The following is an 89,073-nucleotide window of genomic DNA, read 5'->3' as shown; positions in this document are numbered from 1 at the left end:
CCATCCGTGATAAACTCTGAGTGTTGGCATTTAGGTCATAATTAGTGAGGTTAATACTATGCCAACTCATTATTTTTGTGCTAAATGGCAACACTCAGAGTTTTTAACGGAGGGGTGTTTTTGGTGTGGGGGTATTGAATTTTTTTTCTCAGTTTTACAGCCCCGCCACATCGCGTCTGGGGGAGTGCTCGCTACTCGAACCAGCTATCGACAGTCGCTCGGTTTGCGGAATCCTCGAGCCACACTTCAGCACCTTCCGCCGGTTCTTCTGCCTGGCTGACGTCGTACATCAGTGACGCGTACTCTTCCTGGGTCAGCTTAGAGTTTGCGAACCACTCCACGATTTCAGGGTGTTCCGCGTCGAACTCTTCGGAGACCACGAAGTATGAACCGTCTGCTTCGACCCAGCCGTCTTCGGTATCTTCGAGTGCCTTGATCGGCATGTCCGCGAACGCCCAGTGCGGGTTCCACAGGGTCACGAGTACGGGCTCTTCGTCCGCGATCGCGCTTTCGAGGCTGGACAACATCGCTGGGGTACTGCTCGAAATCACTTCGAAGTCATCGGTTGCGCCATAGGCTTCCAGTGTGTCCGGGACCATGCCCATAAGCCCGGATCCGGCTTCGATACCGATAATCTCGCCGTTAAATAGTTCGGGGTCTGCGAGGGCTTCGGCAACCGTGTCGTGTTCGACATATTCGGGGACGGCGAAGAGATTTTCGTTTTGATCGAAGTACGGGCCGTTCTGATCGACGATCACGACTTGATCCTCAAACTCACTGAGGTAGGCCTCGTGCGTGGCGGGAAGCCACGCGTTGACGTAGCCGTCGATATCGCCCTGAGCGACGCCGGTGAAGCCCGCCGCGAGATCCACCATGGTGGTTTCGAGCGTGATGTCCTGTTCGGCGAGGAGTACCGTCCACAAGGCGGTGATCGCGGTCGTGTCGTCGAAGCCCGCGACTTCGAAGAAATTGATGGTTTGGGATTCTGCTCCGCCTTCAACATCGGAGCAGCCAGCGAGGCCCGCGAGAAGACCGACCGATGCCGTGCCTGCGAGAATTTTCTTCCACATCGTTGTGTTTTCCTTTCAGAAGAAATGCGTTTTCGTTCGTTTCCAGTCATGGCTCCTGCATGGATTACAGGAGTTGCTCTGGTTCGATAGGCATTCACCTCTGTTCGGTTATCTTCGGACAGCTGCGTACAGGCTCACCACACTATCGAATCGAACACGCCACGCCGACATCGTTCCGCCGACCGTGAACTGTTCTTTCTTGGACGAATCGGTCAACCCGATCAGAATGCGCGGTAGTCGACCTTTTCGAGACGTGGACCGCGGCGAGGACGATTCGGTCCAGCCGAAAGAATGAGCCGCACCGCGCGATAACGCTGTCCCCGCCAGGGCTCGAGAGCCGCAAGCATCTCGGTGTCAGTGAAATCACGCCCCTCGAGCGCGTAGCCGATGTGCTTGCGTAGGTGATAGTCGCCGACCGACACTGCATCGGCATCGCCGAGTGCACGCTGAGCCACCTCCGCACTCGTCCAGGCGCCGACGCCTGCAAGTGTTTCAAGCCGCGCTCTCGCTTCCGGTGCGGGCAAGGCGGCAAGTCGGTCGATTGCGGATGCGCGCGCGGCCAGCTGCACCACGGTGCGGCTCCGTGCGGGGTCGACGCCGGCGCGATGCCAGGTCCAACTGGGAATGCGTCGCCAGGTTTCGGCAGTCGGGGATACGCGCATCCGTGCAGCGAGGTCTCGCGGCAATGGTCCCGGTGCCGGCTCTCCGTAGCGGAGCACGAGTCGCCGATAGGAGGCCGTCGCCTGTTCCACGATGACTTTCTGTTCGAGTACGGCCGGGACGAGTTCGGTGAAGACCGTGCCAGAACGCGGGATGCGCATGCCGTCACGGCGGCGATGCGCGGCGGCAACCTCAGGCAAGATCGGTGTGAACGCGGCGGAATTGTCGTTGGCACCGCAGAACTCTGGCGCCCGGGCAATGGCGGTTTCCGCACCGTCGCCCCAGGCTCGTGCTCGCAGCATGTTGTCCGGCAGCGTGGTGAGCCGAAGCGTCGCCGACCGGCCGTCGAAGCGTCGCGTGAGCAACGCATCCGTCCCCCGACTGAGCCACTGGAAGGTTGGGTCCCACGGACCGTGCTGCAGTGATGACAGCGTTTCGCCCAAGTCGGTGCGATGCGGGGGAACCCAAACGCGCTCAATAAAATCGGTCATACGCACATCATCCTGCCACCCTCCGACATCATCGGGGCGAATCTTCGGCTGAATTCGCTAGCCTTGCAGAGCAGGCCTAAGCGACATCTGTTGCATAGAGGTGACTGTAATTGAGAATGGAGAGTTGTAATGGCAAACACAATGAAGGCATGGGTGCTCGACGACGCGCATAAGCCGCTTCGCCTCGATGAAGTCCCGGTTCCGACCGCCGCGCCGGGCAAAGTGGTAATTAAAGTGAAGGCATCCGGGCTTTGCCACAGTGATGTTGGCTACATGGAGGGTGTGATCCCCTTCGAAGTCGAGCCGCCCATCATCCTCGGTCACGAGGTCGCCGGGGTTATCTCAGAAATCGGCGAGGGCGTCACCGGATTTGAACTTGGCGACGCGGTGGTTGGTGCGATAACCGGGAGTGACGCGCCCGGCGTGACTCATGATGGTGCGTACGCCGAGTACACCGTGCTGACCGCGGCGCAGCTCGTGAAATTGCCTGCTGGCATCGACCTTGCCCAGGCTGCGGCAGCAACGGATGCCGGCGCAACCTCCCATGCGGGCGTCGTCGTGTACGGCCAGGTTGGCCAGGGCGACAAGGTATTGATCATCGGGCTCGGTGGGCTGGGCATGACTGGGGCGCGCATTGCGGTGCTTCGCGGCGCCGAGGTATACGGCGTCGAGCCCCGCGAAGACATGTGGGAAGCCGCCAAGGCCCTCGGAGTCAAGGAAGTGTACAAGGACGCGAGCGAACTCGAAGGCCAAGACTTCGACGTGGCGGTTGACTTCGCCGGGTTCGGCACGACCACGCAAGCGGCGATGAAGGCCGTGAAATATAACGGCCGCGTATCGCAGATCGGCCTCGGTCGCACGCAATTCGAGTTCAACTCCTACGACCTGATTTCACGCGCGATCACCTTGCAAGGGGCAACGCCACGAGGAAACGTCGAGGACCTTCAGGAAGTCATCGACTGGATTGCGGCGGGTGACCTTAAAATCCAGGCGACCAACACGACCTTCGACAAGATTCCCGAGGGGCTGCAGCAGCTCGCCGAAGGCAAGGTGCAGGGACGCCTCGTCGCGGTCTTCGAAGACTAGTGTTCTAACAGTGCTGGCAGTGTTGGTGCCGCGATAGTTCGTTATCGCGGCACCAACTGCCGTGTAATCCGTCGCGAAGCGCGGCGATTACGCCGTGTATTCCTTCGCAGCCTCAACTACTTCCGTGGCAAACGTGCCCTGAGTGATCGCGGTCGCGCCACCGTCGACAGGGATCGTCACTCCAGAAACATATTCGGAGAGATCGCTGCCCAGGAACGTTGCGACTTTGGCGATGTCCTCAGCCTGCCCAACGCGTCCGCTCGGTTGGGTCGACCCCAACCGATCAGCGAGGAACGTCGCGAATGACTCGGCTTCTTCAACAGGCACACCGAATGACTTCGCCATGATCGGCGTCATAATAATTCCCGGCGCGATAGCGTTCGAGCGGATATTGGACTTGCCGAGCTCAGCCACGGCTTGCCGGACGATGCCGACCACAGCGTGTTTCGCGGTCGTGTAGCCAACCGCGGACCAGCCACCTTGGAGTCCAGCGGCCGACGCTGTCGAAATAATCGATCCACCGGTGCCCTGTGCCTGGAACTGCCGAGCAGCGTACTTGTGACCGAGCAATACGCTGCGCGTCAACAACGCGATGGTCTTGTCGAATCCTTCCGAACCAATATCGAGGATGGGGGAGGGGTCCCCTTGCGCGCCGGCGTTGTTGAACATGATGTCGAGCTGACCGAAGTGCTCGACGGTCTTCTGCACGAGCTGCTCGATGCTGGTTTCGTCGGTCACGTCCGCGTGGATATAGAGCGCGGAGTCGCCGAGCCGGCTCGCGGCTTCGTTGCCCTGTTCATCCTGAATATCGGCGATCGTAACGCGTGCGCCTTCTTGGATGAATCGTTCAACGGTGGCCAGGCCAATACCGCTCGATCCACCGGTGACAATGGCAACTTTGCCTTCGAGAAGTCCAGTCATGGTTGGTCATTCCTTTCTCGGCACGCATCCTCGCGTGCATGAATCGTCTAACCAGCTTAGGAAGAGCGACAGCTGTTGCCAATGGGCATTGGTGCGTCAGTGCGAATGCCTAACCCACTTCGTCGCCATCGATCCGCTCTTGCAGGATTTCCTTGAGTCGAGCGAAGTTCGCCATGATGTGGCTGGTCACGAGTTCTGAGGCTTCGGTGCGGCGGCCGCGTCGAATGGCTTCGACGATTTCGGTGTGACGTGCGAGGATCGGCTCGTCGGGGTTCGCATACTCTTCGTCGGTGTAGGACAACACCGTGAAGTAGAAGATCATCTCTTTGCTGATTTGCTCGTAGAACGAACTGAGCCGCTCGCTGCCGAGCAGGCCGACAATCGCCTGGTGGAGTGCAATATCGGCGGTCACGATCGGCTCGACCTCTTTGGAATCGACCGCAGACTTAAGCTCTTCAAAAGCGGTGTCAATGGCGGCGACGGCTTCCGGTGAAGGAATCTCTTGTACGGCCATCGACTCCAGCATGAGTCGGGTGCGGTAGAGGTCATCTAAATCGGCGAGGGTAGGTGAACTCACCACAGCCCCACGGTGAACTTCATATTGCACGAGTCGGCTCTGTTCCAGCAGACGAATGCCCTCTCGGAGTGAATTGCGCGAAATGCCGAGTCGTGCGGCAAGACTGCTTTCGCGAAGCGGCTCGCCCGCCTTCAAGTCGCCGTCGACAATTAGCCGCATCAGGGTGTCGGAGACCACCTCCGCGGTGCTCCGACGCTGGAGCGAGATATCTGTTGGCGTGCTCATGACCCGACATCCTATCAGCCAGGTCGGAAAGTCGGATCGTAGGACAATACTTGCCAAAATCATGACTTAGTCTTAGTTTTGTAGGACAGTAGGGCTGAAGTGGCGACTTTCAGTGGACTTAAGCCCTGCGTGTGTCCCCGTCAATGTCGATTACCCGACGCACCCACCTAGGAATCGGAGTCAATTTATGAGTCTGCAAACCATCCCGTCCGATCGCCTGCGCGAGGCAGATGAAGCCCTCGCGAGCATCCCTGGATTTTCGAATCATGAACCGGGCGCGAATGAGTTCGCGATTCTTGACCCGTCGACCGAAGAACGAATTGCGACGCTGCCGAGCTACTCGCCCGAATATGCGGTCGAGCAACTCGGGGTCGCCGATGAGGCCGGTCACGCATGGGCGAAAACGACCCCGCGTCACCGCTCCAATGTGCTCCACAACGCCTATGGGATCCTGATCGCAAACCGCGAGCGACTCGCGTACGTGATTAGCCGCGAAATGGGAAAGACCCTCGCGGAAGCACAGGGTGAAGTGCAGTATGCCGCCGACTATGTTCGCTGGTACGCCGAGGAACTGCTGCGCCCAGCGGGTGGATTCCGGGAAAATCCTGCCGGCAACTCCACGATTCTCACGCGCCGCGCACCGATCGGTCTCTCGGTGCTCATCGCACCGTGGAACTTCCCGATGGCGATGATCACCCGCAAGATTGCGCCCGCCATCGCCGCCGGCTGCGGTGCGGTCATTAAACCGGCCAAACTCACGCCGCTGACCACGCTGGTCACGGTCGATCTGCTCGCCGAGGCGGGCATCCCGCGCGAACTCATGCGAGTCGTGACGACCACCGACTCGAGCGCGTTCAGCGAAGCGGTGCTCGCGGATGCGCGGGTGCGCAAGCTCTCATTCACCGGTTCCACGGGCGTTGGCAGCGCGCTGATGGAACTCGCGGCGAAGAACGTCGTGAAGAGCTCGATGGAGCTTGGCGGCAACGCCCCACTCATCGTCTTCGACGACGCCGATCTAGAGCGAGCCGTCGAAGGGGCATACCTCGCGAAGCTGCGCAATGGCGGCCAGTCCTGCATTGCTGCGAACCGCATTTTTGTGCAGGACGGTATTGCGGATGCGTTCGCCGAGGGCCTTGCCGAAAAGATGGCGCAGGTGCGTGTCGGCAATTCGATCGACGAAAACGTTGACCTCGGCCCGCTCATCGATCGCCGCGCAGTGGACAGCATGGCACAGCTTGTTTCCGACGCCACCGACAAGGGCGCAGAACTTCGTGCGGGTGGCAGTGCTCCCGAAGGTGCCGGGTACTTCTTCGAGGCCACCGTGCTCGACAAGGTACCGACCAGCGCCGACATCGCAAACACAGAGATCTTTGGGCCGATTGCCGCGATCAGCCGGTTCTCAAGCCAAGAAGAAGTTCTCGCGGCCGCCAACGGCACCCCGTTCGGCCTGGCTGGGTACGTGTTCACCGAAAACCTCGACCGCGCACTCAACGTTGCCGATGCGCTCGAAACCGGCCTCGTCGGCATCAATAACGGTGTGCCTTCGAGCGCAGCCGCACCGTTCGGCGGCATGAAGCAGTCCGGTCAGGGCCGTGAAGGCTCGGGCGAAGGGCTCGAGGAATATCAAGAGATCCGCTTCTACAACATCGCTCGTCGCGAGACCTACTAAACCGCATCCTGTCTGCCGACCCGGGTCGACCGGGAACGCTGCCTCACACATCCACGCACTGACAATCCCCGGCGCAATGATCGCGCCGCACACTTACAAGGAGAAATCATGACCACCACGTCAACCAGCCGCCGCATCCGCACGGAAATCCCAGGGCCTCGCTCGAAGAGCCTCGCCGAGGCAAAGAACCAGTACGTCACAAAGTCGGTCAACCCGGCGACGCCGATGTACATTGAGTCTGCATCCGGCTCGATCCTCACCGATGTCGATGGCAATGAGTTCCTCGACTTCGCATCCGGAATCGGCGTCACCTCGCTGGGGCACGTCAACGAACAGGCCATTGCCGCAGCGATTGAGCAGACGAAGCGCGTCACGCACACGCTCTTCTCGGTGTCGCCGTACGAGTCCTACGTCGAGGTCTCGCGCCGCCTGACCGAACTGACCCCGGGCGATTTCGCGAAGAAGTCGGCACTCAGCTCGACCGGTGCGGAAGCCATTGAGAACGCGGTGAAAATTGCCCGCTCGTACACACGCCGCAACGGCATTGCGGTGGTTGACCACGGCTACCACGGTCGCACGAACCTCACACTCGGCCTCAACTACAAGGCGCAGCCGTACTCAGCTGGCGTTGGTCCGCGTCCCGGTGAAATCTACCGTGCAATCAACTCCTACCCTTTCCTTGATCAGCTTGACGGCGTCGAGGCTGCGCGCCGGGCAATCGCGTACCTCGAAAAGGTCTCGGGTGCCGAGAACCTCGCTTGCCTCGTGATCGAGCCGATTCAGGGTGAGGGCGGCGTGATCATCCCCGCCGAGGGCTACCTCACGACGCTGCAGGATTGGGCGCGTGACAACGGCATCGTGACGATCGCCGACGAGATCCAGACCGGCCTCGGCCGTACCGGCACGATGTTTGCGAGCGAGCACTTCGGCTTCGTGCCCGACCTCGTGGTCACCGCAAAGGCGATCGGCGCAGGCTTCCCGCTCTCGGCCGTCACCGGTCGCGTCGAGATTATGGATGCGATCCCCGCCGGTGGCCTCAGCGGCACCTTCTCGGGTAACCCGGTCGCGTGCGCCGCTGCGCTTGAGATCTTCGACCAACTTCAGGCGCCCGGAACGCTGGAGCGTGCCGTCAAGGTGGGGCAGCGTATCCAGGGCGGACTTCGCGAACTGCAGCAGCGCCACTCGGTGATCGGCGACGTGCGCGGTCTCGGCGGGCTGCACGGTGTCGAACTCGTGGATGCAGACGGCAAGCCGAATGCGGCCGCGTTCAGGCAGGTGAGCAGGGCGGCGTACGAGCGCGGACTGCTCGTGCTACCTGGTGGTAGCGACGGTCACGTATTGCGTCTGCTGCCGGCGATCAACATCTCGGATGACTTGATCGACGAGGCTATGGAGATTCTCGAGGAGGCGTTTAAGACGCTGGGTTAGGTCGCATCCTCTCAAAAGACACGACACCGGGGTGTGAAGGTAAGGGCCTTCACGCCCCGCTTCGTGGTTTAACGACCTAGTAAATGTGCCGATGAGTGGTCAATTTGCTGTCATGGGAGGCTCCGCTTGCAGAGCGTGCTGAGAGGCGTCTCAGCCAATTTATCTTGACATCAAGATAAATTCGGCGTTCACTGGAAGTGCTTAGGTAAGGCTTACCTAAGAAGCTTTCAGAGGAGGGCAATTGTGAATACAGAAGTCACCCAGCTCGCCGAATTCGTGGCCAAGGCCTCATTCGACGACCTCAGCGCAGAAGCGCTTGAGCACCTCAAGATCCGCGTTCTCGACACGCTCGGCGTCGCCATCGGCGCGCTGGATGCTGAACCGATCGCCGCGATTCGAGGTCTCGTTGAAGACCTCGGGGGAGCACCCACGGCCACACTCATCGGCGGCGGCAAGACCGCACCGGATCGTGCCGCGTTCTACAACAGCGCACTGAGTCGATACCTCGACTTCATGGACTCGTACCTCGCCAAGGGGGAGACGAACCACCCATCCGACAACTTCGGTGCGGTCCTCGCAGCCGCCGAATCGGTCGGTGCCAGCGGCAAGGAATTGCTCACCGCCTTCGGTGTCGCCTACCAGGTGCACGCTCGACTCTCGGATGTCGCGCCGGTACGTGCCAAGGGCTTCGACCACACCACCCAGGGCGCCTACGCGGCAGCCGCATCCGCGGCAAAGGCACTGCGCCTTGATGTCGAACAGATTGCCAATGCAATCGCGATCGCCGGTACCGCCAACAATGCACTGCGCGTAACCCGGACGGGAAACCTGAGTCACTGGAAGGGCCTCGCCTACCCGCAGGTTTCAAAGGAAGGTACGTTCGCCGCGCTGCTCGCTTCACGCGGTATCACCGGGCCCGAAGAGGTCTTTGAAGGCAATAAGGGATTCAAAGAATCGATTGCCGGACCCTTCGAAATCGACTGGTCCGCCGAGGACCTGGAACGCGTTCGCCGTTCGATCATCAAGAAGCACAATGCCGAGATCCACTCGCAATCGGCGCTCGATGCCGCTCAGGACATCCGTGCACTCCCCGGTTTCGACGCAAAGGCCATCACGAGCATCCGACTGCGCACCTTCGACGTCGCATTCTCGATCATCGGTGGCGGCGAAGAGGGCGACAAGCAGAGCATCCGCACCAAGGAAGAAGCCGACCACTCGCTGCCGTGGATGGTCGCGGTCGTGCTCCTCGACGGGGAGCTCAATCCGGCACAATACGCTCCCGAGCGGATCATCGCCGAAGACGTGCAGTCGCTCATGAAGAAGATCACGATCACGCCGGACGACGGTTTCTCAGATCGATTCCCCGAAGAGATGCCCGCCTTCCTTGAAGTTGAACTTGCAGACGGCACGGTACTCAGCGCCGAACGAAACTCCTACGAGGGCTTCCACGACGACCCCCTCAGCTGGGAGGGTGCGCGCAAGAAATTCGACGCGTTGACCACGCACTTTACGACCGAAGAGCTCCGCAACGAAATCGCAAATGTAGTGCGGGATCTCGAGCAACACGACGTCGCCGCACTTACCGCGGTACTCGCACGCGTGAGCCTGGTGCGCAACCAGCCGGAAGCAGCCCTCGCCTAAGCGCCCCGCTGCAACCGCGCAGCTGCATCCACGCAGCTGCGCGACCAATTCATCACATATCAATCCTCAACCGTAAGGAATCAATTTTGAGTAACGCAATTCCCTTTGACACCGCATTCAACTTCGTCCCGCGCGCCTACCGCCCCGAGAAGCCGCGGAAGTTCGGCATCACCGAAATCCGGGCACCGTACTACGCGACCTTCGGCACCCGCCACCTGCAGGATGTCTTCGATGTCGCCGGCAATTGGGTCGACGGCATCAAGTGGGCCGGCGGATCATTCGCCCTCGTGCCGCCCGAGCACGTACGCGCGATGAGCGACATCGCTCACGCGAACGACTCCTACGTCTCCTCCGGTGGCTGGATCGAAACCGTGCTGCGTTACGGCCCTGATGCGGTGGATCACTACCTCAAGGAAGCAAAAGAGTCAGGCTTCGACGTGATCGAAATCTCGACTGGTTTCATCATGCTGCCGACTTCGGGGCTGCAGCGCCTCGTTGAGAAGGTTGTCAACGCGGGCCTCAAGGCCAAGCCGGAGCTCGGTATCCAGATCGGTTCGGGCGGTGACTCCGGCGAAGCCGAGCTCGCTGCCGAAACGAAAAAGGACGTGGGCGACCTCATCGACCGCGCGAAGGCTGCACTTGAGGCCGGTGCTGACATCATCATGATCGAGTCCGAAGGCATCACCGAAAACGTGACCGAATGGAACACCGGAGCCGCCGCATCCATCATCAATGGTGTCGGGCTCGAGAACGTCATGTTCGAGGCTGCTGACGGACCGGTCTTCGAGTGGTACATCAAGAACTACGGCAACGAGGTCAACCTCTTCGTCGACCACTCGCAGATTCTGCAGCTCGAGGGCCTTCGCCAGAACATCTGGGGCAACAAGTCGACGTGGGGCCGCGTCATCAACCCCGCCTAACGCATCATGAAAGAAAGCACCGTGATCAACACCGAAGTTCCAACCATTTCGTGGAACGGTGGACTGCAGCAAGAAGCGCTCGACATCCTGCGCGGTGAAGGTGGCGTGGTCGTGAGCCCGACGAAGGTGGGTTACATCATCATCACTTGCGACAGCCGCGGCCTCGAACGCAAATTTGAGTTGAAAAACCGGCCCCTCACCAAACCCGGCGTGGTGCTCTGCGGCTCCTTCGAAGAACTCGAAGCGCTCGCGGAAATGAACGACGAGATCCGCTCGTTCTACCAGACACATTGGGACCAGGATGTGCTGATGGGCTGCATCCTGCCGTGGAAAACGAGTGGTCTGCGGCACATTCCCGAAGGTGCGGAACAGTATGTTCGGGATGCGCGGGGGACGAGTTGCTTCGTCGTGCGATTCGGGGTGCCAGCGGAACGCCTTGCCAAGGAACTGTGGGAATCCGAGCAGCGGGTGCTCTTCGCGAGCTCGGCCAACCCATCCGGCAAGGGCAACCGCGGCGTGGTGACCGGAGTCGGTGAACGCATCGCAACCGGCGTGGATTTGGTTGTGGAAGGCGACGATTACGTGCGCTGGGTGCAACCCGATACGGCCGGTCGCTACGAACAGGGCGTGATGGTCTCGTTTGTAGATGCGGAAGGGAAGCTCCTGCCGGAACAGCGCGGCGAGGTTCGTCGCGGTGACGTCGAAGGCACGACCGAGGCCGTCCCGACACTGATTCGTGCCGGACTTTCGCTTCCGCAAATCCTGCTCAACCTCGCGGAACAGTTTCCGCGGTGGGACTACCGCCACGGGCAGTACTACTGACCGTGAGGCTGGTCGCACGGACTGAGTCGTCCGCGTCGCGGACTGCACGGAACCGCTGAGGGATACCGATAATTCGCTGGCGCAAACTCCTGTTTTCGAGGGACTTGCGCCAGCGAAACTCGTTTCCGCACTGTATTCAGCGCGGTGGGCACCGCAGTCGTGGATAATGATTCTCATTAAGGATTGAGTGCAGCGTCCACACGACGCATTCAGGAGGATCAATTGCACACGCCATCGGATCCATACGCCGCAACCGCGGAAGCGTATGACCTGTTCAGTGAATCGGCACGGCCGAGCCAGACTGCCGCGATTGAAGCGTGGTTGCCTCGACTACGCAATGACTGGGGCCCGGTGCTTGATATCGGAGCGGGGTCCGGGTTCGTAGCAGAGCTCATACTTGAGCGGGATACCGCGGCGACCGTGTTTGCAATCGAGCCGAGCACGGCGATGCGTTCGCTGCTGCTCGGTCGCATCGCGGCACATCCGAATTGGTTCGATCGAATCACGGTGCGTCCGGAGGATTTCTTTGCGGCGACCTTGCCGCAGCGTGTTGGTGGGGCTTTGATGCTCGGCGTTATTGGCCATTTCGATCCGGGTGAGCGTGCTGCGATCTTTGCGGAACTGTCCGATCGGCTCCCATCGGGAGGTGCGGCACTATTTGATCTCCAGTCGCCAGTGCGGCCAGCGCCGGTCGAGCCGTACGTGTATACGGCACCAACCGTGGGTGGGCTCACCTATCAGGTGATTGCAGAAGCGTGGCTAGCGGGGGAGGAGCGACTTCGTTGGCGAATGACCTATCTCGTGCTGGAAGGGGAGCGAGTGATCAGCGAATCATCCGCGGAATTCAATTATTGGCATCCGTCACCTGAGGTACTCGCAACCGAGGCCGAGCAAGTGGGGATGCGACTTGAGCAACTTGAGGACACCTCGTTCTGGCTGCTGATTCGCGACTGAATCGCGCGGAATGTGCCTGAACACGCGAAAATGCCGGTGGCATGCACGCTATGCGCATTCCACCGGCATTCCTTTCCTGCGTTACCTGCCTTCGGCAGTCACCCGTCGCGATTGCGAGTGCTGACGGGAAATCTCTCAGTGAGTGACTTAGTGCTCATCGTAGTGGTCGCCGTGCGGGGCGTGACGGTGGCCGTCGTGGACGTAGTCGACGTGGTCATCGTGTTTGACGGCTTCGTGGCCGCAGTTCTCGCCGTGCTCGTGGTCGGCCGTGGTGTGTTCCGCGACGCCTTCGTGCTCGTCGTAGTGGTCGCCGTGTAGGGCGTGACGGTGGCCGTCGTGGACGTAGTCGACGTGGTCGCCGTGCTGGACGGCTTCGTGGCCGCAGTTCTCGCCGTGCTTGTGGTCGGCGGGGCTGTGTTCGGCGCGGTGGTCGGTCATGATGGCTCCTTTGTTCGGTGCGGGTTAATCGGGTTGCGCATCACTGGTGGATGCTTCTTGGGCGTGCGCGATCGCGTCGCCAATGATGTGGCTGACGTGGTGATCGCTCAGTGTGTAGGTCACGGCTTTGCCCTCGCGAGAGGCAAGTGCCAGGCCTGCTTGCCGCAGAGATTTGAGGTGTTGTGAGACGAGGGGCTGCGACATCCCCGTGGCCTCGACGAGACTCCCCACGGTGTGGGGAGCGGCACTGATGAGTCTGAGCAATTGAAGCCGAGACTCATTGCCCAGGACTTTGAACAACTGTGCGGCTTCAGCGAGGCCCGGCTCCGTGTTCATGACTTGAGTCAATCACACATATAAACAAATTGCAATATGTTAATTCTGGGCGGGCTATACGCGCCTCGAGTAGTCCTCTTTATATGTGCTGAGGTGCGTCCAAGTCTGCAGTCGGTCAATGTGCGGCAGCGCGAGAATCCCGTCGAGACGAGTGTGGATGGATTGCAAGTCTTTGCCGATGCACGTGCCGATCACGTCAAATCTCCCGATACATTCGGCGGCAAACTCGATTCCGGAGTGCCCAATCAAGTGTTCCATGAGCGGTTCGAGATTATCCGAAGAGTTGATGCCGAACCCCACCGATACTTGCCTCCCGGATGTGCCGCGGCTCTCCACGACTCCGAATCGAATCACGTGTGCATCCACTAAGCGCTGGATGCGCGCGCGGACCGTGGTTGGGGTCAGCGCCACGTGCTTGGAGATCGCGGTATAGGACGCGCGACCATCCTGCTGCAGTACTGCCATGATCTCGCGATCGGCATCATCCACGCGGACATGCGTGATCGCGTTGTGTGAGTGGTAGCCCTTGCGGACGGTGGAATAGATCACGGTGTCGATGCGCGCAACGCTCGGGTTTAAGCGCACGCGTGAGAGTAAAGCGTGTAGTTCAGAATGTGAGTTCAGGCGAACCTCGGCGACGACCGAGTGGCTGCCGGAAACCGCGGTGACGAGCACCGCTTCTTCGAGCTGGGAAATGAATTCTGCGATCGGGCCCGCTGGGCCGCGCGGCTCGATCGAGACGTGGGCGATGACGTGCTGGCCAAGAAACAGTGGATTCACTGCGGCGACAACTCGGATCGTATTGCTGCCGAGGAGTGCGTCAACGTGATGCGAGATCACGCCACGAGGCGCGTCAACCTGCTCGGCGATTGCGGTGATACTCATGCGCGGATCCTCGCGGAGCGCGGACATGACCCGGTCCGCAACACCGTTTTCCCGTGGATGCGGGGAATTCTCAGCACTTTTTTCCATATCGAGAATCGTAATCCCCAGTGAACAAATCACAAATTCTGCAGCGCTAGTTACATGGAAATTCGTGTATTAGCGATTTGTATCTAGCGAAACTCTAGAAACTAGCTTTCTAATCCGAAGTCTTGCCATTGCTTCGCATTCACAAAGGGCATACGCTCTGGGCAATTGCTCGATTGGGATGCGCGACCGTCACTGCCGAAGTCGCCAGGCCTGATCACAGTCATCCAGTCACGACCAGAGGTGTTCAATGACTACCCACCAGCCTCCAGCTCAAGAATTCAGCCACAAGCGCGCGCTTAAAGCTGGATTCGCCTCGTTCGTCGGTACGGCGATCGAGTTCTACGACTTCTACGTCTACGCGACCGCAGCGGCGATCGTGTTCCCCGCACTGTTCTTCCCCGAAGGCGACCCCTTCCTCGCGGTGCTGTCGTCGTTCGGTATCTACGCCGTCGGATTCTTCGCCCGACCATTCGGTGGCATTATCTTCGGGCACATCGGTGACCGACTCGGACGCCGACTCTCGCTCATGATCACGCTGATCCTGATGGGCGTCGGCACGGCACTTGTCGGAGTCCTACCCACATACGCCGTGATCGGCGTCTGGGCACCGATCCTGCTCGTGATCCTGCGTATCGCACAGGGCCTCGCAATCGGTGGCGAGTGGGGCGGCGCGGTGCTGATGGCGGTTGAAAACGCGCCCGAGAAATTCAAGGGCTTCTACGGCTCATTCCCACAGCTCGGTAACCCAATGGGTGCGCTGCTCGCCTCGGGCATCTTTGCACTGCTCACGATCAACGGCAATGACTTCCTCATGGAAGGCGGCTGGCGAATTCCATTCCTGATCTCGATTATCTTGATCGGCGTTGGGTTCTGGGTGCGGTACACGGTCGAAGAGACTCCGGTCTTCGAAGAAGAAGCAAAGCGTCGCAAAGAATCCGGCGAAAAGGCCGAACTGCCACTCAAGATCGCGGTCAAGAACAACTGGCGCACCATGCTCCTCGCGATGGGCCTCATCCCGATTTCAACCGGTGGGTACTATCTCGTCACGACATTCGCGACCTCGTATGCGACCGATCCCGCGGTGAGCAATATCAATATGCCGGAGAACACCTTCCTCAACGTGCTCTCGATCGCGGCCCTATGCGAGTTGATCTCGACACTGTTCATTGGCGCATTGGCCGACCGCATCGGCCGAAAACGAACCTTTGCTATCGCGTTGGTAGGCACGACATTACTCTCGATTCCGATGTTCCTCTCGCTCGAGGGCGACCAGTTGTGGCTCATCATCCTGCTCTTTGCCGCGACGCGTGTGGTCATGAACGGCACGTGGGCGCCGATGGCTTCCATCCTCTCGCAGATGTTCGCACCGGATTCACGCCAGACGAGCCTGTCGTTCGCGTACAGTCTCGGCAACGCGATCTGGGCTGGCCTCTCACCGCTCATTGCGACCTCACTCTATGGACTTACCGGCTCGATCTGGTCGGTTATTGCCTACCTCGCCGGTATGGCCGTGCTTAGCCTCGTGTGCCTGAAGTACGCGCCGCAGCGGAAGGACTACATCTTCGATCCGAAGACCGTGGCCGTTCCGACGCCGGACGACAAGTAGCTGGGCGCAGATAGCATGCGTAAGCTCCACACTTTTGACTCCGCACGCTCCACGTATCGCCCAACGATCCTCCGAGCGCGGCGCATCCACACCATGGATGAACGCAACCCCGAAGCTGAGGCGGTGCTCATTGCCGACGGTCACATCTTGGCTACCGGCAACGCGGAACAGCTCTCGAGCGCCGCATCCGACTTCGGCCTGACAAAGCCAGCGATCACCGACCTCGAGGGCGCGACGATCGTTCCCGGCTTCGTCGATCCACACACGCATCCGCTCATGCACGGACAAATGATGATGTGGGTGGATTGCGGCCCGGACCAGGCGCGGAGCATCCCGGAGATCATCGCGTTGCTGCAACAGCGTGCCGCGGCGACGCCGGGGGACACCCCGATTCGCGGCTACGGATACGAACAGTCCAACCTCGTTGAAGGCCGCCACCCGACTCGGCACGAGCTCGACCAGGTGTCCACCGATCGTGAGGTGTACCTCATGAACGGATCGGGGCACGGCGGCGTCGTAAATTCCCACACGTTTGCGAAATACGGCGTCACGCGTGACACCCCGAACCCGCCCGGCGGCACCTTCTTCCGCGATGAGCACGGCGAGCTTACAGGCGAGCTATCCGATGCGGCATGCAATATCCTCACCGGCGTTGAGGGCGTCAAGATTGGCAACCACGGCCCAAACCTCCACCTCGGCGACAGTACCGCTGACCACATCCGCCAACTCGAGCTCGCTCAGGCCTCGTTTATCGCGGGCGGCGTGACGACCGTGGGTGACTGCCAAGTCACCCGTCGCGAGTTCGACATGTACTTGCGCCTCGCCGAAACCGGGAAGCTCGGCATCCGCTACTCGATGTACTTGCTGTCGCACCTACTCGAGGAGGGTCTCGAGATTGGGATGCGCGGCGCCTTCGGCAACGCATTCCTCAGCTTCGCGGGATTCAAGTTCTATGCCGACGGCACGCTCGGTGGGTGGACGGCATACTTCCCCGATGGCTACAACGGCGACCCGTGCCGCACCGGCATGCTCTATCACGAGCCCGCCGAGTACCACGAGCTCATTCGCCGCGCCCACGCCGCGGGCCTGCAAACGGCAACGCACGCGCAGTCACCCACGGCGATCGGCATGGTGTTGGATGCTGTGGCCGCCGCCCAGCGTGAGACCCCTTCGGCGGACAATCGCCACCGGATCGAGCACTGCGGACTGCCCACCGGTGAACAGATCACCAGGATGCGGGAGCTCGGCGTGATGCCGGTCAACCAGACCCAGCACTATCACCAGTGGGGCGAAGGTGTCGTGACGGCGCTCGGCAGCGTCGGCGAGCGGTTCAATCCGCTCGGTGAATTTGCCGCCGCGGGGGTGCCGGTCACGCTCTCTTCGGATGCGCCGGTCGCCGACCCCCGGCCGATGCAAGCTATCGAGACGGCCGTCACGCGACGTACGCGGCAGGGGAGCGTGTTCGGCGACCCAAGCCTTCGCATTTCGGTCCGCGATGCGCTGCATGCCCACACGTTGGGCGGCGCCCGGGCACTCGGCCGAGAAGACGAACTGGGATCAATTGCCGCCGGGAAGCGCGCGGATTTCGCGGTACTCGACTCGGACCCATTTGAGGTGCCTGAGGAAGAATTAGGTCGCGTGCAGGTGCGCGAGACCTGGATTGATGGCGCGCGAGTGAGCGCCTAAATCGGAAGCGAACGGAGAAGGAACCAGCATGACTGAATCAATCGATCTGCCCGAGGGCGTCGTGACCGACAACACGGGACTCGCGGTACTCACGACACTCAAGAACTACGGCATCGACACGATCTTCGGGATTCCGGGGACGCACAATCTCGAGTTTTATCGACACCTCGAACCGCTCGGCATCCGCGCGGTGACGACCCGCCACGAACAGGGCGCCGGATATGGCGCTGACGGCTGGTCGCACCAGACTGGGAAGCCCGGCGTGGTCATTACGACTTCCGGCCCCGGACTCCTCAACGCATTGTCCTCGGCAGCGACCGCTTTTTGCGAGTCTCGGCCGATGATCGTCCTCGCTCCGGGCGTGCCGCTCGGCGCGGAGTTTGCCGACATCGGTGCGCTGCACGAAACCAAGGACACCGTCGGTGCCGCCGCCGCGGTCGTCGAGTGGGCACGACGTGTATCGACCGCCGAGGAAGCCGTGCAAGCAGTGCACGACGCATTCGAATTGTTCGCGACGGGGCGTCCCCGCCCGGTCTATATCGAAGTGCCGCTCGATGTGCTCGAGGGCGCGGCCGACGTTGCTGACACTGCATTCGCCGCCCGCGAACTGCCCGCCCCCGCACGCGCCGAGAGCGCGGCGATTCAGGATGCGGCGAAGCAGCTCGCGGACGCCAAGTCACCCGTGATTCTGGCCGGCGGCGGTTCGATTCCAGCGGGCGATGGCCTTCGGGAACTTGCCGAACTGCTCGATGCGCCCGTGATTACAACGATGAACGGCAAGGGGGCGATTCCCGAATCGCATCCGCTCGCGCTCGGCTCGGCACTGCGCTTCAAAGCGGCCCACGAGGTGGTCAACGACGCTGATGTCGTCCTCGCGATCGGCAGCAAAATTGCCGAAGTCGAAATGTGGTGGGGGCAGCTCGAACCACGCGGCACGCTCATTCGTGTCGACCTACTCGAGAGCCAGATCGACAAGAACCTGACCGCGGATCTCGGGGTCGTGGGCTCCTCAGCCACCGTGGTGCCCGATCTCGTCAACGTTCTCAAGGACGCAGAATTCAGCAACCGCGCGCAGATCGGTGCGGAACGAGTGCGCAGCGCCCTCGCCGCGTTTGAACGCGAGGGCACCGAGTTCGCACCTGACCTCACCGCGGTCGCGAAGGCTGTGGCGGCAGGTGTTCCAGAAGACGTCATCATCTCTGGGGACTCCTCACAGATCTGCTATTTCGGGACCTCGACGAACATCCCGGTCGAGTCAGCGAAGTCATTCCTCTATATGGCGACCTACGCGACACTCGGCTACGGCTTGCCCGCCGCGATCGGGGCGAAGATTGCGAGCCCCGATCGACCAGTGGTGTCGGTGCTCGGTGACGGTGCGCTGATGTTCTCGGTGCAGGAGTTCGCGACCGCTGTCGAACAGGGTGTTGACATCGTGGTTGTCGTGGTTGACAACGGCGGCTACGCCGAAATCGAGCAAAATGAAGCCGACCGCGGCATCCCGCCGGTTGGCGTCCGCCTCACCCAGCCTGACTGGCCCGCACTCACGACGGCCTTTGGTGGCACGGGGCGCGCACTCGAGCGCCCCGAAGACCTCCCGTCGCTCGTCCAACAGGCGATCAGCGAAGGCGGCGTGCAGCTCATCCACGTTCCGCTGTCACTCTTCCAGAACTAACCGCCACACACGAGACCGCGAAGGGAGCACCTGCACATGTCAATGACCGACGCCGCGAAAGCAACCGCCAAGGCGTGGATCGACGCGCACGAGCGTGAATTATCGGAGTGGCACGAGCACATCTGGGATCTCGCCGAGCCCGCGTGGCGCGAGTACGAATCTTGCCGCTGGTATGTCGAGCTGCTTCGCGAGTACGGGTTCACCGTTGAGGAAGGCTCGGCAGGGATGCCCACCGCCTTCGCGGCACAGTGGATCAACGGCCCGGCACTCGGCGAAGACGGCGCCGGCCCGGTGGTCGCAAGCTACGCGGAATACGACGCCGTCCCCGGAAACTCCCAAGCCGCGACCACATCCGAAACCCCGCGCGAGGGGCTCACGAGTCACGCGCCGGGACATACCGATCCACACTCCGCGCTCGGCATTGCAACCCTCGCGGGGCTCCTCGCAACCCAGCATGCAATGCGTGAGCACAGCATCCCCGGAACCCTGAAGTACACCGGCGAGCCCGCCGAGAAAATGCACGGGTCCAAGGTCGTGCACGGGCTGCGGGGCTACTACGACGACATCGATGCGATGGTGAGCTTCCACCCCTTCTATATGCTGCCGCTGTGCAACACCGCGCGCTGGGATACCCAGTGCGGCGCCTATTACTCGAAGGTGTACACCTTCGTGTGCGATGAGCCCGAGACCTGGCAGACGAGCAATAACCCGAACTCGCCGATTCCGGCCTCGCACTCGGCCGCGCGCGCACCGGGCGCGAACGTGGCGCTGATGCAGATGTACACCGCGTCGCGTGTGATGCAGGATGCGATGCTTCCGAGCTTTGGCGGTTGGAGCCTGTCGGATGCGATTCTCGCGTCGGGGCAGGCAACGGCCGACAACCTGCCCGCTCGCGTCGCGCAGATTCAATACTCGTGGCGCACCCCGGATATTGAGATGGCGGAGCACGTGCTCAAGGTGCTCGACCGCAACGCCGAGCACGCCGCCGCCGTGTCGCACTGCCGGCTCGAAGTGACCTGGGTTGCGCGCTCGCGGCCGGGACTCACCAACCACGTGCTCGCGCAGACGCTCTACGACAACCTCGAAGTAATTGGCGCGCCGCAGTATGGTGCCGTGGCGATCGAAGCCGCTCAGCGCATCCAACGCGAGCTCGGCATCGAACCGATGCCGAAGCCGTATCTCGACGAGTGCGAATCGCTGATCACCCCGCAGGATGCTGAGGTCGCCTTGCGCGAGCACCTCGCGCCGTGGCAACGGAACTGGACGAGCGATGACTACGTGGAAATGACGCACTATGCGCCGACCGTTCGCTTCTACATTTCTCGTCCGGCGCTCAAGCCGGCCCCCGATCGCGGGGCGTATCCGGCCTGGGTCATGAATGCGCTCGGCGGTATTCCCGCGGCGATCGACCCGACGATCGAGGTTGCGGGAAAGACCGTCGCGACCACATTCGTCGACCTGTTGACCAAGCCCGAGGTGCTTGCCGAAGCACAGCGCGAATTCGCCGAACGTAAGCAAGAGTTTGGCGTTGAACCGCTCTTGCCCGCCGATTTCGAGCCGCCCGTGGACTTGGCGTGGCCCGAATACGTCACCAACCCGAATCGAGCCGAACAGCGGCAGTGGCTGCCGTGACTTGAATTGCCCGATCTGGCCGCGCATCCGCCTCGAGGTCACCTGACCAGAAGGCACCCGACCAGACATCGCATCCGAAGCGGCCGCACCAGACGCCGCATCCGCATCCGACCCGCACCCGAATGAGAAAGACGAAAAATTATGCGTGAAGAATACGTAGAGTACGAAACCGGCAACGTTGGCCCCGCCGACGCGAGCAAGGCGCCCCGATACGCGGGCCTCGCGACCTTCGCTCGGCTCCCGCAGCAGGAACAGGTCGGCCGCGCCGATATCGCGGTGATCGGCGCCCCATTCGACTCGGGCGTGAGCTACCGTCCCGGCACGCGCTTCGGGCCAGCACACATTCGGCAGTCCTCGCGGCTCCTTCGTCCCTATAATCCCGCCGCCGATGTGTCGCCCTTTGCCGAAGCGCAGGTCGTGGACGCGGGCGACATCTCGATCAACCCCTTCGACATCTCCGACGCCGTGAAGAACGTTGAGGATGCGGCGGATGAGCTCCGTAAGGACGGCACCCGACTCGTGATGATCGGTGGCGACCACACCGTCGCGCTGCCGAACCTGCGGAGCCTCGCGAAGGATCACGGCGAGATCACCGTGATCCACTTCGACGCGCACCTCGACACGTGGGACACCTACTTCGATGCCCCGATCACGCACGGCACACCGTTCCGCCGCGCGTCGGAGGAAGGCCTTATCAATAAGGAGCACAGCCTCCACGTCGGTATTCGCGGACCGCTGTACGACCGCAGCGACCTGCGCGACGATGAGCGCCTCGGCTTTGCGATCATCTCGACCGTGGAGATTGAGAACGAGGGTGTGGAGCGCGCGATCGAGCGGATGCTGCAGCGCGTTGGCGACGGGCCGATCTACCTGTCGATCGACATCGACGTGCTCGACCCCGCGCACGCGCCCGGAACGGGTACCCCAGAGGCTGGCGGCATGACGAGCCGCGAACTGCTGCGGATGATTCGCGCACTGTCGACGAAGAACCTCGTCGGCGCCGAGGTTGTTGAGGTCTCGCCCGCGTACGACCATGCCGAGATTACCGGAATTGCCGCCGCACACGTGGCCTATGAGTGCATTTCGGCGATGGCGATTGGGCTGCGGGACAAGTAAGGGACCGAAGCTCAGCACCGCTGACTCGACAGGAGCGCAGATGACAGAACAGCAACAGCCGCTCGTGCTCTTCGCCGAGTACACCGACCTCGACCCGGAGCCCGCGCGTGCGCTGCTCGGTGAGGTCGGCATCCGTACTGACTTGATGCGCTTCGACGCTGGCGGGCAGGTCGTCGCTGAGCAGCGCAATGCGGTCGGCATCATCGCCGGCTACTCGACGATCGACGCAGGCTTGATCGCGCAATTCCCGGAGCTGGGGATCATCGCGGCCTCGAGTAATGGCACGAACATGATCGACGTGGATGCGGCGGTCTCGCGAGGTGTGTGGGTCACCAATGTCGCTCACGCCGCAACTGAAGAAGTGGCCGTGCATACTCTCGCGATGGCCCTCTCGCTTGTGCGCGAGCTGCCGCAAATGGCCCGGACCACCGCATCCGGCGGGTGGACCGATGACCTGCCGGTGACGCCGCGTCGGGTGAGTTCCCTTACGCTCGGCATCGTCGGCTACGGCAAGATCGGCGCGCTGGTCGCTCGCTACGCGCGGCCAATGTTTGGTCGCGTGATCGCGTACGACCCGTTCAGATCGGAGGCGGACGAAAACGCTGAGCTGGTGAGCCTGGATGAGGTGCTCGAGACTGCGGACGTTGTTTCGCTGCACATGCCGCTGACTCCGGACACGGAAGGCATGATCGGTGCGGCGGAGATCGCTCGGATGCGTGACGGTGCGATCCTACTGAACGTGTCTCGCGGTGAGCTTGTGGATGCGGCCGCCTGTTTTGCGGCACTGGAGACCGGCAAACTCGCGGGCGTCGGACTCGATGTGCTGGATGGCGAACCGCCCGCGGTCGATGATCCCTTCCGTACGCATCCTCGAGCAGTCGTGACCCCGCACGCCGCTTTCCTCTCGGATGAAGCGCTGCGTAGCTACGAAATCGACCCAGTCAGCTATATCGCGGACTGGTATCGAGACGGCGCGCCAAGCGCGGGCGTGGTGGGTGCCCCGCAGGGCTGACGATCTACGTTCATGTCGTAGAAACCAATCCACAAGGTCGTTATGCATGCCACTCCGCAGCTCCCGGCAAATTTCCGATGGAAGTCGCTTGCTTGCAGTTGAGTGACAGTCAGGGTCGGCGGTAGCCTGTAGGAGAACAGCGTGGACAAGATCCCTCGTTAATAGCCGAAGACCCCGCCTCGCGCGGGGTCTTCGTTCCTCGAACGACGTCAGCGCAGAGAGTAGTCGCCATTGGCGAACTCGTTAGGGCCTGCACTCGGATTGATTCCTCACACCCTTGCGGGAACCTGTCTTGGGGTGTTGTGAGGGCCTTAACTCCAATAGGTCGGACGCGTGAATGTTCTACCCCCGGCGTTAAAAGATGCGGGTAGTTGCATACGCATTCGGTCCCGGCCTAAATGGATGGAACTCGGCATCAATGTCTTTAGTTCTGTCGAGTAGCGCTTGGGAGGGAACGCAGCAAAGACGAATAGCGACGACGCGAGTTTCTGTGCGGCACGAACCGCAGGGGCGAGGTCGCTATCGGCCGAAACAACCACCGCTGTGTCCATGTTGTGCAATGCAGCATCCGTCAGGAGGGACACTGCAATATTGACGTCCGTTTCCTTTTCCTCGTAATGAGTGTAGGTATGCCCACACTTGCGGCACACCATGGGCTTACTCTGATATCGCCCCATCTGAACGTCAATGAGGTTTGAGTATTTGCGTTCGAGTGCATCGATGTAATGCGACTGACGGCTTTGAGCTTGGGCATCGTTCAGGACGGGAGCGGTGAAGTACCTCACCTGTACTAGCTGTTGCTTAGGGCGAAACGACTTTGCCATTTGAACTAGGTCAAGCCAAAGCGTTGACCGTCCGAATTTCTCGCGCATGCCATGATAGAGATTGAAGCCGTCGACGTAGACGATCATGCGGTCTTGCGGTGGCTTCGGGACTGGTTGCATCAATTTCCTTAGCGAACTTGACGGGTGCCGATTGTCGAGTGATAGCATCTTATCTGTACCCCGCCCGGTTGCCCATCACAACCGTGGCTCGACGGCTCCCGCAAGGGGGCCGTCATTGTTTTCCAAGCACCACCCGCGGTTAAGTGCCAGAGTCTTCGTTCATTCAAGGACAAATTGCTGTGCATCGCGATCACTCGCAGCAGAGCCAGAGCGTGCCCACCTATCCTTGCGCTGATCGCAACCGCGCGTTGGCACTGAGGAGAACGAATCATGACCGTGAACCCACCGATCCCAACTGGAACGCTGGTCTCAACCGATTCCGGCCATAATCTGGTCATCGACCGAGTTCTCTCACTGTCTCGTGAAAAGGCATGGTCGCGTGTCACGGTCTCGGAACATACCGCGCAGTGGATCGGAAAGTGGGAAGGCAATGGTGCCGTCGGCGAGACCATCCGGCTGCAACTCGGGTTCGAGGAGACCGCGCCGTGGTCCGAGGTCAAGATCACCGAGTGCGAGGCACCCACGCGAATTCGCGTCGTAACTCAGGACGACTTCGGAGCATGGGATCTTTCGATCGAGCTTCGTGATGCGGGGGAGCGCACCGAATTGCAATTTGTAATGCACAACGTCGATCCGGCCCAAGTGGGGAACATCGGCCCGGGCTGGGAGTACTATCTCGACCAACTCGAGGCATCGATTGCGGATGCGCCGCTCCCCAATTTCGACGACTACTTCCCGAGCCAGCGCGGGTTCTACGAGGCACAGGCGCGCTGACCCAATTCCGTCGGCACGATTGACCTGGAGCAATAAGGGTTTGTAGCGTATGGCGGTCAGATCGCAAGCATCCGGTCTGCAGCTTCGCGGGCGAAAATGTGACTTCCTCTTCCCAAAGTAAGGAATGTCAATGGCACGCACATACAACGTCACAGGTTCGGGTTCGGGCATCGGTCTGAAGACCGCGGAAATTCTTCGTGAGCGGGGCAATACGGTGGTCGGTGTCGACCTGAAGAATGCCGAGGTTGAGGGTGATCTCGGCACGCCAGAAGGTCGACAAGCTGCCGCGAAAGCAGCCCTTGAGGCCGCAGGCAACCGAGTCGACGCGGTAGTCGCTTCCGCTGGAATCTCGCATCCAATTCCCGCCACGGCCTCGGTGAACTTCTTCGGGATGACGGAGTTCCTCGAAGCGATCCGCCCGGTGCTTGCACAGTCGGAGGCGCCTCGGGCAGCGATCGTGTCTTCGATGTCCTCTCTCCAACCGAATTCACCAGAGCTGACTTCGGCACTGCTGGAAAACGATGAACCAAAGGCACTCGAGATCGCGGCCCAGCTCGCCGAAGATCCGCGTCGCGGGAGCCAAATCTACGCATCCACAAAGCGCGCGATTTCGCGCTGGGTGCGCGCCCAATCGGTGACCGAGCAGTGGGCCGGCGCAGGCATCCCGCTGAATGCGGTCGGTCCCGGGATCGTGACGACGCCAATGACTGCCGACCTCCTTGCTGACGAACAGACGCGGAAGATGGTTGATGCGTCGGTGCCGATGCCTTTGAACTCGCATCAGCCGCCGGAATCCATTGCCCACCTACTGATCTGGCTGACGTCGGTTGAAAATACGCACTGTGCCGGGCAGACGATCTACAGTGACGGCGGCGCTGACGTTGTGCTGCGTGGTGAGGACGCCTGGAGCTGGGCTGATGAGCGCGTCGGGGAGTACTTCTCGAACCTCGGCTGAAAGTTTTCGACAGGACGGTAACTCACTTGGACATGTCCCGTGGACTTGGGCAGACGCACATGTCCGAGTGAGTGCGTCGACCCCGGGTCGTCGACGAAGAATGTCTAATGGGACCTTTCGATCGAGCTTCGTGACGCGGGGGAGCGCACCGAATTGCAATTCGTAATGCACAACGTCAATCCCGCGCAGGTCGGGAACATCGGCCCCGGATGGGAGTACTACCTCGACTAACTCGAGGCATAAATCGTCGATGCGACGCTTCCCTATTTCGATGACTACTTCCCGAGCCAGCGCGAGTACTACCAGGCGCAGGCGCGCTGAACAGTGAATTCTTCACGAGCGTCCGGGTGCTCGTTCCAATCAAGGGTCACTTGTGACGCTGAGCGAGCATTGCACGCCCCATTGCAAGGGTTTCTTTGCCGCTGACAGGCTTTACTGCTCCGCTCGTGAGCTCTTCAAGTCGTTGCTCGATGACTTCTGCCCAAGCGGCGTCAATCTCAGCCTGTTCATCCTCATCGACATGCTGGAGCGCGAGCGCGGCGATCTCGCGCTCGTCGGAATCTAACGACTTGCCTGCCTCTATGTAGTCCGGCAGATTTGGTTTCATGCGGCCAGTTTACAACTGGGAGCCGACATAAGCACGAGGGGAACCCTCATGGGCTTGGGTGCTCGCTCCAGTCTAGGGCCACTGCCGGCATTGAGTCGCGGCCAGCCTCGATCGTGATTGCCCGGATGAGTGCTCTGCTCATTGGCCAGCTCTCACGTCCCGGTCGGGTAACGGCATAGCTGCGCCGAGTCCCAGCGAGGCCATCGATATCGACGTAGCGAACGCCGGGAGCCCTGGTGATGTCTGACGGCACGAGTGCCGCACCGTAACCGAGCGCAATGAACTTGTTGAGCAGATGAAGACTGTCGATGTGGTGCGGTATGCGCGCTTGGACGCCCACTGTCGTCGTGATGTGATTGATGATCGCGTCATCATCGTGTGAACGTGAGTTACCAATCCACGACGTTAGTGGGTCGGCGATGATGTCGAGTCCCGACCGTTTCTCGTCGGCAGGAACGGCGAGCATCACGGGAATTTCGGCGTACGGATCGAGAAATGACTGATCCGGAACGAGACTGTAGTCGTAGACAATGCCGAGATCAATACTGTCTCGTGCCAGGCCTGCCTTCACCTCATCCGACTCTAGCTCTTCCAATTGGACCTCCAGCCCCGGATGGTCGTGTTGGAGTCGCATGGCCGCGCGCGCAACGTGAGAGACAAGAGCGGTCGCAAAGCCGCCGACCCGGAGTACGCCTTGCAATGAGCGTTCGGCATTGAGTTGGCCCCGGCCCGTTTCGAGTTCCCGCAGTATCTGTCGGGCATGGGGGAGGAACGCTTGCCCGGCGGGAGTGATGTGCAAACGTCGCCCAATCGGTTCCACGAGGGTCGCACCGAGGTCGTCTTGCAGCCGTGCGAGGTGCTGCGAGACGGCAGAAGTGCTGTAACCGGTGGCCTCAGACACTGCCCGGAGCGTGCCGAGCGATTCGAGATCGACAAAGACGCGCAGCCAACGGGTATCCATCGACTCAGGTTAGCAAGATCGTCCGCATTACCGGGATTGAGCATCCATTATTCCGCGCTAGACGCGGATGGTTGTGTTGTGGAGAAATAGGGAGGAGGAAACAACGAAAGGGCGTCATGAAATTCCGCAGCTCGACTGGCATTCCAGCATGGATACCGGCGGTGACCGCGATGCTGCTCATTCAGGTCTCCAATGCGCTGTCGGTGACGGTGATCGACGAAGTTGGCGCGGCCGGTACGGCGTGGCTGCGCATGCTGTTCGGCGGGGCGCTGCTGTTGCTGATAGTCAGGCCGCGTTTCAGCACAATTCGTCGTGCAGATGTGCCGTTGTTGTTGGTGCTCGGGCTCGCGACCGGTCTGATGTCGATATTCTTTCTTGCCGCGGTAGAGCGAATTCCATTGGGCACGGCAGTGGCGATTGAGTTCCTCGGTCCGCTCGCAGTTGCCGCGTTTACCGGTCGGGGACGAAGCAAGCTGGTGTGGCCGATCGTCGCGTTTATTGGTGTGGTGCTGCTCACCGAGCCCTGGCAAGGCCGTATCGACTTCCTTGGTGTGGTGTTCGCGCTGCTCGCGGCCGTGTGCTGGGGGCTGTATAACGTGTACACGCAACGGGTGGGCGACCGCTTCACCGGCATCAGCGCACTCGCGCTCACAATCCCGATTGCCATGCTCTTCACTGCACCGGCGGGACTGCCCCAAGTTATTCAGGGCAATGCCGCAATTTGGGTGCTTGCACTCGCTGCGGGGATTGCGTTGCTCTCACCGGTGGTGTCCTTCGCTCTCGAAATGATTGCACTGCGACGGATGACGCATACCGCGTTCGGAACATTGCTCGCAATCGAGCCGGCATTCGCTGCTCTCGCTGGTCTGCTGTTGTTGAGCCAGGCGCCATCCGCGATGCAATTGATGGGGCTCACGCTGGTCGTATTCGCTGGTGCTGCGGCGCAACGAGGTGGCACACGGCCACCTCCCGTGGAGAGCGCGGATTCTGTTCAACAACCGATTCACGAGCACGACCGAACCGAAAAGTAGCCACTGCGTAGGGGAGCGCTCCAGCATAAGCGGAGTCGGCCGTCGCGATCGGAATGCGATTCGGCGGGGCGACACTTCACAATTTGAGGCAAACTGAATGAATCAGCAAGTCAAGGAGCCCAATGTCGACTGTTCAGTTTGCCCAGACAAATACCGAGCACACCGACCTTGATCGGCTCCTGAACTCACTTCGCGGACTCGCCGACTCGAAACGGATGCAGGGAAACTACTTCGAGGAACTCGTTCGGCACTTCCTCCTGCAAGACGCGACCTGGGGCACCCAGCACGATGAAGTCTGGCTCTGGAAGGACTGGCCAGAGCGCACCGGTACCGACACGGGCATCGATCTCGTTGCACGCCGTAAGGACGGCGGCCTCACGGCAATCCAGTGCAAGTTTCTCGCGGAGACACGCAAAGTCCAGAAGAGCGACCTCGACTCCTTTCTCGAGGCGGTCGGCCGCGAACCCTTCACCGACGGCATCTGGATCGACACCACGGCGGTTGCTTGGTCGGGCAACGCCACGGAGGCACTGAAGAACCGCAATAAGAAGATCCGCACCGTCGGGCTCGACCAGCTGCGACACTCGAATATCGACTGGTCGACCTATGCCGTCGAAGACCCGCGAACCGCTCCGCGCACCTTCGACCGCAAGCAGCTGCGTCCGCACCAGTTCAAGGCCGTGCAGGCCACGATGGATGCGTTCAAAGACGAGTCGGTCACCCGCGGCAAGATGATCATGGCGTGCGGCACCGGCAAGACCTTCACCTCGCTCAAGCTCGCGGAGGCGGTCACGCGCGAGCACGGCCAGGGCTATTCCACGGTGCTGTTTCTCGTGCCCTCGCTCGCGCTGCTGCAGCAGACTCTCGAAGAGTGGACCCGCGAACATGATCCGGAAATCCCATTGACTGCCTTCGTCGTGGGTTCGGACGAAACCGTCGGCCGGCGCAAGACCGGCGACATCACGAGCGTCGCGATCGAGGAGCTCGCGGTGCCGGCAACCACCGATGGCGCGGCCCTCGCGAGAGCGTATGACAATCTCGCCGACAACATCGAAGGAATGGTCGTCGTCTTCTCAACCTACCAGTCATTGCAGGCGGTGCACGAGGCGCAAGCGACGAGCCTCCCGCCTTTCGATCTCGTGCTTTGTGACGAGGCGCACCGCACCACAGGCGTCACGCTGTCCGACGAGGATGAGTCGACCTTCGTGCGCATCCACGACGCCGACTACATCGAAGCCGAGCGCCGTGTGTATATGACCGCAACCCCGCGCATCTACAACGACAACGTGAAGAACACCGCGAAAGAGAAGGAAGCGGTGCTCGTCTCGATGGACGACGAGGATGTGTACGGCAAGGTTCTCTACCGGCTTTCCTTTGGCGAGGCGGTGGAACAGAACCTGCTCACCGACTACAAGGTGCTCGTCTTGGGTGTCGCCGAGGATCAGATTGCGGATTCCTTCCAGACCCAATTGGCCGATGCGACCTACGAGCTGCCGCTCACCGATGTCACGAAGCTGGTCGGATGCTGGAACGGGCTCGCGAAGCGCCAGTCGGGTGAGTTCGCCGACGGTTTTGGTGCCGATCTCAACCCGATGCGTCGAGCTGTGGCCTTCCTTAAAGACATCAAGACTTCGAAGCGCACCGCGAGCGATTTCCCGGCGCTCGTCGACGACCACCTCTCGGACCTCACGAATGACGACCCCACCGATGACCTCGCAGTGCAGGCGCGGCACGTGGATGGCACGATGCGCTCGGTCGAACGCCAAGAAGCGCTCGACTGGCTGAAAGAGGATCTCGAGCTGGATCAGTTCGGCCGGCCCGTCACCAAGATTCTCACGAACGCGCGCTGCCTCAGCGAGGGCGTTGACGTCCCGACGCTCGACGCGGTGCTCTTCCTCAATCCTCGCAAGTCGCAGGTGGATGTGGTGCAGGCGGTCGGGCGCGTGATGCGGCGTTCCGAGGGCAAGCAGTTCGGCTACATCATCCTGCCGATTGCGATCCCGACGGGTGTTTCGGCAGAGGATGCGCTCAATGAGAACGAGCGCTACAAGGTGGTCTGGCAGGTCCTGCAGGCCCTTCGCGCGCACGATGAGCGGTTGGATGCGCAGATCAACCAGATGAGTATCTCCGGCACTCCGCCCGAGACGGTCGTGGTCGGCACCGTTGATCTCACGCGGAAGACACAGGATGCGGATGCCGACTCGATCGGCGACGCCGCGGTCGAAGCGGATGACCTGCTCGTTCCGCAGACGCCGAAACGGGATGGCATTCGCGCACTTCCCGGCATGGATTTCGATAGCGCGTGGAAGGATGCGGTCTACGCCAAGCTCGTGAAGAACGTCGGCGACCGGATGTACTGGGACGACTGGGCCCGGGACATTGACGAGATCGCGGGCCGGTTCATCCGGTTGATTTCGGCGCACCTGAGTGCACCGGGTGCCGACCGGCGCGCGTTCGAGCGCTTCGTGTCGGCGCTGAAAAAGACGGTGAATCCGGAGGTCAGTGAGAGCGAAGCGATCGAAATGCTCGCGCAGCATATGATCACGCGGCCCATCTTCGACGCGATGTTCCCCGAGCACGAGTTTTCGGCGGAGAATCCAGTCTCCACGGCACTCGGCAAGGTCATCGCGAAGTTCAGCGAGAACGCGGCCTTCGAGAAGGAGCGTGAGCCACTCGAGGGGGTTCTACGCGAAGGTGACAGACCGGATTCGCGGCCTGAACGATGTCACCTCGAAGCAGCAGATGCTCGTGACGCTCTACGACCGCTTCTTCTCGCAAGCCTTCCCGCAGCTGCGCGACAAGATGGGGATCGTGTTCACGCCCATCGAGGTCGTCGATTACATCGTGCGCTCGGCGGATGTGCTGGCGCAGAATGCGTTCGGAAAGTCGCTTTCGGATGAGGGCGTGCAGATTCTCGACCCGTTCGTGGGGACCGGAACATTCATGACGCGGTTGCTGCAGACCGGCGTGATCAAACCGGAAGACCTGCCGCGGAAGTACCGCCACGAGCTGTTCGCGAATGAGATAGTGCTGCTGAGCTACTACATCTCAGCGGTCAACATCGAGGCGGTCTACCGAGAGGTGTGCGCCGAGCAGGGGATTGCACCCGAGGATTCGAGCTTCCCCGGAATCTCGCTGGTGGACACCTTCGCGATGTACAGCCGCGAGAATCGCCTGGCGGGGGATGTGTTCCCATCGAATACCAAGCGGATCGAGCAGCAGCGCGACTCGGAGATCAGCGTCATCGTGATGAATCCGCCGTATTCGGTGGGGCAAACAAGCGCGAATGACAATAACCAGAATGAGTCGTATCCCGATGTTGACGACCGTATTCGGAATAGTTATGCGCTTCGCTCGACTGCGCAGAATAAGAACGGTCTGTACGACTCGTACTATCGTGCGCTGCGATGGGCAACAGACCGAATCAACGGCCGCGGGATTATTGCGTTTGTGTCGAATAGCGGCTTTATCGACGGTAATACTGCGGATGGCGTGCGGCTCATTTGGCAGCGGGAGTTCGACGAGATATTCGTGTTGAACCTCCGCGGGAACGCGCGCACTCAGGGTGAGTCTCGCCGTAAGGAGGCGGGCAACGTGTTCGGCGAAGGCAGTCGCACCGGTGTATCGATCACCTTCCTCGTGAAGACCACCGACGGCACCGAACCCGCACAGATTCACTACTGCGATATCGGCGACTACCTGACCCGCGAAGAGAAACTGGATCGCCTGGCACAAGACGCAAGCGTCTCGGGCACCGAATTCACGATGATTACCCCGAACCAGCAGGGCGACTGGATCAACCAGCGCGACGAGCGATTCACCACTTACCAGCCGATTGGGGGGTCTGCAGGTAACTCTGCAGCCGGTGTCTTTCGCATCTATTCACGCGGTCTGGCAACTTCTCGTGATGCATGGTGCTACAGCTTCTCGCGGCAAGCGGTTCAGAACAACATGAGTCGCATGGTCGACAACTACAATCAGTTCGTTGGCGGTAGTGTGACGCTCGATTCGCCCACGCAGATCAACTGGAATCGTGGTCTACGCAGTGACGCGAAACGCGGGCGTAAACACGAGTTCAAGGCGGAATCTATTCGTCGTTCGATATATCGCCCATTCTGTAGCCAATGGGCGTACTTCGATCGTCCGCTAAACGATATGATCTATCAGTTGCCGCGCCTTTGGCCGACGGGCGGGCACGAGAACCTGGCGATCTACCAGGTTGGCGCCGGTTCCGCGGTTCGATTCAGTGCATTCATGACCCCCCTCTTGCCCGACTTGCATGTCACCGGTGCCGGGAGCGGTGGGCAGGTATTCGCCCGCTACACCTGGGAACCCATCGAATCCTCCGACGGAGGTTTCAACTTTGACGCGATTGACGCATCCGGCGAAGACATCGTCGTCGACGGCTATCGCCGACTCGACAACATAACCGACGAGACGTTGTCGCTTTATCGTGCGGCCTATTCATCCGAGTCCGGCGGCGCGGAACTCAGCAAGGACGACATCTTCTACTACGTCTACGCGCTGCTTCACCACACCGAATATCGCGAGCGATACGAAGCCGACCTCAAGAAGCTACTGCCGCACATCCCTCGCTGCCGAGGCTTCTTCGACTACGTTCGCATCGGTCGCGATCTCGCCGAGCTACACGTGAACTACGAGCAGGTCCCAGCCTGGGCCGGGCTCGAATACAGCTACAAGGTGGACACCGATCGCGATCCGTTCGAGCTGTACCGCATCGGGGCGAAGAAGATGTCGTGGACGCAGCGGGCGAAGCGCACTGGGCTGAAGTACAACGACAGCCTGACGATCACGAATATCCCGGCCGAGGCGGACGAATACAAGATCGGCGGTCGGAGCCCGCTCGAGTGGATTGTCGACCGGTACTACGTGAAGACAGACAAAGCTTCGGGCATCGTCAACGACCCGAACGATTGGTTGCGGGAACACGACAACCCCCGATACGTGGTCGATCTGATCGGCTCGCTCGTCACTGTCTCGATGGAAACGCAGCGACTGGTTCGCGAATTACCAGCATTTGACGTGATTGATGCGACCGTCAATGTGTCCGAACCGAGCCGAGACGGCGAATAACGAGAGCATTCGGCGTGAACCAGATTGCACTGCCAATCATCGCCACTGTCGTTGGCTCAGCATATGGTTTGTCTTGTTGTCGGTTTTGCTTTCTCGGCACAGCCAACTTATAAAGAACGATTCTAAATATTGGAGGCTGCGGTGTCGTTCGCGGTATTGGATCTTGAGACGACGGGGTTCTCACCGTCCCGTGGTGACCGAATCGTCGAAGTCGGCGTTGTGTTGCTCGACGATCAGGGCGGCGTTGAGCAGGAATGGACGACGCTCGTTAACCCGCAGCGCGATATCGGTGCGACGCACGTGCACGGGATTCGCGCGCGGGATGTCGTTGATGCACCAGTGTTTGGCGATATCGCTCCCGACCTCGTCGAACTGCTTGCCGGACGGACACTCGTCGCGCACAACCAAGCTTTTGACGTGCGCTTCCTTCGTGCAGAGTTCGAGCCTCACGGCCACGCGATGGCTGATGACTACGCCGCGTTGTGCACCATGGTGTGGTCGCGCCGTACGTTCGGTGCGACCAAGCTTGTCGACGTGTGTGCTGCACTCGGGATTGACCTCATCGATGCCCACTCTGCCCTCGGTGACGCGAAGGCGACTTCGCAAGTGCTGACGAGACTGCTCGGCACAGCGAACGGTGATCGAGATTGGCAGCAAGACGTAGCACGCGGAGTCTTCCCTTCGGTACGAGTAACGGCCCATCCGACTGCAGCACTGTCCGCGCGCGTAGCCGATCCGAACGCTGCCGTATCGTCCCAAGACCAGCCGCTCTGGCAGCGAGTCACCGTGCCGCTACCCACTGACGACCTCGGGGCGAGCGTCTATCTCGAACTGCTCACGGATGTGCTCGACGACGGGCTCATCTCTTCCGGCGAGCATTCGCAGCTGGCCTCCCTCGCGGAAGTTGCGCGCCTCGACGACGGACGGCTTCCAAAACTTCACCGGACCTACCTCGACGCGGTCGCCGCGGAAGCGGTCGCAGATGGCACCGTCACGGATGACGAGCAGAACCAACTCGCGCAGATCAGCACGATCCTCGACCTGACGCTACCCGATCTCGGGTCAATGCTCACTGCCGTATCCTCGCGGTCGCGCGCTCAACTCGTTGGGCGTCCCGAGCATCCTGACGAGCGCATCGCGAGTACCGGCGCCAACTTCCAGCTCACGCCCGGATGCCGCGTTGTCTTCACCGGTGCGATGTCAATACCCCGCGAAGAATGGGCGCAGCACCTGGTTGAGGCGGGGCTCACGACTGGGGCCGTGACGAAAAAGACCGCCGTCCTTGTGGCTGAAGACCCAGCCACGCAGTCGGGTAAGGCGCGAAACGCAGCGAAGTACGGCATCCCGGTCGTGACCGAAGCGGAGTTCGCGCCCGTATTTGACGCGTACGTCGCGAACAGTCGTGCCTGACCACGTTGCAAAGGCCGCGAATCCGCCACGAACGAACACTGGCGGCCTAACGTCGCTCGGTCCACTTTCCACCACTAGGCTGACGTGATTCGTTTATCGGTCTAGGAGGGCCAATGTCTGTTCCGCTTTCGATTCTCGATCTTGCGACCATCGCTCGCGATCGCCCGATTGCCGAGGCACTCGAGGGCACGGTGACACTCGCGCAGAAGGCGGAGGAGTACGGCTATTCGCGGGTCTGGTACGCGGAACACCACAACATGTCGACGATCGCGTCATCGGCCACCTCGGTGCTGATCGCCCACGTCGCCGCGCACACCAAGAGCATCCGACTCGGCGCCGGCGGAGTCATGCTGCCGAACCACTCGCCGCTCACGATCGCCGAACAGTTCGGCACCCTCGAGACCCTGCATCCAGGCCGCATCGACCTCGGTCTCGGCCGCGCGCCCGGCACCGACCAGAACACACTTCGTGCCCTGCGACGCACCCCGAATTCGGCCGAGAATTTCCCGCAAGACGTCGTCGAGCTGCAGGCATACCTGCGCGGCGAATCGAGCATTCCCGGCGTCAACGCCTACCCGGGCAAGGGCACGAACGTCCCGCTCTACATCCTCGGCTCGTCACTGTTTGGCGCGTCCCTCGCGGCGGCGCTCGGCCTGCCGTATGCCTTCGCATCGCACTTCTCACCGGCGCAACTGCATCAGGCGATTGCGCTGTACCGGGACGAGTTCCGGCCATCCGAGCAACTCGAAAAGCCCCACGTGATAGCCGGGTACAACGTGATTGCTGCCGATAACCAGGCTGACGCCGACCAACAGCAGCGCGAAGTGATGCGCAGCCGCGTCGCGCTCCTCGTTCGCCCTGGGATCGAACTCAGCGACGAGCAGGCGGATGCGGTGCTCGCGTCGCCACAAGCGGGTCACCTTCGCGAGATGATGGCCTACAGCGCGGTCGGCACGCCGGATGTTGTGCGCGAGAAAGTTCGCGAGTTCGTCGACGGCACCGGCGCAGACGAGCTCATCATCGCCCACCAAAGCCCCAACATCGAGCCGCGCGTACGGTCGGCGGAGCTACTGGCGGAGTTATTCCTCGCATAGGACCTAAGCCCCCAAAGTCGCGTTGAAAGTCGAGATTTTCGTTATACATTAATTGAGTGGATGACGGCGAGACGATCAACGGAAAACCAGTAACTGAAGAGCAGATCGCTGCATGGGTTGCTGAAGCTGAGGCGGGCTACGATGTCGAAGCTCTAAAGAAGCGAGTCCGCGGACGTCCCGGGCGAGGTTCGGAACCTTCTCAAGTGGTTGCGCTCCGACTCACAGTCGACGAAATAGCCATTCTCGATGAACATGCTCGACTTGCAAATAAATCGCGTTCCGAGGTCATTCGCGAAGCGCTGTGCTTCTGAGTAACGCTACTGGGCAAGAGAATCGGATTGGTCACCAAACCTCCACCGGCGACCGATCCAAAAAATTAATGATCGTTCACGGGAATACCCACGCGCGTTAAGCCATTGAATATGCATGGATCACGATCCGTGTTGGTCCATTCCATCCCCAGAAGGAGAACTGCATTGACCACCATCGGTTACATCGTCGGGAGCATCTCGAGCACATCCATCAACCGCCAGCTCGTTGAAGCAATGACGAAACTTGCGCCCGAGGGCGTCGAGTTCAAAGAAATCTCGATCAAAGAGCTGCCGTTCTTCTCGCTCGACCTCGAAGGTGACTTCCCCCAGGTTGCCAAGGACTTCAAGCAGCAGATCGTGGACGTCGACGGCGTGCTCATCGCGACTCCCGAGTACAGCCGTTCGATTCCCGGCGTACTGAAGAACGCGTTCGACTGGTCCACTCGTCCCTACGGCGACATGTCCTTCAACGGCAAGCCAGTCGCGATCATCGGTGGTTCGGGCGGTCCGATCTCGACTGCCGCAGCGCAGCAGCACCTGCGCGCCATCATGGGGCACTTCAACGCGATCGTCATGGGCCAGCCCGAGGGCATGATCCAGGTCACGCCAGGCCTCATCGAAAACGGCGAAATCACCAACGAGGGCACTCGCGAGTTCCTCACCATGTACGTCAACGCATTCGTCGACCTGATCCAGCGCGTGCAGAAGGCTAACGCGTAACGCGAAGCGACTGGCCTGCATGAGAGGTCAACACGGCTGAGGCCGGTGGTCCAAACGGGTCACCGGCCTCTTCTGATGTACCAATCAGAGAGTCGCCAAGTACCCAATCGTGAAACTCCGGCAACAGCACATCGCAACAGCGATCAACCAGTCAAAGCAGTAACATTGAAAGTTAACCGCGAGAGGATGCAAATCATGGGCGAGTTCAATCTTGAGGCGCGCTGGCCTGAGCTGTTTGAACATCTGGAAGAGACAAAACGGACGGCCGTTCTCAACTCCCTTGCGTCCGCCTGGCATGAAGGATGGGTGCCGAACCGCGAAGATGTCGAGAATTTGACCGATTTCGCGCGAGGCGCCATCGACGAGGAGGAGTACGACCGGCGAGTGGCCGGTGCCTCAGAACGATCGCGCGTTTTCAACATTGCGAGCTGATGGTCGAGGAATTCAATTCCTGGGACTCTTATCTCTGGGAGCCTGGTGGCGCTGTTCTTCGCAACCTGTACGGGGAGCGCGACGGGGCTGCTTTGGCTCGAAGGGAATACGCAGAGGTGGCGAAGCAGCAGTTCAAGGTTGAGTCTGGTGTAACGAATGTGCTGCGTACGTACGATATCCGGCACTTGCAGGCAATTCATCGAGAGCTGTTCAAAAACATCTTCGAATGGGCGGGAGAGTTTCGCACGGTGCCGATTTTCAAGCCTCCGCTAGAATTTGCCGAGCCCGCCGACATCGGCAAGTACTTGGCGGACGCAGAGCGAATCGTGAGAGACACTCCGTGGGAGACGCTCAATCGTCACGAGTTTGCGGCCGCCGCGGCGACTGTCTTTGCCTACGTAAACCATGCACATCCGTTCCGCGAGGGGAACGGTCGAGCGAGCAAGCTGTTCATGCAGCATGTTTCAGAGCTCAGCGCTTTTCGGCTTGAGTACAAGCCCGAATTGTCCGGCGTCTCCCAAGAGTTGTGGGATCAGGCGAGCGCCATGTCGAGGCCTGACCTCGGGAGCTACAAACCTGTCCCTGACAGCCTCGTGCCGGTATTCGAGCGGCTGGCAGTAGCGCGTGAGCGCACTGGGCTGTGGTAAGCAGTCCCGCCATGACCCCAGCCGCCTCGCCGTGAAAAATTTGGAGCATAGTGGCTCTCAGGGAGCGGATGTCCGGCCGAAGTGAACTATTTGCTCCAATATATTCGGCGCGCAATTGGCGGGTGACCAGAACTGGTCACCCGCCAACCGAATCCAAAGACCTACTCTGAAACCGGCAGTAGATGCTGCTCGAAGTACGCCGCGATCTCCGCATGCGCATCCAACGGGAAGATTCCCGAGACATACATGTCGGGGCGCACCACGACGACGGCACCCTCGCGGCTGATCTCGCGCTCGGCGAAGATGTCGCGGCCGTGACCTGCCGAGAAAATCTGGTTCTGGTCGACGAGCCCGAACGGTACCTTGACCGGCTTGAATGCCGCGGGCACATCGTGCGGTTCAACCTCGGTGTAGTCCTGCTGGTAGATCACCTTGGTGTCAAAGGTCGCATCCTCATCACCATCAGCCGGCGTGTACTTCACCCGCGGGGAATCCGCGCTCGTCGCCCACCAGTTCGCGAACTCCGCAGTCTGCGTACCCTCGTGCGCGGGGCCGGCCGCATCCGCGAATACGTACACGCGCCATCGACCGTCGGCCTCGTGCAGGTGACCGAGGTGGCGCCAGCGGTTGTCGGAACGGCGAATCACTTCGGCCGACTTGAAGCGCTTGCCGATCGGGTAGCCGGCGGCGAGGCTCTGGTGCTCGAGGCCAGTGGTGATCATTGACTCGGTGTATTCGGTCATGAATCCGGCCGGGAATTCAAACGTTGAGACGTAGTAGCGCTGCAGCTCTTCGGGGTCTTCCCACTCGTCGGCAGGCTTGGCCATGAGCGAGGACCATTCCTTATCGAAGTCGATGAGGTTTTTCGCGACCACGCGGCGCTCTTCCGAATAGGTCGAAAGCAGGGATGCGGGGGAGCGGCCCTCGAGGACTGCGGCGAGCTTCCAGCCGAGGTTGAAACCATCCTGGATCGACACGTTCATGCCCTGACCGGCCTTTGCCGAGTGGGTGTGGCAGGCATCGCCCATGATGAAGGCGTGCGGGGTGTGCTCTCCGCGCTCGTCGTCTTCGAGGTCGTCGAAGCCGTCGGTGACGCGGTGCGCCACTTCGTAGACCGAGTGCCAGGCGACCTCGCGAACGTCGATCGAATAGGGGGCGATGATGGTGTTCACTGTGGCGATCATCGACTCGACCGGCGTCGATCGGATGGCACCCGCATCCCCTTCTTCGAGGTCGCCGAGGTCCACATACATGCGCACGAGGTAGCCGCCCTCGCGAGGGATGAGCAGAATCTGGCCGTGATCGTGCGACTGAATTGCGCACTTGAGGTAGTAGTCGGGGAAGTCGGTGTTCGCCATAATGTCGAGCACGCCCCACGCGTGCATCGAGGCGTCGCCGTGCAGTTTGTGGCCGAGGGACTTGCGAACGCGGCTGCGCGCACCGTCGCCACCGACGAGATATTTCGCGCGCACGGTGCGCTCCTCGCCGGTGCGTTCGCCTGCGGTGTAACGGATGCGTGCCTCGACCGGGTATTCCGCCTCACGGTCGATGGTCATATCGACGAACTCGACCCCGTAGTCGGGCGTGATGCGTCCCGGAGCGCGGACGGCTTCGCGCAGGAAGTAGTCGAGCACGCGTGCCTGGTTCACATAGATGTGCGGGAACTCGCTGATGCCGGTTGCGTCGTCGGGGGCGCGGGAGGCGCGGACAATCTTGGAGGGGTTCTCGGGGTCCGGCTTCCAGAACGCCATCTCGACGTTGCGGTATGACTCGTCAATGATCTCGTTCGCAAAGCCGAAGGCCTGGAAGGTTTCGACCGAGCGGGCCTGGATGCCGTCGGCCTGGCCCACTTCGAGGCGACCGTCGCGCTGTTCAATCGCACGGACATTGAGGTTTGGGAACTTCGCGAGTTGCGCGGATACGGCGACTGCGGCTGGCCCGGTGCCGACGATCAGCACGTCCATCTCGTCGGGGATCTCGTCGGCTCGGTCGACGCCGTAGCCCGCAGCGGGCTGGATGCGGGGATCGCCGGAGACGTATCCGCGGTGGTGGATCTGCATGTCAATGACTCCTCAAGACTTCACGTATCTACATCGTTGTATCTATAGTTGAAACAGCGTTGTAACTATAGATACAATCGTATCGGGGCAGCGAAGACGCTGCAAGGTGTTCGTGCGAACCGAAGGTGGAAATGTTGACGAACTCGGCAATACGGCCCGTTGAGGGTGGCTCGCAAACCCTCGCGCGCGGACTCAGTGCCCTTACTCTGATCGGTGAAGGTGAGACCCCGCTCAGTGTGGCTGCGCTCGCGGCCGAGCTGGGCATCCACCGCTCGATGGCGTACCGCCTCGTACGCACCCTGGAGGACTACGGCTTCGTCGAGCGGCTCCCGTCTGGAGAACTCGAACTTGGCGCGCGGCTTGTGGCGCTTGCCCGCAGCGTCGCGCCAAGCCTGCAGCGTGCGGCCGGGCCGGAGCTTGCATCCATCGCGGACGAGCTCGACATGACTTCCTTCCTCGTCGTATTTGACGGAGAAGCCGCGGTCACCTTGAGTAGCGCCGAGCCGCGCCATGCCGACACCACTGTTGCGCAGCGTCCGGGCAGCCGTCATGCCATTGACAAAGGTGCGCCGGGGCTTGTGATCCGCTCGCAATTGCATCCGGATGAATTCCCGCCGCAGCGTTTCGAACGCAGCCATGATGAGGTGATTCTCGGGATTTCATCGATCGCCGTGCCAGTAACCCTGCCGGAAGGTCGACCGGCTTCGATCGCCGTGCTCTACCCGCCGCGACCGCTAGACCAAGAGCGAGTCGTTGATGTGCTCGAAGCAGCCGCCCGAAAAATCAGCGCCGCAATGCGATGACCCGCGATAAACTTGGCCGATCTCTCGCAGTACTTTTGTGACCGCTGCTGGCCTCCGAAATCACACTGCGCAACCGGAAGGGAACTCGGGCAAATGGGTTCAATGACCAGAACCATGTTCAAATCCAAGATTCACCGTGCAACCGTGACGCAAGCCAACTTGCACTACGTCGGGTCCGTCACCGTCGACCTGGACTTGCTCGACGCCGCAGACATTCTTCCCGGTGAGCTGGTGTCAATTGTGGACGTCACGAACGGCGCTCGCCTGGAGACCTATACGATCGCGGGCGAGCGCGGCTCCGGCGTGCTCGGCATCAATGGCGCGGCGGCGCACCTCATCGATATCGGCGACACCGTGATTCTCATCACGTACGCGCAGATGGATGACGCGACGGCGCGCTCCTTCACCCCGACAGTCGTGCATGTCGATGCCGACAACACAATCATCCAGCTCGGTGCGGACCCGGCCGAGGCCGTGGCGCCCGGCGTTGAGCGGCCGCCGTTTGCGGTTGGGGTGTAGCGCCGCATTCAGCCGAAGTCAGTCGCTCGTTTAGTGGCGTGCGCCTGCCGCAACGGCCTGCTGCGTCGCTTGCAGCCGGGCGAGGTCGATCCGGTCACTCGTGACGTCGGCCTTCCAATAATTAATCGTCTGCGCTCGTTCCGTCGGCAGGCGAAGGACTGTCCGGCAGTGTTGATCAAGAGCCCGCATGTCCTTGCATTCGCCGGCAGCCCACACGCTCGTGTGAAGCGGCACGTGTCGCGAGCGGAACGCCGAATACAGCGGCATCGGCGTATTCGGGTCGACGGTATGGATGCGTAGACCAGCCTCGATGGCATCGGCGGCGTCAGACTGAAACAGCTCTACCTCCGCTGTCGATGCCGCAATAAATACCGTGGTCTCCGTATCGAATGGCATTCGACGGATGACGCTCAGCGCCGAGGGCAGCGCAGCGGCATCAGCAAGCAGGATGCGCGGGCTCCCCGGGTGGGGGAGGCGGTGAGGCCGTGGGCCAAGCGCACGGACGGTATTGCCCGGTGCCACGGATGCAAGCCACTGCATGGTGGGAGAGGGCTCGGGGTGGCGCACAAAATCGATCGTGAGCATCCGTGAATCGAGATCGATATCCCTCACCGTGTAGACCCGCGATGCCGACGCGGCACCGGTTGGCTGCCCCGGCATCGCGGCAGATTGGGCGGGGAACTCAAGATGCAGTGTGGTGTTGGGGAGGCTCCAGGCGTCGAGTGGATCGGTGCCCGAGACTTGGGCGGTGACGCGCACGAGTGACTCGGTCAGCGGCGATACTGACTTGATTTCGAGATGGCGTTCCTCGAGATCGCGCTGATGGTCTGGATGGTTGAGGAGCGCAATGAGTCGACGGATAGCGGTCGGTGTCAGACCGAGGTCGTCGTGCATATGGAACTCCCAGAAAACATGATGCTAAAGGTAAGGCTAACCTAAAGTTTAGGGTTCTGGCGCTTTCGGTGCCGATATATCCCCACTCGAACTTCGATGTCGGTGGTTGCGCATATGGTGCGGCTATCCGACAGAAAGCGACCGCCATGAGCTCCGACCGGTCGCGGTATCCCGGCCAGCCACAGTACGTTTCGGCACAGGCTCAGCATGATCCCTACGCCCCGGGCTCGGGCAGCGGCTGGGAGCACGAGCAGGACACCTCCCCGAAAAGCTACACCGCCACCTGGTTACTGGCACTCTTCTTCGGGATGCTCGGTGTCGATCGGTTCTATCTGGGCAAGGTCGGCACTGGGTTTTTCAAGCTGTTCACTTTCGGCGGCTTCGGCATCTGGTGGCTCGTCGACCTCTTCATCACCCTAAGCGGCAATGCAACGGATGGTGTCGGGTGGAAGGTGCGACCGACAAAGCAACAAGCGGCCATCGCTTGGACTACGAGCGCCGCGGCGCTCATCATCGCGGTCATCTCTGGTGGCGCCGGGGCCGGCGACGATAGTGACCCGATGCCGGTGGCGGAAGAAACGCAGGTGCAAGAAGCCGCTGAGGTTGATGAAGCACCCGTCGAAGACGAGGCTGCCGAGGAGCCGCTCGGCGTGGCGCCGGAATCGGACGAGCTCGTCGTGGATGATCAGCCCGTTGTGGAAGATCCTGTGGTTGATGAGCCGACAGCGGATCAGCCGCCAAAGGAGGAACCGGTTGAGGACTCCACGACCGTCAGCCAACGGGAGGCGCTCGAAAGCGCCGAGAGCTACCTTTCCTTCATGAACTTCTCGCGCAGCGGCCTCATCGATCAACTTGAATACGAAGGATTCTCGACTGCGGACGCGACGTACGCGGTGGACAATGTCGGTGCCAACTGGGATGCGCAAGCTATCGGTTCGGCCGAAAGCTACCTCGACTTCACCGCATTCTCGAGGACGGGACTCATCGAGCAACTCGAATACGAGGGGTTCACCGCAAGCCAAGCGACGAACGCAGTTGACTCCATCTCGGTGGACTGGAACGAGCAAGCGGCCGAATCCGCGCAGAGCTACATTGACCTCATGTCGTTTTCGCGAAGCCAACTCATCGACCAACTGATCTTCGAGGGATTCACCGCGGCACAGGCGGAATACGGGGTGAATTCAGTCGGTTTGTAGCGCGCCCAGCACAACCCGCAATCGAGCCAATTCGCCGCGGCTCACCAACTCGCCTATTTGAAAAAGTGCCACGAGAAGGAAAACGCGGCGCGTGTCGCCGCGTGTCGACCAGTTTCGTGGCACTTTTTCATGGCTGTGCTGCAAGGAGCGACTCAATCGCGAGGATGCGTAATGTGACCATTTCCTCGAACATCGCGTCACTGGTCAACGCCGGTTGTTCGGCAGCTTGTCGTGCGAGTGGCGCTGGCACCTCGGGTAATGCTTCGAGCCAAACTGCCGGGACCGGTTGCGCGAGCGCCTCGCGAATTGGCGCGGGAGACGTGTCGTAGCGATAGTCGATCATGAGGACGAATCCGAATAAGTCCGTAAGGAAAGCACCTCGAACGGCTACCGCCTGCTCGAGCGTCAGTCCCACCGACACGAAGAACTCCAGCATGTCTTCGGCGAGAAGGATTCGACCGGGATCCACCTCGGTGGGTGAGACCGTTTCGTCGAGTGAGATGAGTGTTGCCCGAGGATGCTTTCGGTACGCTTTGCGGCCTGCGCGGTAGGCAGCCCGCAGGGAATTCTGCCAGTCATTAGCGTCGAATTCAGGGGTCGGAAGCGACTGCACAATGAGTGCGGCGACGCCGTCGATCACGTCTTGCCGATTGCGCACGTGGTTGTAGAGCGCTTTTGGCGTGACCGTGAGGTCTCGCGCCAAGCGGTTCATGGTGAGCGCGGCAAAGCCTTCGGCGCCAGCAATCTCGAGCGCACGATCAAGAATTGCCTCACGAGTGAGAAGCGCGCCGATGCTGTGCGGCGGACGGCCGCGGCCGCGGCTAAATGGCTCGGGAGTCGCGCTCATGGTCGGAAGTCTACGAGAGGAGCCCGAATTAATACATAGCTATTGATTAAACATCCGTGGGTAACTAGGTTCACTAAGGTGACCCTTACTTCTTCGGATGCACTGCCGACCTCACTCGGAGCCGCGATTCGTGCGCATCGGCTCGCGCTCATCACTTCCGCTGCGTTCTCAGTGATCGCTGCGGCATGTTCGCTCGCCCCGTTCATCGCGGTTTATGCGGTGACCGTCGCACTGTTCATTGAGGATGACGCGTCCTCAATTCCGCTCATCGTCGGCTTTGCTGCAGCGGCATTATTGCTGCGATCCATTGCCAACGCGATCTCGACTCACGTCGGTCACGTCGCCGCGTACCGCATCCTCAAAGGCCTGCGGCTTGCCATCGGACGCAAACTCAACCGTCTGCCGCTCGGCCGGGTGCAGGCACGTTCGAGCGGCGAAATGAAGAAGATTCTGCACGACGATGTCGAACAGCTCGAAGAAGCCCTCGCTCACGGGATTCCGGACGGTGCGGCGGCCGCGGCGGTACCGATTGTGACGATCGTCGCGCTGTTCGTTCTCGATTGGCGCCTGGCGCTGCTCGCCTTGGGAGCGCTCGTGCTGCTCGTCGTAGTCTCCGCAATTGGCATGGTGCTCGCACAGAAGAACAACAAGGCGCTTGCGGAACACGCGCTCGTGCTCAATCGCGCGGTCATGGGGTATCTCCACGGCATTCGCGTGATCCGCGCCTACTTGCGGGCCGATTCCGGGTACGACCGCGCAAAATCAGCGGTCATCCGCGGCGCGCAACTCCAGGATGCGGCCACCTCCGGTCCGCTGCGCTGGCTCGTCGCGGGGATGAGTGCGGCAACCGGACTTGCCGTGGTGCTGTTGATCCCGGGCGCCGGACTCGGCTACGTGAACGGTGACGTCGACCTCGCGACCTTGGTGCTCTTCCTCGTGCTCTCGCTCGGATTCCTCGCGCCGATCATGACGCTCGTGGGGACGCTCGCAACGATCATGACGCGCATCCAGCTTTCCGCGACCGCAGTGCAGGAGATACTCGCGGAGGAGGAACTGACTGAGTCGCCGAATCCCCGGCTACCGGAACGCTTCGATGTCGAGTTCGACGAGGTCAGTTTCGGCTATCACGAGCATCAGCGCACCGTGGACGCCGTGTCGTTGCGGGTCCCCGAAGGTGCGAGTCTGGCGCTCGTCGGCGAGACCGGCAGCGGCAAATCCACGCTCGCGAGGCTGCTGGCTCGCTTCTATGACACCGGTGAAGGGGCCGTGCGGATCGGTGGCATCGATGTCCGCGAGATCGCGAGCACCGATCTCGCACGGATCGTCGCGTTCATTCAGCAAGACGAGTACGTATTCGAAGAATCGCTCCTTGAGAATATCCGGATCGCGAGGCCCACCGCGACCGACGAAGAGGTGGTGCGGGCAGCGCTTCACGCTCAACTCGATGACGTTGCCGACGGACTCACCAATGGCTGGCACACGGCACTGAGCGCGGGTGGCGGCGAGCTTTCGGGCGGTCAGCGGCAGCGCATCGCCGTTGCGCGAGCCCTGCTCAAAGACGCGCCGGTCATCGTGCTCGACGAAGCCACAGCATCCCTCGACGCCACCACCGAACGCCGTACCCTCGACGCGATCGCTCAACTCACGCGAACCCGCACCGTCATCGCGATCGCGCACCGACTGGCCACGATCACGGACAGCGACTCCATTGCCGTGATCGACGCCGGCCGCATTGCCGCCCAAGGCACCCACCGCGAGCTACTTGCTCGCCACGAGCCGTACCGGGCGCTGTGGGATGCGTATACGAGCTCCGAAGGGTGGCGAATCGAACCCGTATCGGGACCGACCGAAAAAGCCCACACACCCGACTCAGAAGCCGCCGAATTGTCGATCCTTAAAGCGCCGATCACTACCGCGACCTCAGAGTCCGTGCCGATCGCTGCTGCAACCTTGGGATCTGCGACCGTGACTACTGCAACTTCGCCACAGAGTGCTGCCACCGACCCCGAGCCGTGGGTGGCGATCGAGCGACAGAATGTCGGGCGAATGGGGTTCTTTGCACAATGGCGCACGCTGTACGGCCGAGGGTGGCAACCGCTGATGCGCCGCGGACTCGTGCGGCTGATCCTCGAATCATTGGTTCGCGGGGCACCGCTTCTTGCCGTGCTCGTGGTCGTCGTTGTCGCAGTCGGCGCGGGCGGGGCGGATGCGCTCACCGCCGGGTCTGTGTGGTTGGTTACCGGGGCACTGCTCCTCGCGCTGCTCGCCAGAGTATTCGCTTCGGCGTGGACCAATCAGCTCGTCTGGCAGCTGGCGGCGCAGTCGAAATCAGATCTGCAACTGTCCATCCTCGACCGGCTACGGCGCGTCCCACTGGGTTTCTTCCAGCACTTCGATGCCGGGCGCGCGGGCGCGACGGTGACCAGCGACATCCCGATGCTCGACTTTCAAAACATCCCCCAACAGGTCGCCGGTTCCCTCGTGCAACCGCTCTACGCGAGCATCATCCTTTTGATCGTTGACTGGCGGCTTGCGCTCGCGGCGCTCGTAGGCCTCCCGCTGTTTTGGGCCATTACGGTGTGGAGTGACCGGATCTACCACCGAGTATTCGCTGACCTGCACGAGGCTCGAGGGCGCGCAACCGCGATCATGCTGCAGCAGGCACGCGGGGCAGCGGTGATCCGCGGCAATCCGGACTCGAAACTCGTGCGCCGGTACGACGCCGCGATGACCGGGCTCGCTGATGCCAGTATCGCGATGTCAGTCAAAGCAACACCCGCAGCGGCACTCGGTGCGGTGGTTGTCGAACTTGGACAAGTGCTGCTCATCGCGGTCGGAGCCGCATTATTCAGTGCCGGTGCCGTGGGCGCGCCGACCCTGCTCGTGTTTCTGTTCTTATCGCTGACGATTTATCAGCCGATTCAAGAGCTCGGTGCGCTTACCGGATATCGACGGAATCAGCAGCAGATTGCGGCGAAGATCGGTGAGGTGTGGGATGCCGAAACCCTCGTTGAACCCCCGCAGCCCGCCGCGATGAACGGCACCGCAATCGACTTCCAGAACGTGACGTTTGGGTATTCCGAGGACGCGACGCTTCGCGGTGTGACACTGCGAGCCGAAACAGGTCAGGTGACTGCGTTGGTGGGACGCTCCGGCGCAGGAAAATCCACAATCGCGAGTCTCATTGCTCGACTCTGGGATGTTGATTCGGGATCGATCACGATTGGCGGCGCAGACTTGCGTGCGCTCGGCACCGCCAAAGTGACCGCGAACGTCACGACGGTATTTCAAGAGGTGTATCTCTTCGACGACACGGTGCGCGCCAATCTCACCCTGGCTCGACCAGAGGCCACGGACGCGGAAATTTGGCGCGCACTCGACTCGGCACAGTGTACCGATGTGGTCGCAGCCCTTCCCAAGGGACTCGATACCGTATTGACCGAGGGCGGCAGTGACCTGTCGGGCGGACAGCGGCAGCGGTTGTCGATCGCGCGAGCACTGCTCAAAGACTCGCCCATTGTGATTCTTGACGAAGCGGTGGCTGCCGTTGACCCGGGAACCGAAGATCGCATCCAAGCCGCACTTTCGAGTTTGATGTCGAATCGCACCGTGATTGTGATCGCCCACCGCCTCAGCACAATTACCAACGCCGACCGCATCGTGGTCGTGGACCGAGGCACAGTCGTCGGTTCGGGAACGCACGACGAGTTGCTTCAGACGTGCACGGAGTATTTCGCACTCGCGGAAGCGCAGGGACTCGCACCGGATTCCACGACAGTAGCCACCTTCTCAGGGAAAGAACCAGGCAAATCATGAGCCAGCAAGACTCGATTCCAATGGACGTGGCCGATGCATCCGGCCCCATCGCAACTGCACCTGCAGCCGGTCGCGCACGTCGACTCGCGCTGGTCGCCGCGCTTTATTCGACGCAAAACCTGAGCCTCGGGTTCTTTACCTACGCGTTCCTGACGATCGCGCAAGCCCGAGGCGTTGCCCTTGCGAGTATCGGTGCGGCGGCTGGGATTGCGATGATCCTGACCCTGAAGTTCCTGTGGGCACCATTGGTCGACCGCTTCGGTTCACGGCGTTTCGGCCACTATCGCGGTTGGCTTATCGCGACCCAGAGCTTGCTTGGAATCGGTATTGGCTCGCTTGCGCTCTTCGACCCGGCTGATGACTTCGGCGTGGTGCTCGCAGTATTCGCGGTGCTGTTCTTGCTCGCAGGGACACAGGATATCGCGGCCGACGCCGCGGCAACCCGGCTCTTGCGTCCAGAAGAACGAGGCCTCGGCAACGGCTTCCAATCGGCGGGATCGAGCGTGGCTCAAGTGGTTGGTGGCGGACTTGTCCTCGTGGTCTACGGCGTCGCGGGGTGGCAAGCGGCGGCGATAATGCTCGCCGTATTCAGCCTTCTGCCGCTCCCGCTCATCCTCGCGTGGCGGGAAGACTCGACCTCATTCGCACAACCGACACCGCACATCACGCTGCGATCCGCACTGGCATTTTTCGCTCGCCCAGCCGTGCGGCTGTGGTGCTTTGTGCTGTTGCCGATGTACACCATCGGCTTCACGATCTCGTACAACATGATCCGTCCGATTCTCGTCGCGGGTGGTTGGGATGAAACGCGAATCGGACTGGTCGTCGTGATTGGCGGGAGTGTCGTTGGTGTGCTCGCCGGGATCGCGGCCGGCGCGGTCGTGACGGGCATCGGTCGAAAGCACGCCCTCGTGTGGCTTGGGCTCGTGCAAGTGATCGCAGCCTTTGGCGTATTGCCCATCGCAGCCGGTGTGCTCGATGACTGGCTCGTACTGCTCGTTGTGGCACTCGGAAATGCTGCGTTCGCGGCGGCATTTGCGATCGTGTACACGATTTCGATGGATCTCACGCGCCCAGAAAGCGCGGGTACCGATTTCACATTCTTCACAACCGTGACAGCAATATTGATGGTGATCGCCGCAGGCGTGGGTCTGGTCGCGGCGGATGCATTCGGGATTTTCGCGGTCGTGATTGTCGCCGGGGTGCTCGCTGCGGTCGGACTGGTGGTGACGGTGCTCAGAATTGATCGAGTGCTGCACGCAGTCGATGCAGCCCCTCCCGAAGGGCCGTCTCACTGAGATGGGCATACCCGATTACGATGCTGCCACCGTCCTCCACCGGCGAAGCACTATTGAGGCTAGGCCGTTGCCAATACGCGGCTCCGGGGGAGACCCGAACACCGGCGCGGTCACACGCGTCGAGTAGCGCATCCTCGGCGAGCGCGGTGTGCACCACAGCGTGCAAGCCACCGTCCATCGGTGACACGGTCGCATGCGGCAGGTCACCGAGCGAGTCGAGGACGAGGCCGCGACGCTGCCGATAGATGCGCCGCATCCTCGCGGTGTGTCGGCGAAGTTCTCCAGACTCCAAATAGTCGGCAAATGCATGTTGGACCAGTGCCGATACCGGGGTGCCGAGATCGCGTCGAGTCCCGAGGAGTCGCGCGCGAAGACGCTCGGGCACACACAGCATCCCGATCCCGAGCGTTGGCGCCACGGTCGTGGAAAACGTCCCCAACAACGCAACGGAGCCTCGGCGGGGATCATCGAGCGCGGTGAGTGTGGGTAATGGCTGACCCACGTAGCGCAGCTCGGAGTCGTAGTCGTCCTCAACGATGAGGACGCCTTCCTGATTGGCCCATTCGAGTAGCTCGAGGCGACGATCGATCGGGAGCGAACCGCCGAACGGGTACTGATGGCTCGGAGTCACAATGATGAGGTCGGGTCGACGGTTGCCGCGGGGGAGCCGGTCGGTTCGGAGGCCGGCTTCATCGACGTCGAGTGCGATGAGTTCGCAACCGAGCCGGGTCACGGCACGTTGTAGCGAGGGGTAACCCGGTGACTCGACTCCGACGCGGATGGGATGCTCGCGATCAGTGTCGGAGGCAAGGGTTTGGATAATGAGCGAGAGTCCTTCGCGGCCACCAGCGGTGACGAGAAACTGATCGGAATCACGCGCGAGCCCTCGCATGCGACGAAAGTGTTCGGCGACACCGCGTAAGAACCGCTCATCGCCCGCGAGTGGGATTGGCGAGAGCTCGGCATCTGCTGCGGTTCGCCAGGCGCGACGCCAAGCGGGAGTCCGTAGCCAGTCGGTTGCGGGGCGACCCGGGAGCATATCGATGGCGCCGGAGGGTTGTGCTCGCGACTGTTTCGGCTGAGTGGCCTGTTTAGGTTGACTGGTCGGTTTAGGTTGACTGGTCGGTGTGGTCCGAGCCAGTTCGCGCACCGAGCGAGGCGAAGTCGATTCCGCTTCTGGCGGCGATATCGCGCCCGGATGCGTCAGCGGCAATCGGGGATTGATGCGGGTAGCGGAGCCGCGCTCACCAGCGAGATAGCCTTCCGCCGTGAGCTGCTCGTAGGCCGCCACGACGCTGCCTCGAGAAACTCCAAGCTGTGCCGCCCAAGCCCTCGTTGAGGGAAGCGGGTCACCCGGTTGCAGTGCGCCGCGATCAATAAGCCCGCGAACCGCCCTCGCGAGTTGTTGCGGAAGCGCAATGGGACTCTCTCGATCCAACACGATCGGGTATTCGGGGACGGCAGCGGCGCGCATTCGGTCAGTATCGCACAACTGGTCTATTGGAATGGGTAAAAAGTGGATCTAGGAATAGTCCAATCTTCGGCTCAGGATGGAGCGCATGACTAATGCAGCTGAAGAATCTAAGCCCCTCAACGCCGAGACCGGTACCCCACTCGTGAAGTCTGGCCTCGCCGACATGCTCAAGGGCGGCGTCATCATGGACGTCGTGACCCCCGAACAGGCCCGCATCGCCGAAGATGCCGGTGCCGTCGCGGTGATGGCGCTCGAGCGTGTGCCCGCAGACATTCGCGCACAGGGCGGCGTTGCCCGAATGAGCGACCCGGACCTGATTGACGCGATCATCGACACCGTCTCGATTCCGGTGATGGCTAAGGCGCGCATCGGTCACTTTGTCGAGGCACAGGTCTTGCAGTCGCTCGGCGTTGACTACATTGACGAGTCCGAGGTGCTGAGCCCCGCGGACTTCGTGCACCACATCGACAAGCAGGCTTTCACCGTGCCCTTCGTGTGTGGCGCCACCAATCTCGGCGAGGCACTCCGCCGCATCGCCGAAGGTGCGGCGATGATCCGCTCGAAGGGCGAGGCTGGCACCGGCGATGTCTCCGAGGCGACCAAGCACATCCGCACAATTCGCGGAGAAATTGCTCGACTGCAAGCGCTTCACGCCGTTGAGCCCGAAGCGCTCTACGCCGCAGCGAAAGATCTGCAGTCGCCGATTGGGCTCGTGCAATATGTTGCCGAGCACGGCAAACTGCCCGTTGTGCTCTTCACCGCGGGTGGCGTCGCGACCCCGGCGGATGCGGCGATGATGATGCAGCTGGGTGCCGACGGCGTGTTCGTCGGCTCGGGAATCTTCAAGTCGGGCGACCCTGCCAAGCGTGCCGCCGCAATTGTCCGTGCGACCGCTCAATTTGACGACCCGGATGCGATCGCCGCAGCCTCGCGCGGCCTCGGCGAAGCCATGGTCGGCATTAACGTCGCCGACCTGCCCGCGCCGCACCGCCTCGCCGAGCGCGGATGGTAGGTCTCGATCCTGCCAGCGTCACCGCGGGGATTGAACTCCTCAGGAATTCACCACGAGTCGGTGTGCTGGCCCTCCAGGGTGGCGTGCGTGAGCACGTCGCCCTGGTGGAATCCGTCAATGCTCGCGCGGTAGCGGTGCGGAAACCTGGTGACCTGCTCGGTCCGGATGGCGCGCGCATTGACGCGCTCATCATCCCGGGTGGCGAATCGACCGTGATCGACCGACTCTGTCGCATGTTCGAGCTGGCTGAGCCGCTGCGCGAACTCATCGGGAGCGGGTTACCGACTTTGGGCACCTGCGCGGGACTCATCATGCTTGCAGACCGACTACAGAATCCAGCCGCGGGGCAGCAGACCCTCGGTGGGCTCCACATCACCGTAGACCGAAACGCATTCGGTGCACAGCGGGAATCCGCTGAAACCCTGCTTTCGACCCGGTGGGGCGAAATTCGCACGGCCTTCATCCGGGCCCCGAGAATTGTGTCCATCGACCACACGGATGCTCGGCCAATGGCCACCTACGAAGGTGAGCTTGTCGGCGTCGAACAGGGAAGCATCCTCGGAGCCTCGTTTCACCCTGAACTCACCGGGGATACGACACTGCATCGACGGCTGCTCGGGATGCGGCGCGAGTAGCGCACGCGCAATCACGCACCGAGTTACACAAATCAGTGCGCAGTGAGCCCGGTAGAGTCAGCCCGAGCGACGTACGCTCAAAGTGCCCCGGATCGCGGATGGCGACACCCCGCACAACGGCGCCGATGTAGCGACGCCGACACAGTGCGATTGCGGATTCTGAAAGGACTCACCATGTCTACCGAAACTTCGCCACAAATCCCCAAGGGTGCTCGCGCCGCACTCGGCTTAGGCGGCCTGCTCGCCGCAATTGTCGGTGTGCTGATTTTGGTGTGGCCAGGAAAGACGGCCATGGTCGTGGCCATCATCTTCGGTATCTACGCGGTGATTATGGGGCTGGTCTATATCGGTCTCGGCGTTCGCGCGGGTGATCGAGGCTGGCTGTCACGCATCGGCCACCTCCTTCTCGGGGTGCTCTTCCTCGTGGCTGGTGCTGTCGCGCTCCTGAACCTTGGTGCCACGACAGTTTGGCTGGCACTGATGCTCGGCATCGTGATCGGCACCATGTGGATCTTCGAGGGCATCGTCGCATTCCTCACGCTGAAGGGCGCCGAATCGAAACTGTGGACCGGAATCTTCGCCGCCCTCAGCATCATTGCCGGAGTCATGCTCGTGCTGTCGCCCTTCTACATTGTGGCGCTGTGGTGGATGCTCGGAATCTCGTTTGTAGTACTCGGCATCGCTCAGATCGTTCGGGCAATTCAACTCGGTCGCAATTAGGTTGCTTGCGTAAGTTGCCTTGACTTACGCAGCGTCGCGAGCGAGTCGCTTCCCTTGCCGCATGAGGAGGTACTGTCGCGCGGTTTGCCACAACAGCACTGCGCACAGGGCGATGATCAGGATCGGCAGGATATTGCGGAAGAACACGAAGATCGATTCGAAAGCGAAGGCGTTCACGAATTCGATTCCTTCCATCTCCCAGATCCCAGGGGTGAGGTACCAGGACGCTGGCGAGGTGAATAGGTTGCCGGATTGCAGCAAGATCACCGCCGCAATCACCAGCACGAACAGCGCGGTCGAGCGCGCAGCAATTGCGCGCTGATAGCGCTTTGCCTTTGACTCGGCATCGGAGAAGATCTCGGCGTCGGCATTCGGTGAGTGCTGCGCGAAATACTGTGCACCGCCCTTCCTACTGCCATCGAGGTGGCGCCAGCCCGCGTCTTCAAAGAGCGTCACGTAGTCCGTGTGATCCTGTTCGCTCATTTCTGGGCGATAGTCCACGCGAATGACCGGAGCGGCGGAGCCTTCCGGTAGCTGTGCAAACTCATATCGGAATCCGGCGTGCTGCAGGATGTGGCCTTGCTGCGCCATGTCATTGAGCCAAGCCTCTTCATGGTCAAAATTGGTGAAGACTCGAAATTTTTTCATGATGTGGTGCTCCCATTCTTCAGGTGCTCGAACGTGGTGACGAGGTGAGTCATTCGTTGCGCATCGGCAGCGAGCGCTTCGAACCCGGCATCGGTGAGTTGGTAGACCTTGCGGCGGGCGTCTTCGTTCGCAACGCGCATGATGAGCTGTTGTTTGAGAAGGTTTTCGAGCGCTCCGTAGAGCGTTCCGGGGGCCATTTGCACGTGGCCCGCACTCATCTCGCCGACGCGCGACATGATCAGGTATCCATGTGCTGGCTGCATCAGTGCCAACAGGATGTAGAACGTGGTTTCGGTGAGTGGCAGTAGCGGGTGTCTGCTCATCTCAACCTCCTATATCGTCTGACTGACTATTACGTGCAACTGTACAGTTGAGCGATACTCAGTGCAACTGAATAGCATCGGTTTTCCAGCAAGCGTCCAGGGAGATGCAGCGTGCTCTTGTGCGGCGAGCTTGAGCGCAGGGTGACTTGCGGAATATGTCTCGCGATGAGCTGCCTGCCGCGGCTGGGCGGTGGTGCGACAATAAACGAATGATCAACTCCGCCGAAACGCGGCCATCGCAATCACCGACCCTGCATCTCGGAGCCATGCTCACCGCATCCGGAGCGCCCGACGACGAGCGTGCCTGGCTCGACCCCACCGAGCCCACCAACGCATCCGTGAGCCCGGACTGGTACCGCGAGGTCGCACGCATCGCCGAAGCCGCGACCTTTGACTTTGTTTTCATTGCCGACGCAGTGTTCGCTGACCTCGACGGACCCGCGCACTATCTCTCCCGCGTGGAACCGCTCTCGGCGCTGTCCTTCCTCGCGGCAAGTACCGAACACATCGGGCTGGTGGGCACTTTCTCGACCTCCTACCAAGAGCCCTATAACCTCGCGCGGATGCTCATGTCGCTCGATCACCTCAGTCGGGGTCGAGCGGGTTGGAACGTGGTGACCTCGTTGGGGGATCGCGCCGCCAAGAATTTTGGGCTCGACAACCAACTTGATCACGACACTCGCTATGCGCGCGCCGCTGAGGCAATCGAGGTGATTCGCGGGCTTTGGGACACCTATGAGGCGGATGCGTTCCCTCGCGATCGCGAGACCGGTCGCTTTCTTGAGCAAAACCGGGTGAACCTGCTCAATCACCGCGGTGAATTTTTCTCGGTCGCGGGGCCGCTCAACATCGAGCGTTCGGTGCAGGGGGAACCGGTGATCTTCCAAGCCGGTCATTCGGCGCCCGGTCGGGCGCTCGCGGCAGCCACCGCTGATTGTGTCTTCGGGATGCAGACCACCGTCGCGGATGCACTCGACTACCGGGAGGGGATCCGGCAGGCCGCATCCGATATCGCGAATGCCGGTGGCCACGAACGGCCCGACCCGAAGCTGTTCATCAAGGTCATGATCGCGCTCGCGGACAATCCTGAGGAGGCTGCGAGCGCCCGTCGCGACTACCTCCTGCGTCACGGCGCGCTCGACGAGCTCCGCGGCCGCGTCTCGCGAGCGATTGAGCGCGCGGTCGAACCGGGCGATGCATCCCTCATCACCGATCACGATCTCGCGCGCGGCCACGTGAACGAGGGCACGTGGCTCTCGGAGCATCTCGCAGCAGATCAGGATGCAGGGAACACCTTGGGTGCCTCGGTTGAGCGACTGCTCGGTCGCGACCGGCTCATCTTCGCGGGTACCGCCGAGATGATCGCTGATGAAATGCTCGCTTGGCAGACCGCCGGTGCGGCCGATGGCTTCATTATGCAGGTAAGTAATCGTGCCGAATTTCGCCGCATCGCGGCCGAACTCGTGCCGGAGCTGCAGCGCCGCGGCGCCATGCGCGAGCAGTACCCCGAGCACGCCACATTGCGCGAGCTGCTCGGGCTGACGGTCAAATAGCGAGCTGCGCTCGCGTCAAGGCAGCGCTCGCGCCAGGACCGAGGTCAGGCTTGGTCTGCGGGCACCGATTCTCGAGCAGGAGCGCAAAACTGCACCACAGCATCCGGAACGCAAGGCGTTCTCAGAATGCTGTGGCGCAGTTCAGACATGGTGGCGATTCGTCCTATTCACCGAGCGCTACTGCGGCACCATTCTGCGCGGCCGACTGCGCGACGGCGTCAAGGAGGCGCATATTGCGCAAGCCCTGCTCGAGGCTCGGGACGCGGGGGAGTGATTCCGCTTCCGGAATACCGGCAACCTCTTCGAGGAAGGCGCGAGCCTGATAGACGAAGCCCTCGTTCTGGCCGACACCGACACCGGGGGCGTCCATGGCGTGGCCGTTCTTCCAGTAGGGGTGGTTCGGGCCGAGGATGACGGTGCGGAAACCGGCGTTTGCGGGGTCCTCATCGAGGAGGAACACCGAGATTTCGCTGGGGCGCTCGAAGTTGTACTTGAGCGAGCCCTTCTCGCCGAACACCTCGAAGGACAATCCATTCGGGTGGCCGACTGCGACGCGGGAGACCTCGAAGCTGCCGGCGGTGCCGTTGACAAACTTCACGTTGAACGCCGCATAGTCGTCGTTTTCCACGGCTTCGCGCTCGGTTGAGACCTCACCGCGCTCGTGGCCAACCACATTGCCGATGGGCTTCGGGCGCGTGGTGATCACGGTGCTGAGCGTGCCGCCACTGACCGACTCGACCGGTCCGCCAAGTGCCTCAATGAGGTACGAGAGGTGGCTACCGACATCGGCGAGGGCGCCGGAACCGGCTGGTCCCTTGTAGCGCCAGGCGATGGCTGCCTGCGGGTCGGCGGCGTAGTCGGTGAGGTAGCTTGCCGACACGTGGTAAACCTGGCCAAGGCGGCCGGAGTCAATGAGCTGCTGCGCATAGGCAATGCCCGGCTGGCGGAGGAAGGTCAGGCCCACTCGAGCGATCGTGTCAGCGTTCTCAGCGGCGGCAACCATTGCCTCGGCGTCCTCGAGGGTGTCCGAAAGCGGCTTCTCGCAGAGGACGTGCTTCCCCGCGGCAAGCAGGCCTTCGACGATTTCGCGGTGCAGGCGGTTGGCGACCACCACGCTCACCACGTCGATGTCATCGGCCTCGGCGAGGGCCTGCCAGGTGGTGTCGTGTCGCTCGAAGCCGTAGCGCTTCGCCGTGGTTTCAGCGATGGGCTCGAATACGTCGGCAACCGACACCAGTCGAATCTCGGGGAGGGTGCTGTCGTAAATAGCGGATGCGCTGCGGTACGCGGCGGCGTGGGCTTTCCCAGCCATTCCGGCGCCGATGACTGCGACTCCGATGCTCTTGGTGCTCATGTGTCCTCCTAAGACGGTGAAGACCGGGCCTAATCACGGCGCCGGTGCGGTGATGAGGTCGAAAGGAATCGCGCCCCAATGAAGATGAGCCTATGGATGTAAATATGTCATGTCAAATGAATTTGAGGGCGGTTTTCGCTTGAGTTTCCGGGCGACAGCGGCTTTCGAGCAGGCCCAATCGAGCGCGGAAACTTGACAATCCGCCCAATAGCTGGGTTTGGAACGGTCCAACCTCAAAGTCGTACAGATTTACCCTCCGTACGCTAAAACCCGTACCAAGAATTTGACGGGGACAATCTGGAGGTAAACGAGTGGAATTCGATTCCAACAACCCGAACCAGCACAACCCGAACCAGCGAGAAGCCAAACCCAAACGCCGCAAGTGGAGCCGGCCGCGCGAGGGTCTGGGCGTCAGCCGCATCCAACACCAGTTCGCCGACCCACTCAAGGCCGACGGCGGCAATCCTTCGTATGTGGAATGGCTCAAGCGCCAATCGATGCTCGGGGATGCGAGCGTTATCGGCCGCGGGCTTTCCGGCCGCTCAAGCATGTGGCGAAACACCTACGCCATGCCCGACCCGCGTCGAGCACTCGCGGCCGCATCCGTCTGGTTCACCACCTATCCCGCCGCGCTCATCACCCGCGAGGAAGAATCCTTCATCGCCACCATTTCGCACGAAGACCTCTGGCAGGCCTTCGACACGATTGGGATTGGCGCAATCCACACCGGCCCGACGAAGAAGGCCGGCGGGCTCATCGGCTGGCAGTCCACCCCCAGCGTGGACGGTCAATTCGACCGCATCAGTACCCGCATCGCCGCCGAGTTTGGCAATGAAGCCGAATTTCAACACCTCGCCGATATCGCGGACCGTTTCGGCGGCATCATCATCGATGACATTGTGCCCGGACACACCGGTAAGGGAGCCGACTTCCGCCTCGCCGAAATGGCCTATAAGGACTATCCCGGCATCTACCACATGATCGAAATCCCGGAAGAGGACTGGGATATTTTGCCGGAAGTGCCCGAGGGCGGCGATTCGGTCAATCTCAGCCCCGCTGCCGAAGCACAGCTCACGCAAAAGGGGCACATCATCGGTTCGCTGCAGCGCGTGATCTTCTACGAGCCCGGCGTCAAAGAAACGAACTGGAGCGCGACGCGGGAGGTGCTCGGTGTTGAAGGCAAAGTGCGCCGCTGGGTCTACCTGCACTATTTCAAGGAGGGCCAGCCCACACTGAACTGGCTCGACCCCACGTTCTCGGCAATGCGGCTCGTGACCGGCGACGCCCTGCACTCGCTCGGCGACCTTGGTGCGAGCGCACTGCGACTCGACGCGAACGGATTCCTCGCGGCAGAGCGGGGCAATGACGGTCAGCCCGCGTGGTCCGAAGGTCACCCGCTATCCCACGCCGCGAACCAGTTCATTGCGAGCATGATCCGCAAGGTTGGCGGCTTCTCCTTCCAGGAACTCAACCTCACGATCGAAGATATTCGGGATGCGGGGCTCGCCGGGGCTGACCTCTCCTACGACTTCATCACCCGGCCCGGCTACCAGCATGCGCTTCTCACCGGCGACACCGAATTCCTGCGACTGGCCCTGCGCACCTCACTCGAGGCCGGCATCCAACCGGTCAGTCTCATCCACGGTATGCAGAACCACGACGAACTCACCTACGAGCTGGTGCACTGGGAATCGCGACACATGGATGACGAGTATGAGTTCCGCGACGAGGTGGTCACCGGCGCGGAACTCGCGCGCACGATCCGCAGCGAACTGGGCCAGGCACTTACCGGACACGGGATCGACTACAACCTCGTGTTCACCACGAACGGCATTGCCTGCACGATGTCGACCGTGGCCGCCGCATCCCTCGGCGTCACTGCCCTCGACCAGGTCCAAGGCGAGGCGGCCGAAGCGGTGAAGCGTGCGCATCTGCTGTTGGCCGCGTATAACGCCTGGCAGCCCGGTGCGTTTGCGCTCTCGGCCTGGGACATGCTGGGCGCCCTCACGGTGCCCAAGGAATCCGTTGCCCATCTCATCGAGGGCGGTGACACGCGCTGGATCGAGCGCGGTGCCATCGATCTGCTCGGGGTGAACCCCGACGCATCCGAATCGCGGGCCGGGCTCCCTCGTGCCAAGACGCTCTACGCACCGCTGCCAGAGCAGCTGGAGGATGAAGAATCCTTCGCTCGGCAGTTGTCCGAACTCATCACCTTGCGTGAGCGATACCGACTGCCCTTTGCCACGCAGGTTGATGTGCCGGATGTGTCGGATCCGGGACTCCTCGTGCTCGTTCACCGACTCGATGATGGCGACCCGTCGGCCGTCGAGGCGCCGCTGCAGATCACGGTGCTCAATTTCGCGAACCGGCCGATCGTGGGCACCATCCGTTCGGAAGAACTCCCGCCGCGACGGCTCGTGTCGAGCGCAATCGATAAAGAGACGATCGGTCGGGTGGATGATCTCCACAGCTTCCCGGTCAGTCTTGCGCCACACGAATTCCAGTTCTTCATCATTGGCAATGAGGATGTGCCGACCTCCGCGATCCCAATCATCGAGTTGAATGCGATGTGAGTCGATTTGTTACGTCTTATTCAGGAATGTGACGCCCGGAGGCGCTCGCACTTAACCTGACGTCGAAATCAGGGAAGACTGCATTGCAACTGAACGTGGCCCCGTACCTTGCCGGGCCGGAACGGACGGAGCAGCAACTTGGCGAACCGAATCATCCTCAACGCATTCGATATGACGTGCGTCTCGCACCAGTCTTCGGGCACCTGGCGCCACCCTGACAGTCAGGCGCACCGCTACAAGGACCTCGAATACTGGACGAACCTCGCACAGCTGCTTGAGCGTGGTCGCTTCGACTCCATTTTTATTGCGGATGTGCTGGGTACCTACGACGTGTATCGCGACTCGGTCTCTTCGGCACTTCGGGATGCGGACCAGACCCCGGTCAACGACCCGTTCTTCCAGGTGCCCGCCATGGCAGCGGTCACGAAGCACCTCGGTTTCGGCGTCACCTCGGCGACGACCTACGACCAGCCATTCAACCTCGCACGCAAGTTTGCGACGCTTGACCACCTCACCAAGGGCCGAGTCGCGTGGAACGTCGTGTCCTCCTACCTCAATAGCGCGGCCGTCAACCTGGGCTATGACAAGCAGCTCGCGCACGCGGACCGCTACGAGATCGCGGAAGAGTTCCTCGACGTCACCTACAAGCTTTGGGAAGGCTCGTGGGAAGAGGATGCGGTCGTATTCGATCGAGAGCGTGGTGTCTATACCGACCCGTCCAAGGTGCACCCGATCAACCACGAAGGCAAGTACTTCAAGGTCCCGGGCATTGCGATCACCGAACCCTCGCCGCAGCGCACGCCGGTAATCTTCCAGGCCGGGGCCTCGCCTCGCGGCCAGCGATTCGCCGCGAAGCACGGCGAAGGCGTGTTCATTTCGCCGGCTTCGCCCAAGGGCGCCCGGGTAATTTCAGACTCGGTTCGCGACCTCGCCGAGGAAGCAGGTCGTTCGCGCGATGACGTCAAGATTTTCGCGCTCGTGACAGTCATTGTCGACGAGACCGACCAAAAGGCCGAGGCGAAGTTCCGCGAATACTTGGAATACGCATCCCCTGAGGGCGTGCTCGCGCTCTACGGCGGCTGGACGGGCCTCGACTTCTCGCAGTTCGACCCCGAACAGATACTCGAAGCCGTGGACAACGACAGCCTGCGTTCGGCGCTCGCGTCGCTGACAACCCTCGACCCCGACCGCAAATGGACGGTGGACGACATCGTCAAGCAGCGCGCAATCGGCGGTATGGGCCCGGTCATTGTCGGTAGCCCCACCACCGTTGCTGACGAACTGGAACGTTGGGTTGATGAAGGCGGCATCGACGGCTTTAACTTTGCCTACGCAATCACTCCGGGAACCTTCGAGGACCTCGTCGAGTACGTCGTGCCCGAACTGCAGCGACGCGGCCGCGCGCAGACCGAGTACACCGGTTCGACACTGCGCGAAGCACTGCAAGGCGAGGGCCAGGTTCGCGTGAAGGACTCGCACCCCGCGGCACAGTACCGCGGTGCTTACGCGAACGCCCAGAGTGCGCTCGACGGTATCCTGCCCTCGCGCTTCGACACGGCAGAGCAACTGCAGCACTGAGCGGCGTGACACGCGGAACGCGGTTGTATACGAATTGTGACGCTCGAGATTGCAGAATCCGTGCATCGGAAGGAAACTGAGGAACATGACGATCGAGAACCAGGACGCCCCAGCGGTCTACATCCTCCACGAAAACCCCGAGTGGCTCCCGGCGCTTCGCACCGGTTTCGAGGCGGAAGGTGTTCCGGTTCGCGAACTTGAACTCACGAGTGGCTCGATTGACCTCGGTGCCGAACCACCGCAGGGTGTCTTCTGGTCCCGACTCAGCGCATCCTCACACACCCGCGGCAACGAGCACGCGAAAGAGTACGCGCGTGCGATTCTTCGCTGGCTCGAGTCACACGGCCGCCGGGTCGTGAACGGTTCGCAGGTGCTCGAACTTGAGGTCTCGAAGGTCGCACAGCACTCGGCGCTCGCAGCCGCCGGCCTCGACGTACCCAAGACCGTGGCCGTGTTCGGTAAGGATGCGCTGGTCGAGCGGGCTCGCGAGTTCGACCTCCCATTCATCACCAAGCACAATCAGGGTGGCAAGGGCCTCGGTGTGCGCCGCTTCGACAGCTACGAGGAATTCGACGAGTACGTCGCCTCGAGCGAGTTCGAAGAGCCCATTGACGGAATCACGCTGCTGCAGGAATATGTGCAGACCGCAGAGCCGTTCATTACGCGCGCCGAGTTCGTCGACGGCCAATTCCTCTATGCGGTTCGCGTGGACACCTCCGCGGGCAGCTTCGAGCTGTGCCCTGCCGAAGCCTGCGCGGTGCCGGAGACCGAAGGCGCATCGATCGACCTCGCCAACCTCACCGTCGCATCTGCCGAAATCGGCGGTTTCGTGGCAGCGGCAGCCGCCTGCGATGTGCCGGCAGACAGCGGGATGTTCCGCATCCGTCCCGAAATCACTGCCGAGACGCCGCTCATCCAGAAGCTTGTTGCGTTCCTTGCGGAGCAGCGGATCGAAGTTGCAGGCATTGAGTTCTTTGAAACTGCCGACGGCCGCGTGATTGTCTACGACGTGAACACCAACACGAACTACAACCCCGATGTTGAGGCCTCGCTCGAGGTGTCCGGTGCTCGCGCCGTTGCACGGGCCCTCGGCCGAGAGCTTGCCGCACTCGCCGAGCCCGCTCAGGTCTGAGCCGCACCAGTTCGGCCCGCTCAGCCCTGAACCTCACCGATTCATCCCTCCGGTCTGTTGCTCGCAAGTGAATCCCACCCGGCTCCCGCGCCTTCGAGTCCCGACCGCGCCAGCTCGGGCCAACCACAATATTCATCCTCCAACTCAAGAAAAGAAGATCTCACAATGCGTTTTGGTTACTGGACCGCGATCACCGACAGCTGGCTGCGAAACGTCGACGACACGTTCGCTTTTGACCTCCCCGCGCAGCGTCAGATCGCGCAGGACGCCGAGCGCGTCGGATTCGACATCACGCTCGTTCCCGAACTGAATCTCAGCGACATCAAGGGCAATGAGGGTCCGGTGCTGGATGCGTGGACCCTCGCCTCGGCGTTGGTCGCATCCACCGAGACACTCGAGATCATGGCTGCCATTCGACCGATCTACCACCGACCGGTGCAGCTCGCGGCGAAGCAAGCCGCGACCCAGCAGTACCTCTCGAACGGTCGATTTAGCCTCAACATCGTGTCCGGTTGGTGGGCCGAGGAAGCACGCCAGTACGGCATCGAGTTCCCCGAGCACGACGACCGCTACGAGTTCACTGCCGAGTATGTGCACGCGCTCAAGGCTCTCTGGAACCAGTCGCCGGTGAACTTCGATGGCAAGCACATCCAGATCAAGGACACCTACCTTGAGCCCAAGCCGCAGCCAGCCCCGCATATCTTCGCGGGTGGCGAGTCTGAGGCGGGCCGCGCATCCATCACCACCTACGCCGACTCCTACGTGACCCACGGTGGCACGGTCGAAGAGTTGCGCGAGAAGATCGAAGACATGCGCGGTCGTCGCGAGCGCGCCGGTCTCGAGCCGTTCGCGAACTACGGCATGGCGGCGTTCGTGATTGTCCGCGATACCGAGGAAGAGGCGCGCGCCGAGTACGAGCGCATTACCAACGTCTCCGAGGGATCAAAGGGCTACGAGTCTTACCAGGACTTCATCTCCAAGTCGCAGCTCAACGTCAACGTCTCGCTCGAGGACTACTCGGTGTCGAACCGCGGCCTGCGCCCGAACTTCGTCGGTACGCCTGAGCAGGTTGCCGAGCGCATCCTCGCCTTCGAGGAAGCGGGGCTTGACCTGCTGCTCTTGCAGTTCGGGAACCCGGCCGAGGACATCGTGCGCTTTGGTGAGCAGGTCATCCCGCTCGTGAACCGCGAACGACAGGCAGTCGGCGCGTAGCTGCCGCGCTCTGTGGTGCGCTGCGCGCTGTGTGCTGGGCCGCGCTGCGTGCCGCGCTGCGCTGTGTGCTGGGCCGCGCTGCGCTTAGCGTCCGTGCGGACACAATCGATGCCCGCACGCTGCAGCTGTTCCCCCGAAATCCCGTTTGGGGTTTGAGAGCCGTCGATGTCCCCTGATAAGGCGACATCTCTTCCGCTCAGACCCCAATCGGGATTTTTGCGTTGGGGGAGAACCGTGTTGGCAAGCAGAACTGGACGTACCGCCCACGATCACCGCGTACTTACGACCTGGTGCGTGCTTTGGGCGAGCACCCACTAGCGCCAGGGTCGGTAGGGATCCTTCCCCGCGCCCCAGAGCTTCGACATTCTGTCGGCATCAATCGGTCGGTAGCTGGCAGTGGTGAGTGTGCCGTCCTTCTCGTTGAAGGTCGGCCCGGGGCGTTCATGGGTCCATGCGCGGCCATCAGCGACCACCTCGGTGACAAACAGCATCCGCGGCGTTCCCTTACCACGAAGTAGTTCAACAATATTTCCCGCGGCAATCGCGTCGACGAATGCGGAGAGCGCCGACACCGATTCCACTGTGTCGGCAACATACCAATGGCCCTCACCGGCATGGATTGAGATTCCCGCACTGTCGAGACCGGTTCGTTCCCAGTGCACCTCCGAAGCGCGGTCGGCGAATGGCCGAACGGACACGGCTCGGCCACCATCTGCGATTTGGATATCTGCGATTTGCCCGAATTGGGATCGCACGCGCTCGGACAGTTCAGCCAGCTGCGCGCCGACCGCATCGGCCATGCCCACAGCCTCGCGCCTCGCTCGAGCAGGATCGGGGGAGTCGTAGTCCCGGAACTCAGGCAGCTCACTCTGCGCCGAAACCTCAAGAGTGACCCCGAACGCAAGCTCATCGCCAGCCTGATACACGTAATCGGGGTCGAGGTCGAAGACATCGGCTCCCGCAACCTGCAACGAGCCGGGCGATCCCACAGCGGGCTCCCGCCGATACTGCACGCCGAGCACTCGAGTAACCCGACCCCGCACCTGACCCACGGGGACTCCAGGAGGATATATGCCATCGTGCTCTTCGATGAATCGAGGATGCGCGTTGGCGGGAGTGGTCGCGGGGTCGAGCGCGATTATTTCCCAGTCCACGGTGTCACCGATTTGCGGGCGATCACCGACGCAGGCGGAGAAACACGCCCCCAAGAACACATCAATGAGCACGGTCATGAGAGTGACTGTAACGGACCACTATTGCGGCGGCTGGTGCGGAGCTGGTCCCGACATCGGCCGCGGCTGAAAATCATCGGGCGGGCTGAACCGCTGCGAAGACATCTGTCGCATCTGCTGGTCACGCTGCCAGAGGTCGATTGACTGCGGCGTCGAGCCGGGCTCCTCGGGACCAAGCGCCTGCACCGACACCGCCGTGCCGTAGGCACAGACCTCGGTCCACTGGCCCGCAATCTCACTCGTATCGAAACGCATCGCGATGATGGCGTTCGCTCCGCGCCGCTGTGCATCCCCGACCATCCGCCCCATCACTTCGAGCCGCGACTCGTGCAGCAACTGCGTGAACTCACTGATCTCGCCGCCGCCAAGCGACTTCCAACTCGCGGTCCAGGACGCGCCGAAATCGCGAGCGCGCACCGTCAGCCCCATTACTTCACCGTGAATGGCGAGGATGCGAAACCCGGGAATCTCATTCGTCGTAACGATAATCACATGGCAATTGTGCGCCGCGAGCTGCCGCAATTGTGCTGGATCAGGGAGATATCCGCACTCCGGATGACGCGGCTCACCGTGCACTCAACCTGCGTGGCTACGCTCGCGAGCATGACCACTCAACGCAACCTCGCATCCGTACAAATTGGTTTTGGCACGTCGCCGCTCAAGGGCGACGAAGCGACCAAAGCTGTCGAATCGGCGCTCGCAGTCGGCTACCGACTCATCGACACCGCCACGAAATACGAAAACGAGGAGGCAGTCGGCCGTGCCATCGCGGCAAGCGGGATTCCTCGCGAAGAGATTCTCGTGCAGACGAAGCTGCGCGGTCATGACCACGGGGATGTGCGCGGGGCGCTGGAGCGCAGCCTCGAGTGGCTCGGCGTCGAGTACCTCGATTCGTGGATGATCCACTGGCCGCTGCCGATGGTGGGGCTGTACCCGAAGGCGTTCGAGCAGATGGCGTTGGCGCAGGAAGAAGGGCTTGTTCGTGAGCTTGGTGTATCGAACTTCTTGCCCGAGCACCTGGATGCGGTGAAGGAGGCGACGGGTCTCGTTCCGGCAGTTGACCAATTGCAGTTCGATCCCGGACTCACGCGTCCGGAGCTGCGTGCGGAGCTCACCACACGGGGGATCCAAGCGCAGTCCTGGTCGCCACTCGCCCGCGGTGGGGAAGTGCTTAATGCGAAGCCGGTGGTGGAAGTTGCCCTCGCACGTGGCATCACGACGGGGCAGACAATTTTGGCGTGGCACCACTCGCTTGGGATCGTGCCCATTGCGCGGTCGACGAATGCACAGCGTCAGCGAGAGAACCTCGAGGCTGTCAAAATCGAACTGACCGCTGAGGAGATGACCAAGATCTCCTCGCTTCCGCAGCGAGGGCTCGGGGACTTTGACCCACGCACGCGCGACGAACGGTAGCGCAGAAACTCCGGTACCACCTGGAGTTTCTCAAGCTGAACAAACTCCAAATTGACTTTGAATTGAATGCTGTGGCAGGATAGTGGAGTTGTCAGCGCGGCCCCATCGTTTAGCGGCCTAGGACACCGCCCTCTCACGGCGGCAGCGCGGGTTCAAATCCCGCTGGGGTCACCAACCTGACAAAGCCCGGATCGAAAGATTCGGGCTTTGTTTGTCTCAGCTGCACGTCTCGAGACCCGAAGCGTTCAGAGGTCTTTGAGTCGCTTTCGCCAGTATCCAGGGCGGCGTCTCTCGTGCGCGTAAGCGACAACGACAACTTCATCGTCGCGGACAAAGAAAATGATGCCGTAGGGGAATACAACGGTGCCCTTGAGGCGAAGACGAGGGCTGCGTTGGTGACCACGATAGAGCGGCGCGGAATCTGGCCACTCTCTGATGAAGTCGACGCCGTTGTCGAGGTCATCCGCCAAGCGGTCGCCCAGCCCGGATTCCTGGTCGTCGTGCGATGCGAGGGCGTCGAGATATTCCTCGCGAGCGGCGGGGTGCTCGCGCCAGCGCAACAGGCTCACTTGCGGCGAGCCGCCAACATTGCACGGGCTATACGGCGGGTTTCTTCGCCATCAACGAGTTCGACCTTGCCAGTCAGAAACTCTTCTACCCGAACTTCTATCTCTTCATCCCATGCGGCGTCGACTTCCGCTTGCTCGGCGTCACTGATCTGTTGGAGGGCAAGAGCCGCAATCTCGCGCTCATCCGCAGAGAGGTTTCGGCCCGCTGCGATGTAATCTGCGAGGTTTGGTGTCATGCCGAAATTCTACCGCTGAGGCCTGACTTTCGGCGGTAAAGTTCGCTGCAGTCTCAGCCCGCTGTTGATCGGGCGGGTTGAGGTGCCCCTATAACTCTTGAAGGACTACCGAAAGAGCGGTTTACCACTTTCACGAAAGTAGTAAACCGCGTTTTCGGTGGTATCGGGGTGTGTGGTATCGAGGTTAGCGGTGTTCGAAGGATGCGGGGCTGCGGGATGCGGGGATGCGGCGATGCGGCGAGGCGGGGCAGCGGGGACGCGGGGCATCGGGGCAGCGGGGCATCGAGGCAACGGGGCAGCACTTTTCCCGCCTGCGCCGCGCGTTGTTTCACGAGTGTTAATATCGCAGCCGCAATTGTCTTGGCGCGGGACTCGTTCCACGTTGAGCGAGCAGGTAGAGTTGCCCGGTACGAAAAACAGGGGGGACCAGTGACTACTGAGGTCAACGCGACCGTCGCGACCTGCGCGGGCGAACTCGAGCTGCGGGCCTCTGTGGCGAGCGATGTCGGAGCTGTTCGCGCAGTGAACGAAGACTCGGTCTTCGCTAGGCCCCCGGTCTTCCTCGTTGCCGATGGCATGGGTGGCCACGCATACGGCGATCGCGCGAGCCAAGAACTCGTTGCAGCCTTCGACGACCACTTCACCGAGGCTGCCCCCACGCATCCTGCCGAGGTGCTCCGCGCTATTGACGAAGCGAATAAGCGCGTTCAGCAGCTTGTCACCGAGGAAGACGGCCCCGGCGCAGTCGCGGGCACAACACTGTCAGGGATCGCGCTCGTCGAGGTGGCACCGAACGACGACGCGGATGTTGCCCCGCACTGGATGATTTTCAACATCGGTGATTCGCGGGTGTACGGGTGGAATGGTCGCGATGTTGTGCAGATCACGGTCGACCACTCGGCGGTCCAAGAACTGGTGTCGCTCGGCGTGATCACTGCCGAAGAAGCGCTCGTTCACCCAGACCGAAACGTCATCACCCGTGCGGTCGGCTCCGAACCCGACATCGATACTGACCTGTGGCTCATGCCGGTACAGGGGCACCAGGTATTCGTGGTGTGCTCGGACGGCCTCACGAAAGAACTCGACGACCGCCTCATTTCGGACACGATCCGCACCTACATGCTTGCCGAAGCGCCCGAAACCTCGCTCTCAGAAACCCTCGTCCACCTCGCAGTTCGCCTTGGCGGGCGCGACAACGTGAGCGTCGTGGCACTCGAGTCGAATGCACTCGGACGCGAGGGCGTCGAAACGCCCGCTGGCGAATAGTTCTCTCGCTCGCGTTGGTGTGAAGTCGCTCGCGCCTGCGTGAACCAACCAATCCGCTAAACGTTCGAGGATCGGCAGGGCACCGCACGGAATGTTCCAACTCTTCATCGGGGAACTCCGCAGGGGAATAGGGTATTGAGCCCCGGTGTTACCATTGGCAGCACCCGAGTGCTGGGCTATGAGAGCACCGAAATGCACCCGCTCCCGCCCTCTCGATCAGGAGAACTGCCAAGAAATGACGACCAATATCAAGGGATCTGCGCCCAAAACGCTGCCAGAAAAAGTATGGGATGCGCACGTTGTAAAGCGTGGCGAGGACGGCACCCCGGACCTTATCTACATCGACCTCCACATCATGCACGAGGTCACGAGCCCGCAGGCCTTTGACGGTCTTCGTCAGGCCGACAGGCCTTTTCGTCGCACCGACCTCACGATCGCAACGGAAGACCACAACACCCCGACGGTCGACATCCTCAATCGCATTGCGGATGACACCTCGCGCACGCAGATCGAGACCCTGCGCCGCAACGCGGAAGAATTTGGCGTCCGCCTGCACTCGCTCGGCGACCGCGAGCAGGGCATCGTGCACGTCGTCGGGCCGCAGCTTGGGCTGACTATGCCGGGCATCACCGTGGTGTGCGGTGACTCGCACACCTCCACGCACGGCGCATTCGGTGCGATGGCTTTCGGTATCGGAACCTCCGAAGTCGAACACGTGATGGCCACGCAAACCCTGCCGCTCAAGCCCTTCAAAACCATGGCCGTCAATGTGGACGGTACGCTCCGCCCAGGAGTGACTGCGAAGGACATCATTCTCGCCGTGATCGCGAAGATCGGTACCGGTGGCGGTGCAGGCTACGTGCTCGAGTACCGTGGTTCGGCGATCCGATCGCTGTCGATGGACGGTCGCATGACCATCTGCAATATGTCCATTGAAGCGGGCGCCCGAGCGGGCATGGTTGCTCCTGACGAGACCACCTATGAGTACCTCAAGGGCCGGGCCCACGCTCCCCAAGGTGAGGATTGGGACGAGGCAGTCGAATACTGGAACACCCTGAGCACCGACGAAGGCGCAGAGTTCGACACCGAGATTTATATCGATGCGGATGCGCTCGAGCCGTTTGTGACCTGGGGCACCAACCCGGGTCAGGGCGTCCCGCTGTCGAGCGCCGTGCCGGCTCCCGAAGACTTCAGCGACCCGAGCGAAAAGAGTGCCGCATCCCGCGCACTTGAGTACATGGACCTCGAAGCGGGAACTCCGATGAAGGAGATTAAGGTCGACACGGTGTTCATGGGTTCGTGCACGAACTCGCGCATCGAAGACCTCCGCGCTTTTGCGAGCATCATCGATGGCCAGAAAATGGCCGAGGGCCTGCGCGTGATGGTGGTTCCGGGCTCAGCTCGCGTCCGCCTGCAGGCAGAAGCTGAAGGCATCGACAAGATTGTGAAGGACTTCGGCGCCGAGTGGCGTTTCGCCGGCTGCTCAATGTGCTTGGGAATGAACCCGGACCAGCTCGCTCCCGGGGAGCGTTGCGCATCCACTTCGAACCGAAACTTTGAGGGACGCCAGGGTAAGGGCGGCCGCACACACCTGGTGTCGCCACTCGTTGCCGCAGCCACCGCGATTCGCGGTACGCTGTCGAGCCCCTCAGACCTCGACCGGGTTTCCGACGAACAGAATGCAGAGGCGGTTGCCTAATGGAAAAGATCAATAACATTGTCGGGCCTGCGGTGCCGCTGCGCCGATCCAACGTCGATACCGACCAAATCATCCCCGCCGTATTCCTTAAGCGAGTGACGAAGACCGGCTTCGAGGACGCGCTCTTCTCGAGCTGGCGACAGGACCCGGACTTCATCCTGAACCAGCCCGCGTACGCGAACCCGAAAGTCCTTGTCGTCGGGCACGACTTCGGCACCGGCTCCAGCCGCGAGCACGCAGTCTGGGCGCTCAAGGACTTCGGCTTCCGCGCCGTATTCGGCTCCCGCTTCGGCGAAATCTTCCGCGGCAACTCTGGGAAACAGGGCCTACTCGTCGGTGTGCTCAAAGAAGACGAAATTGAGCAGCTGTGGCAGGCCATCGAAGCGAACCCCGGAGTTGAAGCCCAGGTGAGCCTCGAAAACAAAACCGTGTCGATTGGTGACGTAAGCTTCTCGTTTGAGATTGATGACTATACGCGTTGGCGCCTCATGGAGGGGCTTGACGATATCGCCCTCACGCTTCGCGATGAGGACGCCATAACTGCGTTTGAACGCAGCCGACCAGCATGGATGCCCAAGACGATTCCGGCACTTGCCGATACCGAGCCGGGTACCCTCGCTGGAGAACTTATTGAACTGTCGGGAGGTACCCGCGAGTGACCACTACTAATTCGGATTCCGCGCAGGCCACGAAATTTGTTGGCGTGAACGCCGAGACCATCACATTCAACGGCGGTCAGCCGCTCAACGGCCGCCTTGAAGTCCGCGGCGCCAAGAACTTCGTCACGAAGGCAATGGTTGCGGCGCTCTTAGGCGACCAACCGAGCGTGCTGCGCAACGTCCCCGACATCTCCGATGTACGCGTCGTCGCGGGGCTCCTTTCCGTCCATGGCGTCAAGATCGAACGCGATATTGAAGCGGGCGAACTGCACCTTGACCCGTCGAAGGTCAAGATCGCGCACATGGCTGAGATCAACGCGCACGCGGGCTCGAGCCGCATCCCGATTCTGTTCTGTGGACCGCTGTTGCACCAGCTCGGCGAGGCCTTCATCCCAGACCTCGGTGGCTGCCGCATCGGTGACCGACCAATTGACTTCCACCTTTCGGCGCTCCGCTCCTTTGGTGCGGTAGTCGACAAGCTACCCGAGGGCATCCGGCTGACGGCCCCGAACGGGCTGCGCGGCGCGAAGATCAACCTTGATTACCCATCGGTTGGTGCGACGGAACAGGTCTTGCTGACGGCAGTGCGCGCCCAGGGAATGACCGAGATTTCGAACGCCGCGACCGAACCCGAAATTCTGGACCTCATCAATGTGCTCCAGAAAATGGGTGCCATTATTTCCGTGGATGCTGACCGCGTGATCCGCATTGAGGGAGTCGACCGACTCGGTGGTTACGACCACTTCTCGATCTTCGACCGGAACGAAGCAGCAAGCTGGGCCGCAGCGGCGCTCGCCACTAAGGGCGACATTTTTGTGGGCGGCGCGAAGCAGTCCGAAATGCTTACCTTCCTCAACGTGTTCCGCAAGGCTGGCGGCCACTTCGAGATCCACGACGACGGCATTCGCTTTACCCACCCGGGCGATGCGCTCAAGCCAGTCGTGATCGAAACGGATGTTCACCCCGGCTTCATGACGGACTGGCAGCAGCCACTCGTGGTCGCGCTGACGCAGGCTCCCGGCGTGTCCATCGTGCACGAAACCGTGTATGAGCAGCGCTTCGGGTTTACGGATGCACTGGTCAAGATGGGTGCGACAATCGAGCTCCACCGAGAATGCCTCGGTGGTCAAAAATGCCGATTCGGTCAGCGAAACTTTGTGCACTCGGCGGTCATTTCTGGGCCGACGCAGATGCACGGCGCCGAAATCGTCGTCCCTGACCTGCGTGGCGGCTTCAGCCATCTCATCGCAGCGCTCATGGCCGATGGCGTATCGCGTGTTTCCAACGTTGGGATTATCGCCCGCGGGTACGAGAACTTCCTCGTGAAGCTGGAGACTCTCGGCGCTGACTTCACCGTCGAAAGCTAGGTACGTGGCAGACGAGTCTCGGCGCAGAACACCGCCCGAAAAGCGTCGACCCTCAATTTTCTGGCTTATGGCCGGAATCGCCGTGCCTCCCTTGAGTGTCCTCTTCAAATACGACATCAAGGGCACACTGCCGGCTGAGGGGCCGTATATCCTCACTCCCAACCACTACTCGGATATCGATCCGGTAGTGGTTGGCTACGGCGTGTGGAAGCTCGGTCGGAAGCCACGGTTCATGGCCAAGGCTTCGCTGTTCAAGATTCCGGTCGTCGGCTGGCTCTTGCACAAGAGCGGTCAGATTCCCGTGGAACGCTCGCGCTCGCGCACTAAGGCCGACTCAATGAAGGCAGCGAATAAGCTCGGCGAACTTGGCGGTACCGTCATCGTGTACCCCGAGGGGACACTCACTCGCGAACCCGCAATGTGGCCGATGCGGGGCAAGACTGGTGCCGCCCGCTTGGCGATGCAGTCGGGGGTTCCGGTGATTCCGATCGCAACCTGGGGTGCCCACGCGGTGGTCCCACGGTTTGAGAAGCGGTTTCGGTTTCGCTGGCGCGCGCCGATCAAGATGGTGATCGGTGAGCCAGTTGACCTCAGTGAATTTGAGGGCAAGTACCATTCGAAGCGCGCCGTCGACGGTGCCACCACGAAAATCATGCGGGAGATCACGTCGCTCGTGGAAGAGATTCGCGATGCGAAAGCACCGGCGGAACTCTACAACCCCGCCGACTACGGTCAGAGTGAGTTTGGGATGCCGAACGAGGTCACCCCGTGACCGAGTGGTATCCGGCCACCTCACCAATCACGTTGCCCGCACTCGACAACAACGGTGAGCGGCAGGCCGGCGAGCGCATTGTTGTGGTCGGCGGCGGCAACTGGGGAACTACCTTTGCGAAGGTGGTGGCCGATGGTGGTCGCGATGTGACCCTGATCGCTCGTCGACCCGACCAGGTCGCAGAAATCAACGAAGCACACCGCAATACCGCGTACCTGCCCGGCATCAACCTGCCCGACCGCATCCACGCCACCTGCGAGATCGAAGAAGCCATTGCGCCGGCGGACATTATTTTCCTCTCGGTACCAGCGCAGTCAGCCCGCGAAAACCTCGAAGAGTTTCGGCCGTTCCTGCGCTCCAATGCCGTCGTCGTGAGCCTCATGAAGGGTGTTGAGCGCTCGACCGGAAAACGCATGAGCGAAGTGATTCGGGAAGTCTCGGGGCTGCCAGCCGACCAGGTAGCCGTCGCTTCTGGTCCAAATATTGCACTCGAGATTGCGCGCGAGGAACCCACCGCCATCGTGGTCGCAAGCGAATCGGAAGAGCTCGCGGTGCGAGTAGCCCAGGTTGCCCGCAATCAGTACCTGCGCTCATTCGTGAACCAGGATGTGGTGGGTACCGAATTCGGCGGGGTCCTAAAAAACCTCATCGCCATCGCGATCGGTATCTCGGACGGTGTTGGCTTCGGCGAGAACACCAAGGCCTCGATCATGACACGTGGCCTCGCCGAAATCACCGACTTTGCAGTCGCCATGGGCGCATCCCGCGAAACGATGATGGGCCTCGCGGGGATGGGCGACCTCATCGCGACCTGTATGTCGCCCCTCTCGCGAAACTTCACCGCGGGTCGACTGCTCGGCCAGGGCTACAGCTATCAGGATGTGAATAGCCGCATGGAGCAGACCGCCGAAGGGCTGCGTTCGGTCGATTCGATTCTGCTCATGGCACGCGAACGCTCGGTGCCGATGCCAATTGTCCAGCAAATCGCGGATGTGCTTGCCGGCAAGATGCATCCGACCGATCTCGCACCACACCTAGCCACCGACCACGAAAGTCCGCGGGGAGAATGATGACCGATTCCGCACAGCACAGTCCAGAAGAGTTGACCACCGTTGTGGTGCTATTCGGTGGCCGATCAAGCGAACACCAGATCAGCTGCGCTACGGCTGCCGGCGTCCTTGCCGCAATCGATCGTGAACGCTTCCGTGTCATCCCGGTCGGAATCACGCGCGAAGGTGTGTGGGTCCTCGAAGAGGACGACCCGGAGAAGTTCCGGCTTAACCCCGACAACCTGCCGGAAGTCGTTGACAATGGGACGCGCATCCACCTGCCCGACTCGGCCCAACACCGGCGCATTTCGATCAGCCGCGCCGACGGCAGCTTCGATCAGCTCGGAAACATCGACGTGGTGTTCCCCATCCTGCACGGGCCGTACGGGGAAGACGGCACGATTCAGGGGCAGCTTTCACTCGTCGACCTGCCGTTTGTTGGCTCCGGGGTGCTTGCCTCCGCAGCCGGAATGGACAAGCACTACACCAAGATCCTGCTCGAAGCGGCGGGCTTGCGCGTCGCACCCGGATTCACAGTGCATGCCCACGAGTGGGCTCAGGATGCGGCTGCCGTGACCGAGCGGGTTGCAGCAGAGATCGGATATCCCGCATTCGTGAAGCCAGCGCGTGCGGGTTCCTCCGTGGGTGTCTCCAAGGTGAAGCAGCCCGAGGCACTCGCTGAAGCGATGGCCGTGGGTCTGGCAGAAGACGACCACGTGCTCATCGAACAGGGCATTAATGGTCGCGAAATTGAGATTGCCGTGCTCGGGTCACGAAGGGGCGAGCGTGCGCGCGCCTCGGTAGCCGGTGAGATCATCATTGACACCGCCGAGTTCTATGACTTTGCCGCCAAGTATCTGGACGACACCGCGGTTCGGCTCAGCTGCCCGGCAGAGGTGACGGATGCGCAGCTCGCCGAAGCGCAGGAGCTCGCGATTCGCGCGTTTGAAGCACTGGGTGCGGAAGGCCTCGCGCGCGTTGACTTCTTCCTCGACGATCAGGGATTCCTCGTCAACGAAGTCAATACGATGCCCGGATTTACTCCGATTTCGATGTTCCCGCGCTGCTGGCAAGAATCCGGTTTGCCCTACGATCAGCTCATTACTGAGCTGATCGACGTCGCGATTTCGCGAGGTTAGGGAGCTGGCGTCGCCATCTCGGGAGCTGTGCTCTCGGGACTCGTACTCTGGGGGTCTGTACTTTCGGGCGCAGTAGTCGCCGGCGCCTCGGTCGCATCCTCATCGCTGAATCCGGGGACACCCAACACGTCCTCGGCACCGAGGCACTGGCCGGTTTGCGGGAGGTAGCTCACCGCTTCATTGAGGTCGATCAGCGTTGTGAGTCCGGAGACACCGGTGGAGGAATCGATAATGACCTCGGCCGCCGGCGTGCGGCCGTAGGTGGTGTAGCGGTAGGTCGGGGCCTGGGAGTCATCCTCAATCCAATCGATACCGTCCACGCTGAGGCACTGGTCGGTGGTCGGCGGGGGAGATGCCACGCCGCAGCGCAGGAGTACCGCTGCCGGATTGCCCCAGGCGCCAGTTGCCTGCGCATTCGTGAGCCGCAGCTCGAGGTCATCCACCGTTTCGGGGAGCCGAACCGTGACCTCGGCACATTCGGCCGCTCCGGCGAATTCCGCCGGCTGCATCGGCACGGAAGGACCAGTAGGACCGGAGCAGCCGCTCAGTGCGGTGGCGGCAAGTATGAGAGTTGGCGCGAAAACGCGCAGAATGCGGCGTGACATGTCCCCTCCAGGGTATCGTGACGCCGTGGACCTCACTCACCAATCGAGTCTCTCCCTGACTGTCGCCGAAGCGGGAGAGCGTGAAACCCTCAGGCGCCTGCTCGTCCATATGCCGATGGGTAAATCCCTCCTCGGACCGGGCGATGACGCCGCGGTAATTTCTGCACCCGACGAGCGCGTGGTGATCTCCACCGACACCATGATTGAAGGTGCCGACTTCAATCTCGATTGGTCCACACCCGAACACCTCGGGCGAAAAGCAGTCGCGTCGAATCTCGCCGATATTGCCGCAATGGGCGCACGGCCGACCGGGCTCGTGATCGCACTTGCCGTGCCGCGGGACACCACCGTGGAATTTGTCGAACGGCTCGCCAATGGATTCGCGATCGGTCTCGAACGCCTGGCCCCCGCAACCTGCGGTGTGGTGGGCGGAGACCTGGCGACCTCACCGGTGGTCACCATCGCGGTTACCGTTTTTGGTTCGATGGATGGATTGGCTCCCGTGTTGCGTTCGGGCGCGAGACCGGGCGATGTGGTCGCGGTCGCGGGGGACCTCGGTCGTGCCGCGGCGGGCCTCCGATTGCTGTTCGCACAGGGGAACGCTGTGCCAGCGGTATTCGATGACGTGGCCGCCGACGGATTGATTGCCGCCCAGCTGGCTCCCGAACCGCCGCTCTATGCCGGAATGCTGGCTGCGAAGGCAGGCGCTTCCGCGATGATGGATCTCTCCGACGGGCCGCTGCTGGACGCGACGCGGATGGCAGAAGCGAGCGGCGTCACACTTGAATTTGACGATTTTGCGGTGGCAGCGGACCTCGATTATCTCGTGCCGGCGCTGGAACGAGCACTCGGTCTTGTCGGCAGGCAAGCTCGGGAACTCGCACAGCGACTCGTGCTCGGCGGCGGCGAGGACCACTCATTGCTCGCGACGTTTCCACCGAACCGCGACCTTCCGGAACCCTTCCGCCAGGTGGGCCGAGTGCTTGAACGAGGCGAAGCATCCGTGCTCGTGAGCGGCAAACCCGCGAAACCCGAGGGTTGGGACCCCTACGTCGGCATGCAGTAATTCGAGGTAATGATTCGTGCTTCGTTCAGGGGATGGGCTTTAGCCTGAACGGGCCCCAACTTGAGAGCACTGAAGGAGAAACGATGACTGGATTCTTTGACCGCGAAAATGACAAGAACTACACAAAGGACTACAAGGAAACCACTCCCGACATCCTGAAGGCCTTTGGTGAGTTTGATGCGGCCGTATTTGCGAAGGAAGGCCGTGAGATTCCGCTGAAGTACCGCGAGCTCATCGCCTATGCCGTCGGCCTCACGACGCAGTGCACCTACTGCATTGACGCACACAGCCAGGCCGCAGTCCGCGCCGGCGCCACCAAAACGGAACTCTCGGAGACGGCCTGGGTTGCGACCGCCATTCGTGCCGGTGGTGGCTACGCGCACGGTCGCCTTGGCTTCAAGCTTTCAGGCATCCACAACCACGAGAACGAAGCCTAAGCAGTATCGTTCGCGAGTTGCCTTTCGGTCGGCTCGAGGAAGTACAAGACGGTGTCGCCATAGTCGCGGCCCCGCCACAACTCGAGGCCCGCGGGCAGCTCCACCGCACCTGAGTGAACGGAGCGCTCGACGACGGCGAGCGCTCCTTCGCTGAGGTACGGCACCAGCAACTCGAGATCGGCCAGCAGATCAGCGTTACTCAGGTCATAGGGTGGATCGAGAAAGACGAGATCAAACTCGCCACTCGCGCGAGTCAGCCACGTGCGCACCGCCGACTCGTGCACGGTGATCGGGGCCGCGGCATTCGCGCCCGCGCCGTTCCGGCTCATCGCGGCCCGCACAACATCCGCATTCTTCTGGGCAAGGCGACATACTGACCCACTACGCTCGACGAGTGTGAGCGATTCTGCACCACGCGATAGCGCCTCGAACCCCAGCGCACCCGTGCCGGCGTATAGATCGAGCACTCGAGCACCTTCGAATTCGAAGGCAGCTTCGAGCGCCGAAAACAGAGCTTCGCGCACCCGATCGCTGGTCGGTCGCGTTCCCGTGTGGGAGGCCCGTAGTACTGTGCCACCAGCAGCCCCCGCAATGATTCGCGTCATATTTCGATAGTAGGTCTTGGGGAGCAATCCCCGCAGACATGGAAAGATAGCCGTCATGAGCCAACACGCCACCCCAACCAATGCGCTGTTTGAAAACGCCAGCCGACTTCAGGAAGCAGTGTCGAGCGTTGTCGTCGGCAAACCCGAACAGGTGCGCATGGCGGTGACCGTGTTGCTCGCCGGTGGCCACTTGCTCGTCGAGGATGTTCCGGGCGTCGGTAAGACGGTGCTCGCGAAGACTCTCGCGCGCGCGATGGACTCCAAGGTCAACCGCATCCAGTTCACTCCGGATATGCTCCCGAGCGACGTGACCGGTGTGGCGATTTTCGACCAGCGCAAGGCCGAATTTGAGTTTCAACCGGGGCCAGTATTTGCGAATGTCGTCATTGGCGATGAGATTAACCGTGCCTCGCCGAAGACGCAGTCGGCCCTCCTCGAATGCATGGAGGAGCGTCAGGTGTCGGTGGATGGCCAGACGCACCGACTGCCGGACCCGTTCACTGTGTTCGCCACGCAGAACCCCGCTGAGATGGAGGGGACCTACGCCCTCCCTGAAGCACAGCGAGACCGCTTTATGGCGCGCATTTCGATGGGCTATCCGGACCGCGACTCGGAGCTGCACATGCTCGAGTCCCGTGACCGGGTCGACCCGTTGTCGAACCTCACGCCCGTGGTGAGCGCAGCACAGGTGCGCACGATGATCGCGCAGGTGCAGGATGTTTTCGTCGCCCCGAGCGTGAAGCAGTACGTTGTCGACTTGGCTCGCGCAACGCGCGAACACGAGGCCGTGCGCGTTGGTGTGAGCCCCCGTGCATCGCTCCACCTGCTCCGCGCTGCCAAGGCATCGGCGGCGATTACGGGACGGGCGTATGTGATTCCGGACGATGTGCGTTCGCTGCTGGTCCGAGTATTCGCCCACCGCCTTGTGATTGGCAGCCGTGCGGGTCGTAAATCAAGTTCTTATGTGGAATCGAGCCGCGTGCTTGAGCAGATCGCGGCACAAATCCCGGCGCCAACCGGAGCCTAATCCACATGCCAAAACCCGAAACGCAGCCGGTGCGCGCACGGCGACTGCGACCAACCGCTCGTGCCTGGGGTCTCATGATCTCGGGGGCACTGGTGATCGTGGTGGCGGAACTCTTCGGCGTCAACGAACTGCGCTTTTTCGGCATCGCGCTCTTCCTGCTACCGGTGCTCACGCTGTTGCTGCGGCTCATCGCGCGCCCAAAGCTTGAGGTGGAGCGTTCGGTATATCCCACCACGGTCGCGGCCGGTGACCGCGTCCGGGTTGTTGCCGAGGTCCGCAATAAGTCGATCTTCGGGCTGGAACCGACCACCTATATGGACGTCGTCACCGGAACCGACAGCAACCACATCGCCGGTGTGCTTGCCGCAGTCGCGAGTCGCCTGCATCCTCGTGAGGGCCGACGCCGTCGCCGCATCGCGTACGGTCTCACCAGGATGCGCCGCGGCATCAGCGAGATTGGGCCGCTGTTTCTCGAGAACATTGACGGACTCGGGCTCACCAAACGAGTGATTCGCGTGGGCGACCCGGTACAAATTGAAGTCTGGCCGCACGTCCACGACGTGGACCGGCTCGACATTCCCGCACTTCGCACCGGCTCTGAAGCCGATGTTGCGCTCGGCCGTTCGGGGGATGCGGATGATGTCGTCACCCGCGAGTACCGGCGCAGCGATGCGCTCCGCCGCGTCCACTGGCGAGCCACGGCACGAGCGGGTGAATTACGAGTCCGGCAAGAAGAACACCACGCCGAAGTCGTTGCCCTCGTGGTGTTTGACACGATGCCGACCACGCACCCGTACATCGACCCCGGTTTCGAACTCGGCGTCTCGGTGGTCGCCTCCGTGCTCACGCGACTGCACGCACTCGGCTACGACACGGAACTGCTCGAAACCCATTCCGAGACCGAACCGGAAGAAACAGAGCTGATGCGCACGAGCGCATCCGAACACCTGGGACGCGTGATGCGTCACCTCATGCTGGTACAGCCCGCCAAGCACGAGGATGACAATGACTACCTCGATCTTGGCGCTCGGGTTGCGAGCATCGGTCGCGGACCGCTCGTACTGGTGACGCGTGCTGACGCACCAAACCACGAGGCGGCCCTCGAGCTCGCCGAGTTTGGCGCACCAGCGATCGCGGTGCTGTGCGGGCCGCGTGATGCCGGAGCAGATTCGATCAATGCGTTTATCAACGCAGGCTGGCAGGTCGTGCACATGGACACGACCGCGCGGAACCCGTGGGACGCAATCCGGAGATTTGGAGTTGCCGAATGAAAGAACGCGGCTCCTGGTTCCTGACCATCGGGCTCATGCTGCTTATGTGCAGCGGCGCACTCCTCGCGAGCCCAATTGTGATCGGCGGGGCATGGCTCTTGCCCGCCATGATCACGATCATCGTGCTGCTCGCAGTCATGCAGCTCTCGCGACGGCTCACCACCTCCCGACTGCTCGGGATAGTAGTGGGGCTCATCGCTTGGGCCATTGCCGGACTCGTGCTGGCACAGCCCTCGGGCGTAACCGATATCTTCTCCGCCGTGGGCCGACAAATTACCGGCCTTGTGCAACAACTCCCGAGCGACCAACCGCCGCTCCGTGAGACACCCGCGACCATCTTCGTGATGGCCATGGCGATGGGACTGCTTGCACTCATTGCCGATCTGCTCGCAAGCGTGCTGCGCGCACCGGCTACCGCGTTGATTACGATTGCGCCGATCGTGGTGGTACCGATCGCCGTCGGCCTCGAACCCGCATCCTGGTGGTACTGGGTACTCTTCGCGGTAATCACGGTGCTCTATTTGTATCTGGGGCATCGCTGGCTGCAGCAGATTGCCGATGAAGAGCGCTCTCATACGGGATTCTCACTCGAAAGCCGCGGGTCCGGTGGCCTACTCGGCACCGTCGGCACCGGCGCGCTCACGGTGCTCGTGGCGCTGTTAATCGCTCTTCTGGCGCCCGGGCCGAGCGGTATTTGGTGGACGGCACTCGGCCCGAACACCTCCATCTCGACGAACCGTGTCAACCCGATCATTGACCTCGGTGATGACCTCCGACGCAACACCCCCGTTGAGGTGCTGCGCTACGCAACCTCGCAAACCGCGGGCGAGCTGCCCTATCTCTCGCTCGTGACGCTCTCGGAATTCGACGCGGAGACCGAGTGGCAACCGGGTGAATTCACCGCGGATGAAATCCTGGGTGAGGCGGATTTACCGCTGCCGATACAAGATTTCCCGCTGCCTTTGGAATCGGAGGACGAGCTCGATCTCCTCGAGGTCAATAGCAATATCGTCATGGAGCAGGGTGTCAGTGCCTACCTGCCGCATCCTTCGAACCCCCTTCGCCTCGGTACCGTTGAAGGTGAATACGGCTGGAATGCCGAGACCGGCAACATCCGCAATATGGCAGGCGATGCGCTCGCGCAGAGCTTCCACGTGGACAGCGTGATTCCTCGTCCGACCGAAGAAACACTGGTCATGCTGGACATTGACTTCGGTTCCGGGGAGCCTTTCGCTCACTATCTCGAACTCCCCGAAGACCCCGCCCTCGACTCAATTCGAGCCGCGATGGAGGAAGTCGTCGACCCGAATGCGACGCAGTACGAGAAAGCGCTGCAGCTACAGTCTTGGTTCACCGGTGGCGCATTCGACTACTCCGAGCAGGCTCCGGTCTCCGGTGGTTACGACGGGACGAGCCTCGAGGTCATCAACCAGTTCCTGCAAACCCGCAGCGGTTACTGCGTGCACTTCTCGAGCACCATGGCAATCATGGGTCGCCTCCTCGACATCCCCACACGCATCCAAGTCGGGTTCACCCCCGGAACCTTCACGAGCGTGAATGATATTGGTCAGCCCGTGTACTCGGTGACCACCGACAACCTGCACGCTTGGGCGGAGTTCTACGTCCCGGGCTACGGCTGGGTACCGTTCGAAACCACCCCGAGCTCCGGCATCGGCGAGACCCAAGTCGCGGAGGTGGAAGACCCCGCTGAGACTCAGGCGCCGCCCGAGGAATCCTTCGCGCCGACCCCCACCCCGACCCCGGAAAGTGGCGAATCGGAGCCCGAACCCACCGATGCCGGCGAAGAGCAAGACCCCACGGAGAGCACGGAAGACGATAGTCGCGCCGATGTCTCCGACAGTGACTGGCTCGGTACCGCAATCACGATCGGGGCGATCGTGATTGTGCTGCTGATCCTGGCGGCCCTCGTGTTCCTGCCTCGACTGCTGCGCGCCAGAACCACGAAGCAACGGCAAGCGACCGTGTCGGCTGGCGAGCAGGATGCGGCCGCAGCCGCTTGGCACGAAGTGCTCGACACCGCGACGGACCTGCAGCTGCGGCTCCCGCGCGGCCGCACCACCGGCACCATGATCGGCCGACTCGCCACCACGATCGGACTCATGCCCGGCGACGAACGCGCCGAAGCGCTGCGCCGACTCGGCATCGCACTCGATGCCGCGGCCTTCGCCGACCCCGAGCGACCGCAACACGAGCCCGTGTATTGGCGCGATGTGGAAGCGGTTCGGGCGGGAATGCTCGAGCACGCGAACGAAAAAGTCCGTCGTCGCGCGAAGTGGTTCCCCGCATCCGTTGTATCTCGGAGGCGCAAGTGAGCCCGCGCGAAGACATACCGCTCGGATACCGAGGAGAGCCGGTCACGCTGGAGTCGCCCATCGAACACGTCATGTCCGAGGCGGATGCGACGGAGGTACGGGTGGAGCTCGGGCTGGAGACAGTGGGGGACCTCGTCACCTATCTGCCGCGACGCCACCAGAAACCCGGGGAGCATGCGCAGCTGGGCGAACTCGAAAACGATGTCCACGTGACCGTGTTCGCGGACGTCGTGAGCGCGACGAGTAATCGGATGCGCAGCCGCCACGGGACGCGACAGGAAATTGAGATCAGTGACGGCTCCGGTTCGCTCACCGTGACCTTTTTCAATCAGCAGTGGCGCGTGAAGCAACTGCAGCCCGGTCAGCGCGGGATGTTCTCCGGGAAGGTCAAGCTCTACCGCGGCAAACCGCAGCTCACCCATCCCGACTGCGTGCTCTTTTCGGAGTACGACACCGATGAGGGTTTCCTGGAGTTTGTGAAGCGGCCGCTGCCGGTCTACCCGGCGACCGCGGGCATGCAGACCTGGCGCATCCACCAACTCATCGTGAATGCGCTCGACCTCCTCCCGGAAGTGCCCGACCCGGTCCCCGCTGAAATCCGCGCGCATCGATTTGAACTCGATTACGACTCGGCCATTCGGCGCATCCACCAACCGAAGACCGACCATGACGTGCTCAGCGCGTTGGTGACGCTGAAGTTCACCGAAGCGTTCTTGTTGCAGGCGGCGCTCCTACAGCAGCGATACGTCGCGATGGCGAATCCCGCGACACCGCGCCCCTTGAGCACGGACGGGCTCGTCACGCAGCTCGACGCGAGTCTGCCGTTTTCGCTCACCGAGGATCAGCACGAAGTCGGAGAGACAATCGCGCGTGAAATCGCCACGCAAGAACCGATGCACCGACTCCTGCAAGGTGAAGTCGGATCTGGAAAGACCCTCGTTGCGGTTCGAGCCATGCTGCAGGTGGCCGAATCGGGTGGTCAGTCGGCACTTCTGGCACCCACCGAAGTGCTCGCTAATCAGCACCTCCGTTCCATCACCGAGGCGCTCGGGCCCGACCTTGCGGCACAGCTCATGCCCACGCTCCTCACCGGATCACTCACCAAGGCGGAACGGCAGAAGGCGATGCTGCGGCTGGTGACCGGGGATGCGCGCATTGTCGTGGGGACGCATGCGCTCCTCAGCGAGGGCGTTGAATTCGAAGATCTCGGCCTCGTGGTCATCGACGAACAGCACCGCTTCGGCGTCGAACAGCGGGAGACGCTCCGCCGCAAGGGGAAGACGAATCCGCACGTGCTGGTGCTCACCGCAACACCGATCCCGCGCACGGTTGCGATGACCACCTTCGGTGACCTCGAAGTATCAACTCTGCGCCAACTGCCCGCCGGCCGCGCCGGAATCTCGAGCTTCGTCGTCAGCTTGGCTGAGCATCCCACGTGGGTCAGCCGCGTCTGGGAGCGCACTGCCGAAGAACTCGCCGCCGGCCGCCAAGCCTTCGTGGTGTGCCCCTCGATTGAACCGGGCGAGAATGAAGACTCCACCGCGATGTCGGTGGCCGAAATGCTCGAGTTACTGCAACAAAATCCGGTGTTCCGCGGGCGCAAGATTGAGCCGCTACACGGTCGCATGTCGGCCGATGAAAAGGATGCGGTGATGCGGCACTTTGCCGCGGGTGAGATCGACATCGTGGTCGCCACGACCGTGATTGAGGTCGGAGTGAATGTCCCGAATGCCTCGGTCATGGTGGTGATGGATGCGGACCGCTTCGGCGTTTCGCAGCTCCATCAGCTACGTGGTCGCGTCGGACGAGGCGAGCACCCCGGGGTGTGCCTGCTCGTGACCGAGGCACCACCGGTTTCGCTTGCCTATGAGCGGGTGTCGGCCGTGGCAGACACCATTGACGGCTTCGAACTCGCCGAACGCGACCTCGAGTTGCGCCGTGAGGGGGATGTGCTCGGCTCCAGGCAGTCGGGCGGACAATCTTCACTCAAGGTGCTGCGCGTGACCAAGGATGGCGAAGTCATTAGCGAAGCGCGCGCGGCAGCGATTGCCTTCCTCGAACTCGATCCTGACCTCAAGAAGGCGCCGGAACTCAAGGCCGCGCTGCGCCGACTCTCCGGACAGGTCGTCGCGCACCTCGAGATGGGGTAGACGTATTTTGTCGGCGGCTGCCCGTCAATCAGCCTGCCTCGTGAGTGCGATTCCCGCGGAGTAGACTGGTCAGATATGACTGAGCGGGATGCGAGCCGGGCCAACGGGCCATTGACGCTCGCGCGCGGCTGGGGACTGGGCGTTGTCGCCACCGTACCTGCGGCCCTGTTCCACGGCATTGCGCACGGAAATACGCCGGAGCCGATTGCGCTCGGGGTTGCCATTGTCATTGCGGCAGCTATCAGCGTGCCCTTGGTGGGGCGGAAATTTACCCGAGTTCGCTCAGGCGCCGCAATCTTCGCCAGCCAGGCACTCTTCCACACCTTCTTCGCGATGGCCGGTACCGGTTCGGTCACCGTCTCAGGCGACACCTCAGCGCACGCTCACCACCACGGCAGCGGGCATTTTGACCTCACGGTCGCATCCTCGGGTGCGGTCATTGGCGTCGATGTCTGGATGCTGCTCGCGCACCTTGCCGCCGCCGTCATCACGGTAGGATGCGTCTGGTACGGCGAGGCGCTGCTGCGCAGCCTGGTGCACGCCTTAGGTACGGCCGTCACGAAAATTGGCGAATGGGGAAGCGTCGTCGACGCGACCCGTGCGCTCCCGCGAGTGCCGCGCATCCGCGTAGATACCGCGCTCATTCGCCCACTTGCCGCAAGAGTCTTTGCGCTGGTGCAGGGGAGGGGTCCTCCGGTCCTTGCGTAATCGCAAGCTGACTATTTCTTTACCTGAACCGGAGACCACACGTGATTCAACGTATCCAAAAACCACGCTTCTTCGTGCTCGCAGTGTTCGCGCTCGCGGCACTGTTCTTTGCTGTATCCCCCCTCGGGGCGGCGACAGCACACGACCAACTCATTGATTCTTCGCCGCTTCCCGACGAAGAACTTGCGCAGTCACCGACCGAAGCAACGCTGCGATTCTCGGCCGAAGTTGTTGAGATCGGCGCGGAAATTGCACTCGTGAACGCCGACACTTCCGAAGTAATTGAACTGCCAGAGACCTTTACGACCGACTACGACACCCTCACGCAGCCACTGCCGGAACTTCCGGCAGGCTCCTACGCGCTCAACTGGCGCGTCGTGTCACAAGACGGCCACCCGATCTCGGGCACGATCAACTTCTCGGTAGCTGGTGATCCAGCCGCGGAAGAACCCGCTGCGGACTCGGCCGACGCTGCCGCCGAGAATGGCGACGAGGCGGCCGAACAGGAAATCGCTCCGGGTGCAGTTCCGGGCGACTCCACCGAAAACGGTGGCGAGTTCGGCAGCCCAGAGGCGGCTGACTCGGAGGGCGGCATGGCGCCGTGGATGACATTCGCGCTCGGCGGCGTTGCACTGCTCGTTGCCGCCGGTGCGATCGTGGCATTCATCATGCGGATGCGTCGAGGCAATACTCCGGGGCAGGGTCCGGGAACCGGTGACTCGAGCAACTAGCTCGACGGTTCCTTTTACATACCACTTCTCTAGAAAGCACTTCAGAAAATGACTACCGCAACCCTGCGGCGCGTTGTCGCGCCCGCAATACTCATCTCCGCCCTGGTTCTGACCGGATGCGCCAGCAACGCAACCGAGACTGAACCCGAAGCGGGAACCGACATCCAGCAGACCGACGTCTTCACCATTGCCGACCCCTGGATTAAAGCCACCGACACCGACATGACCGGGGTCTTCGGCACGATCAGCAACATCACCGACGAGGACTTCACGATTGTGTCGGCCTCCGCGGATATTGCCGACATGACCGAATTGCACGAAACCATCGTGCAGTCAGATGGCTCGAGTGTCATGCAAGAGATTGAGGGCGGCATCACCGTGCCAGCACGGGAGGACTACGTCCTTGAACCCGGTGGCAACCACATCATGCTCATGAGCCTGACGGGCGAGATTCTGCCTGGCGACACGGTGAGTGTGACGCTCACCACGGATTCCGGCGAGGAGTACGAATTTGACGCGATCGCGAAGGAGTACACCGGGGCGCAAGAAACCTATGCGCCCGAGCACGATCACAGTGAGCACGAGCACGAGCACGAGCACGAGCACGAGCACGAGCACGAGCACGAAGAGCATGACCACAGTGAGCATGATCACGAATAATCGCAATGTCGAAACAACGCAGCGCTAATCAACGGAGCGGTGCTGCTCAACCGAGCGGTGCCAATCAACCGAGCGGTGTTGACCAGAGCGGCGACGCCAAAAAGCGCGCCGCGAACCCGATCGGGCCGCGTCGACGGGATGTTCTCGTCGGCGCGGCCGGGTTTGGCGTTGGCGCTGCAGCCCTTCTCGCGGGAGGGGTTGCAGTGCAGCGCGTCACCGGACAGGAAACCTTCGGTACGGACACGGCACCGCCGAGCGATCGTCACCCACGTGGATTCCAGGCGGAGCCACCAGCACACGCGGTATTCATCGCTGCCGACCTGAACGAGGCCGTCGACCGCGGCCGACTCGCGGCTCTGCTGGGCATCCTGACCGAAGACGCAAACCGGCTCATGGCCGGCTACGCGCCGATCGGGGACCAGGAGCCCCAGCTCGCCGAAACCCCCGCGGGGTTGTCGATCACCTTCGGTTTCGGTCAGGGACTAGTCGACCTGGTGAATCCGAATGCCCGTCCAGACTGGCTGCAACCGCTGCCCGCGTTCTCGATTGACAGGCTCGAGGAGGCCTGGTCGGGCGGCGACCTGCTTGTGCTCATTGCCTGCGATGATCCGCTCACCCTGGCACACGCGCAGCGAATGATCCTGAAGGACCTCCGGGCATACACAACGATCCGCTGGCAAGAGCCGGGCTTCCGAAACGCACGCGGTTCGCTGAAACCCGGAACGACGCAGCGCAACCTCTTCGGGCAGATCGATGGCACGGTGAACCCGCAACCCGGAACCGAGGACTTCGACCAACTCGTATGGGTTGGCCACAACGGGACAACCGGGCTTGGCGGAGCCGCGCCAGACTGGCTCGCCGGTGGCACCAGCTTTGTCTTGCGACGTATCCAAATGAATATGGAGACCTGGGATGAAGTGGATGTGCCAGGAAGGGATGCCGCGATCGGACGGCGATTCGACACCGGTGCACCGCTGACGGGATCGGCGGAGCACGACGAACCCGACTTCGAGGCACTCACCCCGCAGGGCTTTACGGTCATCAATCCGGCCAGCCACATTCGACGTTCGCGGTCGGAGGACCCGCGTGAACGCTTCCACCGACTTACCTATAACTACGACCATCCGGTCTCGGGTGTGGGAGGGATGGGCGCGGCGGTTTCGGACTCGGGGCTGCTGTTTGGTGCGGTGCAGGCGAATCCGGTGACCCAGTTCGTGCCGATTCAGCAGCGACTCGCCGAAGCCGATTTACTCAATGAATGGACCGTTCCGATTGGCTCGGCAGTATTTGCAGTACCTCCGGTGCCTGCCGCGGGTGGGTTTGTGGGGGACACCCTCTTCGCCGCGTAGCGTGTCCAGGTTGTTACCTAATACGATAGAGCGCATGTCCAACATTGCAGTTGTCCCGGGGTCCTTCGATCCGGTGACGCTTGGCCACCTCGACGTGGTTGCGCGCACCGCTAATGTATTCGATGAAGTGCACGTGCTCGTCGTGCACAATCCGGACAAAACCGCGATGATACCGATCGCCCGCAGGCTCGAACTCATCGAGCAGGCACTGCTCGAAACGGGCGCACCCGACAATATCGTGGTGCGCTCGTGGAGCGTCGGATTGCTCGTCGACTACTGCACCGATGTGGGCGCCAGCGTCATCGTTAAGGGCGTGCGCGGGTCAAAGGACGTCGACTACGAAACCCCCATGGCGATCGTCAACCGCAACCTCGCGCGCATCGAAACGATGTTCATGATGCCCAACCCGCAGCACGCACACGTCTCGAGCTCGCTCGTGCGACAGGTTGCATCCCTGGGTGGGGATGTGTCTCCGTACGTTCCCGAAGTAGTCCGCGAGTTTTTGCAGGGCGACACCGATCCGAACATCATCGCCTAGAGCGAAAGCGGTAGCTCTCGAGCCCCGCGCAGGGCGTAGACTCGCGGCATGACAACTTCACCGTATGCCGTGAATGTGGCCACGATTGTCAACCGGCCGGGCACTATGCGGGAACTCGAACTTGACGTCACGGTGCCGGAACGCATCGGCGAAGGCATGATCTATTTCGATAGGGGCGCAGTCCTGGAAATCGATCTGCGCCTCGAAACGCTGATGGACGGCATCCTGGCCACGGCCGATGTGTCGGGGACCCTCACCGGTAATTGCAGTCGTTGCCTGCAGGACCTTTCGCAATCGTGGTCGGGCACGGTGACCGAGCTGTATAGCTATGAGCCCGAAGAATCGGTCGAATATGTGATCAAGCAGGACCTGCTCGATCTCGAGGGACCGATTCGCGACGCGGTTGTGCTGGAACTGCCATTTCAGCCCCTGTGTGAGCCGGGTTGCCTCGGACTTGACCCGGACACCGGTGAAAAACTCACCGAACCCCTTCCTGAACCCGAGGAATCCACCGACCCACGCTGGGACAAGCTTAGGGACCTACTCGAAGAGGGCGAAGACCGGGGATAAAGTCGGGGCCTGTTGCCTCATGTCAATACCTCCGGGAAGGTTGATTCGTTGCCTCAAGTAG

80 protein-coding genes and 1 tRNA gene are annotated in these 89,073 nt (G+C 61.6%); 58 read left to right on the top strand and 23 right to left on the bottom strand.

Annotated features, from left to right (window positions below; translation table 11 throughout):
• Positions 1 to 191 precede the first annotated feature (191 nt).
• On the bottom strand, positions 192 to 1,070 hold the full coding sequence (locus ACTHXA_RS07015) for a glycine betaine ABC transporter substrate-binding protein (protein WP_441670761.1): 879 nt from the start codon (positions 1,068 to 1,070) through the stop codon (positions 192 to 194).
• 221 nt (positions 1,071 to 1,291) lie between these two features.
• Positions 1,292 to 2,221 carry a DNA-3-methyladenine glycosylase family protein gene (locus ACTHXA_RS07010; RefSeq protein ID WP_441670760.1) on the bottom strand — a complete coding sequence of 310 codons (930 nt, stop codon included), beginning with the start codon at positions 2,219 to 2,221 and terminating at the stop codon, positions 1,292 to 1,294.
• Positions 2,222 to 2,350: 129 nt separating this feature from the next.
• On the opposite strand from ACTHXA_RS07010, the gene ACTHXA_RS07005 reads away from it, so the two are divergent.
• The gene (locus tag ACTHXA_RS07005) at positions 2,351 to 3,307 is read left to right on the top strand and encodes a zinc-binding dehydrogenase (protein WP_441670758.1); all 957 of its coding nucleotides are present in this window, start codon (positions 2,351 to 2,353) and stop codon (positions 3,305 to 3,307) included.
• 87 nt (positions 3,308 to 3,394) lie between these two features.
• On the opposite strand, the gene ACTHXA_RS07000 is transcribed toward ACTHXA_RS07005, so the two are convergent.
• Together ACTHXA_RS07000 and ACTHXA_RS06995 are read right to left on the bottom strand one after the other, a co-directional pair.
• The gene (locus ACTHXA_RS07000; RefSeq protein ID WP_441670756.1) at positions 3,395 to 4,228 is read right to left on the bottom strand and encodes an SDR family NAD(P)-dependent oxidoreductase; all 834 of its coding nucleotides are present in this window, start codon (positions 4,226 to 4,228) and stop codon (positions 3,395 to 3,397) included.
• Positions 4,229 to 4,337: 109 nt separating this feature from the next.
• The gene (locus tag ACTHXA_RS06995) at positions 4,338 to 5,030 is read right to left on the bottom strand and encodes a GntR family transcriptional regulator (protein WP_441670754.1); all 693 of its coding nucleotides are present in this window, start codon (positions 5,028 to 5,030) and stop codon (positions 4,338 to 4,340) included.
• A 187-nt stretch (positions 5,031 to 5,217) separates the two neighbouring features.
• Between ACTHXA_RS06995 and ACTHXA_RS06990 the strand changes: the two genes are divergently transcribed.
• The 6 genes from ACTHXA_RS06990 (at position 5,218) to ACTHXA_RS06965 (ending at position 12,464) form a co-directional block, all read left to right on the top strand.
• A complete protein-coding gene (locus tag ACTHXA_RS06990; protein ID WP_441670752.1) occupies positions 5,218 to 6,699 on the top strand; it encodes an NAD-dependent succinate-semialdehyde dehydrogenase in 1,482 nt (493 codons plus the stop codon).
• Between the two features lie 108 nt (positions 6,700 to 6,807).
• The gene (locus tag ACTHXA_RS06985; protein WP_441670750.1) at positions 6,808 to 8,127 is read left to right on the top strand and encodes an aminotransferase class III-fold pyridoxal phosphate-dependent enzyme; all 1,320 of its coding nucleotides are present in this window, start codon (positions 6,808 to 6,810) and stop codon (positions 8,125 to 8,127) included.
• Between the two features lie 243 nt (positions 8,128 to 8,370).
• Positions 8,371 to 9,768, top strand: a complete 1,398-nt coding sequence (locus ACTHXA_RS06980) for an MmgE/PrpD family protein (RefSeq protein WP_441670748.1) — start codon at positions 8,371 to 8,373, stop codon at positions 9,766 to 9,768.
• Positions 9,769 to 9,854: 86 nt separating this feature from the next.
• Entirely contained in the window at positions 9,855 to 10,688 is an 834-nt protein-coding gene (locus ACTHXA_RS06975) for a phosphosulfolactate synthase (RefSeq protein WP_441670746.1), read from the top strand.
• Positions 10,689 to 10,709: 21 nt separating this feature from the next.
• Positions 10,710 to 11,510: an L-threonylcarbamoyladenylate synthase gene (locus ACTHXA_RS06970; RefSeq protein ID WP_441670744.1), complete on the top strand. Its 801-nt coding sequence runs from the start codon at positions 10,710 to 10,712 to the stop codon at positions 11,508 to 11,510.
• Positions 11,511 to 11,732: 222 nt separating this feature from the next.
• Positions 11,733 to 12,464, top strand: a complete 732-nt coding sequence (locus ACTHXA_RS06965; protein WP_441670742.1) for an SAM-dependent methyltransferase — start codon at positions 11,733 to 11,735, stop codon at positions 12,462 to 12,464.
• A gap of 147 nt (positions 12,465 to 12,611) precedes the next feature.
• Here ACTHXA_RS06965 and ACTHXA_RS06960 read toward each other — a convergent pair whose 3' ends face one another.
• From ACTHXA_RS06960 to ACTHXA_RS06950, 3 genes are read right to left on the bottom strand one after another with little or no spacing between them, the layout of a single operon-like run.
• On the bottom strand, positions 12,612 to 12,902 hold the full coding sequence (locus ACTHXA_RS06960; protein ID WP_441670740.1) for a hypothetical protein: 291 nt from the start codon (positions 12,900 to 12,902) through the stop codon (positions 12,612 to 12,614).
• A 24-nt stretch (positions 12,903 to 12,926) separates the two neighbouring features.
• Entirely contained in the window at positions 12,927 to 13,238 is a 312-nt protein-coding gene (locus tag ACTHXA_RS06955) for an ArsR/SmtB family transcription factor (protein WP_441670738.1), read from the bottom strand.
• Positions 13,239 to 13,292: 54 nt separating this feature from the next.
• Positions 13,293 to 14,210 (bottom strand): Lrp/AsnC family transcriptional regulator, encoded by a 918-nt coding sequence (locus ACTHXA_RS06950; protein WP_441670736.1) that lies wholly within the window; start codon positions 14,208 to 14,210, stop codon positions 13,293 to 13,295.
• A gap of 247 nt (positions 14,211 to 14,457) precedes the next feature.
• Here ACTHXA_RS06950 and ACTHXA_RS06945 point away from each other — a divergent pair, with 247 nt between their 5' ends.
• From ACTHXA_RS06945 to ACTHXA_RS06920, 6 genes are all read left to right on the top strand, one after another.
• Positions 14,458 to 15,816, top strand: a complete 1,359-nt coding sequence (locus tag ACTHXA_RS06945) for an MFS transporter (protein ID WP_441670734.1) — start codon at positions 14,458 to 14,460, stop codon at positions 15,814 to 15,816.
• Positions 15,817 to 15,831: 15 nt separating this feature from the next.
• Entirely contained in the window at positions 15,832 to 17,502 is a 1,671-nt protein-coding gene (locus tag ACTHXA_RS06940; RefSeq protein ID WP_441670732.1) for an amidohydrolase, read from the top strand.
• A gap of 28 nt (positions 17,503 to 17,530) precedes the next feature.
• Complete coding sequence (locus ACTHXA_RS06935; RefSeq protein WP_441670730.1) at positions 17,531 to 19,174, top strand: thiamine pyrophosphate-binding protein; 1,644 nt, start codon at positions 17,531 to 17,533, stop codon at positions 19,172 to 19,174.
• A 36-nt stretch (positions 19,175 to 19,210) separates the two neighbouring features.
• Positions 19,211 to 20,806, top strand: coding sequence for an amidohydrolase (locus ACTHXA_RS06930; protein ID WP_441670728.1), 1,596 nt, complete (start codon positions 19,211 to 19,213; stop codon positions 20,804 to 20,806).
• Positions 20,807 to 20,947: 141 nt separating this feature from the next.
• Positions 20,948 to 21,922 carry an agmatinase gene (speB, locus tag ACTHXA_RS06925; RefSeq protein ID WP_441670726.1) on the top strand — a complete coding sequence of 325 codons (975 nt, stop codon included), beginning with the start codon at positions 20,948 to 20,950 and terminating at the stop codon, positions 21,920 to 21,922.
• A gap of 40 nt (positions 21,923 to 21,962) precedes the next feature.
• Complete coding sequence (locus tag ACTHXA_RS06920) at positions 21,963 to 22,934, top strand: C-terminal binding protein (protein ID WP_441670724.1); 972 nt, start codon at positions 21,963 to 21,965, stop codon at positions 22,932 to 22,934.
• A gap of 311 nt (positions 22,935 to 23,245) precedes the next feature.
• Here ACTHXA_RS06920 and ACTHXA_RS06915 read toward each other — a convergent pair whose 3' ends face one another.
• Complete coding sequence (locus ACTHXA_RS06915) at positions 23,246 to 23,878, bottom strand: NYN domain-containing protein (RefSeq protein ID WP_441670722.1); 633 nt, start codon at positions 23,876 to 23,878, stop codon at positions 23,246 to 23,248.
• Between the two features lie 270 nt (positions 23,879 to 24,148).
• On the opposite strand from ACTHXA_RS06915, the gene ACTHXA_RS06910 reads away from it, so the two are divergent.
• Entirely contained in the window at positions 24,149 to 24,652 is a 504-nt protein-coding gene (locus ACTHXA_RS06910; RefSeq protein WP_441670720.1) for an SRPBCC domain-containing protein, read from the top strand.
• A gap of 130 nt (positions 24,653 to 24,782) precedes the next feature.
• Positions 24,783 to 25,607 (top strand): SDR family oxidoreductase, encoded by an 825-nt coding sequence (locus ACTHXA_RS06905; protein WP_441670718.1) that lies wholly within the window; start codon positions 24,783 to 24,785, stop codon positions 25,605 to 25,607.
• A 367-nt stretch (positions 25,608 to 25,974) separates the two neighbouring features.
• Here the strand turns inward: ACTHXA_RS06905 and ACTHXA_RS06900 are convergent, their stop codons facing one another.
• Together ACTHXA_RS06900 and ACTHXA_RS06895 are read right to left on the bottom strand one after the other, a co-directional pair.
• On the bottom strand, positions 25,975 to 26,214 hold the full coding sequence (locus ACTHXA_RS06900) for an addiction module protein (protein ID WP_441670716.1): 240 nt from the start codon (positions 26,212 to 26,214) through the stop codon (positions 25,975 to 25,977).
• A gap of 46 nt (positions 26,215 to 26,260) precedes the next feature.
• Complete coding sequence (locus tag ACTHXA_RS06895; RefSeq protein WP_441670714.1) at positions 26,261 to 27,175, bottom strand: LysR family transcriptional regulator; 915 nt, start codon at positions 27,173 to 27,175, stop codon at positions 26,261 to 26,263.
• A gap of 116 nt (positions 27,176 to 27,291) precedes the next feature.
• Here ACTHXA_RS06895 and ACTHXA_RS06890 point away from each other — a divergent pair, with 116 nt between their 5' ends.
• The 9 genes from ACTHXA_RS06890 (at position 27,292) to ACTHXA_RS06850 (ending at position 37,914) form a co-directional block, all read left to right on the top strand.
• Entirely contained in the window at positions 27,292 to 28,206 is a 915-nt protein-coding gene (locus tag ACTHXA_RS06890) for an EamA family transporter (protein WP_441670712.1), read from the top strand.
• Positions 28,207 to 28,328: 122 nt separating this feature from the next.
• On the top strand, positions 28,329 to 31,106 hold the full coding sequence (locus ACTHXA_RS06885; RefSeq protein WP_441670710.1) for a restriction endonuclease: 2,778 nt from the start codon (positions 28,329 to 28,331) through the stop codon (positions 31,104 to 31,106).
• A complete protein-coding gene (locus tag ACTHXA_RS06880) occupies positions 31,009 to 33,300 on the top strand; it encodes a type ISP restriction/modification enzyme (protein WP_441670893.1) in 2,292 nt (763 codons plus the stop codon). Before ACTHXA_RS06885 ends, ACTHXA_RS06880 begins: the two co-directional genes overlap by 98 nt.
• A 141-nt stretch (positions 33,301 to 33,441) precedes the next feature.
• Complete coding sequence (locus ACTHXA_RS06875) at positions 33,442 to 34,710, top strand: exonuclease domain-containing protein (RefSeq protein WP_441670708.1); 1,269 nt, start codon at positions 33,442 to 33,444, stop codon at positions 34,708 to 34,710.
• 113 nt (positions 34,711 to 34,823) lie between these two features.
• Positions 34,824 to 35,804, top strand: coding sequence for an LLM class flavin-dependent oxidoreductase (locus ACTHXA_RS06870; RefSeq protein ID WP_441670706.1), 981 nt, complete (start codon positions 34,824 to 34,826; stop codon positions 35,802 to 35,804).
• A gap of 56 nt (positions 35,805 to 35,860) precedes the next feature.
• The gene (locus ACTHXA_RS06865; RefSeq protein WP_441670704.1) at positions 35,861 to 36,115 is read left to right on the top strand and encodes a ribbon-helix-helix protein, CopG family; all 255 of its coding nucleotides are present in this window, start codon (positions 35,861 to 35,863) and stop codon (positions 36,113 to 36,115) included.
• Between the two features lie 165 nt (positions 36,116 to 36,280).
• Positions 36,281 to 36,835, top strand: coding sequence for an NADPH-dependent FMN reductase (locus ACTHXA_RS06860; protein WP_441670702.1), 555 nt, complete (start codon positions 36,281 to 36,283; stop codon positions 36,833 to 36,835).
• A 195-nt stretch (positions 36,836 to 37,030) separates the two neighbouring features.
• Entirely contained in the window at positions 37,031 to 37,267 is a 237-nt protein-coding gene (locus ACTHXA_RS06855; RefSeq protein ID WP_441670700.1) for a hypothetical protein, read from the top strand.
• On the top strand, positions 37,267 to 37,914 hold the full coding sequence (locus ACTHXA_RS06850) for a Fic/DOC family protein (RefSeq protein ID WP_441670698.1): 648 nt from the start codon (positions 37,267 to 37,269) through the stop codon (positions 37,912 to 37,914). The genes ACTHXA_RS06855 and ACTHXA_RS06850 overlap by 1 nt, the downstream gene beginning before the upstream one ends.
• 161 nt (positions 37,915 to 38,075) lie before the next feature.
• Here ACTHXA_RS06850 and ACTHXA_RS06845 read toward each other — a convergent pair whose 3' ends face one another.
• Complete coding sequence (locus tag ACTHXA_RS06845) at positions 38,076 to 39,974, bottom strand: FAD-dependent monooxygenase (protein ID WP_441670696.1); 1,899 nt, start codon at positions 39,972 to 39,974, stop codon at positions 38,076 to 38,078.
• 131 nt (positions 39,975 to 40,105) lie between these two features.
• On the opposite strand from ACTHXA_RS06845, the gene ACTHXA_RS06840 reads away from it, so the two are divergent.
• Both ACTHXA_RS06840 and panD read left to right on the top strand, forming a co-directional pair.
• Positions 40,106 to 40,777: an IclR family transcriptional regulator gene (locus tag ACTHXA_RS06840; RefSeq protein WP_441670694.1), complete on the top strand. Its 672-nt coding sequence runs from the start codon at positions 40,106 to 40,108 to the stop codon at positions 40,775 to 40,777.
• Between the two features lie 102 nt (positions 40,778 to 40,879).
• A complete protein-coding gene (panD, locus tag ACTHXA_RS06835; RefSeq protein ID WP_441670692.1) occupies positions 40,880 to 41,296 on the top strand; it encodes an aspartate 1-decarboxylase in 417 nt (138 codons plus the stop codon).
• A 30-nt stretch (positions 41,297 to 41,326) separates the two neighbouring features.
• Here panD and ACTHXA_RS06830 read toward each other — a convergent pair whose 3' ends face one another.
• Positions 41,327 to 42,190: a siderophore-interacting protein gene (locus tag ACTHXA_RS06830; RefSeq protein WP_441670690.1), complete on the bottom strand. Its 864-nt coding sequence runs from the start codon at positions 42,188 to 42,190 to the stop codon at positions 41,327 to 41,329.
• 146 nt (positions 42,191 to 42,336) lie between these two features.
• Between ACTHXA_RS06830 and ACTHXA_RS06825 the strand changes: the two genes are divergently transcribed.
• Positions 42,337 to 43,386, top strand: coding sequence for an Ltp family lipoprotein (locus ACTHXA_RS06825; protein ID WP_441670688.1), 1,050 nt, complete (start codon positions 42,337 to 42,339; stop codon positions 43,384 to 43,386).
• A gap of 127 nt (positions 43,387 to 43,513) precedes the next feature.
• Here the strand turns inward: ACTHXA_RS06825 and ACTHXA_RS06820 are convergent, their stop codons facing one another.
• On the bottom strand, positions 43,514 to 44,233 hold the full coding sequence (locus ACTHXA_RS06820; protein ID WP_441670686.1) for a TetR family transcriptional regulator: 720 nt from the start codon (positions 44,231 to 44,233) through the stop codon (positions 43,514 to 43,516).
• 78 nt (positions 44,234 to 44,311) lie between these two features.
• On the opposite strand from ACTHXA_RS06820, the gene ACTHXA_RS06815 reads away from it, so the two are divergent.
• Together ACTHXA_RS06815 and ACTHXA_RS06810 are read left to right on the top strand one after the other, a co-directional pair.
• Positions 44,312 to 48,049, top strand: a complete 3,738-nt coding sequence (locus ACTHXA_RS06815) for an ABC transporter ATP-binding protein (RefSeq protein WP_441670684.1) — start codon at positions 44,312 to 44,314, stop codon at positions 48,047 to 48,049.
• Entirely contained in the window at positions 48,046 to 49,347 is a 1,302-nt protein-coding gene (locus tag ACTHXA_RS06810; protein WP_441670682.1) for an MFS transporter, read from the top strand. The genes ACTHXA_RS06815 and ACTHXA_RS06810 overlap by 4 nt, the downstream gene beginning before the upstream one ends.
• On the opposite strand, the gene pdxR is transcribed toward ACTHXA_RS06810, so the two are convergent.
• Positions 49,286 to 50,821 carry a MocR-like pyridoxine biosynthesis transcription factor PdxR gene (pdxR, locus tag ACTHXA_RS06805; protein WP_441670680.1) on the bottom strand — a complete coding sequence of 512 codons (1,536 nt, stop codon included), beginning with the start codon at positions 50,819 to 50,821 and terminating at the stop codon, positions 49,286 to 49,288. The two genes, ACTHXA_RS06810 and pdxR, sit on opposite strands and share 62 nt — an antisense overlap.
• An 85-nt stretch (positions 50,822 to 50,906) precedes the next feature.
• Here pdxR and pdxS point away from each other — a divergent pair, with 85 nt between their 5' ends.
• From pdxS to ACTHXA_RS06790, 3 genes are all read left to right on the top strand, one after another.
• Positions 50,907 to 51,833 carry a pyridoxal 5'-phosphate synthase lyase subunit PdxS gene (pdxS, locus tag ACTHXA_RS06800; protein ID WP_441670678.1) on the top strand — a complete coding sequence of 309 codons (927 nt, stop codon included), beginning with the start codon at positions 50,907 to 50,909 and terminating at the stop codon, positions 51,831 to 51,833.
• Positions 51,827 to 52,468, top strand: coding sequence for a pyridoxal 5'-phosphate synthase glutaminase subunit PdxT (gene pdxT / locus ACTHXA_RS06795; protein ID WP_441670676.1), 642 nt, complete (start codon positions 51,827 to 51,829; stop codon positions 52,466 to 52,468). Before pdxS ends, pdxT begins: the two co-directional genes overlap by 7 nt.
• A gap of 174 nt (positions 52,469 to 52,642) precedes the next feature.
• On the top strand, positions 52,643 to 53,188 hold the full coding sequence (locus tag ACTHXA_RS06790; RefSeq protein WP_441670674.1) for an HdeD family acid-resistance protein: 546 nt from the start codon (positions 52,643 to 52,645) through the stop codon (positions 53,186 to 53,188).
• 24 nt (positions 53,189 to 53,212) lie between these two features.
• Here ACTHXA_RS06790 and ACTHXA_RS06785 read toward each other — a convergent pair whose 3' ends face one another.
• Together ACTHXA_RS06785 and ACTHXA_RS06780 are read right to left on the bottom strand one after the other, a co-directional pair.
• A complete protein-coding gene (locus tag ACTHXA_RS06785; RefSeq protein ID WP_441670672.1) occupies positions 53,213 to 53,836 on the bottom strand; it encodes a DUF2812 domain-containing protein in 624 nt (207 codons plus the stop codon).
• Positions 53,833 to 54,159: a PadR family transcriptional regulator gene (locus ACTHXA_RS06780; RefSeq protein WP_441670670.1), complete on the bottom strand. Its 327-nt coding sequence runs from the start codon at positions 54,157 to 54,159 to the stop codon at positions 53,833 to 53,835. Before ACTHXA_RS06780 ends, ACTHXA_RS06785 begins: the two co-directional genes overlap by 4 nt.
• 209 nt (positions 54,160 to 54,368) lie before the next feature.
• Between ACTHXA_RS06780 and ACTHXA_RS06775 the strand changes: the two genes are divergently transcribed.
• Complete coding sequence (locus tag ACTHXA_RS06775; RefSeq protein ID WP_441670668.1) at positions 54,369 to 55,712, top strand: NtaA/DmoA family FMN-dependent monooxygenase; 1,344 nt, start codon at positions 54,369 to 54,371, stop codon at positions 55,710 to 55,712.
• Positions 55,713 to 55,875: 163 nt separating this feature from the next.
• Here ACTHXA_RS06775 and ACTHXA_RS06770 read toward each other — a convergent pair whose 3' ends face one another.
• The gene (locus ACTHXA_RS06770; RefSeq protein ID WP_441670666.1) at positions 55,876 to 57,066 is read right to left on the bottom strand and encodes a Gfo/Idh/MocA family protein; all 1,191 of its coding nucleotides are present in this window, start codon (positions 57,064 to 57,066) and stop codon (positions 55,876 to 55,878) included.
• Between the two features lie 311 nt (positions 57,067 to 57,377).
• On the opposite strand from ACTHXA_RS06770, the gene treS reads away from it, so the two are divergent.
• The 4 genes from treS to ACTHXA_RS06750 all read left to right on the top strand — a co-directional run bounded on the left by treS (position 57,378) and on the right by ACTHXA_RS06750 (position 63,561).
• On the top strand, positions 57,378 to 59,639 hold the full coding sequence (treS, locus tag ACTHXA_RS06765; RefSeq protein WP_441670664.1) for a maltose alpha-D-glucosyltransferase: 2,262 nt from the start codon (positions 57,378 to 57,380) through the stop codon (positions 59,637 to 59,639).
• Positions 59,640 to 59,777: 138 nt separating this feature from the next.
• Positions 59,778 to 61,217 (top strand): LLM class flavin-dependent oxidoreductase, encoded by a 1,440-nt coding sequence (locus ACTHXA_RS06760; protein ID WP_441670662.1) that lies wholly within the window; start codon positions 59,778 to 59,780, stop codon positions 61,215 to 61,217.
• Between the two features lie 85 nt (positions 61,218 to 61,302).
• Positions 61,303 to 62,349, top strand: a complete 1,047-nt coding sequence (locus ACTHXA_RS06755; RefSeq protein WP_441670660.1) for an ATP-grasp domain-containing protein — start codon at positions 61,303 to 61,305, stop codon at positions 62,347 to 62,349.
• A gap of 165 nt (positions 62,350 to 62,514) precedes the next feature.
• Positions 62,515 to 63,561 carry an LLM class flavin-dependent oxidoreductase gene (locus ACTHXA_RS06750; protein WP_441670658.1) on the top strand — a complete coding sequence of 349 codons (1,047 nt, stop codon included), beginning with the start codon at positions 62,515 to 62,517 and terminating at the stop codon, positions 63,559 to 63,561.
• A gap of 314 nt (positions 63,562 to 63,875) precedes the next feature.
• On the opposite strand, the gene ACTHXA_RS06745 is transcribed toward ACTHXA_RS06750, so the two are convergent.
• Both ACTHXA_RS06745 and ACTHXA_RS06740 read right to left on the bottom strand, forming a co-directional pair.
• Positions 63,876 to 64,793 (bottom strand): hypothetical protein, encoded by a 918-nt coding sequence (locus ACTHXA_RS06745; RefSeq protein ID WP_441670656.1) that lies wholly within the window; start codon positions 64,791 to 64,793, stop codon positions 63,876 to 63,878.
• A 21-nt stretch (positions 64,794 to 64,814) separates the two neighbouring features.
• Positions 64,815 to 65,285: a YbjQ family protein gene (locus ACTHXA_RS06740; protein ID WP_441670654.1), complete on the bottom strand. Its 471-nt coding sequence runs from the start codon at positions 65,283 to 65,285 to the stop codon at positions 64,815 to 64,817.
• Positions 65,286 to 65,396: 111 nt separating this feature from the next.
• Between ACTHXA_RS06740 and ACTHXA_RS06735 the strand changes: the two genes are divergently transcribed.
• Together ACTHXA_RS06735 and ACTHXA_RS06730 are read left to right on the top strand one after the other, a co-directional pair.
• Positions 65,397 to 66,206 (top strand): aldo/keto reductase, encoded by an 810-nt coding sequence (locus tag ACTHXA_RS06735; protein WP_441670652.1) that lies wholly within the window; start codon positions 65,397 to 65,399, stop codon positions 66,204 to 66,206.
• Positions 66,207 to 66,304: 98 nt separating this feature from the next.
• Positions 66,305 to 66,380, top strand: a tRNA-Glu gene (locus tag ACTHXA_RS06730).
• A 71-nt stretch (positions 66,381 to 66,451) separates the two neighbouring features.
• Here ACTHXA_RS06730 and ACTHXA_RS06725 read toward each other — a convergent pair.
• A complete protein-coding gene (locus tag ACTHXA_RS06725; protein WP_441670650.1) occupies positions 66,452 to 66,775 on the bottom strand; it encodes a hypothetical protein in 324 nt (107 codons plus the stop codon).
• Entirely contained in the window at positions 66,772 to 67,011 is a 240-nt protein-coding gene (locus tag ACTHXA_RS06720; protein ID WP_441670648.1) for an addiction module protein, read from the bottom strand. The genes ACTHXA_RS06725 and ACTHXA_RS06720 overlap by 4 nt, the downstream gene beginning before the upstream one ends.
• Positions 67,012 to 67,440: 429 nt before the next feature.
• Between ACTHXA_RS06720 and ACTHXA_RS06715 the strand changes: the two genes are divergently transcribed.
• The 7 genes from ACTHXA_RS06715 (at position 67,441) to ACTHXA_RS06685 (ending at position 74,962) form a co-directional block, all read left to right on the top strand.
• Positions 67,441 to 68,277, top strand: coding sequence for a PP2C family protein-serine/threonine phosphatase (locus tag ACTHXA_RS06715; RefSeq protein WP_441670646.1), 837 nt, complete (start codon positions 67,441 to 67,443; stop codon positions 68,275 to 68,277).
• Between the two features lie 235 nt (positions 68,278 to 68,512).
• Positions 68,513 to 69,976, top strand: a complete 1,464-nt coding sequence (gene leuC / locus ACTHXA_RS06710) for a 3-isopropylmalate dehydratase large subunit (protein ID WP_441670644.1) — start codon at positions 68,513 to 68,515, stop codon at positions 69,974 to 69,976.
• Entirely contained in the window at positions 69,976 to 70,635 is a 660-nt protein-coding gene (leuD, locus tag ACTHXA_RS06705) for a 3-isopropylmalate dehydratase small subunit (protein ID WP_441670642.1), read from the top strand. Before leuC ends, leuD begins: the two co-directional genes overlap by 1 nt.
• 44 nt (positions 70,636 to 70,679) lie before the next feature.
• On the top strand, positions 70,680 to 72,002 hold the full coding sequence (gene murA / locus ACTHXA_RS06700; RefSeq protein ID WP_441670891.1) for a UDP-N-acetylglucosamine 1-carboxyvinyltransferase: 1,323 nt from the start codon (positions 70,680 to 70,682) through the stop codon (positions 72,000 to 72,002).
• A gap of 4 nt (positions 72,003 to 72,006) precedes the next feature.
• Positions 72,007 to 72,774: a lysophospholipid acyltransferase family protein gene (locus tag ACTHXA_RS06695; protein WP_441670640.1), complete on the top strand. Its 768-nt coding sequence runs from the start codon at positions 72,007 to 72,009 to the stop codon at positions 72,772 to 72,774.
• Positions 72,771 to 73,844, top strand: a complete 1,074-nt coding sequence (locus tag ACTHXA_RS06690; RefSeq protein ID WP_441670638.1) for an NAD(P)H-dependent glycerol-3-phosphate dehydrogenase — start codon at positions 72,771 to 72,773, stop codon at positions 73,842 to 73,844. The genes ACTHXA_RS06695 and ACTHXA_RS06690 overlap by 4 nt, the downstream gene beginning before the upstream one ends.
• Positions 73,844 to 74,962, top strand: a complete 1,119-nt coding sequence (locus ACTHXA_RS06685; protein ID WP_441670636.1) for a D-alanine--D-alanine ligase family protein — start codon at positions 73,844 to 73,846, stop codon at positions 74,960 to 74,962. Before ACTHXA_RS06690 ends, ACTHXA_RS06685 begins: the two co-directional genes overlap by 1 nt.
• Here the strand turns inward: ACTHXA_RS06685 and ACTHXA_RS06680 are convergent.
• On the bottom strand, positions 74,959 to 75,567 hold the full coding sequence (locus ACTHXA_RS06680) for a DUF3515 family protein (protein ID WP_441670634.1): 609 nt from the start codon (positions 75,565 to 75,567) through the stop codon (positions 74,959 to 74,961). The genes ACTHXA_RS06685 and ACTHXA_RS06680 overlap by 4 nt on opposite strands.
• On the opposite strand from ACTHXA_RS06680, the gene ACTHXA_RS06675 reads away from it, so the two are divergent.
• Both ACTHXA_RS06675 and ACTHXA_RS06670 read left to right on the top strand, forming a co-directional pair.
• On the top strand, positions 75,566 to 76,633 hold the full coding sequence (locus ACTHXA_RS06675; protein WP_441670632.1) for a thiamine-phosphate kinase: 1,068 nt from the start codon (positions 75,566 to 75,568) through the stop codon (positions 76,631 to 76,633). The genes ACTHXA_RS06680 and ACTHXA_RS06675 overlap by 2 nt on opposite strands.
• A gap of 83 nt (positions 76,634 to 76,716) precedes the next feature.
• Positions 76,717 to 77,070, top strand: a complete 354-nt coding sequence (locus tag ACTHXA_RS06670) for a carboxymuconolactone decarboxylase family protein (RefSeq protein WP_441670630.1) — start codon at positions 76,717 to 76,719, stop codon at positions 77,068 to 77,070.
• On the opposite strand, the gene rsmD is transcribed toward ACTHXA_RS06670, so the two are convergent.
• Complete coding sequence (gene rsmD / locus ACTHXA_RS06665; protein ID WP_441670628.1) at positions 77,067 to 77,675, bottom strand: 16S rRNA (guanine(966)-N(2))-methyltransferase RsmD; 609 nt, start codon at positions 77,673 to 77,675, stop codon at positions 77,067 to 77,069. The genes ACTHXA_RS06670 and rsmD overlap by 4 nt on opposite strands.
• Positions 77,676 to 77,730: 55 nt before the next feature.
• On the opposite strand from rsmD, the gene ACTHXA_RS06660 reads away from it, so the two are divergent.
• The 10 genes from ACTHXA_RS06660 (at position 77,731) to ACTHXA_RS06615 (ending at position 89,012) form a co-directional block, all read left to right on the top strand.
• Positions 77,731 to 78,702, top strand: coding sequence for an AAA family ATPase (locus ACTHXA_RS06660; RefSeq protein WP_441670626.1), 972 nt, complete (start codon positions 77,731 to 77,733; stop codon positions 78,700 to 78,702).
• Between the two features lie 5 nt (positions 78,703 to 78,707).
• The gene (locus tag ACTHXA_RS06655; protein WP_441670624.1) at positions 78,708 to 79,973 is read left to right on the top strand and encodes a DUF58 domain-containing protein; all 1,266 of its coding nucleotides are present in this window, start codon (positions 78,708 to 78,710) and stop codon (positions 79,971 to 79,973) included.
• A complete protein-coding gene (locus tag ACTHXA_RS06650; protein ID WP_441670622.1) occupies positions 79,970 to 82,306 on the top strand; it encodes a DUF3488 and transglutaminase-like domain-containing protein in 2,337 nt (778 codons plus the stop codon). Before ACTHXA_RS06655 ends, ACTHXA_RS06650 begins: the two co-directional genes overlap by 4 nt.
• Positions 82,307 to 82,377: 71 nt before the next feature.
• A complete protein-coding gene (locus ACTHXA_RS06645) occupies positions 82,378 to 84,456 on the top strand; it encodes an ATP-dependent DNA helicase RecG (protein ID WP_441670889.1) in 2,079 nt (692 codons plus the stop codon).
• A 75-nt stretch (positions 84,457 to 84,531) separates the two neighbouring features.
• Entirely contained in the window at positions 84,532 to 85,164 is a 633-nt protein-coding gene (locus tag ACTHXA_RS06640; protein ID WP_441670620.1) for a hypothetical protein, read from the top strand.
• A 41-nt stretch (positions 85,165 to 85,205) separates the two neighbouring features.
• Entirely contained in the window at positions 85,206 to 85,895 is a 690-nt protein-coding gene (locus ACTHXA_RS06635) for a copper resistance CopC family protein (RefSeq protein ID WP_441670618.1), read from the top strand.
• Positions 85,896 to 85,943: 48 nt separating this feature from the next.
• Positions 85,944 to 86,555 (top strand): copper chaperone PCu(A)C, encoded by a 612-nt coding sequence (locus tag ACTHXA_RS06630; RefSeq protein ID WP_441670616.1) that lies wholly within the window; start codon positions 85,944 to 85,946, stop codon positions 86,553 to 86,555.
• Positions 86,556 to 86,560: 5 nt separating this feature from the next.
• Entirely contained in the window at positions 86,561 to 87,904 is a 1,344-nt protein-coding gene (locus tag ACTHXA_RS06625; protein WP_441670614.1) for a Dyp-type peroxidase, read from the top strand.
• 34 nt (positions 87,905 to 87,938) lie between these two features.
• Positions 87,939 to 88,442 (top strand): pantetheine-phosphate adenylyltransferase, encoded by a 504-nt coding sequence (gene coaD / locus ACTHXA_RS06620; RefSeq protein WP_441670612.1) that lies wholly within the window; start codon positions 87,939 to 87,941, stop codon positions 88,440 to 88,442.
• A gap of 48 nt (positions 88,443 to 88,490) precedes the next feature.
• Entirely contained in the window at positions 88,491 to 89,012 is a 522-nt protein-coding gene (locus ACTHXA_RS06615) for a YceD family protein (protein WP_441670610.1), read from the top strand.
• The last annotated feature ends 61 nt before the right edge of the window (positions 89,013 to 89,073 follow it).

It is taken from the genome of Gulosibacter sp. (assembly GCF_052090685.1).
Taxonomy (GTDB): Bacteria; Actinomycetota; Actinomycetes; order Actinomycetales; family Microbacteriaceae; genus Gulosibacter.
The sequence above is the reverse complement of the archived record's forward strand: the minus strand, read 5'-3'. Positions and strand labels throughout refer to the sequence as shown.

Excerpts from the sequence above, each read along its gene's own strand:
- ACTHXA_RS07015 (WP_441670761.1), bottom strand. The coding sequence starts at position 1,070 with ATGTGGAAGAAAATTCTCGCAGGCACGGCATCGGTCGGTCTTCTCGCG.
- ACTHXA_RS07010 (WP_441670760.1), bottom strand. The coding sequence starts at position 2,221 with ATGACCGATTTTATTGAGCGCGTTTGGGTTCCCCCGCATCGCACCGAC.
- ACTHXA_RS07005 (WP_441670758.1), top strand. The coding sequence starts at position 2,351 with ATGGCAAACACAATGAAGGCATGGGTGCTCGACGACGCGCATAAGCCG.
- ACTHXA_RS07000 (WP_441670756.1), bottom strand. The coding sequence starts at position 4,228 with ATGACTGGACTTCTCGAAGGCAAAGTTGCCATTGTCACCGGTGGATCG.
- ACTHXA_RS06995 (WP_441670754.1), bottom strand. The coding sequence starts at position 5,030 with ATGAGCACGCCAACAGATATCTCGCTCCAGCGTCGGAGCACCGCGGAG.
- ACTHXA_RS06990 (WP_441670752.1), top strand. The coding sequence starts at position 5,218 with ATGAGTCTGCAAACCATCCCGTCCGATCGCCTGCGCGAGGCAGATGAA.
- ACTHXA_RS06985 (WP_441670750.1), top strand. The coding sequence starts at position 6,808 with ATGACCACCACGTCAACCAGCCGCCGCATCCGCACGGAAATCCCAGGG.
- ACTHXA_RS06960 (WP_441670740.1), bottom strand. The coding sequence starts at position 12,902 with ATGACCGACCACCGCGCCGAACACAGCCCCGCCGACCACAAGCACGGC.
- ACTHXA_RS06955 (WP_441670738.1), bottom strand. The coding sequence starts at position 13,238 with ATGAACACGGAGCCGGGCCTCGCTGAAGCCGCACAGTTGTTCAAAGTC.
- ACTHXA_RS06950 (WP_441670736.1), bottom strand. The coding sequence starts at position 14,210 with ATGGAAAAAAGTGCTGAGAATTCCCCGCATCCACGGGAAAACGGTGTT.
- ACTHXA_RS06945 (WP_441670734.1), top strand. The coding sequence starts at position 14,458 with ATGACTACCCACCAGCCTCCAGCTCAAGAATTCAGCCACAAGCGCGCG.
- ACTHXA_RS06940 (WP_441670732.1), top strand. The coding sequence starts at position 15,832 with ATGCGTAAGCTCCACACTTTTGACTCCGCACGCTCCACGTATCGCCCA.
- ACTHXA_RS06935 (WP_441670730.1), top strand. The coding sequence starts at position 17,531 with ATGACTGAATCAATCGATCTGCCCGAGGGCGTCGTGACCGACAACACG.
- ACTHXA_RS06930 (WP_441670728.1), top strand. The coding sequence starts at position 19,211 with ATGTCAATGACCGACGCCGCGAAAGCAACCGCCAAGGCGTGGATCGAC.
- speB (WP_441670726.1), top strand. The coding sequence starts at position 20,948 with ATGCGTGAAGAATACGTAGAGTACGAAACCGGCAACGTTGGCCCCGCC.
- ACTHXA_RS06920 (WP_441670724.1), top strand. The coding sequence starts at position 21,963 with ATGACAGAACAGCAACAGCCGCTCGTGCTCTTCGCCGAGTACACCGAC.
- ACTHXA_RS06915 (WP_441670722.1), bottom strand. The coding sequence starts at position 23,878 with ATGCAACCAGTCCCGAAGCCACCGCAAGACCGCATGATCGTCTACGTC.
- ACTHXA_RS06910 (WP_441670720.1), top strand. The coding sequence starts at position 24,149 with ATGACCGTGAACCCACCGATCCCAACTGGAACGCTGGTCTCAACCGAT.
- ACTHXA_RS06905 (WP_441670718.1), top strand. The coding sequence starts at position 24,783 with ATGGCACGCACATACAACGTCACAGGTTCGGGTTCGGGCATCGGTCTG.
- ACTHXA_RS06900 (WP_441670716.1), bottom strand. The coding sequence starts at position 26,214 with ATGAAACCAAATCTGCCGGACTACATAGAGGCAGGCAAGTCGTTAGAT.
- ACTHXA_RS06895 (WP_441670714.1), bottom strand. The coding sequence starts at position 27,175 with ATGGATACCCGTTGGCTGCGCGTCTTTGTCGATCTCGAATCGCTCGGC.
- ACTHXA_RS06890 (WP_441670712.1), top strand. The coding sequence starts at position 27,292 with ATGAAATTCCGCAGCTCGACTGGCATTCCAGCATGGATACCGGCGGTG.
- ACTHXA_RS06885 (WP_441670710.1), top strand. The coding sequence starts at position 28,329 with ATGTCGACTGTTCAGTTTGCCCAGACAAATACCGAGCACACCGACCTT.
- ACTHXA_RS06880 (WP_441670893.1), top strand. The coding sequence starts at position 31,009 with ATGGGGATCGTGTTCACGCCCATCGAGGTCGTCGATTACATCGTGCGC.
- ACTHXA_RS06870 (WP_441670706.1), top strand. The coding sequence starts at position 34,824 with ATGTCTGTTCCGCTTTCGATTCTCGATCTTGCGACCATCGCTCGCGAT.
- ACTHXA_RS06855 (WP_441670700.1), top strand. The coding sequence starts at position 37,031 with ATGGGCGAGTTCAATCTTGAGGCGCGCTGGCCTGAGCTGTTTGAACAT.
- ACTHXA_RS06850 (WP_441670698.1), top strand. The coding sequence starts at position 37,267 with ATGGTCGAGGAATTCAATTCCTGGGACTCTTATCTCTGGGAGCCTGGT.
- ACTHXA_RS06845 (WP_441670696.1), bottom strand. The coding sequence starts at position 39,974 with ATGCAGATCCACCACCGCGGATACGTCTCCGGCGATCCCCGCATCCAG.
- ACTHXA_RS06840 (WP_441670694.1), top strand. The coding sequence starts at position 40,106 with ATGTTGACGAACTCGGCAATACGGCCCGTTGAGGGTGGCTCGCAAACC.
- panD (WP_441670692.1), top strand. The coding sequence starts at position 40,880 with ATGACCAGAACCATGTTCAAATCCAAGATTCACCGTGCAACCGTGACG.
- ACTHXA_RS06830 (WP_441670690.1), bottom strand. The coding sequence starts at position 42,190 with ATGCACGACGACCTCGGTCTGACACCGACCGCTATCCGTCGACTCATT.
- ACTHXA_RS06825 (WP_441670688.1), top strand. The coding sequence starts at position 42,337 with ATGAGCTCCGACCGGTCGCGGTATCCCGGCCAGCCACAGTACGTTTCG.
- ACTHXA_RS06820 (WP_441670686.1), bottom strand. The coding sequence starts at position 44,233 with ATGAGCGCGACTCCCGAGCCATTTAGCCGCGGCCGCGGCCGTCCGCCG.
- ACTHXA_RS06810 (WP_441670682.1), top strand. The coding sequence starts at position 48,046 with ATGAGCCAGCAAGACTCGATTCCAATGGACGTGGCCGATGCATCCGGC.
- pdxR (WP_441670680.1), bottom strand. The coding sequence starts at position 50,821 with ATGCGCGCCGCTGCCGTCCCCGAATACCCGATCGTGTTGGATCGAGAG.
- pdxS (WP_441670678.1), top strand. The coding sequence starts at position 50,907 with ATGACTAATGCAGCTGAAGAATCTAAGCCCCTCAACGCCGAGACCGGT.
- pdxT (WP_441670676.1), top strand. The coding sequence starts at position 51,827 with ATGGTAGGTCTCGATCCTGCCAGCGTCACCGCGGGGATTGAACTCCTC.
- ACTHXA_RS06790 (WP_441670674.1), top strand. The coding sequence starts at position 52,643 with ATGTCTACCGAAACTTCGCCACAAATCCCCAAGGGTGCTCGCGCCGCA.
- ACTHXA_RS06785 (WP_441670672.1), bottom strand. The coding sequence starts at position 53,836 with ATGAAAAAATTTCGAGTCTTCACCAATTTTGACCATGAAGAGGCTTGG.
- ACTHXA_RS06780 (WP_441670670.1), bottom strand. The coding sequence starts at position 54,159 with ATGAGCAGACACCCGCTACTGCCACTCACCGAAACCACGTTCTACATC.
- ACTHXA_RS06775 (WP_441670668.1), top strand. The coding sequence starts at position 54,369 with ATGATCAACTCCGCCGAAACGCGGCCATCGCAATCACCGACCCTGCAT.
- ACTHXA_RS06770 (WP_441670666.1), bottom strand. The coding sequence starts at position 57,066 with ATGAGCACCAAGAGCATCGGAGTCGCAGTCATCGGCGCCGGAATGGCT.
- ACTHXA_RS06755 (WP_441670660.1), top strand. The coding sequence starts at position 61,303 with ATGACGATCGAGAACCAGGACGCCCCAGCGGTCTACATCCTCCACGAA.
- ACTHXA_RS06750 (WP_441670658.1), top strand. The coding sequence starts at position 62,515 with ATGCGTTTTGGTTACTGGACCGCGATCACCGACAGCTGGCTGCGAAAC.
- ACTHXA_RS06745 (WP_441670656.1), bottom strand. The coding sequence starts at position 64,793 with ATGACCGTGCTCATTGATGTGTTCTTGGGGGCGTGTTTCTCCGCCTGC.
- ACTHXA_RS06735 (WP_441670652.1), top strand. The coding sequence starts at position 65,397 with ATGACCACTCAACGCAACCTCGCATCCGTACAAATTGGTTTTGGCACG.
- ACTHXA_RS06720 (WP_441670648.1), bottom strand. The coding sequence starts at position 67,011 with ATGACACCAAACCTCGCAGATTACATCGCAGCGGGCCGAAACCTCTCT.
- leuC (WP_441670644.1), top strand. The coding sequence starts at position 68,513 with ATGACGACCAATATCAAGGGATCTGCGCCCAAAACGCTGCCAGAAAAA.
- leuD (WP_441670642.1), top strand. The coding sequence starts at position 69,976 with ATGGAAAAGATCAATAACATTGTCGGGCCTGCGGTGCCGCTGCGCCGA.
- ACTHXA_RS06685 (WP_441670636.1), top strand. The coding sequence starts at position 73,844 with ATGACCGATTCCGCACAGCACAGTCCAGAAGAGTTGACCACCGTTGTG.
- ACTHXA_RS06675 (WP_441670632.1), top strand. The coding sequence starts at position 75,566 with ATGTCCCCTCCAGGGTATCGTGACGCCGTGGACCTCACTCACCAATCG.
- ACTHXA_RS06680 (WP_441670634.1), bottom strand. The coding sequence starts at position 75,567 with ATGTCACGCCGCATTCTGCGCGTTTTCGCGCCAACTCTCATACTTGCC.
- ACTHXA_RS06670 (WP_441670630.1), top strand. The coding sequence starts at position 76,717 with ATGACTGGATTCTTTGACCGCGAAAATGACAAGAACTACACAAAGGAC.
- rsmD (WP_441670628.1), bottom strand. The coding sequence starts at position 77,675 with ATGACGCGAATCATTGCGGGGGCTGCTGGTGGCACAGTACTACGGGCC.
- ACTHXA_RS06660 (WP_441670626.1), top strand. The coding sequence starts at position 77,731 with ATGAGCCAACACGCCACCCCAACCAATGCGCTGTTTGAAAACGCCAGC.
- ACTHXA_RS06655 (WP_441670624.1), top strand. The coding sequence starts at position 78,708 with ATGCCAAAACCCGAAACGCAGCCGGTGCGCGCACGGCGACTGCGACCA.
- ACTHXA_RS06650 (WP_441670622.1), top strand. The coding sequence starts at position 79,970 with ATGAAAGAACGCGGCTCCTGGTTCCTGACCATCGGGCTCATGCTGCTT.
- ACTHXA_RS06645 (WP_441670889.1), top strand. The coding sequence starts at position 82,378 with ATGTCCGAGGCGGATGCGACGGAGGTACGGGTGGAGCTCGGGCTGGAG.
- ACTHXA_RS06640 (WP_441670620.1), top strand. The coding sequence starts at position 84,532 with ATGACTGAGCGGGATGCGAGCCGGGCCAACGGGCCATTGACGCTCGCG.
- ACTHXA_RS06630 (WP_441670616.1), top strand. The coding sequence starts at position 85,944 with ATGACTACCGCAACCCTGCGGCGCGTTGTCGCGCCCGCAATACTCATC.
- ACTHXA_RS06625 (WP_441670614.1), top strand. The coding sequence starts at position 86,561 with ATGTCGAAACAACGCAGCGCTAATCAACGGAGCGGTGCTGCTCAACCG.
- coaD (WP_441670612.1), top strand. The coding sequence starts at position 87,939 with ATGTCCAACATTGCAGTTGTCCCGGGGTCCTTCGATCCGGTGACGCTT.
- ACTHXA_RS06615 (WP_441670610.1), top strand. The coding sequence starts at position 88,491 with ATGACAACTTCACCGTATGCCGTGAATGTGGCCACGATTGTCAACCGG.